This is a genomic window from Flavobacterium cupriresistens (genome assembly GCF_020911925.1).
Lineage (GTDB): Bacteria > Bacteroidota > Bacteroidia > Flavobacteriales > Flavobacteriaceae > Flavobacterium > Flavobacterium cupriresistens.
The window spans coordinates 633,233-748,575 of the sequence record NZ_CP087134.1 but is presented as its reverse complement, the minus strand read 5'-3'; the positions used below and the strand labels follow the sequence as shown (position 1 = coordinate 748,575).

The window sequence follows — 115,343 nt, the reverse complement described above, 5'->3', positions numbered from 1 at the left end:
TCACCGTTTTTAAGGGTTGTTTTAGAAGGAGTAACTCTAAAGTCAAATTTACCTACAGCACCACTAAATCCTTCGGGTTTACTCGATTCTGGAAGTGGTCTTACGTTAATTGTTTTAGCGCCGGCTGATACGACTTTGTTCCCGTCAGAGAGAATCATTTGTCCAAACATATCACGACGATTTGTTGGAAATTGAACTCCAATATCTAAAGAGAGTGGCTCAATAGTTAGTCTTCCTGATTTTTGTGGATATAAAATAGTCTTCTTCAGTACAACAAAATAACATCTTTGCCCTTGATAGTTTCCTTCTTCAATAGACAACTGCTTCACATCTATATTCTGATTCCAGAAATCATTGTATTTGGGTTTGGCCAGCTCTTTAAAACCGGTTACTCCAATGTTGTTGAAATACAATTTATAAACCACTGTAATCGGTTCATTCAGATATGGGTTTGTTTTTGAAATTTCTGCTACCAGATTCAGTGTTTCGCTTCCGGATCCCTGTGGTCTGTCGTTAGGATCTCTCTCCTGAGCAACCGCATTGTTAACCGTTATTTTTATAGGGGATGTTTTATAGGTCTGACCATTATAATCTATAGAAGATTGTTTGATCGTAAGAGTTCCTTTTTGTGCCGGTTGTAGAATATAAGAGTAGATTTTCTGGAAAGAACTTCTTCCATTAACCCAAGACTGACTGACCTGCTGACTCGGTCCTGCTACGACTTTAAATCCGTCAAATGTAGGCTGATCGAAATTATCTCCGTCAACATTCATGATAAAGTCAATTCGAAGTCTTTCGTTTAGTCCAAGCGTGTTTTTACTTACTTTGGCTTCAAATTGAACTTGAGCCATAAGCCCTTGAAAAGTGAATAGTAATAGAATTAAATATCGTTTCATTAATTGTTTAACTGTTTAATCGCTTAATCGTTTAGCTGTTTATGTGTTTGGCTGTTTGGACGTTTAACTGTTTAATTGTTTATTTGGCAAATTAACAATCAAACAAATTAACGATTCAACTTATATTTACCAGTCTTTTTCGGTTTTTTTAGGACTTCCTTTTACTTTTTGAGCGTTTACTTTATCTTGAATTTTCTTCTCTTCGTTATTTACGGCATCTAATAAATTCTGAACACGTTCTTTTGAAATTCCGCCTGGCATTGGTTTTGGCTCTCCGTTGTTGTCGGACTTATCGTCTTTCTTCGGATCGTTTTTTCCGTCTTTTTTATCCTTGTCTTGATCGCCTTTGTCTTTTTTCTTCTGATCGTCTTTTCCGTCCTTTTTGTCTTTATTGTCGCCGTCTTTTTTCTGATCGTCTTTTTTGTCGTTCTTTTTATTCTTGTCCTTGTCGTCTTTGTTCTTGTCTTTTTTAGGCGGATTTTCTTTTAGCTTTTGCTTGGCCAATGCATAATTGTAACGTGTTTCATCGTCTGTAGGATCGTTACGCAATGCTTGTTTGTACGCTTCTACTGCCTGCGTATAATCTTTCTCTTTCATGAAGACATTTCCTATATTGTGAAAAGCCTTATGTTTGTCAGGTCGGGTTTTGGCATTCTTTATGGCTTTCGCGTAAGCCAGTTTTGCCTCAGAAGCCTGATTTTGTTTGTAAATAGTATTTCCTAAATTGTAAGAAGCAACACTGCGTCTTGGGAATTTAGATTCCGAAATTCTATAATTTGCTTCTGCATCAACAAATTTATTCTGCTTATATTCCTCATTGGCATCAGGCAATGTTTTGTCTTTCTCTTGAGCCGAAACCGCCAGAGAAACCGTTAGTAAAATATAAAGAAGTAAATTTTTCATTCTAATTTTTTTATTTTTTTTGATCCGATTTTAAACCGGAGCACTTATTTCTTTTCGTTAAATAAATTCAACTCTTTGATCCAATTTGTTTTTCTTTCTAAAAGGAAAATGTCAACAAACAGTAACAGGAATGCAAAACCAATAAACCATTGGAACTGCGATTGAAAATCCGCCATTTGCGTCGCTTCAAATTCTGTTTTCTGGATGTTATTCAGCGCATTTTTCACATATTCTAAAACCTCTTTGGTGCTACCGCCATAAATATAACCGCCTTTCGTAGCTTTAGCAATGGTTTTTAGCCCTTCCTGATTTAGTTTGGTAATCACCACCTGATCGTTGTTGTCTTTCTGGTAGCTTTGTATAACACCATTTACTTTTAAAGGAATGGTGCCTCCTTTTTCAGTTCCGATCCCGATGGTAATAATCTTCATCCCCATTTTATTGGCTTCTTCGGCTGCAGTTGAAGCGCCTTCAGAGTGGTCTTCTCCGTCAGAAATCAGAATTAATAACTTACTGGTTTTGCTTTTTTCATCAAAATAAGTCGACGATAATCGGATGGCTTCGTCAAGAGACGTTCCTTGTGAGGAGACCATGTCCGGAGTCATGCTTTGCAAAAACATTTTAGCAACGCTGTAATCGGATGTAATAGGCAAAACCGGGAAAGCACTTCCCGCATAGGCTACAATACCAATTCGGTCACTTCCTAATTGATTTATAATTTGCGAAACCAATTGTTTACTTTTCTCTAAACGATTAGGCGCCACATCTTCGGCAAGCATACTTTTAGAAACGTCAACGGCAAAAACAATGTCAATCCCTTCTCGTTTTACGGTTTCCATTTTGGTCCCGATTTTCGGATTCACCAGTCCGATAATTAAACAAAGAAGTGCCAAAAGAAGCACAACCAGTTTTAATACCGGTTTGAAAACAGAACGTTCAGGGCTCAGTTTTTTCACCATTTCCAAATCACCAAATTCGCGTTGTTTTTTTCTTTTCCAATACATATTGAAAAGAAAAACACACACCACAATCGGGAGTAAGAATAAAAGGTATAAATATTTTTTTTCGTCTAATTCCATAATTTTTTTAAATTCCAAATGAGAAATTCCAAATTCCAACCTTTGGATGGTCTCGAGGTTTAAATTCCAAGTTCCAACCTTTTAGATTGTCTCAAATTTTAAATTTTAATCGTTGTAAACTTCAATTTATAATTTCAATTTCAGATTCCAATTGGAATTTGAAATTTTTTAATTTTGCAAAAATTAAATGAAGCTTCTGTAAACCGTATTTCGTAAACCAATTTCTAACAGTAGTAAAAAGGCTGCGAGTAAAACAAAACTTCTGTATTTTTCGTCGTAATCGTAGAATTTTAATTCCTGAATTTCGGTGGTTTCTAATTTATTAATTGCATTGTATATCTGAGCTAATCTGTCGTTACTTGTTGCTCTGAAATAAGTTCCGTCGGTTTTTCTGGCAATGCTTTTCATTAATCGTTCGTCGATTTCTACTTTTTGCAGTTTAAATAAAAATCCGCCATTTGGCCCGTAAGCATATGGTGATTCTGCCATTCCGTTACTTCCAATACCCACGGTGTATACTTTTATTCCGTATTGTTTTGCGATATCGGCTGCTGTTTCAGGCTCAATAAAACCGGCATTATTTACACCATCGGTAAGTAATATAATAACACGGCTTTTTGCTTTACTGTCTTTAAGTCTGTTTACGGCTGTTGCCAGTCCCATTCCGATTCCGGTTCCGTCTTGCAGCGTAGTATCATATTTAATTCCTTTGATTGCTTCTAAGATAATTGCTTTGTCGCTTGTAACAGGTGTCTTCGTGTACGCTTCAGAAGCATATAAAACCAATCCGATTCTGTCATTAGGTCTTTCCCCAACAAAGTCAGCTGCTACTCTTTTTAAAGCCTCCATACGGTTAGGCTTTAAATCTTTGGCCAACATACTTCCCGAAACGTCAATTGCCATGACAATATCGATTCCTTTTGTTGTTTTAGTCTGATTACTTATGTCTACGGTACGAGGTCTCGCTAATGCAATAATCAAAGAAGATAAAGCAATCACTCTGAAAACATATAAAGACGGTTTTAGCTTTGTCAATAGTGAAGCACTATTTTTAAAACCGGCTGTTGAACTCATCTTTAAAGTTGCGGTCTGCTGGTTGCGTTTCCATAAAAACCAAATAATTGCAATTGGAATTAATAGAAACAGCCAAAAAAATTCTGGATTTAAAAAAGTTATCTTGCTCATTAGTTACCTGCTTTTCTAAGTTCAACAGAATTTAATATTCGGGTAGCGATATCGTTGGCATATTTATCGCCTTCTTCATGCAAAATCGTGATTTGTTGTAATCCTTGATCTTGTTTGAAAAGCAAAATTTCATAATAAGCTTTTGCACTTGTTTTGTCAACCGGATTTATAATGGTCATTGTTCCGTACCCTTTAAGTCCCTGAACACCTTCGTTGGTTTGAAAATCTTCTTGTTTTACGATTATATTTTGCCCGCCTTGCGCTTCGATTACTTTTAAAGAACCTTCTAACGTTTTGGCTAAATCCAGTTCAACCGGATTTTTGAATTTACTTGTAGAAACTGTAATATAGAAATTTTCAAGCATGCTTCCGTACGCAAAAAGTTGCATTTCTTTAATCAAAGCCATGGTCTCTTTTGGAAGCACTTTTTGAGCGTCCATACGTTTCAGGACTTTTGGAGTTTCAATTAAAATACCGGGATTTCCGTATTCGCTTTTTACCCATTCACCTTCTAGAAGCCCTTTAGTGGCTTTCATTAAAATGGTGTCTTTTACGGCAGTAAAACCTTTCGTAGCAATAAAGAATAGGGTTGTTGCAACTATTAGGGAAATAACAGAACCAATCGCTATTGTAATTCGCTTGTTGCGTTGTTTCTTTAATTGAAGCTTGATTTGTTTTTGTCTCTGTGCTTCATTTAAAATTTCATCTTCTTCAGTCGGAATTTCAGTCGGAATCGCATTGTCAAGTGTCAAAATCACTTTCTGGATTTTGTTTCGGTCTTCTGTAATTTCGAAGTCCAGTGGTTTAGATTTTGCAAATTTCACCAAATCCGCCTGACGTAAAACACGTTCTAAATTCTCAACCGTTTCAGGTGTCAGTGTCATTTTCTTTTTGGTAGAAGCAGTTCTGATTCCCTGTATTAATTCAGAAGTGGTACTTTCCATAGCAGGAATCTGAATGGCTTCCTCGATGTAATTACGAGCAATATCAGTTAGTTCGCTATAGTATTCTTTTACTTCTCCTTTTTGCCAAAGTTCTTTTTTCTCCAGATTGTTTAATAAGCTGGTCGCTTTTTCAATAGGAGTTTTGTAAATCTCTTCTTCGATTTTTTTCTGTTGACGTTTTTTCACAAACCAATACACAAAAACACCAATTCCGATTAGTAAAAGTAGTGCTAAAACGTATTTCCACCAATTGCCAAAACCACTGTCAATAGTGGTTATGTCTTTGATGTCGTACATCTTTTGCTGTAAAGTATCCACTTTTACATTGGCTACTTCAACCCGGATTGAATCGGTTAAGTAAGGTTTTTTATCAATTAAAATCTTGATGCTCGGAATGGTATATTTTCCCGAATCAAATTGGGTTAAACCGTATTTTTTGATCAGCTCGTAAGTGTCATTTTTCTTAACAGTATCAATTGGGTAGGATTCAATTACTTCTAAAGGTCCAATGTTTTTTAGTTTTGGAAAAACAACTTTAGATTTTGAACTCACTACTGTTTTAAGAGTTAACTTAAATTCAGCTCCAATTTTATTTTTTGTAGTATCAATACTGGTTTCAACCGGTTTGCTCTGCGCAAAAACAGTTGAAGAAAGTAAAAATAAAAATATGTAAAGTTTAAATTTCATTTGATTTATGATTTCAGATTTTAGTCTAAAATGAATGCTTAAAAATGGAACACGGATGATACAGATTTAAACGGATTTTTATTGGTGTAAAACAGAGTCTTAAATTATTCGATTTCTAATAATCTAAAATCTGCCATCTAAAATTATGATTTATCTCGATTTAAAATACCCCAACAATTTGGTTACGTAATTTTCATCTACTCTTGTGTTTACGACACCTGCACCAGATTTACTAAACGTTTCTTTAAAATAATTTACTCTTGTCTGATAATGTTTTTCATAATTCAATCGCACCGTTTTAGAACCAGTATCTACCAGCTGAATTTTGCCGGTTTCAGCATCAAGCATGGTTACCATTCCTAAATTTGGGATTTTTTCCTCACGAATGTCGTATACGCGAACGCCGGTAAGATCATGTTTTTTAGAAGCAATTTTTAATGTTTGCTCATAATTTTCAGACATGAAATCTGAAATCATAAAAACGATAGCCTTCTTTTTTTGCGTCCCCGATAAAAACTTCAATGCCTGAGCAATATCGGTTTTCTGACTTTTAGGTTCGAATTCGATTAATTCGCGAATGATTCTCAAAACATGTGAACGCCCTTTTTTTGGGGGAATATACAATTCTATATTGTCTGAAAATAATATTAAACCAATTTTGTCATTATTTTGTGTAGCCGAAAAAGCCATTGTTGCCGCAATTTCGGTTACAATGTCTTTTTTGAACTGGCTCTTTGAACCAAAACCTTCTGAACCTGAGATGTCAACCATTAAAACCATGGTCAATTCACGTTCTTCTTCAAAAACTTTCACGTGAGCTTCGTTGTAGCGTGCCGTTACATTCCAATCGATGTTACGAATATCATCGCCGTATTGGTACTGACGCACTTCGCTAAAAGTCATTCCTCGTCCCTTAAAAGAAGAGTGGTACTCCCCAGAAAAGATATGATTACTCAGTCTTTTGGTTTTGATTTCTATTTTCCGTACTTTTTTTAAAAGCTCTTTTGTATCCATTTTATTTGTTTAAAGTTTAAAAGTTTCAAGTTTCAAGTTCGTTTTTTCAACAACTTGAAACCTGAAACATTAAACAAATTTTTAAGGTACCTCAATCTCGTTTACGATTTTGTTGATAATGTCTACAGAAGTAATGTTTTCGGCTTCAGCCTCATACGTGATCCCGACTCTGTGACGTAAAACATCATGTACAACAGCGCGAACATCTTCTGGAATTACATAACCACGACGTTTGATAAAGGCGTAACATTTTGCGGCATTAGCTAAATTGATACTTCCACGTGGTGATGCTCCGAAACTGATAAGAGGTTTTAAGTCTGCTAGTTTGTATTTTTCCGGATAACGGGTAGCAAAGATGATATCTAAAATATATTTTTCGATTTTTTCGTCCATGTAAACTTCACGAACCGCTTCTTGCGCACGTAAAATTTGTTCAACAGAAACAACCGGATTTACTTTTTCGTAACTTCCTTTTAGGTTTTGACGAATTACAAAGCGTTCTTCATCAATTTTTGGATAGTCAATAACCGTTTTCAACATAAAACGATCGACTTGTGCTTCCGGAAGCTGATACGTTCCTTCTTGCTCAACAGGATTTTGAGTTGCTAAAACTAAAAACGGACGATCTAGTTTAAAAGTAGTATCCCCAATAGTAACTTGTTTCTCCTGCATGGCCTCTAATAAGGCAGATTGAACCTTTGCCGGAGCACGGTTAATCTCATCTGCAAGTACGAAATTGGCAAAAATTGGTCCTTTCTTAATAGAAAATTCGTTTTGCTTGATGTTGTAAATCATCGTCCCGACAACATCGGCAGGTAATAAGTCAGGTGTAAACTGAATACGGCTGAAGGATCCCTGAACCGCTTGCGACAAAGTATTAATCGCTAAAGTTTTGGCTAATCCCGGAACACCTTCCAATAAAATGTGTCCTTGTCCTAGAAGACCAATCAATAAACGCTCGACCATATGTTTCTGGCCCACAATGACTTTGTTCATTTCCATTGTAAGAAGGTCTATAAAAGCACTTTCTCTTTCAATTTTTTCATTTATCGCTCTAATGTCTAAAGTCGTCGTATTCTCTTCCATATAAATATTTTTAAAACTTTTTTAAGACGTTGATTTTTATGCCTAACTTTTGAGAGTGCAAATTGAATATTTTTTGATAAGTAAGATGTTAAAGAATGGTTAAAACTTCGACCAACGAACTAATTTTAAGGGTGAATTGTGAATCTATTTTTATATTTTTAAGAACTTTGATGATTATGCTTTACAAATGCATATTTAATACCAAAAATAACGCAATACTACCATGAGCAAAACAACATTATCGCCTATAATTTCGGGCACTATGAATTGGGGAGTATGGGATAAAAACCTTACAACTAAAGAAATGGAAAATATGATACAGGTTTGTATCGAAAACAAAATTACAACTTTTGATCACGCCGATATTTACGGATCCTATACTACAGAAGCCGATTTCGGAAAAGCATTCCAGGCAAGCAAAATTTCCAGAGAAAAACTGCAGTTAATCACCAAGTGCGGAATCCAGATGATTGCTGAAAAGCGTCCGGAGAATAAAATTAAGCACTATGAGTACTCTAAAGAATATATTGTTTGGTCGGTTGAAGAATCATTAAAAAAACTAAAAACAGATTACGTTGATGTTTTTTTATTGCACAGACCAAGTCCTTTAATGCAGGCAGATGAAATTGCAGAGGCAGTTGGAAAATTGAAAGCGGAAGGTAAGATTTTAGATTTTGGACTTTCCAATTTCACTAGTTCTCAAACCGAGCTGATTCGTCAGAAAACAGATGTAAATTACAATCAGGTTCAATTTTCGGCTACGCATTTTGAAGCGATGACTGACGGAAGTTTAGATTATATGCAGACTCATGGAATCAGACCGCTGTCATGGAATCCGCTTGGAACTGTTTTTAGAGAAGACACCAAAAAAACACGTCGTCTGAAAAAATTGCTTTCGACTTTAGTGGAAAAGTACCATTTTGGTTCTGATACACTTTTACTTTCTTGGATTTTAAAGCATCCGGCCAAAGTGATTCCGATTGCAGGAACAGTTAACATCGCCAGAATTCAATCGTTGATGAAAGCAGTAGAATTAGAAATGGATAAAGAAGACTGGTTTGCTATTTGGAGCGAGAGTATGGGCGATGATGTTGCCTAATTTGTGACTCGTTAAATACGATCAGAATTTAGTTTTGCTGCTAAGGTAAGATTGTAAATTAAAAATATTTTGCCACGAATTTCACCGATTGACACAAATTAAATTAGTGCAAATTCGTGAAATTCGTGGAAAAAAAACAAACAAATTCTCAGAATGAAAAAAACAGTTTTAATTACTGGAGCTACTAGCGGAATTGGAAAAGCAACCGCACAAATAATGGCTAAAAATAACTATAAAATTATCCTTTGCGGAAGACGTACAGACCGTTTGGCTGAACTGGAAACAGAACTTTCTGCTTTTACAGAAGTCCATTCCTTATCCTTTGATGTACGAGATAAAAAGGCAACTTTTGAGCGTATTAATTCTTTACCGGAAGCATTTTCCGTGATTGATGTTTTAATCAATAATGCCGGAAATGCACATGGTTTAGATCCAATTCAGAATGGAGATGTTGAGGATTGGGATGCTATGATTGATATTAATGTAAAAGGACTTTTGTATGTTTCGAAAGCAGTAATGCCACAAATGATCGAAAGAAAGTCAGGGCATATTATCAACATCGGATCCACAGCAGCAAAAGAAGTATACCCGAACGGAAATGTATATTGCGCCTCAAAACATGCCGTTGATGCAATTACAAATGGAATGCGAATCGATTTAAATCCATACGGAATTAGAGTAGGCGGAATCCACCCGGGAATGGTTGCGACCGAATTTAGCGAAGTTCGTTTTAAGGGCGACACAGAGAGGGCTTCTAATGTTTACAAAGGATTTGATCCGTTACAGGCAGAAGATATTGCAGATATTATTCATTTTGTAGTGTCAAGGCCTTATCATGTTAATATCGCCGATTTGGTTGTGATGAGTACAGCACAAGCATCATCTACGATTGTTAAAAGGAGTTAAGATTGTTTTATGACAGTTCTGATCTACTGTCTAGTTTATTAAGGTAAAGTTTTTGTAAATAAAAAATAACATACTTTGCGTAAAACCTTGTGAACTTTGACCTTACTTTGAGAAATAAACAGAATTAAATTTTTCACGCAGATTTGGCAGATTGCATAGATTTTTTATAACGAGGTAAATAAGATCAGCCTAATCTGCTAAATCTGCGTGCAGAAAAAATTGAGCATAAAATTAAAAAAGGAGTCGTAATGCTATACTTGAACTTTGCTAATCTTGCGATTAAATTTAATAGTAAAGAGGTGAAGTTTTAATTTTAAAAATTAGTGCAATTCGCGACAAAAAAACGGAACTATGATCAATAAACGTCTTTTAATCAAAAACTTACTCGCTCACAATGACGAGAGCAGTTTTTATGATAAAAAAAGACAGTTGAATCTACATACCCGTGAAGGAAAAGGAAAGTTCCTGAAACACATTTGTGCCTTGTCTAATTCAAATCCTACCAATAATTCCTATATCGTGGTGGGGGTTGAAGATCAGGATAACGAGATTGTCGGTGATGACTTCTTCGATGATAGCCGAATACAAAACCTGGTGAATGCCTTTTTAGAAAATCCGCCTAAGATACAGTACGAGAATGTACCGTTTCCGAATCTTCCAAAAGACAGGGTAGTCGGATTGGTTACGATTAAACCCAAAAATAAAATTTCCTATTTTAAAAAAGGTATTCATACCATTGTAGCGAATAGTGTTTTTGTACGACGCGGGAGTAATTCGATTCCTGTAGAAGGGGAAGTTGAAAAGAATTATCAAAATACCGAAACCGTTATCGGAATTGAAAACAGTTCCAGAAACAGTATCCAATATACGCTGGACGGTGTTATCGATTTCATGAATTTCAGGCACAAAGACATGTCGCCTAAATACCATGTTTTTAAAGAATTGTTTGTAATTTGTTGGGCCGGAGTTCCAAAAAAATCAAGGGATAAGACCTTTTTGTCCCGGGTAGATATTGAGTTGATTAATGAGCAAATTAAGCTTTTTTACTCCGCTCAGGATGTGGTTACCATCGTGTTTGATGATGACAGTTTTACAATAACCGAGTATGTTCCTTTGGGGTTAAATGATAAAACAAGTTACTATCCGTTGGAAGAACAAACGATTCGCTTTTTTGATAACGGTTACTATAAAATCGATCGTAAAATACTTTTTCAGCCTCCGGAATTCAACCGACGAATGCTGTATCATATCTACAATTCGAATGTGACATTGCTTCAGAAATTACAAAAAGGGGTTGTCCTTTCTGAAAGGGAATTAGTGGATTTAGAAAATCTTCCGTCTACTTTTATGATTTGTTATCTGAATGGTTTTGACGACGCCAAGCAAAAACTAATTGATGCCAAATTACTTCTAAAACCTTTTGGACAGGTCTATCTATCCTTTAAAGAGGCGTTGCGTATTCTACGAAAAATGAAATATGATGTGCAGTAAAAGGAAGACTAGCCGTAGTTTTCGATAAATATATTTTCTATCTTTTTTAAATTATCATTCTCTTCGAATTGTAGGTGACTGATCTCATTAGTATAGAATTTTTCAATGAAAAGTTTAATGATATACATAACTTCAGATCTGTTGTCACTATTTGTCAAAAGCTCTTTAACTAGATAATTGCTTAATTTTAGTTTTTGATTTTTATATTGATTTGACATTACAGCGGAACTGGAATTTTCATGTAAAAGAATCATTTTGTCGACTTTATCTATCTCTTCGATTAAATCCAGTATATGATATAGTTTATTATCTTTCATCTGAGGTATGTTAAAAATTTATTTCAACAAAGCCTTTTGATAACCGATTTCCTCGAATCCTTCTTGTTTTTGTAAACCGATCCATCCAATAAGCTTTGTCGTTAATATATCTAAAGCTATTTACATGACTTTCGGGGACTAATAATCCTATGTTAGCATTAGAGAATGAATTAATGTTTCATTTCTAATGTACAAATATTAGAGTCTAGCTTCTTTTTTGAATCTATATCCGGCTTTCAATGTATTATAAGTGTAATTGGTATAGAGATAAATTATTGAAAAAGCAGATAAGATTTGATTTTCTCATACGGAAAAAGAATTTCTTTTGGACCATCAGCATAGGAGGCAGCCTCATAGGAGTTGTAATATAAAAGCAAACCCTCTGAAGTATAAAAAATATTCTGTGGCAATTGAAATTTGTCGTTTTCAAACATCAATCCCGTAGCATTAATGTTGGCTTTTTCAGGAATTTTGTATTTAGTTCGGAACTCTTTTTCGGCAAGAGCCTTAAATTCTTTTTGATTTTTGAAAATCTGATCGTTAAAAATTACTTTTCCGGTTTTAGGATTAAACAATAAAGAACGATACCCTTGATACCCGTGTGCTCCTCCTGTAAAAGTATAATGATCGATTTTTATATTTAAAATCTGTTCCGATTGAAATTCGACATTGCCTATGATTTTAGCTTCCCAGCCAAAAGTTTCTGTTGGGAATTTTTTGTGCATTTCTTCATAGGAAGCAATAAAGGAAGAGGCTAATGAATTATAGTCCGCTGATTTTAATGGTTTCTCTTCAAAGTAAACAATTTCTTTTACTACCGAGAATACTTTTTTATTGATGCTGTCTGCTACAATCGGGATGTTTTTTGCAATTGGAAGATCGATGCTGATGTTTGGACAGTCTTTATCACAAGGCAAAGCCGATTTTTTTTGAAATGTTTCGTTTTCAAAAGAAAGCTCCTTGCTGCAGCTGATGAATAGGAGAAACGTGAAGACTAAAAAAAGATACTTTTTCATGTGTAAAAATGTTAATTATATACAAAGGTAAGAAGTTGTGACAGGATTAAAATAAATTAAACGGTAAATTTGTATTCGTAAATCAGGTTAAAAAAAGGTAACTATATGAAATTCAATACAAAAGTGATACATGGTGGTCAACATCATGACCCGAGTACAGGAGCTGTTATGCCTCCGGTATATCAAACTTCAACTTATATTCAGACCAGCCCGGGGCAACCTTTGGGGGATTATGAATACAGTCGTGCATCAAATCCTACACGCACAGCATTAGAAAATGCTTTGGCAAGTATAGAAAACGGTACACGTGGATTGGCTTTTTCTTCTGGTTTGGCGGCTACAGATTGTGTATTGCGATCTTTTAAAGCAGGCGACGAAGTAATTGCCATGGACGATTTATATGGGGGAACCTATAGAATGTTTTCAAGAGTTTATAAGGATTCTGGGATTAAATTTCATTTTGTTGATATGACCGATATCGCAAAGTTGAAAGCTTTAATCAATGAAAATACAAAATTGATTTGGGTAGAAACACCAACAAATCCGTTGATGAAATTGGCCGATATTCAGGAAATAGCAAAAATAACCAAAGAACATAAAATCTGGTTAGCAGTAGACAATACTTTTGCGACTCCTTATTTGCAAAAACCACTTGATTTGGGTGCAGACATCGTGATGCATTCTGCTACAAAATATTTAGGCGGGCATTCCGATGTTATTGCCGGAGCGCTTATAGTAAAAGATGAGGCTTTAGGAGAGCAATTGCATTTTCAGCAATTTGCAACCGGAGCAACACTTGGGCCAATGGATAGTTTCTTGGTTTTGAGAGGAATTAAAACACTTTCTCTTAGAGTACAAAGACATTGTGAAAATGGAGAAAAAGTAGTTGAGTTTTTGGCAAATCATCCAAAAGTAAAAACGGTTTATTATCCGGGACTTACAAGTCACCCATTTCATGAAATTGCTAAAAAGCAAATGAAAGCGTTTGGTGGAATGGTTTCGTTTGACTTTAAATCAGGTAAAAAAGAAGATTCGATCGCCTTTTTAGAGAAACTTAAAGTTTTTACTCTTGCAGAATCATTAGGTGGAGTGGAGTCACTAGCAAATCATCCAGCTTTAATGACACATGCTTCTATTCCGGCTGATAAACGAGCAGAAGTCGGTATCACCGACGACTTAGTTCGTTTGAGTGTGGGTATCGAAGATGCAGAAGACTTAATCGCCGACTTAGAACAGGCTTTAGCATAAGAACAATAAGAAACGTCTCCATTGGAGGCGTTTTTTTTATGAATAAATGTAAGGATGAGTCTCAGTTTACAGTCTCAGTTTACAGTCTCAGTTTGCAGTTCTTAATTGAGACTGGGACTGTAAACTGGGACTTATTTCTTTTTTAAGTTCAATTAATTGGCGTATCAGCGTTAAAATTTCAACAATATAAGTCAGGTGAGTTTGTTTAAGCTGGGCTTTGTAATTTTGAAAGAAGTTCTAAAAAGATCAGTTTTGCAGATTGTTTTAAAGTATGCACGCGAATCTTCAAGACGAATATAGTTTTAGTACTTCTTGAAAAAAATTGGAATTTGGAATTTAAGAAATTGAAATTTATTTCAAAGAAATCCTTATTCTTTTATGATTTTTAAGGTTTTAGAAAGACTCGGGGTTGTGACTTTTATAAAGTAAACACCGGGAGCTAAAGCTGACATATCAACACTTCCCTGAGCCGAATGAATTGATTTTTCGATAACCGTCTGCCCTAAGAAATTAATAACCGCTATAGTCGTAATCTCTTTGTCAAAGGAAATATAGAAAACATCTTTAACCGGGTTCGGATAGTATTTTAAGTTAAGGGGGTCTGAATCTACGGGTGCTGTATTGTCTCCTTTTTTGTGAAAAGATATTTTGGTTTGAGCAAGAGAGAAGGAGCAGGTAATTAATAAAAGTAGTAATGTAGCGTAGAAGTTTTTCATAAAAAGAATATTTATATGTTATGAAAAACAAAATTCAGGATACTATTAGGTTTAACTCCTATGTGTTTTATCGGTGTTATGAATAAAATCATATTCGTTGTGCGTTTTTAAAACTTTGTAATCAAGTTTAAAAGGCGCCGAAATTCTTGTAAAGTGTTGTTTTGTTTGTTGGGTATTGATTAGGGTACAGATCCATTTTATTTATGGAGAGGTTAATTAAAACCTACCACTTTAGGATCAAGGAAATGAAAATAATCCACAGTATCGGTTTAATTTTTTTTAAGCTGTACCCAAAATAAAGCCACAAACAGCAGAAAAAAAAATCTTTAGATTTAAAACCAAAAAAGTATACTTTTCAGAAAATTTGGAATTTGGAATTTCAAAAAATTTGGAATTTAAAGTATGTTAGTCCCCAAAGTAATATATGTACCCTATGTTAAGCCAAACCTGAGAGTCATTAGATTTGTTTTCTTTGTATCTGGTTTTGTTTGGGTTTAAACCGTCAACCCAGTCAGAACTAAAACCTTGATAACGTATATCCAACATTAAATCGTTTATTTCATTTAATTTGTAATGTACTCCGATACCTGTTGTCACAGAGAAAGCGACACCGGTTTCCTCAGAAAAACCATATTTTCGACCATCTGAAGGGACAAGATATTTTGGATAAGTGGTCTCTGGAGTTCCCAAAGGACCCAACGTAGAACTTACTTTTGTGGAGTAATAACTAGCCATAAATCCTAAACTTAAATAAGGACTAAACACACCAATACTTCTCTCATAATCATGTATTTTCATAAATGGAGAAAATTCTAATTGTGCGCCAAGGTTCAATAAGGTAGAACGTCCGGACATGGCTTTGAGTTGCTGAGTCGATAACTTTGATGGATTTCCTTCTACTGATGCTCCGAAATGATTTAATTTGGTAGTATTGAATGATAATTCCGATCTGACTTTAAAATGTTCTGAGAAAAAACCACCTCTGTTGTTATTAGCAGAAAAGTTGATGAAGTGTACAATTCCCAGACCAAAGCCTGTATTTCCTATAGTGGTGTCAAAATTGTTTCTTTCTCCATAATCGGACTGAAAAGATACAGGTCCGAATATTATTCCTACTTCTTGTGCAAAAGATTGCGCATTAACGTTGGTTGAGACTCCTAACAAGGCGAATAATGTGAGTACTATAGGTTTAAGCATGAGTTTGGGCTTTCAAATCTTGGCAAATATATAAAAAACATGCCCGATTCAAAATTTTAAATTGTGCTATTAGAAAATAAGTAGCAAAATGCTTAATTTGCTACTTTTAGTTGGGTTGTTTTGATCTAAATTTAGAAGTGTAAAATAGTATTTTTCGGATTGTTTGAAAAAAATATAATTCGATGATTCAAATAAAAAAAAATAGCATTAAATTATCATTTTATCCTATCTTTGCGTGTCAAAACGAAAACGTTTTCTTAAACGTGTTTTCTAAGTTTACAAGGAGTGTAAATAAAATAATTTACTAGAATAATTTATTTAAAAAATGGAACAAAAAATAAATGAATTTATGGCTCTTGTTGAGTCAAAAAATCCAAACGAGCCAGAATTTCTTCAAGCCGTTAGAGAATTTGCAGAAACGGTAATTCCATTTATCGCTGAAAGAAAAAAGTACGATGGAAAAAACTTACTTCTTAGAATGGCTGAGCCAGAACGTTCTATAATTTTTAGAGTTCCATGGGTAGATGATAATGGAGAGATCATTGTAAACAGAGGTTTCAGAATTCAAATGAATTCTGCTATCGGACCTTACAAGGGTGGAATTAGATTTCATCATACAGTGAATTTGTCTGTATTGAAATTTCTTGCTTTTGAACAAGTTTTTAAAAATAGTCTGACAACACTTCCTATGGGAGGTGGAAAAGGAGGTTCTGATTTTGATCCTGAAGGAAAAACCGATGGAGAGATCATGCGTTTCTGTCAGTCCTTTATGACTGAATTATGTCGCCATATTGGTCCTGATCTGGATGTTCCTGCGGGAGATATCGGTGTTGGTGCAAGAGAAATTGGTTATTTATTTGGTCAATACAAAAGAATCAGAAACGAATTTACCGGTGTTTTAACCGGAAAAGGAATTGCTTACGGTGGTTCATTAATTCGTCCTGAGGCTACCGGATACGGAGTGGTTTATTTTACAGACCAAATGTTACGTACTATCGGACATGAGATAAAAGGAAAAAGAGTAGCTATTTCAGGTTTCGGAAACGTGGCTTGGGGTGTTGCTTTGAAAATAAATGAATTAGGCGGGAAAGTGGTAACAATTTCCGGACCTGATGGTTATGTTTATGATGAGGAAGGAATCTCTGGAGAGAAAATCGAACATATGGTTGAAATGAGAGCAACCGGAGATAACAGAGCTGAGAACTACCTTAAGAAATATCCAAATGCTGTTTTCCATAAAGGAAAAAGCCCTTGGGAAGTAAAAGTAGATATCGCGATTCCATGTGCTACTCAAAACGAATTGAATGGTGAAGATGCTCAAAAACTAATCGATAATGGAGTATTGTGTGTAACAGAAGCTGCTAATATGCCTTCTACACTAGATGCTATTAAATTATTCTTAGACAATAAAGTATTATTCGCTCCAGGAAAAGCTGCAAATGCAGGAGGAGTTGCTGCATCTGGGTTAGAAATGACACAGAACTCTATTCGTCTGAACTGGACTAGTGAAGAAGTAGATTTAAGATTAAAAGATATCATGGTTGGAATTCACAACCAATGTAAAAAATACGGTGTTGGTGAAGACGGTTATGTAAATTACGTAAAAGGAGCTAATATTGCCGGATTTGTTAAAGTTGCTGATGCTATGCTTGCTCAAGGTGTAGTGTAATTTTAATTACAATTTAATAAATGCCTTCATTCGTCTTATGATGAATCGAAGGCATTTTTTTGTTTTAGTGTTTTTTATAGTCTGAAATCAGTTGCGAATCGAGACTATTTTTATTTTACCACAGATTGCAATGCAATACGTTTTTAGACTTTGAAAAAGAGTGGCTAACTTTTACAGCATGTCATTCAAATGGAAATAGGTAAATAAAATGGCAAGCTGTTTTTTGGATTAGTACTTTTTCTAAAATCTACAACGCGAGCGATAGCAAACAGACGAAGTAAATCTGCTAGAAAAAAGATCAAAATGATTAGATAATCGGTATAAATCTTTTTAATCTGTGGCAAAAAAATAATTCGAGCTAATTCGTGAAATTCGTGGAAAAAAGACCTTGCTGGAAATGACAAAAAGTAATTCGGAAAAATTCGTGAAATTCGTGGCAAAAAAACAATTAGCCCCAATTCATGAAAATAGCAGTCTGAATTATTTATGAAGAGAACAAAAATCAAATACTTTCGTTTGTAGTATATTTGTCTCTCTATAGCGATCTAATAATGAAAAAAAGGTTTTTATGTGTTTTGTTTTTGTTGCTGATGCAATTGAGTTTTGGGCAAAACACCTTGTCTTGGCAGGGATATTTTTCGTTTAACGAAATAAAGGATATTTCAGAAAGTCCAACAACTGTTTTTGCTGCCTCAGAAAATGCATTGTTTTCTAAAAATTCGACTACGAATATAATTAAAACGACCACCACTGTTGATGGCTTGTCCGGCCAAACTATTTCTGCGTTATATTATAGTGAAAGTGCCAAAAAAACTTTAGTCGGTTATGAGAATGGCTTGCTCATTCTTGTCAATGAAGCTGATGGAGGTATTGTGAAAAAAGTAGACATTATTAACAAACAGTTACCTTCGAATTTAAAGAAAATCAATCATTTTATGGAGCATAATGGGTTGGTTTATATTTCCTGTGATTTTGGAATTGTTCAGTTTAATCTGAAAACCGCTCAATTTGGAGATACTTATTTTATAGGAGACAATGGAGCACAAATAAGCATAAAACAAACGGCTTTTTTTAACGGGTCTATTTTTGCTGCAACTTCCAGTGGAATTAGAAAAGCAGAAATTACGAATCCTAATCTTATTGATTTTAGTCAGTGGAGTACAGTAAATATGGGAGATTGGTCCGGTGTTGAGGCTTTTGATACAGAGCTTGTAGCGGTTAATGCTGCGGGATATTTGCATCGTTATAACTCCAATACATTTGTTGGATTTTTTCAACTTTCTCAGCCTGCTACAGACATTCGTTCTAAAAATCATAATTTGTTTATTACAACGCCTAATACGGTTTATGTCTATAATAATCAAATGGTGTTGAATCGTCAAATTAGTAATACGCAGGTTTTGAATGATAAATTGAGTTTTACTTGTACTACTGCGGTTGGAGATGTAATTAATATCGGTACCAAAGCGAACGGTTTGTTTTCTTCGACACTTTCCGGAGTTTCGGTCTTTGAGAATAATACCCCAAGTGGACCTGTGCGGAATAATATCTTTTCAATGGATGTAGCAACAAGTGTGCTTTGGACTGTTTATGGTGATTATAACTTATCTTACGATCCGTATCCCTTGGATAGTTATGGTGTTAGTAGATACAATGCTTCCGGTTGGTTGAATATTCCTTACGAGAGTGTTTTTGATGCAAAATCAATGACACGGGTTATCGTTAATCCAAACAATGAAAAACAAGCCTATGTCAGTTCTTTTTTTTCAGGATTGTTAAAGATTGATAATGATGTGCCAACTACGCTCTATAATGAAAAAAACAGCGGTCTGGAAACATTGACTTTTTTAGGGCCGAACTACATAGACGTTCGTATAAATGGAAACGCTTTTGATAAATCAGGAAATTTATGGATAACCAATAGTTTGGTTAAAAATGGTTTGAAAGTCCTGAAAACAGACGGTCAATGGCAGAGTTATTCGATGAGTTCGATCATTACCGATATTAACGGTACAAGTTACGGGAATATCGTTATTGATAAAAACGGTACCAAGTGGATGGGGACTAATAGAGAAGGAGTAGTTGCTTTTAATGAAAAAACAAATACATTTAAGAAAATAACAACTGGAGAGGATTCAGGAAACCTGCCGGCAGCAGACGTTAGAGCGGTAGCGGTCGATACTAAAGGACAGCTTTGGATAGGTACTACAAAAGGATTGCGGGTTTTGTCGAGCGTAAGTAATTTTCAATCCGATAGTCAGCTAAAAGCGAATGCAATTATTATCATCGACGATAATTTGGCTCAGGAATTATTGTACGAACAATTTGTAACTGCTATTGTCGTAGACGGTGCAAATAATAAATGGATTGGAACTCTAGATTCCGGGGTTTTTATGGTATCTCCAAATGGTCAGGAAACAAAATATCATTTTACGGTGAATAATTCACCTCTGCCGAGTAATACGATTAATGATATAAAAATTAACAGTACAACAGGGGAGGTTTTTATAGCAACTGATAAAGGGATGGTTTCTTTTAAAGGAATAGCAACCGGTGCCAATGAAAATCTGAATAATGTGTTTGTATATCCAAATCCGGTGCGTCCGGGTTACTCCGGAACTGTAAAAGTAGCCGGATTAATCGATAAAGCCAATATTAAAATAACCGATATAGAGGGCAATCTGGTCTATGAAACAACCTCAGAAGGCGGTACAATCGAATGGGATACAACCGCTTTTGGGAGATATAAAGTAGCTTCCGGTGTGTATATGGTTTTTATTTCGGCTCAGGATGGTGAAGAGACTAAGGTTAAGAAGGTGATGATTATTCGGTAGTCTCTGTCTTATCTATTGATTTGAATTTTAAATAAAAATAATTCCGGTTTTTAATCTCAGATTTCGAAATTAAAGCTTGAAAAAAAAGAAACGCTAAATTTTAAATATACAGAATGCTTTTTAATTCCATAAGTTTTACAATATTTTTGCCAATAGTATTTGTTCTCTACTGGTTTGTGTTAAATAAGTCGCTTAAATATCAGAATGTTTTGCTCCTTGTATCAAGTTATTTTTTTTATGCTTGTTGGGATTGGAGGTTTTTGTTTTTGTTAGTTTTTTCTACTTTACTGGATTATTTTACCGGAATAAAGATGTCTGAATCTAAGAGTAAAAATGGTAAATCTTTTTGGTTTTGGTTAAGTATAGTTGTAAATCTCGGTTTTCTTGGTGTTTTTAAATATTACAACTTCTTTGCTGAATCTTTTGTTGATGCAGTTGCCAATTTTGGTGTACATGTAAATCCGTGGACCATAAAGGTAATTTTACCTATAGGGATTTCGTTTTATACATTTCATGGTTTGTCTTATGTGATTGATATTTATAAAGGAAGGATAGAAGCGGAGAAAAATATCATTGATTATTCAGTTTTTGTTAGTTTCTTTCCTTTACTTGTTGCAGGACCTATTGAACGAGCGACACATCTTTTGCCGCAAATTCAGAAAAAAAGAAATTTTGATTATAACAAAGCAGTTGACGGATTAAGGCAGATTCTGTGGGGATTATTTAAAAAAGTGGTAATTGCAGACCAATGCGCACAGTATGCTAATGATATTTTTAGTAATTCTGCCGAATATTCCGGGAGTACACTCCTGTTAGGGGCGCTGTTTTTTACGTTTCAAATTTATGGAGATTTTTCAGGTTATTCAGATATTGCAATTGGAACAGCCAGACTTTTTGGTATTGATTTATTGCGGAATTTTGCTTTTCCCTACTTTTCCAGAGATATTGCAGAGTTTTGGAGACGATGGCACATTTCTCTTTCAACCTGGTTTAGGGATTATTTATATATTCCGCTGGGAGGAAGTAAAGGAGGGATGTGGATGAAAATTAGAAATACGTTCATTATTTTCTTAGTAAGTGGGTTTTGGCATGGAGCAAATTGGACTTTTGTGGTTTGGGGTTTTCTACATGCATTGTATATTATGCCTTCTATCATTTTTAAAACAAATCGAAAGAATCTGGATGTAGTTGCTCAAGGAAAGATCTTGCCAACAGTCAAAGAGGTTTTTCAAATGGGTTTAACATTTAGTTTAACTGCTTTTGCCTGGATATTTTTTAGAGCAAATAATATTGAGCATGCGTTGAGTTATATCTCAAGAATATTTACAAGTTCGTTATTTACCTATCCGGTGTATCAGGGGGATGATTTTTTAAAGATATTATTTGTTCTTTTGTCTTTTTTTGTAAGTATTGAATGGTTTGGAAGGCAAGATCAGTTTGCAATTGCTAAATTGGGAATAAATTGGAAACCCGTATTTAGATATTCGGTTTATGTTTCAATTATCATTGCGATATTTTGGTATAGCGGACAACAACAACAATTTATTTATTTCCAGTTTTAATATATGAAACAAATTATCAGAAAAACAGCCGTTTTTGTACTTCCGTTTTTATTTTTGTATGTAATTACATTATTGTTTTACGGTAATGCTATTTCATCTCCGGATTTATTGCGAGTAGGGTATTTTCCTGTTTTTGAAGAGTATAGAGAAGTGTTTCAAAAGGAATTTGATAATAAAGTTTGCTTTTATAAAGTTTCAGAGGATAAAGTAAAAAAGTCGAAGATATTGACTATTGGTGATTCTTTTTCTGAGCAAAGCAGTTTCGGATATAAGAATTATTTAGCAGAAAAATATAGTGTTTTACATGTTGATAGGTTTATTGCAAGTAATCAAATACAGACGTTATATCAATTTTTAAATAGTGGTTTTTTTGAAGAACATAAAGTTGAGTATGTAATTCTCGAAAATGTGGAGAGAGGCTTTGTTGCGAATTTGAATGAAATGGATACTTTAAAGATGAAAATGAAGCCTCAGTTGAAGAAGCAACTAATCAACCAGAGACCAGTCATGAAAAAAGGAGATAAAAGCTTTTTTTCAAGAGAGACAATCATTTTTCCTTTCTCCATGTTTAGGTTTTACGTTGATGAAAATTATTTATCAAATGAAAATATCTATAATGTTACTCTTAAAACGGATAAGTTTTTTAGTAATAGTTCAAATAAGTTGTTGTTTTTTTTGGAAGATGTATCTCGTTTAGAATTAAATAATAACTTAACTGAAATTAAGAAGTTAAATGATGTTCTGAATGACTTATCAAAAAAATTATGGAGTAAAAAAGTAAAACTTATAGTGTTGCCAGCCCCTGATAAATACGATCTATATTATGATTATATTGCTGATAAAACAAATTTTCCAAAGCCACTATTTTTTCAATATTTAGGCTCTCTTAAAAAAGAATATATATACATCGATTCAAAAAAAAGTTTGTCTTCTAAGTTAAAAAGTGAAAAGGATATTTATTTTTATGATGACACGCATTGGTCCCCGGTTGGAGCTAGAATTATAGCCAATGAAATTGAAGGAATAATAAAATAAAAATAGTAAGCAATCAGTTTATAAATTTCTTAATGTTGGCTTTGTGACAGGTTTGTAAAAAGCAGTACAGGTAGTAAGTTATAATTGGTTTGTGATTTAGAATGATGGAAATTAAAAAATAAAAGTGCAAGTAAAAACCAAAGCAATAGTAATTTCGGCCTTAAAGTTTCAAGAGAAAAGTTTGATTGTAAAATGTTTTACGCTTTCAAATGGCTTGAAATCTTATTTTGTACGCGATGCTTTTTCGGGGCGTAAAGTCAGTCAGAAAATTGCGTATTTTCAGCCTTTGTCTATTTTGGAAATTGAAGCAGTTCATAAAAACAAAGGTACTTTAGAGAATTTCAAGGAAATAAAAACAGCAGTTCCTTTTCAAAGCATTCATACCGATATTGTAAAAAGTACTATGGTGATGTTTTTGTCGGAGATGCTCCATTATTCCATTCAGGAAGAAGAGAAAAATGAATCGCTTTTTTTGTTTTTAGAGACCGCTTTAACCTGGTTGGATCAGCACGATGAGATTTCTAATTTCCACTTGATGCTACTGCTGGAAACGACCAAATATTTAGGATTTTATCCCGATGTTTCAGAAATGAATTTGCCTTATTTTGAAATGTACGATGGTGTTTTTACCCATTTTCATGGTCTGGGTTCGCTGACGGAACACGAAAGTGATTTGTTTAAAAAACTGATTGATTTGAAATTTGATAACGATCAGAAAGTTTTTAATGTTACTGAAAGACAAATACTCCTTAAAATTCTGATTGATTACTACCGTTTTCACTTAGATGGATTTAAAAATCCGAAATCTTTAGAGGTTTTAAAAGAAGTTTTCTCTTAAATTTTCGAAACAGACGATCTTTTTTGTTGAATTTATTAGAAATTCCGTGACTTCATTCTTTTTTCTGTCATCTTTTATCTATATTCCTCAAAATTCCTTACTTTCGCACCTCGTTTAAGAAAAGGATAAAATGAGTACAAAATTTACTGAATACAAAGGACTTGACTTGCCTACAGTGGCATCAGAAGTATTTGATTTTTGGAAGAAAGAAAATATATTTGAAAAGAGTGTAACTACACGTGAAGGTGCTGAACCTTATGTGTTTTTTGAAGGACCTCCTTCAGCTAATGGTTTACCGGGAATTCACCACGTGATGGCACGTGCTATTAAAGATATTTTTTGCAGATATAAAACTCAAAAAGGTTTTCAGGTAAAAAGAAAAGCCGGTTGGGATACGCACGGATTGCCTGTAGAATTAGGTACCGAGAAAGAACTAGGAATCACAAAAGAAGATATTGGTAAAACCATTTCTATTGAAGAATATAACGAAGCGTGTAAAAAAACCGTAATGCGTTATACCGATGTATGGAATGACCTAACCGAAAAAATGGGCTATTGGGTAGATATGGAAGATCCATATGTGACTTACAAACCCAAATATATGGAGTCTGTTTGGTGGCTTTTGAAACAAATCTATGATAAAGGTTTGTTGTACAAAGGATATACTATTCAGCCCTATTCTCCAAAAGCAGGAACCGGATTGTCTTCTCACGAGGTAAATCAGCCTGGAGCTTACCGTGATGTTACCGATACTACGATTGTAGCACAATTTAAAACACTACCGGAAACACTACCTTCATTTTTACAAGGATTTGGAGACGTTCACATTTTAGCTTGGACGACTACCCCTTGGACTTTGCCATCAAACACAGCATTGACAGTTGGACCAAAAATTGATTATGTTTTGCTGAAAACCTTCAATCAATATACTTTCGAGCCAATAAATGTTGTTTTAGCAAAGAATCTGGTTGGAAAACAATTTGGAAAAGGATTTTTTGCCAGTACAGAGGAAGCTGATTTTGCAAATTTCAAATCCGGAGATAAAAATATCCCGTATACTATACTAACAGAAGCCAAAGGTGCCGATTTAGTAGAGATTCGTTACGAGCAATTATTGCCTTATACATTGCCTTATCAAAATGCAGAAAATGCATTTAGAGTAATTTCTGGTGATTTCGTAACTACAGAAGACGGAACCGGAATTGTACATACTGCTCCAACTTTTGGTGCAGACGATGCTAAAGTAGCAAAAGAAGCTAAACCGGAAGTTCCGCCAATGTTGGTTTTGGACGAAAGCGGTACAGCAGTTCCATTAGTAGATTTACAAGGGAAATTCACTTCGCACATGGGTGAGTTTGCCGGTAAATATGTTAAAAACGAATATTATGAGACCGGACAAGCTCCTGAGCGTTCTGTGGATGTTGAAATCGCTATTCGTTTAAAAGAAGAAAATAAAGCTTTTAAAGTAGAAAAATATGTTCACAGTTACCCTCACAGCTGGAGAACAGACGAACCTCTTTTATATTATCCGTTAGATTCCTGGTTTATTAAGGTGACTGACGTAAAAGATAGAATGTTCGATTTGAATGAAACTATTAACTGGAAACCTAAATCTACCGGTGAAGGACGTTTCGGAAATTGGTTGAAAAATGCCAACGACTGGAACTTATCTCGTTCTAGATATTGGGGTATTCCGTTGCCAATTTGGAGAACCGAAGACAAAAAAGAAGAAGTTTTAATTGGTTCTGTTGAAGAATTATACAACGCAATTGAGAAAGCTATTGAAGCCGGTTTTCAAAAAGAAAACCCATTCAAAGATTTCGAAATCGGGAATATGTCTGAAGCAAATTATGATTTAATCGATTTACATAAAAATGTAGTAGATCAAATTACGTTGGTTTCAGCTTCAGGAAAACCAATGAAACGAGAAAGCGATTTGATCGATGTTTGGTTTGATTCTGGTGCAATGCCTTATGCACAATGGCATTATCCTTTTGAAAATAAGGATAAAATCGACGAGAATAAAGATTTCCCTGCGAATTTTATCGCTGAAGGTGTAGATCAGACTCGTGGATGGTTTTATACGTTACATGCTATCGGAACTTTGGTTTTTGATAAAGTGGCGTACAAAAATGTAGTTTCAAATGGTTTGGTTTTAGATAAAAACGGACTAAAGATGTCAAAAAGTAAAGGGAATTCAATAGATCCTTTTACAACAATTAAAGAATACGGACCTGATGCCACACGTTGGTACATGATTTCGAACGCAAACCCTTGGGACAACCTGAAGTTTGATTTGGAAGGAATCGCTGAGGTTCGTCGTAAATTCTTCGGAACGTTATACAATACGTATTCTTTCTTTAGTTTATACGCCAATATTGATGGTTTTAAATACGCTGAGGCCGAAATTCCGTTAAACGAAAGACCGGAAATTGATCAGTGGATTATGTCTGAATTACATACGTTAATAAAATTTGTTGATGAATGTTACGAAGAATACGAACCAACAAAAGCAGCAAGAGCTATTTCTGACTTCGTTCAGGAAAACCTAAGTAACTGGTACGTTCGTTTGTGTCGTCGTCGCTTCTGGAAAGGCGAATATGCACATGATAAAATTGCGGCTTACCAGACACTTTATACCTGTTTGCTTACCATAAGTAAACTAAGCGCTCCGATCGCTCCTTTTTTCATGGATAAATTGTATCGTGATTTGACAGTTTCTACAGGATCTGAGCAATATGCCAGTGTTCACTTGGCTGAGTTCCCGAAATTTGTCGAAAACTTTGTTAATAAAACGTTAGAAAGCAAAATGCAGAAGGCGCAAACCATCTCCTCTTTGGTGTTGTCACTTCGTAAAAAGGAAATGATTAAGGTACGTCAACCTTTGCAAAAGGTAATGATTCCGGTACTTGACGACAATCAACGTGCTGAAATTGAAGCAATTTCAGAGTTGGTAAAAGCGGAAGTAAACGTTAAAGAAATCATACTTTTAGACGATGCTTCAGGTGTTTTGGTAAAACAAATTAAACCTAATTTTAAAGCTTTAGGACCACGCTTTGGTAAGGATATGGGTCTGATTTCTAAGGAAATACAAGGTTTTTCTGCCGATCAGATCAATCAGTTAGACAAGGAAGGGACGTTAGATATTGTTATTGCTGGAAATAACGTAACTTTATCATTAGAAGATGTCGAAATAACCTCACAAGATATCGAAGGATGGTTGGTTGCAAATTCAGGCGGAATAACAGTAGCACTTGATATAACAATCACCGAAGAATTGAAGAATGAAGGTATTGCGAGGGAATTGGTAAACAGAATCCAGAATATTCGTAAAGATTCAGGATTTGAGGTTACAGATAAGATTAAAGTTCAGCTTAAAAGAAGTGGTCTTTTGGAAGAAGCAATTCTGAAAAACGAAGCTTACATTAAGTCAGAAACATTAACAGATAGTTTGGTTTTTGTTGACGCTTTAGAAAACGGCACAGAAATTGAGTTTGATGATATTAAAACAACGATATTAATTTCAAAATAATATAAAAATGGTAGATGAAATTACAAGATACTCTGACGCCGATTTGGCAGAGTTCAAAGAGATAATCCAAAATAAAATACAAAAAGCACAAGCAGATCTTGATTTAATCAAAAGTGCTTATATGAACGACTTGAATAACGGAACAGATGATACTTCTCCTACTTTCAAAGCTTTTGAAGAAGGAAGTGAAACCATGTCTAAAGAAGCAAACTCTCAGTTGGCTATCAGACAAGAGAAGTTTATCCGTGATCTGAAAAATGCGTTATTCCGTGTCGAAAACAAAACATACGGTATCTGTAAAGTAACAGGAAAATTAATCGGTAAAGAAAGACTTAAAATCGTTCCTCATGCTACAATGAGCATCGAAGCCAAGAATTTACAGAGATAATATCTCAGATACTTAAAAATTAGCGCTCCTTTAGGAGCGTTTTTTTTATTTAATTGTTATTTTTGCCATCAAAATTTCATAAAATGTCATTACGAAAAGCGTATTTCCTTATATTTTTAGTTTTAATTGTGGATCAACTTTCTAAAATTTATGTAAAAACAAATTTTATTCTTGGTGAAGAAGTTGTTATTGCAGATTGGTTTAGAATTCATTTCATAGAAAATGAAGGAATGGCATGGGGAACAAAAATTCCGGGTGAATATGGAAAATTAATTCTGACTGTTTTTAGAATTTTTGCTGTATTCGGAATCGGGTATTGGTTGGCAGATGCAATTAAAAAACGCCATTCCAATTATTTGGTTGTAGCAATAGCATTGATTTTTGCCGGTGCAGCAGGAAATATCCTGGATTCTGTTTTTTACGGTGTAATTTTCGATGACAGTTCACATAACCTGGCTACACTTTTTTCACCAGCGCCATACGGTACATGGTTTCACGGTTTGGTGGTAGATATGTTTTATTTTCCAATCTGGGAAGGCAATTTACCAACTTGGTTGCCAATCTTTGGAGGAAAGCATTTTATGTTCTTTAATGCTATTTTTAATGTGGCTGATGTAGCCATCTCAACAGGGGTTGGAATATTGTTGGTCTTTAATAAAAGAGCATTTCCTAAACACTAAGTTCTTTTGGAAGAATAGTGTTTTTAGGTTTCGAAAATTAATAGTGCTTTAAAAATGCTATTTTTGTCATACAAAAACTAAGCTTATGCAAAGTCCGTCTTTCTCCATTTATGATGCTTCTGCAGGTTCGGGAAAGACCTATACTTTGGTTAAGGAATACCTGAAGATTATCCTTTCCTCGCCAAAAAACGATGCCTATCGAAATATTTTGGCCATAACTTTTACCAACAAGGCGGTTCATGAAATGAAAAGCCGTATTGTAGGCAGTTTATCTGAGTTTACAAAAGAAATCCCTTCCGATAAAGCATCCGATTTAATGGAGGATTTGTCGAGAGAAACAGGGCTTTCGATCATCAGAATCAAAACAAAATCTCAAAATATTATCAAGCACCTGATTCATAATTATGCGGCTTTTGATATTTCTACTATTGATAAATTTACACATAAGGTAATTCGTGCTTTTGCACACGATTTGAATTTACCGATGACTTTTGAGGTTACTCTGGATACTGAAAATTTACTGGTAGAAGCTGTCGATGCCATTATTGCTCAGGCTGGACAGGACGAAACACTTACCAAATTACTTATTGATTTTACGATGGAAAAGACCGACGACGATAAGAGTTGGGATGTTTCGCGTGAAATTTTGGAAACCGGTAGGTTGGTTCTGAATGAAAATAACCGAAATGAAATTTTGCATTTTCAGGATAAGTCCATTGAGGAGTTTATCGCCATAAAAAAGAAAATGTCGGCTTTGTGTGCCGATCTGGAAAAAGAGAATGCGGAGTTTGCCGCCGAATTACTCGTTTTAATTGATAAAAACGGAATTGACTTGAAATCTTTTTCAAGAGGGACTTTTCCAAATCATCTCGAAAGTATTAAGGATGGGAAATTTAATCCAAAGAATAAAACCTTTCATGAGTTTGAGGATATTGCCATCAATAAAACGGCGAAAGACAAAGCAATAATCGAAAATCTTATTCCGGAATTGCTTCAAACGCTGGTTAAAATCTATAAAAACTTCGAGAAAAGAGATTTCTACAAAGCTTTTCTTAAAAATATTACGCCTTTATCATTACTGAATACCGTTAGTAATGAATTAGCCAAAATTCAATCCGAACAAAATATATTATCTATTTCTGAATTTAATGCGATTATTTATCGGGAGATTCAGAATCAACCGGCGCCCTTTATTTATGAGCGTCTGGGAGAACGGTACCGTCATTTTTTTATTGACGAATTCCAGGATACTTCAGAAATGCAATGGCAAAACTTGATTCCTTTAATTGATAATGCGCTTGCAGGTCAGGACGATTTGGGGAATAAGGGTACTTTGATGATTGTTGGAGATCCCAAACAATCCATTTATCGCTGGAGAGGTGGTAAAGCCGAGCAATTTATCGAATTGAGTAAAGGAGAAAATCCATTTAGCAATAAAGATCAAAAACTGGAGCATTTAGATACCAATTACCGCAGTTATAGTGAGGTAATTGATTTTAATAATGCTTTTTTTAAGTTGATTTCTGCTGAATTTTCGAACGAGGATTATAAAGATTTGTATGAGAATCATAGTTTTCAAAACGCAAATTCCAAAAAAGGAGGGTATGTCAATATCTCTTTTCTTCCTGTTGTTGAAAAAAGTGATTTTGCAGATGAAGAAGAAGTGGTCGAAAAATCAGATTTGTATGTTTTGGCTACTTTAAATACAATTCAGAATGTAGTTCGGGAAGGTTTTGAGTATAAAGACATTGTGATTCTGACCCGTAAAAGGGGGCAGGGAATTGCGATTGCTAATTATTTGACAGAACAAAATATTCCGCTATTGTCTTCAGAAACACTGATGATTCAAAATGCAACAGAAGTGCGTTTAATAATTCATCTGTTGAAATACTTAAATAATAGCGCTGATTTAGAAGCAAAAGCTAATTTTCTGCATTTTTTAACGGGTACTTTAGAAACCGAAATACCGGTTCATGATTTTATTGCCCAGGGAATGAGTAAGAAATTTGAAAGTGATTTTGAAAACTGGCTTCTGACATTTGATGTCTCACTATCTTTCGAGAATATCAGAAAAAAATCCTTGTATGAGGCAGTTGAAATTATCATTTCAAAATTCGTTCTTCCAACCGAAGGGAATGCCTATGTACAGTTTTTTCTCGATATTGTTTTAGAACGTGATATTAGAAATCAGGCCGGAATAGCAGACTTTCTTAGTTTTTGGGAGAAAAATGGAGAGAAATTCAGTATCCCGTCTCCCGAAGGAAATAATGCCGTTCGGATTATGACCATTCATAAATCAAAAGGATTGGAATTTCCGGTAGTTATCATGCCGTTTGCGGAAGAAGACTATAACAGAAAGCCAAAAGACAAGCTTTGGTTAGATGCTGAAGAGGAAAATTTGGGTGTTCCAAAAGCGCTAATTGACAATAGTAGTGCCGTTGAAGGATTTGGTGAAAGTGCTTCGGCTGTTTTTAATTTGAAAAAACAAGAAGAATTACTTGACAACATCAACGTTTTGTATGTGGCATTAACACGTGCCGAAGAGCAGCTTTATGTTATTTCGCAGTCATTAAAAGAAAGAAAAGATGGTGAATACCCAAGTAACATGGCTTCGTTTTTTATAAAATATCTGATTCACAAAGGGATTTACGATCCGGAAAAATTAGAATATGATTTTGGAAATAAGAAGAAACTTTCGCCTTTATCAAAAAGGGCAGATTTAGTTCGAACGATTCCAATGATTTCTGAGGTTTTAGATCCGAAGAATATAAAAATTGCGCAACGAGAAGCGCTCATGTGGGGTACGCACCAACAAGAAGCAATCTCCTATGGAAATGTAGTCCATGAAATCTTAGCTTTTGTTAAGGATAAATCAGATATTGATCTGGCAGTTGTAAAAGCAATGGAGAATGGTCTGGTAACTTTTGATCAGTCTGAAAAAGTATTGTTGACGCTTCAGGAAATTGTAAATCATCCTGAGTTGACCATATACTTTGATGGGAAAGATAAGATTTTGAATGAGCAAACAATTGTTCAGAAGGAGGGTAAGATTTTAAAACCGGACCGTGTGGTGCTGACAAAGAGCAAAGAAGCTTATCTTTTAGATTATAAAACGGGGGCTGTTAATGCGAAATACACCAGGCAAATTCAGGAATATCAAGATGCAATCGAGGATTTGGGATATAAAGTGTTAAAAAAAGCACTGGTGTATATAGGAACAGCTGTCGATGTGGTAAATTTGTGATAAAATTAATCAGTTGTTAATAGCTTAATTAGGGTTAAGTTGTTAATTTTTAACATATTAAATAAATAAAAATGTACGGAAAAATAAAAGAACATTTGCAAAGTGAGTTGCAAACTATTGAAGAAAATGGAATTTTTAAGAAAGAACGTATAATTACTTCAGCTCAGGATGCTGAAATTACAATTTCAACAGGTGAAAAAGTTTTGAATTTTTGTGCCAACAATTATTTAGGCCTTTCTTCGCATCCAGAAGTGGTGCAAGCGGCTAAAGACGCTATGGATACACATGGTTTCGGAATGTCGTCTGTTCGTTTTATATGTGGTACGCAGGATATTCATAAAACATTGGAGAAAAAGATTGCTGATTTTTATGGTACAGAAGATACTATTTTGTATGCAGCGGCTTTTGATGCAAACGGAGGTGTTTTTGAGCCGTTGTTGGGAGAAAATGATGCAATTATTTCAGATAGTTTAAACCATGCTTCTATTATAGATGGTGTTCGTTTGTGTAAAGCGGCCCGTTATCGCTATGAAAATAGTAACATGGAAGATTTAGAACAACAATTGATTAAGGCTAATGAAGCCGGAGCTCGTTTTAAACTAATTGTTACTGACGGTGTATTCTCTATGGATGGTCTTGTGGCGCCATTGGATAAAATCTGTGACTTGGCAGACAAATACGATGCTATGGTTATGGTTGACGAATGTCATGCAGCAGGATTTATCGGAGCAACCGGTAAAGGTACTCTTGAGGCAAAAGGAGTTATGGGAAGAGTTGATATTATAACCGGAACCCTTGGTAAAGCATTAGGTGGAGCAATGGGAGGTTATACTACCGCTAAAAAAGAAATTATTGAATTGCTTCGTCAACGATCAAGACCTTATTTGTTTTCAAATTCACTTGCACCGGCTATTGTTGGGGCTTCTATTAAGGTTTTTGAGTTATTAGAAAAAGATACTTCACTAAGAGATAAGTTAGAGTGGAATACAAATTATTTTAAAGAGGGTATGAAAAATGCCGGATTTGATATTATAGATGGGGATTCAGCGATCGTACCGGTAATGTTGTACGATGCTAAATTGTCACAGACTATGGCTAATGAACTTTTGAAAGAAGGGATTTATGTAATCGGATTCTTCTTTCCTGTTGTACCGAAAGAAAAAGCAAGGATCAGAGTGCAACTTTCGGCAGCCCATACTAAAGAGCACTTGGACAGAGCGATAAAGGCTTTTGAAGTTGTCGGAAAAATGTTAAAAGTTATATAATTACCACATTGGCCGAATTTTTGTAGGTTTTTTTTAACATTTCATTTTGTATTTAAAAAATTTGGTGTTACTTTTGCTTGTAATTAACTAAATTGTAATTAAAAAAAATTAAGTATGAAACATCTTAACAAACTTTTAGTTGCTGTGATGATGGTGATGGGTTTAAGTTCTCACGCGCAAGACAGTAACAATCCATGGGCTATCTCTTTTGGAGTTAATGCCGTTGACACTAGGACTAGTGCTGGTGGAGGTAATGGTTGGATCAACCAACACTTTTCTCAGCCATTCGCTGTAAAAGACAACTGGAATATCCTTCCTTCTTTGTCTTACATCGGAGTGTCTAAATATGTTGGTAGTGGTTTCTCAGTTGGTTTACAAGGTTCTGTAAACAAAATTGACAAATACATTACTTTTAATCCATCTCATCCTAATCATGATTCAAGAGGTATGGTTAATTCCAATCCTGGTGATTTGATGTATTATGGAATTGATGCTACTATTAAATATAGCTTCCAAGAATTAATCAAATCTAAAGTAATTGATCCTTCGTTAACTGTAGGTGGTGGTTATGTTTTCTTAGGAGACAGTAGCTACGGAACTGTTAACCCAGGTGCTGGTGTTACTTTTTGGTTTACTGATGCTATTGGTTTAGAGCTTGCTACTAAATACAAATGGTCAGTTTCTGGAGACAGAGAAGATGCTTCTGGTACTCCAGATGCTCCATCTCACTTCCAACACACTGCTGGTCTTGTTTTCAAATTTGGAGGTAAAGATACTGACGGTGACGGAATCTATGACAAAGACGATGCTTGTCCAGATGTTGCTGGTTTAAAACAATTCAACGGATGTCCTGATACTGACGGAGACGGAATCGTTGACGCTAGTGATGCTTGTCCAGATGTTTTTGGTTTAGCTGCATTAAACGGATGTCCTGATACAGACGGAGACGGAATTGCTGATAAAGATGATGCTTGTCCAGATGTTGCTGGTTTAGCTGCTTTAAAAGGTTGTCCTGATACTGATGGAGACGGAATCGCTGATAAAGATGACAAATGTCCTACAGTTGCTGGTCCAAAAGAAAACGGTGGTTGTCCTTTCTTAGATGCTGACAAAGATGGTGTAGCAGATAAAGATGATGATTGTCCTACAGTTTACGGTCCTGCTAGTAACAGAGGATGTCCAGAAGTAACTACTGAGGCTTTAGAAGATCTTAAAGTTCAAGCTAGAGCGGTATACTTTAACTCAGGAAAAGCTACTTTCAAAACAGGAGACAAAGAAACTCCAGCTAGATTAGACGCAATTAAAGAAATCCTTAAAAACTATCCAAACGCGAAATTCAGCATTGAAGGACACACAGATAGTACAGGTTCTGCTAAAATCAATGACAAACTTTCTCAAGAAAGAGCTGACGCTGTATTAAACGCGTTAGTTGAAAGAGGAGTTAACAAAGAAAACTTAGAATCTAAAGGTTTTGGATCTTCTCAACCAGTTGCAAGTAACAAAACTGCTGCAGGAAAAGCTCAAAACAGAAGAACTGAAATTAAACACATTGGTTCTAAATACCAAGGTAAACTATAATTTACAGTTTAAAATAAATACTAAAAGCCATTCTTAATTGAATGGCTTTTTTTATTTTTATCAAATGATAAATACTTCCTTTCTCGAAAAAATAGCAACCGTTATCATTCAGGATTATTCCCATAAACTGGCAGAGACGACTATTATTTTGCCTAATAAAAGAGCAAAGGTTTTTTTAATTGAAGCCTTAAAAAACGAAACTTCTCATACGATCCTTTCTCCGGATATAATTAGTATTGAGGATTTTGTACAAGATGTTGCCGCTATTCGGTCTGTTGATTCAATCGAATTGCTCTTCGAGTTCTACGAAGTGTATCTTTCTATTACAGAAAAGCAACATCAACAGTCATTCGAATTATTTGCCAACTGGGCAAAAACACTTCTTCAGGATTTTAATGAAATTGATCGTTACCTGTTAGAGCCTTCTCATGTTTTGTCTTATCTGAACGATATTGAAGACATTAAGAAATGGGGGATAGAAGTAGAGAACAAAACCAAACTTTTAGAAAATTATATTGATTTCTGGAAATTACTGCCGTTGTATTACGAGTCTTTGTACAATCATCTGCTCAATAAGAGTATTGGATATCAAGGCTTGATTTACCGCGAAGCAGTCCATAATTTAAATCATTTTTCAAATACAACTGCTGGACGCAGTTTTCTTTTTGCGGGATTCAATGCTTTAAACGCGGCTGAAGAAAAAATCGTGCAACATCTTTTGGCTTTAGATCAAGCCAGAATTTATTGGGATGTAGACCAAGTCTTTCTCAATGATCCTTACCACGATGCCGGACTTTTTGTGCGCCGTTTTAAAGAAAACTGGAAACACTATAAAGCAAATCCTTTTGAGTGGATTGTTGATGATTTTTCTCAATCAAAAAACATTCAGGTTATTGGAACTCCAAAAACAATTGGTCAGGCTAAATTAACGGGAAGCATTATTGAGCGTATAATTGCAGAAAATCCAACAACATCTCTCGATAAGGTAGCTGTTGTTTTAGGCGAAGAGAATTTGTTGATCCCGGTTTTATATGCATTACCATCTTCTGTTGGTGCTTTGAATATTACGATGGGGTATTCGAGTAGAAACAATCCTTCACAAATATTGATCGCAAAATTGTTTAAAATGCATACGAATGCACTTTCCAGAAAAGGAGAGAGTTATGTTTTTTATTATAAAGATGTGCTGGATGTTTTAACGCATCCGCTAGTAGAGCCGTACGCAAGTGCAGGTAATTTGGTTAAGATTATAAAAGAGAACAATTATACTTTTATTACCCATAACAGATTGTTTGAACTGAATCCTAAAGTATCCGATCTTTTTAAATTGCTATTTCAAAAGTGGGAAAACGGATCCATTGCTGTTCTCGAGAATATATCGACACTTTTGCTTGTGATAAAAAAGAATTTCAGCAATGATAATGAAGAGGAGAAGATAGCGAAAGCCTTTGTTTTTGCTATTTTTAAAGTGATCAATAAGTTGATTAGTTATTATGCTAAACACAAACATATTGACAATATTGATACGTTGTATGCGATTTATAAACAGGTAATTGATGTTGCGGAAGTCTCGTTTGAAGGAGAGCCTTTAAGAGGGTTACAAATTATGGGAGTTTTGGAAAGTCGTGTTTTGGATTTTGATACCGTAATTGTAACTTCTATGAACGAAGGTAAATTTCCCGCCGGTAAATCTCAAAATTCATTTATTCCATACGATGTTAAAAAGGAATTGGGATTGCCAACATTTAAAGAAAAGGACGCTATTTATACCTATCACTTTTATCATTTACTGCAAAGGGCTAAAAATATTTACCTGATTTACAACACAGAGAATGATGGTTTAGATGCAGGAGAACGCAGTCGTTTTATTACACAATTGGAAGTAGAAAAACAAGTCAAACACAATCTTACTTTTGATATTTACAATCCGGTTTTGCCTGCGATGGCCAATACACCAATGGTGGTTCCGAAGTCAGAGGCCGTTTTGGAGCGATTAAAAGAGATTGCGGTGAACGGGTTTTCTCCTTCTGCTTTGACGAGTTATATTCGAAATCCGATTGAATTTTACTTTCAAAAAATTCTAAGGATCAGGGAAGTGGAAGAAGTGGAAGAAAATATTGCCTTAAATACACTTGGAACTATTATACATGAGACTTTGAAAGCTTTGTATGATCCTTTTGTAGGGCGATTAATTTCAGAAATTGACATTAAGAATTGCTTTAAATTGTTGGATGAGGAAGTATTAAAACAGTTCAAAGTAGTTTATAAGGAAGGGGAGATTAAGAAAGGACGTAACCTCTTGGCGTTTGAGGTAGCCAAACGGAATGTTTCGAATTTTCTGAAAATGGAATTGGATTTAATTTCAAATGGGGACCAAGTGCAGATCATTGCTTTAGAAAAAACATTTGACCGCCAACTGCAGCATCCCGCCTTGCCATTTCCGGTTTTGATTAAAGGAAATGTAGACAGGATCGAGTTGCGTAACGGAAAAATCAGAATCATTGATTATAAGACAGGAAAAGTGGAAAAAGCCAGTGTGGTGCTGAAATCATGGAATGGACTGACACAAGAGCTTAAAAACGATAAAATCATTCAGGTGTTGGCCTATGCGTTTATGTTTGAAACGGAAGCAAAAGAAATTCCGATCGAAGCAGGAATAATTTCCTTTAAAAACCTGAAGTCGGGTTTTTTACCCTTCGGCTTTAAAGAAGATAAAGAATTGACGACAACTGTTTCAAAAGAAATTCTTGCCAGTTATTTAGAAGAGATTGTTGTGTTGTTGAAAGAGATTTTTGATGTGACTATTCCTTTTGAGGAGAAAATAAACTAGAATTTTGGAAAGATAAAAAGGAATAGAATTCTGTTAAAAGTCTTTAGTCATTTACAAAATTGCAATACAGCTAAGTAGTTTTTCTCTTATAAAAGCGATAAAAGGCTTTTTTAGGATGCAATAGTCTCGAAAACAAGAGTTTTGTAATTGAGTTTTATGAAGTAAAATTCTATAATTTCAAGAATATGTGTTGTTTTACCGAATTTATTTACAGATGTTGTTTTTATAAGAATCAAATTATAAACTATAAACAAAAGTGATTCAGTGGGTTATGATTACTGGAGAAAAAGAATAACTTTGCCGAAATTTTTAAAAGAAATTTTACAAATTATACTTTTTGCCCCCACGAAAAGAAGAAAAAGGCTGTTTCGATATTTCGAAATGGTCTTTTTTTATTTCGTTCTTTTTTAATTGTTAAAGAAAATGTGACAGTACTATTTTTAGTTCTTCTTTATTTTCAATTGGGCTCATATGTCCGTCTTCAAAAGAAACTAATTCTGCGGTGGTGTCTTCAACTTGAGAAATAGTCTCTTCGTAATTTAAAACAGGATCTTTTTTTCCTAAAACCAGCAGAACCGGAAAAAGATTTTTTTGTAAAAGGGCTTCTCTGTCCTTTCTGATTTTCATTCCTTCCAGTGAGGCTATGATTCCTTGTAAAGGTGTTTTTAAAGCATGAAGTTTAGCACGTTCAATTTCTTTAGCGAATTTAGTTCTGTTGTTTTCATTAAACAAATTGGCGATTGCTAAACTTACAAAAGCGATGTAATTTTGTTTTACCGCTTTTATAGCACGGCTTCTGTTTGTTTTCTTTTCCGGGCTGTCTTCTCGGGCAGTTGAATTTATTAATACTAGTTTTTTGATAGCTGCGGGATACAATTCGGCGAAAGCCAAGCCTACATAACCTCCCATAGAATGACCTAGTATCGTAGCTTTTTCAATTTTTAGATGAGCTAAAACTTCCTGAACAACATGTGCATTTTCTTCCATCTCGTGTATATACCCCAAACAATCGGATTGGCCATGCCCTAACAAATCAATTGTAATAACACGATATTGATCTGTAAAAAAAGAAACATAATCTTTCCACATGGTTTTATTTTCAAGAAAGCCGTGAAGGAATACAATTGCGTTTCCTTGTCCGTTATCAGTATAAGATATAGTGGTGTTTTTGTATAGAAGATTTCTCAAGACTCTGAAGATGTGAATGAGGTGCAAAATTAGAGTTTTATCGATGGACTTCAAAAAGTATTGTGTTTCATTTTTGTTAATATGCTTTAATGGCAATAGGGAATATTTTTAGCTTTTTATGTTGGTTTTGGTAGTAAGGAGTAGTTTGTTTTGTAAATTTTAACGCAAAGAAAGATTCTCTTATTTTAAATTAGTCTTAATTATGTTTGAAATTAATTTAATTTATATAATTTTGCGCTCTATTATATTTTATAAGAATGGCAGAATTTAGTGATTTGAACACCAAAATATTATTTGAAACCGAAAAAGGATACAGTTATCAATGTGATTTGACTAATAGCGTAGTCATCAACTTTGTAGATACTGTATCTCATTATAAAATTCAGGATTTTTTGATTTTTCAAAGAAAAGTCAATAACGTTGATATTCTGAACATGCTTTATGATTTGTCTGATCAGTCTGATGCGCAGTTAATAGAAACTACAAAAAGAAATTTCTCCAGAAATCTTACCATTTGCGAAATAGTGCAACTTAGAGAACTATTAAATGGAACCAAATTTACGTTGAACCTGCACTCTATGCTTTGCAGTGTTTTGACAGCTGATCTTGTCTAACGTTTACTTAGAATAAATCCATATTTATTGACGCTTAGTGTTGGTGGTTTTAATTTTTGTAATTTTACACGTATAAAAATTAAAGGTCATGAAAGATTTATTAAGAACAAGTTCTTCCTTAGTTGAAGGAATAGAGAAAATACTAAACTTACAATCAAAAATAGAGAGCGATGCTTCTAATAAATATTTAGCTATGGCAGCATGGTTGGATAGAAATGGTTTTGCGAATACGGCATCACATATGTATAAGCAAGCGGAGGAAGAAAGAGAGCATTTCCTTAAAGTTTTTAAATACATCACTGACATGGGCGGGATCGCAATCACGCCAACTGTTTCTGAAGTTCAACAAGAGTTTGCTTCTTTTAAAAATGTATTTGAAATTGCTTTGCAAAATGAAATTGCAGTTACTCAAGCGGTAAACAAAGTGATTGCAAAATGTAGAGCTGAGAACGATTATGCTACAGAAAACTTTATGATGTGGTATGTTGTAGAGCAAAGAGAAGAAGAGAAAAATGCAAGAAGAGCTTTAGAGCTTTTTGAGTTAATCAATGAAAATGACGCAGCCGGTAAATTTGAATTGGATTTGCAGATTTCAAAAATTGGATAAACTTCAATTTATAAGTTATAAAAAGCCCTTAATGATTTAAAATGTCATTAAGGGCTTTTTGTTTTAAGTGACTAAGAGCGCTATAAATTTATATTGGTTTAATGTTTGTGCGGTCAAGCCTAAAGGCAGTGAAGAATTAAAAATCTCGCAAAGTCGCGAAGTAAAAAAAGGTTAAACGCTCTGATTATCTGCTTTCAATGAAGAAGGTTATTAATTGGAACATTTAAAGGATATCGCGTTTTTTGCAGAACCTTAATTTTTTACAATTCTACCCAATCCTGTCATTTCGAGGTACGAGAAATCACACTCGCAAATCGACAAAGATTGGTGCTTTTCTTTACGGAATATCTTGTGTGATTTCTCGACTTCGCTCGAAATGACAAACTGAGAGTGTACTCTGTAAATTTGACGTTTTTTTAGACAAATTAAATTTTTGCATTCAATTTTTTACTTCCCCACAACTTTAGGGTTTTATTCCTTTTGCGCATACTTTTATTTATTGAAAAATAAGTAAGCCCAAAAGATTCGTTTAATCTTTATGTTGAAGAAAAAGTATTTTTTGAAAACAGAAACGGCTCACATTTCTGAGAGCCGTTTGTAGTTTTTATGATTTTAAAAAGGAATTAATTTCCAGGAAGTACTTTTCTCTGGCATCGAGCCAGCCATAATGTTTGGAATGCTCGAGTAAAATCAATTTCGAATTGGGGAATGTTTTATTTGCAATTTCTCCAATTTCATTGCTGATGATGTCTTCTTTTCCCTGAATGACCAAAACCGGATTTTTGAAATTTTTCAATTTTGCTTTGCAATCAAAATTCATTTTTTGCATGTCAGCCCATAATAATCCGTTTATTGTCGAGTTGCCTTGTGTTAATCTTTCGGCAATGATCGGGGCATATTTCTGGTCATAAACATAAGCGGGAGCCATTGCCCTTCCTCTTCCGATTCTTGCGGTATAGGAAGTGTCTCCTTTTTCGATTTTGTCATTCCAGTAATTCAAAGAATCTTTTTGAGCTTGATTTAATCCGGCTTCAATAAGGTTAGCGCTTTTTAATAAAGTCAGATCCACACCGCCGGACGATGATAAAATTAATTTATCAATGCTGTTTGGGTAGATCGTTGCATAATAAGAAGCTAGCATTCCTCCAAAAGAATGTCCGAGAATGTTCCATTTCTTGATTTTAAGGTGTTTTCTCAGTGATTCAATATCATCGGCCATTAATCGCATTGAAATGGTCGTAGCATCCAATTTTACCAATTTCGATTTTCCGGTTCCCCTTTGATCGTAAATAATCGTTTCCTGATTTTGAGACAAAGTTTTTGCCATAGCTTCAAAACCATTACTGTTCATTCCGGGACCACCGTTAATAATCAAAAGCGGTTCACCTTTTCCGAATGTTTTGTAATACGTTAAACTGGCGTCGTTGTTCTTTGCAAGGCCTTCGGTTTGAGCGAAAGTTTTGCTAAGAAGGAGCAGAAAAGTAAATAGAAAAATCCTTTTCATTTTGCGCTTATGTGTTCATCAGACTTTCGATTTCATCCGCCTCAATTGGAATATTGCGCATTAAGTTGAAAGGTTCTCCTTTTTCTTGAACTACAACATTGTCTTCCAATCTGATTCCGAAACCTTCTGCCGGAATGTAGATTCCCGGTTCAACTGTAAAAACCATATTGGCTTTCATTGGCTCATGAAGCAAACCATAATCGTGTGTGTCCAGTCCCATGTGATGAGAAGTTCCATGCATGAAATATTTTTTATAAGCTGGCCAATCCGGATTTTCGTTTTGAACATCGGCTTTGTCAATCAGACCTAAACCAAGTAATTCAGAAGTCATGACTTTACCAACTTCAATATGATATTGTTTCCAAAGCGTTCCCGGAGTAAGCATTTTGGTTGCCTCATTTTTGACTCTCAAAACAGCATTGTAAACGGCTTTTTGTCTGTCGGTATATTTTCCAGAAACCGGAATTGTACGTGATAAGTCACTTGAATAGTTAGCGTATTCTGCCGCGACATCCAATAAAATCAAGTCACCGGCTTTACATTGTTGGTTGTTTTCGATATAATGCAACACATTTGCATTATTGCCTGAAGCGATAATTGGGGTGTAAGCAAAACCTTTAGAACGATTACGGACAAATTCGTGAATCAATTCGGCTTCGATTTCGTATTCTGTTACATTTGGTTTTACAAACGAAAGCAATCTGCGGAAACCTAATTCTGTAATATCGCAAGCTTGCTGAATCAAATCGATTTCTTCGCTTTCTTTTATCGAACGAATGCGTTGTAAAATCGGATTACTTTTTGCCACCTGATGTGCAGGGTATTTTTCTTTCCACCATTTTACAAAACGAGCTTCACGAGTTTCTGTTTCAACAGCTGCACGATAATGTTCGTTGGTGTTGATGTACATGGTGTCGGCATATGTCATCATTTCGTTCAACACTTTATGAAAATCCTGTAACCAATAAACCGTTCTGATTCCTGAAACCTGATAAGCGCGTTCTTTGGTTAATTTTTCACCTTCCCAAATAGCGATGTGCTCGCTGGTTTCTTTAAGGAAAAGGATTTCTTTTTGGTTTTCGTAAGGAGCATCCGGAAATAAAAGCAAAACACTTTCTTCCTGATCAACACCACTCAGATAAAAAATATCTCTGTGTTGTGCAAAAGGCAGTGTACTATCGGCACTAACAGGGTAAATGTCATTGGAATTAAAAACGGCAACAGAATTAGGTTTCATTTCTGCCGTGAATTTTTTGCGATTTTTTACAAAAAGAGCGCTGTTTATTTGGTGATATTTCATAGTAGTATTGTTTTTTGTACTTCGAATTTCAAAATTACTACTTTTTGAAGAAGCAGCACAAAATTGGTTTATTAAAGTTTTCTTATTCTTTGGATTGATGATAAAGTGAAAGCTTTTTTGATGCAGATTGCAGGTGCTATTAAAACAGAGTGAGTTTTACGATTTTTTTAAATAAACCATATAAGTAATATAAGAGAATATAAGTTTTTTTTAAAGGAACTTACATCACTTATTTGGTTATGAAATTTCCGTTTTTGGGCATTGTGAGAGAAAATTACTGTTTAAAATAGTTTGTCAATTGTGGTGTTTTGTATCTTGGCCCTATAAAACAAATAGAAAATTAGTTAATTTCTGTTTGCTGTAAATTGCTTTAAGAAAGATGAAAGAATTGAATCCGAAAATAAAATATCATTTAATAGTAGGTCTGCTCATAGCCTTATGGATTTTTATTTTCGCCTTTATCATAAAACCTTTTGATGATGGGACTCTAAATTTTCGATTATGGCTTTTAATAAGTTTTGGCTTTAGCTTGTTGGCATTTTTATGTTATGCTGTTCTCGCTGTTCTTCAAAAAATAGTTTACCGGAAATCAGCAAAATGGAACATAGGATTAGAAATAGCAAGTATTATCTTTTTTTATCTGATCTATCTAATAGGTATTTTTGCCTATTATAAAAGTCCAATTTTAAACGGAGGATATGGTTTTACCGCGTTCTTTTCAATAATATTTCTCAAAGTAGCGCTAATTCTAACTCCTGTACTTATCCTTGCCAGAAGATATCTGATTAAACTGATTCCGATCAAAGAAGACATTTTAATTATTAAAGGAGAGAATAAACTGGATATTCTGAAAATCAGAAAGGCTGATTTGGTCTGTATTTCGAATGCCCAAAATTATGTCGAGATTTTTTATATCGAAAATGCTAAGCTTCATTCCAAATTGATTCGTTCTTCACTTAAAAAGGTTCAGGAGGATTTTGCTTTTTTGGTTCAAATCCATCGTTCACATTTAATAAATCCATCACATTTTAAATCCTGGAAGGATCAAAATACGATTGTACTTACTCAAATTGAGCTCCCGGTTTCTAAAAATTATAAAGAAACTTTACGGGCCTTACAATTTCGTACCTAAAACGATGCATTTTGTACCTAAGTCAATGCTGGAGGCATGTTCGGAAGTTTTTCATTTTAGTTTTGTCTCATCAATTTTAAAACTTAATTATGAAAACAAAACACATTTGCCTACTTGGATTGCTATTTTTTCTTATCAGTTATTTTTTCTTTTCTAAGATTTTACCAAATTTTCAAGAACCAATCGATTTTCCGCATTGGTTTAATTTAATTGGAGCCTGTTTGTTGCTCTCGTTTAATGACGTGTTTCCGAAGAACAAAATAAATTCGGTTGCAACAGTTGTGACTACGTTAGGGGTTATTGCTCATGTTGGTCTTTGTACAATAGACTTTATCATGTCAAGTTTCGGGAATAACGAGCTCGCCAAAGAAGCATTAAGTCACCAGATAAGTACAACGCCATCTATTCTTTATCCTTTTGTGATTGTGGGACCATCTTTACTTTTTATTGGATTGGCTATACATGCATTGAATTTTGTTAAAACAAATAGGGTGGGTTCTTTAATGGTGATCCTTGCTGCGCCCGCAATAGGTTTTTCGTTTTTTGTATTAAAAGATGGTGTTTGGATGTTGTTGAGTTGTGTGGTTTTTGTTTTGGGGTTAACATTGCTTCTTTGTAGGAATGATAGTGTAAAAATGAGTTGAAATCTATATATTTGAATTTTTAATGGGCTTTTTAAGCTGCAAATCCATATTGCTAAATTTATGAATAAGATTCTTGTCCTACTTGTTTTGTTTATTTCGTTTAATCTCTCGGCACAAGACAGTATTAAATTTGACAAGAAATTTGTGCAATGCGAGGATAAATGGGTGGCCTTTGAGGCAGATAGTACAGGTGCTTATCCTTACGGTTTTATATACATAGATGCAGATGCGGGATTAACGTTGGATTATGCGGGAACCTTTAAAATTGAGTCCGGTAATAAATTTATTTCGGAAAAAACAGAAGTGAAGAGTTCCATAAAGTATAGATTACAACCCAATAACAATATGGTAGCACTTCTTCCTGAATCAAAGTTTGCTGAGTTAAATATTGAGAAAATTCCAGATTGGCTTAAACATTATAAAGTAGGTGAGGGTTCAGTTGACCGACTTTATAAGTGGGGTTACATGTATAATGGTTGGGGAGAGTGCGAAAAAGCGCTGGACTATCTTGAGAAGGCCAAAGTAATTAATCCTGAGTATAAAGGTCTTCTGGTAGAATTGGCCTTTTCTTATAATTGTCTGAAACAATATCAGAAAGCAGTAGATGTTTTGGAGATTGCTCTAAAGAAAGAGCCGCTTGATGCTTATACGAATAAAGAGTTAGTTTATGCGGAAACTAAAAATGGTAATCTTCAAGAGGCTGAAAATGTATGTCGTAAAGTCTTTAAAGAGTGCAAGGATAAAACTTATAACTCTGAAAATGCCTATAACGTGTTGCAAGCCTACTATTTGAAAAAAGAAATTAAAAACTTCAATAACTGGTTTCAAGAGGTAGAATCGTATTTAATGAATGACCAAAGATTTAAGCCTTTGGTTGAGAAAATGAAAAAGGAATTGGGGCAATAACAACGGTATTCTATAGCTTTAAATTGAAAAAACATCTAAAATATTTCATTTACCTCTTTCTGGTCCTTGCTGTGATTGCGACTGACTGTACTTTAGATTCTCAATCAAAATCTGCGGATTATTATCAATCGTCCTATGTAATTTTAAGAAAAGAACTAGCGGTTAGAAATCTTCGATTATACAAATTTGGTCAACTAAAATCAATTGGAAAAACCTCGTTTCCAATACTTTTAAGTTTTGTTCCAATTAAAGAAGTATCTGGTTCTCGAACTCGGGTTCTTTTAAGATTATGTGCACATGTTCATCAAAACATAAATTCATTTATAAGACAGTCCATTTTTGTAAATGAAATAAGTATTTCAAGACATTTCGATACAAGTTTATACAGCGCTTAAGATTTTTTAAGCATTTATGCTACTCAGAGCATAAGATGATATCATAATGTCTAATCATTTATCATTTACAAAATGTATAAACAAAATAAAACACGTTTAGAGCAATCTAAGCGACTACTTCATTAGATAAAACGAAAACTCCTTTTAGTAATGACCGCCTTCATGTTAGGAATGGCAAACGGGATGCACACAGAGGATACAAGAGTTAAAGGCAATCAAAATTATACGGAACAGCATAAAAAAGACTAAGAATTTTGGATGATTTGTCATTTCGAAGAATGAGAAATCGCGCAAGAAACGTTACACAGAAAGCCGCTAATCTTTGTCGAATTACCAGTGTGATTTCTCGACTTCGTTCGAAATGAACAAACTATACCGTATATTTTACCCTTTTCGAGTTTCAGGATTCAAGTTTCAAGTTTTGGACTATTACTTACTGTTTTTGGGATCATCACAATTCTGTCATTTCGAGCGAAGTCGAGAAATCACACACGTTGATCCGTTTCTGTTTTTCGCAATTTTGTCATACTGAGGAACGAAGTATCTTCACAAGTAATTCCATAAAGTGAAGTTCAGCGGTATGGATTCAGCAAACGTAAATCCTTCGTTCCTCAGGATGACAAACTGTACGGAGTTTTTTGTATGATTTCTCGACTTCGCTTGAAATGACAAAAAAGGCGAATTGCGTCGATTAACGCAAGCAAGATATAGACGGACAATAGAATAGTAGTATAAAAAAACCGAAGCGTTAAAACTTCGGTTTTTTATAAGCCACAAATTGGAATTTGGAATTTAAAAATATTGGAATTTTTAGTTCTCCCACTTATAATAACGAGCCCCAATCAAATTAGGGATTTCTTTTTCGATTCGATCCAGAACCCATTCTTGTTTGGGTGTTCTGATGCTTACTTTTTGTTCTTTTTTGTGAAGTCTCTCGTAAGTTTCAAAATCAATTTCTACACTTTCAGTTAAGTTTTCAAAAAGTTTGGTTTGGCTTAAAGTCGATCGCCATTCGGGTTGAATAGTTCCTTCAAAAACTTTTGATTTTGATCCGCTTCCGTAAGCTAAGAATCCGAATTTAGTTCCAGAAATATCTTTTTTGGTGTCATAAAAATGCGCCAAAGTCGATAGTAATCCCATGAAAATAGAACCTGTGTAAAGATTTCCGATTAAAGAAGAAGCCAATTCTGCGGGTTGCAATTTTTCGGTTACAAATTTTTTGTAGTCCTCTGATTTTCCAACTTCTTTAATTTTGTTCTGATAATCTGCTGGCTGGATATCGTCAGCTATAATTTTTTCGGGACTGTCTAAAGCATAAATTTCAGATAACATTCGGCGTCCCTGAAAAGAATAAGGCAAGTGCATGATGATACTGTGCCAGGTGTTGTATAAAGTTTCGGTAGTGTTTTTTAATTTTTTGAATGAAAAGTAGGCAGTACGCGTACGATCCATATAACACTGATTCGAATACTGACCGTCAAAAACCGGTTGATCTTTATGGATTTCGATTTCAGCTTCTAAATTATCAAACCAAGGGTCGTTGTTTTCGTTCTGCGCAATTGTTTCTTTCGAAATGCTTCGGTACGGCTTGAAAAAGTCAAAAACGCCTTTTGTACTTGTTGCCCAATTTTCATCAAAAGCAATAATTCTTGGGTTTGAAGTTACCAACATGGCCAAAGCTCCGGCGCCTTGTGTGTATTCTCCGGTGGAGTTTAAATCGTATTTGGCAAAATCTGTCGTAACCACAATTGCTTTTTTGGTTGGATTCAGTTTTACAAAGTCCATACAGTTTTGTAACGCATCAACACCACCAATGCAAGCAAATGTAAAATCGACAACATCGCATTCGGCTAAAGAATCTTCGCCAAACTTTTGTTCCATTAAAGCAATCAGGAAAGAACTGATCGGTTTTGAATTATCGATAGCACTTTCTGTTCCGACATAAATCCGGCTGATCTCGTTTAGGTTTATTTGATTTTCGGTAATTAGTTTTGTTAAAGCGTTGGCTCCAAAAACTACTGCATCCTGGTGTGCATCCGGTAAAGTCATTTTGATTAACCCAAGTCCTTTTTCTAATTTTTCGGGTTCTATATTTCTGGCGGTTGCCAAAGTTTTGATAGGTAAATGTATGTTGGCTACATCAAAAGAAATAGCGTCAATTCCTGTTTTCATTCTCATTTTTTTTGAAGCGGATAAAGGTAAAATTATGCTCTTAGAATTCTGTTGTTTTAAAGCAATAAAATTAGCGCCTCCTATATTTTTGAGGAAAACAAGTCAAAAAGTACTAAAAAATAGCAATTTGATAATTATATAAAATGCAGGTTTTGGAGAAAATGGCCGCGTAATGAGACTTATTTTGTTGTTTTATAAGAATTTGAATAATTGACGGAGAGGCTTTTTAAAATGATTATAAATAAGAGCGAAATGGTTGTAGTTCACTTGTATTTACTTTATTTTTGTATAATTTTTTAAAACAAACTACTTAAACTCTTATGGCACAATCTGCACTATTGAATGCTTCCATCTTAAAGAAAGTGGCTATGGCTCTTTCGGGAATATTCTTAATCACGTTTTTAGCGCTGCATGTTTCCTTAAATTTTATTTCTATTATTAGTGAAGACGTTTTTAACGAAGCTTCTCACTTTATGGGATACAATCCGCTGATACAATATGTAATGCAACCTGTTTTGGCAGTTGGTGTAATTTTCCACTTTGTAATGGGATTTATATTGACAGCACAAAATAGCGCAGCAAGACCAATTGCATACGCAAAATACAATGGAGCGGCTAACGCTTCTTGGACTTCAAGAAATATGATTATTTCTGGACTGGTTATTTTAGCATTCTTAGGATTGCACTTTTATGATTTCTGGTTTCCTGAAGTTTCTTATAAGTATATAGCAGGAACTGCACCGGATGCTACAAGATATTATGGTGAGTTAGTTCACAAATTTCACGATCCAATTCGTACAGGAATTTACTGTGTGTCTTTCGTGCTTTTAGGGTTCCACCTTTGGCACGGATTCAGTTCGTCTCTTCAATCAGTAGGGATGCACAACAAATATTCCAGATTCTTAAGTAAAATCGGTTATGGATTTGCGGTTGTAGTACCGGCACTTTTCGTGATAATCGCTTTAGTTCATCATTTCAATAATTAATATCAATTATAATGGCATTAGATTCAAAAATCCCAAAAGGTCCAATCTCGGACAAATGGACAGATTATAAAGATCACATTAATTTAGTAAACCCTGCTAATAAACGTAATTTAGATATTATTATCGTTGGAACAGGTTTAGCTGGAGGTTCTGCTGCGGCTACTTTGGCTGAATTAGGATATAACGTAAAAGCATTTTGTTTTCAGGATTCACCAAGACGTGCGCACTCTATTGCTGCACAAGGTGGTATCAATGCAGCAAAAAATTATAAAGGTGACGGTGACTCGGTTTACAGATTGTTTTACGATACTGTAAAAGGTGGAGATTACCGCGCACGTGAGGCAAACGTTCACCGTTTGGCTGAAGTTTCGGCTAATATTATTGACCAGTGTGTGGCTCAAGGGGTGCCATTGGCTCGTGAATATGGCGGATTATTAGATAACCGTTCTTTTGGAGGAACTTTGGTTTCTCGTACTTTTTACGCACAAGGACAAACCGGACAACAATTATTGTTAGGAGCTTATTCTGCAATGAACCGTCAGATTGGTCGTGGAAAAGTAAAAATGTACAACCGTCACGAGATGTTAGACATCGTAATCGTTGATGGAAAAGCAAGAGGTATTATCGCTCGTAATTTAATTACAGGAGAAATAGAAAGACATTCTGCTCATGCTGTAGTTATTGGTTCAGGAGGATACGGAAACGTATTTTTCTTGTCAACAAATGCTATGGGAAGTAATGCAACAGCAGCTTGGAAAATACATAAAAAAGGAGCGTTTTTCGCGAATCCTTGTTATACACAAATTCACCCAACTTGTATTCCGGTTTCAGGAGATCACCAGTCAAAATTGACTTTGATGTCTGAGTCGTTACGTAATGACGGTCGTATTTGGGTTCCTGCAAAACAAGAAGATGCAAAAGCAATTCGCGAAGGAAAGAAAAAAGCAACTGATTTATCTGAAAGCGAAAGAGATTATTTCTTAGAAAGAAGATATCCTGCTTTTGGTAACTTGGTACCACGTGACGTTGCGTCTCGTGCTGCAAAAGAAAGATGTGATGCCGGTTTTGGTGTTAACAAAACAGGTGAAGCAGTTTACCTTGATTTTGCTGCAGCTATCGAACGTTACGGAAAAGAGGCAGCTTACGTAAAAGGTTTAGATGCTAATGATACAGCGGTGGTTACTAAATTAGGAACTGATATCGTAAAAAGTAAATACGGAAACTTATTCCAAATGTACTTGAAAATCGTTGATGAGAATCCTTATGTAACGCCAATGATGATTTACCCTGCGGTTCACTACACTATGGGTGGAACTTGGGTTGATTATAACTTAATGACTACAATTCCTGGATGTTTCTCAATCGGAGAGTCTAACTTCTCAGATCACGGAGCAAACAGACTTGGGGCTTCTGCCTTGATGCAAGGTTTAGCAGATGGTTATTTTGTATTACCTTATACTATTGGAGATTATTTAGCTCCGGATATTAAAATGGGTGAAATTTCTACAGATTTACCGGAATTCGTAGAAGCAGAGAAAAGTGTAAAAGATCAAATCGACAGATTTATCAATAATAAAGGAACTCATTCTGTAGATTATTTCCATAAGAAATTAGGAAAAATCATGTGGGATAAAGTAGGTATGGCTCGTAATGCTAAAGGTTTGACTGAGGCGATCGAAGAAATTGCTGCTTTACGTGAAGAGTTTTATAAAGACGTAAAAGTACCTGGAAGTGCTAATGAATTTAATCAGGAGTTAGAAAAAGCAACTCGTGTTGCCGATTTCCTTGAGCTAGGAGAATTGTTCGCAAAAGATGCTTTACACCGTAATGAATCTTGTGGAGGTCACTTCCGCGAAGAATATCAAACAGAAGAAGGAGAAGCGCTTCGTGATGATGAGAATTTTGCATACGTTGCAGCTTGGGAATACAAAGGAAAACCAAGTGATGCCGTATTACACAAAGAAGCTCTGGTTTATGAAAACATCAAATTAGTACAACGTAGTTATAAATAGTATTTCGCAAAGTCGTTATACTTAATACTGATACAAAATGAAACTTACACTAAAAATATGGCGTCAGAAAAACGCCCAAGATAAAGGAGCAATCGTTGATTACCCAATTGACGGAATTGAACCAGATATGTCTTTTCTTGAAATGCTTGATGTTCTTAATGAGCAATTAATCAATAAAGGAGAAGAGCCAGTAGCATTTGACCACGATTGTCGTGAAGGAATCTGCGGAATGTGTTCTTTGTTTATTAACGGAGAAGCGCACGGACCAGACAGAGGAGTTACAACTTGTCAGTTACACATGCGTATGTTTAAAGATGGTGATACGATTTTTATCGAGCCATTTAGAGCAAAAGCATTCCCTGTAATTAAAGATTTAGTTGTTGACAGAAGTTCTTTTGACAGAATCCAACATGCAGGAGGATTTATCTCGGTAAATACTTCAGGGAATACAATTGATGCCAATACTATTCCGATTAACAAAGACGATGCAGACAAATCTTTTGATGCTGCTGCTTGTATTGGTTGTGGAGCTTGTGTGGCTACTTGTAAAAACTCATCAGCAATGTTGTTCGTTTCTGCAAAAGTATCTCAATATGCTTTATTGCCACAAGGTCAGGTAGAAGCGGTTGATCGTGTTTTAAACATGGTTCACCAAATGGATGCTGAAGGTTTTGGTAACTGTACCAACACCGGAGCTTGTGAAGTAGAATGTCCAAAAGGAATTTCTCTTGAAAATATCGCACGTATGAACCGTGAGTATTTAGCAGCAAGTTTAAAAGGATAATAAAATAGCATTTAGTTTATAGAAAAAACGCATCCGCCTTGGCAGATGCGTTTTTTTATGCGCTTATTCGTAATACAATTGCGAGCTGTTTATTTCCTGTTTTTCTTTTCCTTCTTGTTGTATAAAACAGTTTAGAGTGGTTCCTCCAACCTGATCAAAATAGCTGATATTGAGTTTGTGGAATCCTTTTTCGAGTTGTACGGCACCATAGGCTTCATTTAGCCAATGAATTCCGTCATTGTTAACGACTAGTTCATCGTCTATAAAAAGCTTCGATCCGTCATCTGAAAGCGTCGAAATGGTATAGTTTGCGGTTTCGGACACATAGATATACCCGTCGAATTTTAAGCCGATATAACGCTCTGTTTTGGTTTTCCATTTTTCACTGCTGATGGCACCTTCAAAAATACCTGAGTTTAGAGGTTTTGCTAATTCTAAATCTTGTACTTGTTGAAAGAGAGTTCCGGTATAGTAGTTATATTTTAAGCCCTGTTTGGTTGGTTTTATTGCTAAAGCCGGTTTTAAATCAGGATTTCGAACCAAAATTTTATTAATGGAACTTTTTCTTCCACCGGGACTAATCTGAACTGTTTTGATGATTCGATATTCTCCTTTTGGGACATTTATGGTAACCGGTTTTTCATAAAGTACCGTAGTCTCGTCCGGATTATAACCGTCTATAGTATAGAAAATTTGCCCGTTTTTGATTGTTGGCACTAGATTTAAAGTGTATTTTGATGCAATTAGTGCTGTTTCCTCAGAACCAAAAGGCGTTGGGACTTTGTACAATCTTTTTTGAAGTTCCAGTTTTTCCAAGTGATGTGGCATTCTTTTTAAAACAAAACTGTTGTAATTTTTGTTTTGAGGTTGTGTCCAGGCAATTTCTGCCAAAGCAAAAACTCTTGGATAAAGCTGGTAATTTAATTTCGCCGGGTTGGTTAAGTATTCCGACCAAAGATTAGACTGTACACCAATAATGTATTTTTGCTCTTCAACAGTTAAGCTGTCCACAGGAGTTGGATTGTAATTGTATATTTTGTCGACTGTAATTAATCGTCCTACTGTCAAAGGTTCTTGGGGCGAATACCCTTGATTGTAATCTAAATAAAGAACTTGTTCGGGATTCATAATTACAAAGTGCTTCTGTTTTGCGGCCGCAATTCCTCCGGATTCTCCGCGCCAGGACATTACCGCTGCATTGGGAGCAAGTCCGCCTTCAAGCATTTCATCCCAACCCAGAATTTGTCTTCCGTTTGCATTCAGAAATTTTTCTATTCGTGTAGTCAGGTAAGTTTGTAGTTCATGTTCGTTTTTTAGTCCTAAATCTTTAATCTTTTTTTGGCAATTCGGACAAACTTCCCATCGGGCTTTTGGGCATTCATCTCCTCCAATATGAATGTATTTGCTTGGGAATAATGCAATAACTTCAGTAAGAACATCTTCTAAAAAAGTAAAAGTTTCTTCTTTTCCGGCGCAAAAAATATCTTCGAAAACACCCCATGATTCCACAACTTTGTAAGTGCGATCCGGAAAGCAGGATAAATTAGGGTAGGCGGCTAAAGCTGCTGTTGCATGTCCCGGCATTTCAATTTCGGGAATGATATTTACATAATGGGCCTCAGCAAATTTAACGACATCCTTAATTTCTTCTTGTGTGTAAAAACCACCATAAGGATTGCCGTCAAAGAAACGTGGAAATCTTTCAAACTTATTCCCAACCAGTGTTTGTGCTCTTTTAGATCCAATATCGGTTAGTTTCGGGTATTTTTTTATTTCAATTCTCCAACCCTGATCATCAGTTAAATGCCAGTGAAAATTATTCAATTTATAGTACGACATCTGACGGATGAAATCTTTTATAACGTCTGCCGAAAAAAAGTGACGGCATACATCCAAATGCAATCCGCGGTAAGCGTATCTGGGTTCGTCTTCGATGGTGAGACAAGGGAATTTTATTTCTTTTTTATCAGTCAGTTTGTTCGGTAAGAGTTGCAGCAAACTCTGAACGGCATAGAATAATCCTTCTTCTGAGCCTGTAACGCTGATCTTTTTTGAAGTAATACTAATTTTGTAAGCTTCTTTGCTTAAGGAAGTTGAAGGGTTTTTGGTACTGAATTGAACTTCGACCGTACTCTTTTTTGAAGGAAGGCTTCCGTTAATGACCGTTTCAAAAAGTTGTGCTGTTTTAAGTTCTTTTGGACTGAATTTATTGTTCTCAAAAACAACTTTGATTTGTCCGTTTAAACGAACACTGTCGCCTGTTGCTTTATAGAAGTTTGGTGCCGGAATTATAGTATTGTTTTCAGAAGTGGCTTGTGCATTTCCGAAGGAATAACAAAACAGCAAAAAAAATAGAAGGCTTTTTTTCATGGTTTATTTTGGGTTAGTTATAAACAAATATATTGTTTAGGAATCTATTTGCAAAAAATATGCAAAACTTAACATTGCTTAAATGTCTTTGAAATAGCGGAATTAACTTTTTTATTGCGTCATGTTGTATTTTGTTTCGCAATAATCTTGCATTAATTGTTTACATTTGTTTAATAAAATGTATTTTCATGAACAATGATAATGAGATAGTAAATTATACTAAGGAAGAACGTAAAAGTCATATTTTAAAAGAAATTAATTTGCACACTCGTGTGAGTTTTGAAACGCTTTCTGTTAAACTATGCGTTTCAGAAGATACCGTTAGACGCGATATTAATGAACTCGAATCGGAATCCTTATTGATTAAAGTAAAAGGAGGTGCGATGACCAAAGCCTACCACCACTCTTCATCAAATCAAACGTATGCAGGCGAGTCGAAACAAATTATTGCGCAAAAAACAATAGGACTTCTTCATGATGGTATGGTTTTGTTAATTGGTGGCGGAACAACCATTAGGGAATTTATTCGTTTGATTCCAAATGATTTGAGTCTGACCATTTTTACGGTTACTGTTTTGTCTGCTGTTGAACTTCTGGATAAACCTAATGTTAAAATTATCATGATCGGTGGTAGCATTTCGTCTTACAGCCAAATGTGTGTGAGCGGTGATGTATACAATCAATTGGCTAATATTAAAGTCGATTTATTGATTTTGGGAACCAATGCTTTAGATATTGAAGGCGGTTTCTCAGATTCTGATTGGGAAACGGTTCAGGTGAAAAAAGCAATGATTCAGGCTTCACAAAAAACAGCCATTCTAACTATTTCCGAAAAATTGGATACCGTTCTAAAAATGAAAATTGCCAACTTATCCGAGGTAGATTATGTAGTGACCGAAGTAGAGCCTGATCACGAAAAATTACAATCCTATAAGAAGGCAGTTCCAAGTTTAGTGTTTGTTTAATGCCAGTTTTTCATTAAAAAATTAATCCAGTTCTGGTGAAAGATGCTTTTTAGATCTTCATCAGTATAGCCATTGTTTTTAAAAATCAATACCAGTTTCTGTAAATCGGCAATCGTATCTAAATCATACGGACCTTGCTCGGTTCCAAAAGCGCCATCCAGATCTGAACCTACGCCAATGTGGTTGGCATTTCCTGCCAATTGGCAAATGTGATCCATGTGTCTGAAGACCGTTTCCAGATTACATTGTGTGCCTAAAGGGGTTGAAACGCCTCTTTCCCAATTTGGGACTAACATCCAGGCATCTAAAGCACCACCGATAACTGATCCTCTTGAGATTAATGCTTTAATCATTTCGTCGCTGTATTGTCTGTTATGATCCACAAGACTTCGGCAGTTGTTGTGACTTGCCCAAACCGGACCGTTGTAATGATCCAAAGCTTGCCAGAAAGCATCGTCACATAAATGAGTGGCATCTAAAATAATATTCAGACGTTCCATTTCTTTTAATAAATCAATTCCGTTTTGATTCATTTTTCCCGTTGCATCCGTTCCGTTCGCGTAACGTCCGGGGCCATAATGAGCGGGTCCAATGGCTCTTAATCCATAATTGTAGGCTTTCTCTAAATAGGAAATGTCTACAATCGAATCGGCTCCTTCTAAACTCAGGATATAACCAATGGGTTTTTTATCATTTGGGGTACCATCATTCCATAGATCAATTTGCTTTTGAAGCGATTTTTTATCGGTAATGGCAACCATTTCACCGGCTTCCTCCATGCATTTGTACCAGTTTAATTGCCCCTGCGTTTGCGCCCAGGCTTGCTCGGGAGAGTTCCAACCCGGAATGCTGCTGCCCGGTTTTACAAAACGTGCTATTTGAGTGGCGACTACAATGCCAATATTGCCTTTTCGCAGATCAGGAAACGAAACTGTTGCCCGTTCACGATCCGGTTTGTCGGTCATTCCTTTTTCTAAATGGCGTAACGTTTTTACATCATTCCTTAAATCTCGGTTCCATTCCATTGCATTCATGCTCAGGTCTAAATGGGCATCTATTATAAACATAGTGGGGATCTTAAATTTTAAATACTAATTTTTCTGTTGCGCGCCTCGACAACCCATTGGTCACAGATTTGATGTGCCGCATTGACAATCTGAACGGTCTCGTAAAGAGCGCAGGTAGGGCAGACGTGGTACGGAATGGCATAAATAATATCGCCAATTTTATACTCGTTTTTGCCTCGGTTTTCTATAATTAAATGTTCTTCTGAATGGGCGGTCGGGACCAAGTTTTCATCATTCAAAATCACTAATCTTTTGTCTATCGGATTTTCTGAAGCAACTGCTTTATAACCAATATCAATGCAAAATGTTGAAGAACTTGGTGTGGAAATAATGGTTCCGACAAGAACTGCTGCCGGTTTAAAGTGTTGTTCGGGTAAATTTAGACTGTAATTAATATCCCAAAAAACAAAAGTGCCCGGACTGCATTCTACGTTTTCTTGTTCGGAATAAAAAGGAAATGTATTAGAACCTCCCGCAACAATTTTCAGTTCGTAATTTACTTGTTGCTGTAACGTTTCTATTTTTTGATTGATGATTGAAAAAGAATGGGAAGCGTCTAGTTTTCGTTGTTCAACACTACCTTTTAGATGACCGTCGTAAATGTGAATTCCGGCAAAATGAATGTTCTCCAGTTGCATTATCTCTGCCGCTAAAGCAATCCAATCTTCAGAAACCGAAAATCCTGTTCGGTTCATTCCGGTATTTAGATCCAGATAAACGGTAAGTTGTACTTGCTGCTTTTTTGCACTTTCATTTAATTCTTTTGCGGATTCTATATTGTCGACGATAGTTGAAAATTCTGAAAGAGGATATTTCTGAACTAAAGAAATCCATCTTTCCCCGCGTAATCCAACAGGCTGATAGGCTAATAAAATATCCGAAATTTGATGAATTGCGCAAAGTTCTGCTTCAGCAATTGTGGCGCATTTGACTTTGTTTATGCCATACACTTTAAACAAATCAAGAATTTCTCCGGTTTTGTGTGTTTTAATGTGAGGACGTAACTTCTGCACATCACCTTTTACCGTCGCAATCAAATGTTCGATATTGTGTTGTAAACGGTCTTCATAAACAGCCAAAAAAGGAGTGTCGATAAGTGTTTCGGAATTAATTTTCCACCAATTTTCTTCCATGATTTAGGTTCTTGTTTTTTCGATAACTTCAATTAAATTTTGAAAGGCTTCAACTGATTTTTCATAAGTCAATTGAGCTAATAGTTCTTTAGAAAACAAATTAGATCCGATACCGACACAGACAACGCCAACTTTAAACCAGGATTTTAAGTTGGTTTCTTCTAAAGTCACGCCACCGGTAGGCATTAGCTTTAAGTCCGGAAAAGGAGCTTTTATTGCTTTTACATAGCCAGGCCCGCCAATTTTATCGGCAGGAAATAATTTGACTATTTCTGCTCCTAAATTATTAGCATGCAGTATTTCGTTTAAAGTGGCAGCTCCGGGAATCCAATACACCATGTTTTTAAGGCAATAAGCGCCAATTTCTAAATCGGTGTGCGGACAAACGATACAATCTGCTCCTAATTGATGATAAGTTTGTGCATCCTGTAGGGTCAAAATAGAGCCAACGGCTATTTTTAGGTCTAATTTATGGGCATTTCTAAACGCAATCATTTGGCTGAAAACCTCCTTTGCATCATTTGAACGTGCTGCAAATTCGATAATTTTAATACCGGTTGCTGCAGCTGATTTCAATAAGATCTCGGCAGTTTGAATGTTGATTTGAGTTACTAACGGAAGTACACCTTGAGCTTTTAAAATGCTGTACATATCTGGGGAAATTTATCTGTTAATTCTATTACTTGAGCCATTTTTAATAAAATGGCTGATCTCGGTTGGGGTGCTGATGGCAAAATCTCCCGGTATACTTTGTTTAATTACGCCACAGGCCGTTGCCCAATCTATAATTTCCTGACCGGAAAAGGCTTTGTTGAGTCCGTAAAGCAAACCTGCTGTAAAGGCATCTCCCGAACCAATTTGGTCGGTTACCAATTGTATTTTGTGTTCTGTGGTTTCGTAAAAATGATCTTCATGTGCCAATAACCCTTTATACAAATGAGCCGGCCCGTCTGATTTTCTAAAACTCATCGCAAGCGTTTTTAGAAAAGGCATTTTTGCTTTTAATAATTCGAATGTTTTCTGAAAACGATTGACATCGGATTCTTTGGTGTCGGTTTTGATTCCGAAATAAATTTCGATTGCGTCTAAATCGGCAATAGTGATGGTGCTGTAATGAAGCAGTTCGGGCATAACCTCAGCCGGTTTTTTGCCGTATTGCCATAGCTTCGATCTGAAATTAAAGTCAGAAGAAATCGGTAATCCTTTTTGGTGTGCAGCAAGAATGGCCTCTTTGCAAACCAATGCAGCTTCATAAGAAACACCGGGACTAATTCCCGACCAGTGAAAATGTGTGGCATCGTTCAAAACAAGATTCCAGTCAATTTGCTTTTCTTTAATGGTGGCGAAAGAAGAGTTACTTCGGTCATAGATCACCTGCGATTGTCTGATTTGATTTCCGGCTTCAACAAAATACAGTCCCAGACGTTCTCCGCCATAAATGCAATTCGAAGTGTTTACTTTGTATTTCTGAAGTTCGTTTAAGGCTAATTGTGCCAAATCATTTTGAGGCAATCGTGTGATATAATCGGTGTGGATTCCTAATTGAGAAAGTAAAACACAAACATTGGCTTCGGCTCCGCCAACATGAATGCGCATTTCGTTGGCTTGCGTAAATCGATATCCATTCGCGACATTCATTCGGAGTAATAATTCTCCAAAAGTTGTAATTTTTGTTTGTGAGGTATTTGTATTCATGTTTATAATTTTTGTACAGATTAATAACGTAAAGATTTTGTTAAGCCACGAATTTTATCAATTATAGCAAATCACTGCGTATAATTAATCCGGGGGAATTTGATCAATTCGTGGCAAACAATTTTAATCTGTTGAATATTTCTTTAGCCACGAATTACACAAATTTACACAAATCATTGCGTGTAATTAATTCGGTGAATTCGAGTAATTCGTGGCAAATAATTTTAATCCTTTGAATCAGTGAAATCTGTGGCATTTTTTGAACACGAATTACACCAATTTGCACCAATCGTCGCGTTAAATTAATTCGTGAAAATTCGAGCAATTCGTGACCAACAATTTTAATCCTTTGAATCAGTGAAATCTGTGGCATTTTTTAAACACGAATTACACTAATTTGCACAAATCGTTGCGATGAATTAATTCGTGAAAATTCGAGTAATTCGTGGCCAACAATTTTAATCCTTTTGAATCAGTGAAATCTGTGGCATTATTTGAACACGAATTACACTAATTTACACAAATCGTTGCGTTAAATTAATTTGTGAAAATTCGAGCAATTCGTGACCAACAATTTTAATCCTTTGAATCAGTTAAATCTGTGGCATTTTTTGAACACGAATTACACTAATTTACACCAATCGTTGCGTTAAATTAATTCGTGAAAATTCGAGTAATTCGTGGCGAACAATCTTAAATCCTTTAAATCCGTGGCATTCCTGGTTTGTATTTTAGAATAATTCAAAAACAGCTTCTACTTCTACAGGGATATTATCAGGTAAAGAGCCCATTCCTACAGCGCTTCGTACTCCAATTCCGTTTTCCTGACCCCATACCTCAGCAAATAATTCGCTGCAGCCATTAATTACATAAGGATGTCTTAAAAAATCTTCCGTACAATTTACCATACCAAGGACTTTTACGACTCTTTTTACTTTGTTCAGGCTTCCGAAATTGGTTACAATTGTAGAAAGCATCGTCAGACCAACTTGTCTTGCGGCCAGTTTTCCTTCTTCAATGTCCATATCGTCGCCAATTCTTCCGATGATTAAGGATTTGTCGTCGCGAACCGGACCGTGTCCTGACAGGTATAAATATTTACCATCAACTAAATAAGGTTTGTAAATACCAAGCGGCTGTGGTGCCGGTGGTAAGGATAAGCCTAATGTTTCAAATTTTTCTTGTGGTAATAAATTCATGATATTAATGTATAATTGAGTTTAAAATAAAAACGAAAATGATTCCTAAAACCGATACTAAAGATTCCATGACGGTCCATGATTTGAATGTATCTTTCAGGCTGATATTAAAATATTCCTTAAACATCCAAAAACTAGGATCGTTTACATGGGAGCACATTAAGCTTCCGGCTCCTACCGCTAATACTAGTAGATTGGGGTCTAGGTTATTGGCTTGTAATAAAGGTAGTAAAACGCTGGCAGTCATTAGGCCGGCAGCTGTTGCAGAACCAACACAAATACGAATTATTGCAGCCATCATCCAGGCCAATATATAGGGATGAATGCTTGTTTGTGTTAGCAAATCAACAATGGTGTTGTTAACGCCGCTGACGATCATGACTTCTTTTAAGCTTCCTGCACCACCAACAATTAAAACGATTAAGGCAACATCTTTAATGGCAGTTGCGTAATCATCCATTACGGATTTTAAGCTTCTGTTCATTCTTGTACCTAAAGTGTAAGTGCAGATCAATAGTGAGATTAACATTATAATGCTAGGTTCACCAAGTGTTTTGCCTATGTTAAGAGCTGTTTCGTTGTTAGTCAAAAAGGGTAATAACGAGGTCAGTGTTAATCCAAAAACAGGAAATAGCGCAGAGAATATACTAACGGAAAAACTCGGAAGTTTGCCTTCGTTTGCAATTTCTTCTACATTTAAAATTTCTTGATTAGATTGTGTTTTAATGTTTTTAAGCAAATTTGAAAATAACAAACCGGCAATGAAAATAGTCGGTATAGCGATTATAATTCCATACACCAAAACAAGGCCAATGTCTGCATTTAAAATACTGCTCAATGCCATTGGTGACGGATGGGGAGGCAAAAAACCGTGCGCTACTGAAAGTGACGCAAGCATAGGGATTCCTAAATATACTTTTGATAGTTTAAATTGATGGGCTACTGAGAAGATTAATGGAACTAACAAAACAAACCCCACACTATAAAATAGAGGTATCCCAACAATAAATCCGGTAATCATTAGGCCTAAGCGGACGTATTTTTTACCTGTCCATCCCATAACAGTTTTAGCAATAACATTGGCTGCTCCGGACGAAACAGTGAGTTTTCCAATGCAAGTTCCAAATACGATGATCAGCGTTATGGAGCCTAACATTTCGCCCAGACCTTTTTGCACTGTCTGTGATAAAGTGTCTATCGGCAGGCCTAAAGTAAGACCTGCTAATAAAGCTGTGATAATAAATGCGATAAAAGGATTGATTTTAAACCAGGCAATTTGCAGGATTAAAAAGGCAATACAGGCAGTAAGAATTAAAATGCTCATTTATTTCTATTATATTATTTATCCCACCATGTTCTTGTTGTGAATGTGTCTGCTCCCTGGCGTTTGATGGCTTCAGCTAAGTTAGCTGAATTCACCGAATATTCGCTTACAGGGTATCTCAAACGTCTTGGTATTGTTCCGTTTGTGACATTGCCGGGAAAGTTTACCGGTACCAGAGCAGGGTAACCTGTTCTTCTCCAGTTCGAATAAATTTCCTGCTCATCTACAAACAAAGCGACCCAAATCTGAGAGTGTATTTGATTCATTTTTTGCTCAAAAGTTCCTGCCGCGTTAAAAGGATTAGCTGTTAAATAAGGTGTTGCATCCGTGATGGCATAAGTTGCACCGTAAATTCCCATATTAAGGAACGATGCTTTAACTCCTTTTTCATATAAATCTTTATCCGTTTCGGCAGTGTACCAACCTCTTGCTGCAGCTTCTGCTAAATAAAGATTAGTTTCGGCATTGCCTAAGATTACAAGAGGGGCGTCATATCTAAAAACGGTACCCTGATTTGGCTCAGAAAAAGTGGCTTGTTCTATTGCTGTTGGAGGTGTTTTAAGTCCGTTTGGAAAACCTTTTTGAACGTCGGCCGCAGTGTTTTGCGTTGTTCCTTGCCAAACACCTGAGTAAACACTGATCCTTGGGTCAGCTGTAGCTTTTAGTACATCGATAAACGTTTTGGCCAGTTTCCCGCCTTCCACATTTTTTTGACCAAAGGAGTCTTTTGTGAAATCAATACTTCTGGAATCAATACCGGCCGGGTTTCTGTTAAAATCATTTGGACCATCTGTATATTTCATAAGTGCATTGTCGGTTCCGTTTACAATTACACCACCGGCGATGGCTTTTGTAACCCAGGTTTTGGCCAATGCCGGATCAACTTTTGTTAATCTTAACCCTAAACGAAGCATTAAAGAGTATGAAAATTTCTTCCATTTGGGGATATTACCGTCATATATAAGATCGGCTTTGCCAAAGCTTGTTTTTGCAGGGTCTAATGCGGTCGCAGCTTCATCAAGTTCTTTTAATAAATCTTTGTAGATGAATTCCTGACTGTCGTATTTAGGAAGAAAATGTTCATTCGAATATGCCTTCGCCGCTTCCGTATATGGAACGTCTCCGTACAAATCGGTCATGCGGTGGTAGATGTAAACTTTCCAGATTCTTGCAATGTTAAGTCTGTTGCTGTCAAGAGGATTATTCTGTAGTAAATTAATCACCGTTTGAACCTCATTTACTGCAGTTGGATAACCTCGATTGAAATACGCAGAATAGTATACCTCGTTGCTCAGGTATTTATCTCCAACACCGGATGCTTCTTTGTAAGTGGCATAATGTTGCAACATACCCCCACATTCTAAAACATTGGTAAAGAAATAATTGTTGTTTAATCCGTCCAGTTGTGATTGACTGAATATGAAATTTGGATTGGCTACTTCAACAGAATTAGGGTTCGTGTTTATTTCTTCAAAATCTTTAGTACAGGCTGTCATGCTTCCTAAAAGTATACCTGCTATATATAAAATAGATGTCTTTTTCATTTCTTTGTACTTTAAAATTTAACATTTAAACTTAAACCAAAACTTCTTGTTCTTGGTACTCCAAATTGTTCTACACCTTGAGCATTTCCGGCACTAAATACCGATTCCGGGTCTACGTTTGGTGTTTTCTTGTAAAGGATGAATAAGTTTCTCGCGATAAAGGAAACAGAAACACCTTGAAGTCTGGAAAGGCTTTTGATCTTTTCGATTGGTAACTGATATCCGATGATTACTTGTCTTAATTTTACAAAACTGGCATCGTAAACAAAATAAGAAGAGATGTTTCTTAATCCGTCATAGTAAGTTCTTAAGTTTTCCGGTGAAATAACCATGTTAACCGGATTTCCACTAGGATCTACGCCCGAAATTGGCAATCCATTTTCACGACCTTCTAAAGTCATTTTGGTTAATCCCATACGAGTTCCGTACAAATCTGTACCGGAATATAAATCTCCTCCAAATTTACCATCAATTAAAAAGCTGAATGATACTGATTTGTATTTGAATTCATTACTAATACCTGCTGCCCAAGGATGAACTCCCTGACCTAATTCTTCCAGAGGACCTTGTGCTACTGTTGCAGTACCGGCACTAACATTGTATACTGTATTGCCGTTAGCATCTTTTAAAGGTTTGTATCCTTTTATAATACTGTAAGGACGACCAACATCACTTGCTATGGTAACGTATCCGTTTACAGAAGTTGCCATTGTGATGGAGTTTAAGTGATCTGCAAGTGCTTCAACTGTATTTTTGTTGTAAGATCCATTGATGCTGGCATCCCACGAGAAGTTTTCTGAGTTAATGATTTTTCCGCTTAATAAAACTTCAACTCCTTCATTTCTCATTTTTCCAAGATTCAATAAGGCAGTTCTGGCTCCTGATGCATTAGAGATGGTAGTTTCAACGATATCATTAGTGGTTACACGGTTGTACCAGGCTAAATCAAGATTCAAACGATTGTTGAAAAAACCGATATCTGTTCCTACTTCAAACGTTGTGGAAGTCAGTGGACTCAACGTAGAATTTGGAACTCTTGAACCCGTTGTACCTTGTAATTGTTGACCGTTATGTCCTCCCTGAATGATAGAATAAGACTGATTTAAAGCGTAAGGATCCGGAGTAGCACCACCAACTTGTGCCCACGAAGCTCTTAGTTTAGAGAATGAAATCCATTCCGGCATTTTTACAAGATCAGATAGGATAACACTGGTTCCAATTGAAGGGTAAAAAATCGTGTTGTTTTCTGATGAAAGAGTCGAGAACCAATCCTGACGTCCTGTAAAGTTTAAGAAAACGACATTTTTATAATCTAAATCAGCAGCTGCATAAACCGAGTTTGTTTTGGTTTTTCCATAAGGATAGCTGTAAGTTATAGTAGCTAAGTTTGTTAGCGAGTAGAAATTATCCAATACAAAGTTGGATCCGTCTATTCTGATTTCGTCTCTCAAAGAAGTACGGGAATTGACACCAATTAAAGCGTTTAAAGAAAAATCATTGTAAATGTTTTTCTTGGTATAATTAAGGATTGCTTCAGAGTTGACATTAGACAACTTTACTTTTGAACCTTGTCCGTATCCAACAGGATTGTTTAAACTTGTTTTTGGGATATAACCATAGAAATCATAATTGGTAAAATCTTGCCCGATTCGTCCTTGAAGGAATAAGTTAGGAGTAAAATTTACTTTTACGTTTAACATTCCGATGAAACGGTTTTTGGTATCGCTGTTTTTAATTTGATTAACTGCGAAGTAAGGATTGGTGGCAACGGCAACAGGGTTCCAAGGTGTTTCAATACCATTTGGACCATATCCCGGAGAAAGATTTCTGATGTCTACGGTGTTGGCAATCATATAAGTTCCCCAGTTTGGATTTGCCTCGGCATCAGAAACGGTTGTTCTGTTGTCTGTTTTGTCAATGTTGTATTGCGCTACAACATCAAATTTTAGCCAATCTGTTAAATTCACATTGGTCGAAATGTTAACGCTTTTGCGATTAAAGCTCGAATTAGGAACAATGCCTTCATTGTCCATATTCATTAGTGAAAGACGTCCCGTTGCTTTTTCACTTCCTCCCGATAAAGCGATAGAGTTGATGAAGGTTGTTCCGGTTTTGTAGAAGTTTTTAATATTATCTTTTTGAGGGGAGTAAGGTCTTTTTACACCATCAAACTGAATAACATCTGATCCGTCCATTTTTGCTCCCCAGGACCAACGTCCGAATTCTATAGCTTCGGCTTTTGTTGTGGGTTTTTTGCCCAAAGCACCGGATCCGTATTCGTATTGCCAGTCCGGTTTGATAGACGGAGTTTCAAAAGTAAAAGAGCTATTGTATTCTACACCGATTCCCTTTTGTGCTGTTCCTCTTTTGGTTTGGATTAAAATAACACCATTTGCGGCATTTGCACCGTACAAAGCAGCAGCAGTTCCTCCTTTTAACACAGTAATACTTTTGATGTCATCCGGATTTATAACAGATGTTCCGTCTCCTCTGTCTACGTTAATTCTTGGAGATCCCGCTCCGTTACCGATTCCGGGCAAGTTCAGTTGGGTGTTGTCTATAGGTAAATCATTGACAACATACATCGGTTGGTTGTTTCCGTTTAAGGAACCATTTCCACGAATTACAACTCTCGTTGATCCCGTCGGGCCCGTGGCAGTGGCACTAACGTTTACACCGGCAATTTTTCCGGCTAAAGCATTCGTGATATTAGTCTCTTTTGCTTTCGTAAATTCGGTTCCCTTAAGTTCGGTTACCGCATAAGATATGGCTTTACTGCTTTTTTTAACTCCTAATGCAGTTACTAAAACTTGTTCCAGAACGTTTTCAGCTGGTTTTAGGCTTATAACAATATTTGTAGTGCGTTCCAGATTGTATTCGGTCGTTTCATAGCCCATGTATGAGATGATGATTGCAGTCTCATTTTCCGGAACATTTAGTTTAAAATTTCCGGATTCATCCGTGATGGTTACTATTTTGTTATTGCTTTTTGCAATGATGGTGGCTCCTGCAATTGGCATTCCGTCATCTTGGCCTTTTATCTGACCCGTAATTTCAATCTGACTGCTTTTTTGTTCAATAAGGTGCTTTTTAATTGCAACCTCGTTTGCATTTGCTGAGAGGATCATTCCTCCAACAAACACTAATGAAATTAGCTTTGTTTTCATAATACTTTGGTTTTCATGTTTTTTTTTTTGGTTTAGTCGGCAATCAAATATAGAAATTAATTTTACAAATTTGCATTTTTTTTGCACAAAATGCATTTTTTTTGCAGATTTTTTTTCTGAAGTATTTTTTTATTCCAAAAGAAGTGTTGTTTTTAGTGGTATTTTGAGAAATTTTTGCACAGAATGGTTTTCTGCGAAAAAAGTAATTTTGGCTGAAAAATCGTATTTTTTGATCGAAAAGGGGTTCGATAGACGCTGGTTGAAACCAATGGCAATTCAAAAAAAGTACCACCCATAATTCGGTGTGAATTTCGAGTGGTACTAATAAAAAAAGGAAGTATGTGATTTTTATAAAGGCTTGTAAATTAATCTACATCCCACCAAACTTTGGCTAACCAACTATTGTTGTTGTATTTTGCACTTGCAGCTAAATAGTTGTCTCTGTTGCTTGTGGATTCTTCTATTGGGTAAGGCATTCTTGTTGGCATAATTCCGTTAGTTCCGGAGGCAGGACGCGTAATTTTAATCAAAACTGGAAAGTCAGTTCGTCTGTAATTGGTATAGGCTTCTATTCCGTTTAAAAAGAATGTTAACCATTGTTGCGTCGCAATTTCTTCCAGTTCTTTTCCGGGTGTAAGATTTTTGGTTGCCAGAAAAGTGTTAATTGCCGCATTATCAATTATACTTTCGTCTTTAAATATAGACCATTGTCTGATTCCTGCTTCAATTCCTTTTTTGTAATAGTCTTTGGCGTCTCCGGTATACAGTCCTTTAAAAGAAGCTTCGGCTAGAAGAAGCATTACTTCAGAATAAGTAAAATGAAGGTACGGAGCGCTATTTTCGTATAAATAAGGTTGGAGTTCTGACAGGTTGTTGCTCGATGGTAAGTGATCCCATCTGTAATTATTCGGATTGATTCCTTCGTAAATCCCGTTAGGATTTAGTCGAAACCATATTTTTTTTCGGGGATCATTACCTAATAGGTTCAGGATGGTAATGGTTGGATGATCGTATACAGGACCGCTGCCTTTTAGTCCCTGTGATACTCCGTTACCGTTGTTCAAAGCACCTGCCGTTTCCGGAAGTGTTGCGTCATGTTTCATGTAGCAATTGTCGGCGTTGCTTGTAAACAGTCCATTAGCAACGGCTTTTAAGATTTGTTCTTTTGCCAAAGCGGGGTCTACTTTTGAGATTCTCATGGCGCAACGAAGTCTTAATGCACTAATCATTTTCTTCCATTTAGCCGCATCGCCGGCATAAAACAGATCTCCTTTAGTAGGGATAGATTGGGGTTGCATTTGATTTTGGGCTTCATCCAAAACTTTAAAAAAATCGGTATAAATGTCTTTTTGACTGTCGTATTTTGGATAGAAAATTTTCTTGTAATAACCTAAACCTGCTTCAGAATACGGAATGTCTCCATACAAATCGGTTAAGCGCTGAAAGGTCATTACTTTTAATACTTTTGCCATTCCGTTTAGATTGTTGAACTCTGGTTTTCCATTGGTTTTTTCCAGAACATCAACAAGGTTACGTACGAGTCCACCGCCATAATTTGAAATCCAAAGCGCTTCTTGGTATTCTCTGGATGCAATAAAAAAAGAACCATAATTGGCAACAGGCCAAGATCCGCCAAGATGTTGAATAAATCCTTCTCCGTAGATAAGATTTGCTCTCCATTGTTCAAACCAGCCACCCGACATTGCGGCTTGAATTCCCGTTAATTGTGTTGAAGGGTCTACCGATACGAAAGTTTCCGGATTGGTATTGGTTTCTCTGAAAAGATCGTCGTCAGCACAATTAGTTGTGGTAAGTACCAGAATCATTCCCAGTACATATTTTGTTAACTGTTGTATATATTTTTTCATTTGGATCAAATTAGTGGATTAGAATGATAATTGTAAGTTAAAGCCATAAGATCTTCTGTAAGGAAGAGAACCATATTCAAAACCTTGACCGTTTCCGTTTGTATAAGTAGATTCCGGATCGATGTTTGGAACTTTAGAATAAACGGTCCATAGGTTTCTTCCAATTACTGAAAATTTAAATCGGTCAAATCCGGTTCCTTTTAACCATTTTTTAGGAAGGTCATAACTAATAGAGGCTTCTCTCAGTTTAACATAGGATGCGTCATAGATGAAGGGTTCCGGAGTGGTGTCATCTCCGTACAGATTTCTCCAATACGTTTGAGGATTCACCGGTGTAGTATTGTTTTGGTATCCGGTTACATTGCCGTTGATGTCTTTAATTTCGGTTACCCCGTTTACAATAAGTCCTGCGCCGGGAGCTAATTGCCCGATTTCTGTTGGCGTTTTTCCTGCTGCAATTTGTTGGGCAACCCATGCATTGAATTCTTCTCTTCCTTCGATAGTTACATCAGATAGTCCTGTAGAAGCAGCAAGAGCATTGGTCATGGAATACATTTTGCCTCCAAATTTCATGTCAAAATTAGCTCTAAGACTTATTCCTTTATAAGAGAATTCATTAATAACCCCTCCAATCCAGTCGGGTGCAGTTTTCCCTAAATTTTCAAGGGTTTGCGTTAATATAGGATTACCCTTGTCGTCTATCAGGATTTGACCGTCAGGTGATCTTTGAAATTTTTTCCCATAAATCTGCGTAGAGCTTTCTCCTACTTTTGCAACAATTTGTGCGCCTGCCCATCTTGCATTAGAGATTACTTGTAGGTCTGTTTTGTCTGTTAATTCCAGTAATTTGTTTTCGTTTTTCGCAAAGTTAAGCGTGATATCCCAGTTGAATCCGTTAGGATCTCTGAAAATACCGGCCGTTACTAAAGCTTCAAAACCTTTATTTTCAACCGTACCCGCATTCGCATTTGCTCCTACGAAACCGGATGTTTGTGAAGTGTTTAATACAATTAATTGATTTTTTGTTTTGGTGTAATAGTAGGATAGATCTAGTTGCAAACGGTTTTTAAAGAATCCTAAATCGATTCCCGCTTCATAACTGGTGGTGAATTCCGGTTTTAGAGCATTGTTTGGGACAATGTTGTTTACTACTGAACCGATTGGGTTTCCTAATAAAGGCTTTGCTTGTATGTTGTAGTTGAGGGCAGTTGAATAAGGTGCTTCCAGTGCTTTTGCAGTTCCTGCCCAAGAGGCTCTTATTTTTCCAAAGGTCAATACTTCGCTGGTAATGTTTAAACCATCAGTAAAAATAAAACTGGAAGATACAGACGGATAAAAGTACGAATAGTTATTGTTGCCGGAGGAGCTTACTGCTGAGGCAAGCGTTGAATTCCAGTCATTACGACCTGTGAAATCTAAGAATAAATAGTTTTTGTAATTGGTTCTTAAGTAGGTGTATACGGAGCGCACCAGTATTTCATCATTGATTTTGGAGCTGGGAATACCGGAAAGAAAATTCGATTGTTTGTTTATTCCATTAGTAATCATGTTTGTGAATACATTTCCTGTAATGACTCTTTGGGTATTTCGTTGATTAGCACCGGCACCTAAATTGATATTAAAATCACCGAATGATTTCTGAGCATTTAATAAAACCTCTGTGTTGTATTCTTGAAAGGTAGTGTTGCTATTGGCCAGGTATCCTGATTGTCTTTGTGACCAGGTGGTTCCGGCATTAACAAAATCGGAGCTTTCAAATGTAAAACGGTCAATTCCTGCTCTTCCTGTAGCGTTTAGCCAGCTGTTAAGTGCATAAGTAGCGCTGAAATTACCCAGTATTCTGTTTTTCTGTGTTTCGTTTTTATTTTCGTTTAATACAAAATAAGGGTTTAGTCGGTTTGGATCTGCATTCCATGGGTAATACGTGCCGTTTTCATCCTCATAGTTTTTTAGCCAGGACTGGTCAATGTTCGGTGCTATAGCGGCTACTGATAATCCAAGGTTACCGGCATCGTCTGATAGGGAAGGTCTGTTGTCTGTGTTTTCTGTAATGTAGGTAAATTTGGCGTCTAGTGTAAGTTTGTCGATCTGCGAATTAAAACCTAATGTAAAAGTGTTTCTTTTTAAAGCACTTTTAGGGATAACATCAGTAGCATCAAGATTAGAGTAGTTCAATCTAAAGGCCGTATTATCTCCTCCTCCGGATAGACTAAAGCTATTGATCGCAGTTACTCCGGTTCTGAAGAAGTCCTTGATATTGTTGTTTACGTTTTGATAAGGTTTGTAGGATCCGTCAAAGATTCTTACTGTATTGTTGCCGGCTGATCCGAATTTTGGTCCCCAAGCGCTGGTGGTGGCATTTCGTCCGTTTGCAATATCGTTGGTATTTGGAAGCAGACCGTTTGATCCTGTACCGTAGTCTCTTTGAAAATCTTTGTAGTTGGTGCTGATTTTGTCAAAAGTAGTAGTGCTGTTCCATTCTGCTTTTAAAGAGTTTCTTTTTCCTTTTTTGGTCGTAATAACAATGACTCCATTGGCGCCACGTTCTCCATAAAGCGCACTGGCAGCTCCTCCTTTTAGCACAGAAATATTTTCAATGTCATCCACGTTTAAGCTCGATAATCCATCTCCGTTATCGGCTCCTTCGGCATATCTTGCGGATTTAGAATCTGTTATTGAGGCTAACCCGGTGTTTCCTAAAGTAACACCATCGACAACATAAAGTGGCTGGTTGTCTCCGCTAATCGATCGGTTTCCTCTTATGACGATGCGGGAACTGGCTCCGATACCTCCTGTGGTTTGAGAGATGTTTACCCCTGCTACTTTTCCGTATAGAGATTGTGCGACACTTATTGTCGGGTTGTCGGCCAGGTCTTTTCCTTTTACATCCTGAAAGGAATAACCCAGTTCTTTTCTTTCTCTTTTTATGCCAAGTGCAGTAACTACAACTCCTGAAAGAACTGTTGCGGGAGCTTCTTTTAGTTGTACGTTAATGGTCGCAACGTTATCTATTGTGATAGCTACGGTTTCCAGTCCTAAGAACGAAACGATAAGGGTTTGCCCTTTTTCTGCCTCAATAGAGAATTTACCATCGAAGTCGGTGGTGACACCTTTTTTCTCATTTTTCAGGAGCACAGTGGCTCCGGGTAGTGTTATGCCATTAGAATCGGTAACAGTTCCTTTGACAGTTTTTACCTGTCCTGTTGCGATTTGCATAGTAAAAAATAGTATAAATATTGAAATAGTTTGTTTCATTATCTTGGTTTTAGTTAGTGGTGGGTTGTTGATTGATGTGTTTTGGTGTTAAAGCGTTTTTAATTCGTTTGATTTCGAGATTTTCTTACAAACAAAATGTAGTGTTTTCTCTATTGGTTTAATGCGGCCTGTGCTTTAATAGTACAGCACTCAACACAGCAGTTCTACCTGTTAAATTTTTGTTTTATGCTTTTTTATTGCATAATATTTTACAATTTTTCGTAAATGATTTTACGGGTGTATTGCCTGATAAACGGGGTGTTTTTTCTCATAATTGAATGTTTTTTAAGGGGTTACTTTTTTTATTCGCGGTCAAATATATATAATTTATATCCATTATAAGCGATATTTTTGCAAAAATAATGCAATATTTTTGCAATATTATTTTTGTTAATGTTGTTTTTCTCTTAAAAATCCGATGTTTACTGGGTTTGCTTCCTTTTGGGTTGGGGTTTTGTAAAACGGGAAGGAGGATTGGTTTTTTTATGCTTTAAAAAAAGGTATTTTTGTAAGATGAAAATTGTACTTATTCAATCAGACCTATATTGGGAACAGCCTGATAAAAATCGAAATCATTTTGAGCAAAAAATCAATGGAATTACGCAAGCAGTTGACCTGATTGTGCTTCCCGAAATGTTTTCGACCGGATTTACTATGAATGCGAAAGCAGTCGCCGAAACGATGCAAGGCGAAACGGTGCACTGGATGCAATCTTTAGCAAAGCAAAATAAATGTGCTATTACAGGAAGTTTGATTATAGAAGAAAATGGGCAGTACTATAATAGAATGTTGTTTGTTTTTCCGGATGGAGAAATGCAGCAGTATGATAAACGTCATTTGTTTTCGCTGGCCGGAGAAAACCAATTTTATACCGGTGGAACCCAGAAAGTAATCGTGGAATATTTAGATTGGAAAATCTGTCTTCAGATTTGTTATGATTTGAGGTTTCCGGTTTTTGCAAGGAATGTAGAGAATTACGACCTGCTTTTATACGTTGCCAACTGGCCGAAAGTTCGTATAAATGCATGGGATGCTTTGCTGAAAGCGCGTGCAATCGAAAACTTAAGTTATGTAGTGGCGGTAAACAGAGTAGGGTTGGATGCGAATAAGTACGAGCATGTCGGTCACTCCCAAGTGATAGATTTTCTCGGGAATCCTGTTTTAGATCCTGAAGAAAACGAAGGTGTTTTTGTGGTTGAAATTGATAAAAATACAATGCTCGAAACCCGTAAAAAACTCGATTTCTTAAGTGATAGGGATGATTTTACTATTACGATTTAATGAAATAAAAACTTTAAGAATTAGTCCAAAACGGTGATTTCTTCCTTTGAATTTTTAATGCGAATTACAATTTTTGTGTATGCCCATCCTGTTCCTTTTTTGAAGGCTGTGATATCCAGTTTGCCTTTGGTTTTAGTGCCCTGTATTCTAACAGAAGAATGAACAGAATTATAGCCTGTAGAATACGAGGTGTTTCCTTCTAAAATGGCTAATTGGTCAAGAGGTGTTATAGTGCCAATAATTTTTAAAACTTCCTGATTCGAGTTGGCTTTTTGTATAGCACCTTCAAAGAGAGAATTATCGGAATAGGCCTGAATAATATCAGTTGTACTCCCTGCAACATTTGACGATAGAATAAATCCAAAGCTTAGAATTGATAGTATTGTTAGTGGTAAAAACCATTTCCAGTTTCTGCTCCACCAGCTTTTTCTTAGCACTAATTCATTCTCTGTTTTTTCCATTTTTTAGTCTATTGTTGAATTTAGTTTAAAATTAGTGAAGTTTTAAGTTGAAGAAGGAATAAAAACACCTTCAATAGGAAATGATATTGAGAGATTCTCTTCGAAAGATCCGATTGATTCTAACGCAATTGCGATTTCTCTATAAAAAAATAAGCTCTCGAAATCTTTATTTTGAGAGCTTATTTTATTTTGATCGAATACTTTTATTGAACTAAAAGTTAGAAGGCGGTCTTTTTCTTTTTTGCTTCTTCTTTTTTCTTTTTATCGTCGACTTTTTTCTCCAGTTCAGGATTGTACTGAATGCTTAAGTCAAAATCCTGTGACCAATCCCAGTTGCTTCTCACGTCAAAAGCTTCCTGTAGATAATTGATTTCTTCAGGGTATTGTTTTTCCAGATAGTTTCCGGTGTCGTATATTTTATTTTTATTGTCATCATAAATTACACGAATACTAAATGAATCGGGCTCTATGTGATTAAATTCAAAATTGGTTTTGCTTTCAGAATATTCCGTTGCGATGATCTTATCTCCTTTTTTGTTTATCAATTCTACAATAATCGGAAAACGTTTTACATTTCGTAAATTCAATTTAAGATTGGCGTAATCTTCGTATTCTTTTGTGGTTAATTTATACGATAAAGTATCGTTCGTTTTTTCGTAAAAATCGGTCAAAGCTCCCGGGAAAAAGGTGAAATTGTACTTTTCCAGAGGTTCTCTCTTAAAATCTACATAGAGTTTCTGATCGAATTCATCATATTCAGTAGTAAAATCAACTGCGACAGAATCCTTGTTGATCAATTTGATTTTAGATTTGTCAAATTTTACCAAAGGTGTTTCGGTCTCTAAGGTAAATCGCTCAATGAAGTTGATTGTTCCGCTTTGTACCGCCTTTATGTTTAAGGTGTCTTTTTTCTGGTCTTTGATTTTAAAAGTGAATTTTTTCTTGTAATTTTCTCTTTCAATCTCCATCGATAAGGAGTCGGTTTTTATGGGTTTGTACCACACCTGTAAGGAATCCTTTTTAGGGAACTGTGTTACAATCGTCTCCAGAATTTCGGACTTGTTTTTAAGTACAATTTTTGGCTTTTTATTTTTGAAATTCTGTTTTCCGTCGTAAGGGAGGTACAGTCTGTTTCCGGAAGCCTGTATCGGTTTTAAGGCTTTTAACGGAACGGTTTCTTTGAATAATTCCAGTTCAAAAACAGTATCGTTTGGTATTGTAATGTAGTTTTTCAGAAACCCGATTTTATCTTCTTTAGGGTTGAATTTGTTGTTGTTTCCTTTGTCTTTTAAGGCTACCAAAAGATATTTTCCGGCTTTTAGATTTTCTAATTTAAAAGTTCGTAAACTGTCCAACGTGTTCGTGATGTATCTCGGATTTTGCTTGTAAATTACAGAATCTTTAAAAGTATCGTTGACTTCGTAAAGCATTACAGAGACAAAATTGTCGACGTTTTTCTCGTAGGCATCTTTGATTGTTCCGTTAATAGAAAGCGAATCGATATAACTGCCCGTAGAAAAAACGTACTTCAGCTGGTTGTATGGATTTCCTTCGTTGTTGTCTGTTATACTTTGTCCGAAATTTAAACTGTACGTGGTATTAGGTTGTAAAGCGTCTCTAAATTTTATGTTTATAAATTTACTGGCATTAGAGGGTGTGATTATCGGCTCTTGTTTCATTGGTGGCGAGATAATCAGCTGTTTGTTGACGTTTTTAAGTTTTATGTATTCGTCAAAAGTCAGGGTGATTTCCTTTCCTGTGAAATTAGTCGTGAAATTTTTCGGTGAGCTGTATTTTAAAACGGGAGCCAGGGTGTCTTTTAATCCGCCCGTTATGCTGCCTCTTTTGGCGCAACTCAACATTAAAAAGACTAATAAAAGTGAAATATATCTGAAGTTGTTTTTCAACATAACGTTTTTAAATTTGATTGCACAAAATAACGATTATATTTGCTTTAATTGAAATTTTTTATCCATTTATTAGGATTTCAGGCTTTTGTTTCCGCTGCTTTTTTATGCTTTCAAATAATGGATTTGATATAATTTCTTATTTTTGACATTAAATGTAATTTTTCCAAGTTTTGATAAAAAAAGTTTTTTGGGGTATGTTGGTTTTTTTACTCTTCTCCTGCAGTAAAAATGATGAGCCGGCAATTGCCTTTTATTATTGGAAAACAATCTTCAAATTGTCTGAAACCGAAAAAGAGATCCTGGAAGAAAATAAGGTAACAAAGCTTTATATCCGTTATTTTGATATTGGTTTACAACCTCAGACAAAGGAGCCAATTCCGATTAGTCCGATACGGTTTCAGGGAAATGTCGCTAATTTTAATGTTGTTCCGGTGATTTTTATTCAAAATAAAGTCATGTTGCAATCTAATTTAGATGTTGAAAACCTGGCCAAAAAAGCAGTTCAATTAGTAGAGGAGATCAGTGCTGTAAATAAAATTGCCTTCCGGGAAGTACAAATTGACTGTGATTGGTCTCTAAATAGCAAAGACAATTATTTGAAATTTGTGGAGCGTTTTAAAAAGCTTTCGCAGAAAAAGCTTTCGGCAACGATTCGCTTGCATCAGGTTAAATATTTCAAAAAGACCAAAATTCCAAATGTCGATTCCGGTGTTTTGATGTATTACAATATGGGATCCATTGCGCCCGATTCATTAAATTCTATTTACGATCAGAAAATTGCAGTGCGATATCTTAAGAGTTTGAAAAAATATCCATTGCATCTCGATTTTGCTTTGCCGATATATTCGTGGGGAGTCCATATCAGAAATCAAAAAGTGATTGGTTTGCGTTCTAAATTGAGTTTTAGTGAACTTCAAAAGGATGAGAATTTTGTGCAGATAAGTGCCTTTTTTTTCAAAGTAAAACAATCAAACTACAAAAATGGAGTTTTTTATGAAGAAAATGACCTGCTGAAAATCGAGGCCATTACTCCCGAAGATTTGAAACAAATGGCGAAGGAGTTGGGTGAAAGTACCGCACAAGCGCCAAAAGAAATTATATTTTACGATTTAGACGAATTCAATTTAAAAAACTATGAAAAGAATATTTTTGAGCAAGTTGTTTCTTGTTTCTAGTGCCTCTTTGCTTTTTGCATACGGAATAATTTATGCCTGTGGAGGCGGAGACGATTGGGATTATTTTGGTTATAATTCGAATTTTACACCGGAGACGTTTGCAGATAAGTCCTATGCACCGCTTTTTTTGTCGGGAGATTTCTTCTATGGAATCGGTTCTGATACCGAGCACAATTCGAGGTTTAATGACAATATTAAACTGGATTGGGAGAATTTTTTAAAGGGAAAGGCAGATGCTGCGACTGTGCGTTATTTTCTGATAGGTCCTGATGAAGAAAGGGCATATGAGGACCGTAATAAACCCTTAAAGAATAAAGTTGAAATTGAGCAGCTTCATGTTTTTTATAAAACGAAAAAAGAGAATAAGACTTCGCTTAAATGGGGAAAAGTAGTGAGTCTGAAAGAGGTTAAAATCAAAAGTTTTATTGAATTTTTGTATTTGGCACAAAAGATCGAAACGGTTTCTATCGGCGAGGATTATTGGAGTTATGACCCTGTTGTGGCTAAAACATTCAATGACAAGAAAATGATTCAGTCAATTGAAAATGTTTACAATATGACTTCAGATCCGTTTCTGAAAAACAGGTATTGGTTTCTTACTGTGAAAGCACGATTTTATAGTAATGACAAGCAAAAAGCAATTCAGTTTTTTAATAAAACGGAAGCTTCAGTTTCTAAAAACACCTTGTATTACAGGGCTCTTTCGTATGTTGCGGGAATAAATTATCAGCAAAAAAAGTATGCGGTTTCAAATTATCTGTATGCGCAGGTTTTTGATAAATGTCCGGAGTTGCGAGTGGTTACGGCTTATTGTTTTCATCCGCAGAATGTTGCTGATTGGAATAAATCTTTAGCAATGGCTAAAAATAACAAAGAAAAAGCGGCACTTTGGGCAATTCACGGCTATTATAAAGATGAAAAACAGGCTATTGAAAAGATTTACGCATTAGATTCAAAAAGCGAACATCTGAATTATTTGCTGACACGATTGATTAATATAGAAGAGGGAAAAATAAATTATTCGTTTCAACAAAATATGGGGGATAATGTTCCTGCCAAATTGCAAACGGTTGCAGAGAACAGAGTAGAAAATTATGCTAAAATGGATCAAACTGCTTTTGATTTAACAGCAAAAATTGCGGCGGCAGGGAATACAGAGAAACCTTATTTGTGGGATATTGCGCTGGGCTATTTACAAACTTTAAAAGGAGATTTTGCCAATGCAGATAAGAATTTTGATAAGGCGGCAAAAACACTTCCGAAAACAGAACTGGCAGGATATCAGTTGAGGTTGTTGCGTTTTGTGAATACGCTGAGTAAAATTGATAAATTGACAGATCAAAATGAGAAAACGATTCTGGCTGATTTGAATTGGTTGTATCAGGAGCTTCCAAAAACATACAAAGGACAAGAGTTTCGTTATGAGAATGCAGTGTTATGGAGTAAAAATTATTTGGCAGCGCTTTACAAAGCAAAAGCAAATCCTGTAATGGCGGAACTTTTTGGTACTTCTTCTTACGGTTATTGGAATTCGGGTAATGCTTTTTATGATAACGAAAAAGAGCTGTTGGAGATGAAGGCATTTTTGTCTAAATCCAATAAAACCGAAATAGAGAAAATTGGGGCTGGGATTTATGGCTTTAAATTAAAGGATATCAATAATTTTCAGGCTGTTCAGGCCACTTTTAAGAATAAAATTCCGGAGGCAATTGCTTTTATGCAACAAACGGACTCGGTGCAGTATCGTACCTTTTCAGGAAATCCGTTTAATGGAAACATAAAAGATTGTCATGATTGTGATCATGTGGCTTATCAAAAAAAGAAATATTCTCAGCTTGAATTCCTGAATACTATAAAAACCATGCAGGATAAACTGGCTCAGAAAGAAGATGTTTATACCAATAGTTTGTTACTTGGGAATGCTTTTTACAATATCACTCATTTTGGGAACGGAAGAAGTTTTTATGAAATCAATATTGTAGGCTACGGCTCGAGTCCTTATTCTTTTAGAAGTGCAATGAAAGGAATGATCACGGATTGTACTGTTTCAAAAATGTATTATCAAAAAGCCTTTGAAGCCGCGACAACAAAAGAACAAAAAGCAAAATGTGTCTATTTAATCTCCAAGTGTGAACGAAACGAATATTACAACAACAAATACAATAAGGTAAACAGTTGGTGGGAAGTGGAGGACGATAAGATTAATTTTATTGCCTGGAATGGATTTAAAGCACTGAAGAAAGAGTATTCGGATACGAAGTATTATCAGGATGTGATTGCAGAATGTGGTTATTTTAATACGTATGTGAATCAATAATAAGGAGCAGGTTTAAATAATAGTAAAAGAAATGGTAAATAAAATAGAACATATCGGAATTGCAGTAAAAAACATGGAGGATGCCAATGTGTTGTTCGAAAAATTACTGGGCGTTCCGTCATACAAAATGGAATCGGTAGAGAGTGAAGGGGTTTTGACTTCTTTTTTTCAAACAGGAGTTAATAAAATCGAACTTTTAACGGCCACAAATCCCGAAAGTCCAATTGCGAAGTTTTTAGAAAAAAAAGGAGAAGGAATTCATCACATCGCTTTTGATGTCGAAGACATACAAGCTGAAATAACACGACTGAAAAACGAAGGCTTTGTGCTGATAAATGATGTTCCGAAAAGAGGAGCCGATAATAAATTAGTAGTTTTTCTACATCCAAAAAACACAAATGGGGTTTTGGTGGAGCTTTGTCAGGAAATAAGATAAAAAAATGTGTTTTTTTATTCCTGAATAAGCCATTGAAAATCAATTGTGTTCTGTGAAATAAGGGTGGCAGTTGCAAATTAAATAGAAAACATCTCTTAAAATATTTGGAGTGAATGAAAAATAGTAGTAATATTGCAACCTCAAACCGGTCCTATAGCTCAGCTGGTTAGAGCACCTGACTCATAATCAGGTGGTCCCTGGTTCGAGCCCAGGTGGGACCACAGAAAAGCTTCATAAATTTTATGAAGCTTTTTTTATTTGTAAAACTTGCATTTAAATGAAATTCTTATACATTTGCCAATAATTTTGAGCGTAAACACTTGTTTTTGTGAGAATTATAATAAGAAAAATAATTTTAATAATGTACTCTGCTGTTTTTCAGCGTATTGAAAATTATGAAGATATCTAAGCCTATTTTTTTTGTATTTCTTTTGACCTTGATTAGTATTTCGAGTGTTAGGGCTGAGGATGGTCCTCCTGAACCAAGGGCGAGGACTAGTAAGACGGCTGCAGGGCCTCCGCCTCCGCCGGATGGGCCTATTGATCAGAATTTAATAATTTTAGTTGTAGGTGCTTTGTTTTTGGGGGCACATACTGTATATAAAAATAGTTATAAAAGAAAAGCTTCAATGTAAATTGAAGCTTTTCTTTTATATAGGATGTTTTAGATACTATTTGTTTATCGAATAAAGTCTTGAAATGTATTTTCCTACTACATCAAACTCCAAATTAATCTTTGTTCCGATTTTAAAGTTTTTAAAATTGGTGTTTTCGTAAGTGTACGGGATTATTGAGACACTAAATTCATTTGTTTTTGAATTTACAACAGTAAGGCTTACTCCGTTTACGGTTATAGATCCCTTCTCGATAGTAATGTTGCTGAGGTTTTTATCATACTCGAAAGTGTAATTCCAGCTTCCGTTTGCTTCCTGTATGTTGGTGCAGGTTCCAGTCTGGTCTACGTGGCCTTGTACAATATGTCCGTCCAGACGATCTCCGAGTTTCATTCCTCTTTCCAGATTTACGATGTCATTAGCTTTCCAGTCACCTATATTGGTTTTTAGAATGGTTTCTTCTATTGCGGTTACCGTGTAACAGTTGTCTTTTATGGCGACAACAGTTAGGCAAATGCCGTTATGAGAAACGCTTTGATCGATTTTTAATTCATTGGTGATAGAAGACTCAACGGTTACATGAAGGTTGTTTTGGTCTTTTTGTATTTCGTGAATTCTTCCTAGGGTTTCTATAATTCCTGTGAACATTGTTGTTTTATTTTACTAAATTTGCACATCAAAATTAGTAATAAATAAACTGAGCACATGAATAAAAAAGCAGAAAATATAATTGTTGGAATTTCAATAGGAGATTTAAACGGTATTGGAAGCGAAGTTATATTAAAAACATTCGAAGATTCTCGTATGTTGGAACTCTGTACGCCGGTTATTTTTGCTAGTGCCAAAATACTTTCGTTTGTTAAAAAAAGTGTGACTTCTACTATTCAGTTTCATGGGATAGATAAATTAGACCAGGTGGTGACGGGAAAAGTGAATGTCTTTAATCTTTGGAGAGAAGGTGTAGATGTCAATTTTGGAACAAATGATGTAAAAATAGGGGAGTATGCTGTAAAATCTTTTGTTGCGGCTACAAAGGCGCTAAAGGATGGATTAATTGATGTTCTGGTTACAGCTCCTATTAATAAATACAACATTCAGTCGGAAGAATTTAAATTCCCAGGACATACCGATTATTTAGAGCAAGAATTAGAAGGAAATGCCCTTATGATGATGGTTCAGGATAATTTGAGAGTTGGTTTACTAACGGATCATGTACCGTTGAATGAGGTTTCGTCTCATTTGACAGAAGAATTGATTACTAGAAAAATAGAAACCATTAAAAAGTCCTTAATTCAGGATTTTAGTATTGTGAAGCCAAAAATTGCAGTTTTAGGGTTGAACCCTCATTGTGGTGATGGCGGAGTGATCGGGAAAGAAGATGATTTGATTTTAAAGCCGGTTTTGAAAAAAATATTCGATAAAGGAACTATGGTTTTCGGACCATTTCCTGCAGATGGATTTTTTGGAAGCAGTCAATATGAAAAATATGATGCTGTTGTGGCAACTTATCACGATCAGGGACTTATTCCTTTTAAAACGCTTTCGTTCGGTAAAGGGGTTAATTATACAGCAGGATTGAATAAGGTAAGAACTTCGCCGGACCACGGTACGGCTTATGATATTGCCGGAAAAGATGTTGCAGATTACAATTCATTTAAAGAGGCTGTTTACCTTGCGATTGATATTTTTCGCTCGCGTAATCAGCATGAGGAGATTACTCAAAAACCTCTTAAAATAAAAGAAAAACAGTTATAAACAAAAAAAGGTGAATAAGATTATTAGTTTTATAATAATTTTATATCTTTGCACCCCAATTCAGGTATCTGAGTTTTAGATACCGGTTGGATAAATTGATGTTGAAATGAGCAAAACAAAAGAATTTTTAATTCCTTTCGTAGGATTAAAATTAGGAAAACACCATTTTGAGTATCAAATAAGTAACGCGTTCTTTGAGAACTTTGATTACGACGAATTTCAAAGTTCGGATATCAAAGTGGCTTTAGTTTTAGATAAGAAAAGCAACATGATGGAGTTGGATTTCAAACACAAAGGAACGATAAATGTACCTTGTGATCTGACAAGCGAAGAATTTGATTTGCCTATAAAAGGGAAAATGAAATTAATTGTTCGCTTCGGAGATGAATTCAATAACGATAATGAAGAGTTGTTGATCTTGCCGCATGGAGAGCATGAAATAGATGTAGCACAATACATTTATGAGATGATTGCACTTTCGGTACCGCTAAAACGAGTTCATCCAGGAGTAAAAGACGGAAGTTTGCAAACCGAAGCTTTAACAAAACTGAATGAATTAACCGTAAAAGAACAAAAAGAAGAGAGTAAACAAGAAGAAGATATTGACCCGCGTTGGGACAAATTAAAGAAACTATTAACGGATAAATAATATAGTAAAATGGCACATCCTAAGAGAAAAATCTCGAAAACAAGAAGAGATAAGAGAAGAACACATTATAAAGCTACTGTAGCTCAGATCGCTACATGTCCTATCACTGGAGAGGCACATTTATACCACAGAGCTTACTGGCATGAAGGTAAAATGTATTACAGAGGGCAAGTTGTTATCGATAAATCTGTAGCGGTTGCTTAATACGTTTTTGTAAAAAATACTGGAACTCTCACATCGTGGGAGTTTTTTTTGTTGGTTATAATTTTCTTTTTTTAAGAAAATAGATACAAATTCGCTTTGTTTTTTTTTGTAATTTTCAAGTCTTTTAAAAATTTTTCAAATAGGAGTATTTGGAAGGAAATAATAGAATATAATGAATACAATCACAGCCGCAATTACCGCTGTTGGAGCTTATGTTCCTGACTTTGTACTTTCGAACAAAGTTTTAGAAACAATGGTTGATACCAATGACGAATGGATTACCACTCGTACCGGGATAAAAGAAAGAAGGATTCTTAAGGATGCTGACAAAGGAACATCGTTTCTTGCTATAAAAGCAGCACAGGATTTAATAGCGAAAGCAAATATTGATCCGTTAGAGATTGATATGGTTATAATGGCAACGGCTACAGCAGATATGCCAGTGGCTTCTACTGGAGTTTTTGTTGCCACAGAAATTGGAGCTACAAATGCTTTTGCATACGATTTGCAAGCAGCATGTTCAAGTTTTTTATACGGAATGTCTACGGCTGCAGCTTATATTCAGTCAGGACGATATAAAAAAGTATTATTGATTGGTGCTGATAAAATGTCATCAATTGTAGATTATACAGATAGAGCGACTTGTATTATTTTTGGAGACGGCGCAGGAGCTGTTTTATTTGAGCCAAATTATGAAGGCTTAGGTTTACAAGACGAATATTTACGCAGTGATGGCGTAGGACGTGATTTTCTTAAGATCGCTGCCGGTGGTTCTCTGATTCCTACTACAGCAGAGACTGTACAAAACAAACTACACAATGTTTTTCAGGACGGGAAAACCGTTTTCAAATACGCAGTAACTAATATGGCTGATGCCAGCGAATTGATCTTAAAAAGAAACAATTTGACTAGAGAAGATGTAAGCTGGTTAGTAGCACATCAGGCAAACAAACGTATTATTGATGCGACAGCAAACAGAATGGAGCTTGAAGATTCTAAAGTATTAATGAATATCGAAAGATATGGTAATACAACTTCAGCAACTTTACCATTAGTGCTAAACGACTTTGAACACTTATTAAAAAAAGGAGATAATATTATTTTTGCCGCTTTTGGTGGTGGATTCACTTGGGGATCTATTTACCTAAAATGGGCTTACGATAAGAAATAAATTAAAACTAAAAACAAATCATTATGGATTTAAAAGAAATTCAAAACCTAATCAAATTTGTTGCAAATTCGGGAGTTGCAGAAGTTAAGTTGGAAATGGATGATGTGAAAATCACGATCAGAACAACTTTGGAAACAAATGTAACAGAAGCTACTTATGTGCAACAATTACCTGCTCAAACTGCATTGCCACAGGCAGTAGTTCCTCAGCAGACAGCTCCGGTTGTTGTAAATGTTAACACTGATACACCAGCTGCAACAGAAGATTCTAAGTATATCACTATAAAATCTCCAATTATTGGAACGTTTTATAGAAAACCATCTCCGGATAAAGCTGTTTTCACTGAAGTGGGAAGCACTATCGCTAAAGGTGATGTTCTTTGTGTAATTGAAGCAATGAAATTATTCAACGAAATCGAATCAGAAGTTTCAGGTAAAATTGTAAAAATTCTTGTTGACGATATGTCTCCTGTAGAATTTGACCAACCTTTATTTTTAGTTGATCCATCATAGTTTTTAAAAATTCCAATAGATAAATCACAAAATCCAATGAGTTGGAATTAGGAGATTGGAATTTGTAATTTTTAATATAAGTAAGATGTTTAAAAAAATATTAATTGCGAATAGAGGAGAAATTGCACTTCGTGTAATTCGTACATGTAAAGAGATGGGAATCAAAACTGTAGCGGTTTACTCTACAGCTGATGCAGAAAGTCTACATGTTAAGTTCGCTGACGAAGCGGTTTGTATAGGACCTCCTCCAAGTAACTTATCGTATTTGAAAATGTCAAATATTATTGCTGCTGCTGAGATTACCAATGCAGATGCAATACACCCGGGATACGGTTTTCTTTCTGAGAATGCTAAATTCTCTAAAATTTGCCAGGAACACGGAATCAAATTTATTGGTGCCGCTCCTGAAATGATTGACAGAATGGGAGACAAAGCTTCTGCAAAAGCTACCATGAAAGAAGCAGGAGTACCTTGTGTTCCAGGTTCAGACGGATTGTTAGAATCTTTTGAACAAACACAAGAACTGGCTAAAGAATTTGGTTACCCGGTAATGCTTAAAGCTACTGCCGGTGGTGGTGGAAAAGGAATGCGTGCTGTTTGGAAAGAAGAAGACTTATTGAAAGCCTGGGAAAGCGCACGTCAGGAAGCTGCTGCTGCTTTTGGGAATGACGGAATGTACATGGAGAAACTTATTGAAGAACCACGTCATATCGAAATTCAGGTTGTAGGAGATTCTTATGGAAAAGCATGTCACCTTTCTGAAAGAGATTGCTCGGTACAACGTCGTCACCAAAAACTTACTGAAGAAACACCTTCCCCTTTCATGACAGACGAATTGCGTGCTGCTATGGGAGAAGCTGCTGTAAAAGCTGCTGAATTTATTAAATACGAAGGAGCAGGAACAGTAGAATTTTTGGTTGACAAACACAGAAATTTCTATTTCATGGAAATGAATACCCGTATTCAGGTAGAGCACCCGATCACAGAACAAGTTATAGATTATGATTTGATTCGTGAGCAAATTATGGTGGCTGCAGGAATTCCAATTTCCGGAAAAAACTATTTACCACAATTACACGCTATAGAATGTCGTATTAATGCTGAAGATCCGTATAACGATTTTCGCCCTTCACCGGGAAAAATTACTACGCTTCATATGCCAGGTGGTCACGGTGTACGTTTAGATACACACGTTTATTCTGGTTATAGTATTCCACCTAATTACGATTCGATGATTGCCAAGTTAATTACAACAGCGCAATCTCGTGAAGAAGCAATAAGCAAGATGCGAAGAGCTTTGGATGAGTTCGTTATTGAAGGTGTGAAAACGACAATACCTTTCCACAGACAATTAATGGATGATCCAAGATATATTGCAGGAGATTATACTACTGCATTTATGGATACTTTCAAAATGAATCCAATCGAATAATTTTAAAGGCTATCAATTTTGATAGCCTTTTTTTGTTTCTATAGTTAGTTTGTTTCTACCGTTTAAAAAAAACGATCCGGTTTACCGGTTTGGTTTTTCGCTAAGTAAACACTATTTGTGTATACTTTTTACACACTATTTCGTAATAGTATACAGTTTTGTTTGTTTTTGAGTTTTGTTATATTTTGTTTAAAGCCTTTTAAAATAAGAGCTTAGGGCATTTGATAGTTGGTTTTGTACTTACGGCATAATAATTTCATTATCCTAAAGCGTATAACAACTATTAAATAACTAAACATATACATTATGAAAAATTTATTTTTATCAGCCGCAATCGTTTTGGGAAGTTTAACTTCATTTGCCTCAACTACTCCAATTAGTAACACAACAGTAAAAACGATCTCAGTTCAGGATGACTATACAGAGATTAAATTGGAAGAACTTCCTACTGCTGTTACAGACGCTCTTAAAAAAGCATATCCAACTGCTGTACTTGCTAAAGCATTCAAAAATACAAATTCAGAGTACAAATTAGAAGTAACAGTTGGAGATAAAACGGGAAATCTTTTTGCTAATGCAGATGGAACCTGGATCAAAAAATAAGTATCTTGGTTTCTCTTAAAAAGCATTCAATAAACACTATAAAATATATACACACTATGAAAAATTTATTTTTATCAGCCGCAATCGTTTTGGGAACTTTGACTTCATTTGCTTCAACTTCTCCGATAACTACTACAAGCCTAAAAACAATCTCAGTTCAGGACGAATATACTGAAGTGAAACTGGAGGAAGTACCAGTCGCGATTACCGATGCTCTTAAAAAAGCTTATCCGACTGCTGTACTTGCCAAGGCATTCAAAAATGCAAACTCAGAATATAAATTAGAAGTTACCGTTGGGGACAAAACAGGGAATCTTTTTGCTAATGCAGATGGAACCTGGATTAAAAAATAACCAAAGTAAACTTAAAAACTATATCTTATGAAAAAATTAATGATCACTGCGACAATCGTTTTAGGAACTTTGTCAATGCAGGCTGGAACCACTTTTATCAAAACCACAAAAGTCCAGTTAGAAACCACTCAGGAGGAATATAAAGAAATAGATGCTGTTCCGGCAGCCATCAAAACAGCTTTAGATAATGCCTATCCGGGGGTGAAGCTTGAAAAAGCATACGTTAATGAAAAGAAAGAATATAAAATTGAGATCGTTGTAAGAGAAGTAAAGTCAGTAGTATACACCGATGCTCAAGGAAATATTCTAAAAAAATAATAACTAATTATTAAACAACCCAATAAAAAAATCATTATGAAAAATTTAGTAGTAGCAACAGCAATCGTTTTAGGAAGTTTAACTGTTAATGCAGCCACAACTCCATCATTAGAAAATGCAGTAAACCAATCCGTACTTATTCAAGATGAGTTTAAGGAAGTTAGTGCAGATGCAGTTCCGGCGGCAGTAAAATCAACAGTTGAAAAATCTTTTCCAGGTACAAAACTTGAAAAAGCGTATGTAAATGAGAAGAAAGAGTATAAGCTTGAAATCTCTAAAGGAGACAAAAAGTATATTATATTCTCTGATGCTGCGGGAAACATAGTTAAATAAGAAAAAATATGAAAAAGATCGTTTTAATAGCCGCAATCGTTTTAGGAAGCCTATCCATTTATGCCACTACAATTGTACATTCTGAAGAAGTGAAAACGGAAACAAGTTTCCAAACCGAATATACCGAAGTTGGTACAGATGCTGTTCCGGCAGCAGTAAAAACGGCATTGGAAACAGCGTACCCTGGGGCAAAATTGGTTAAAGCTTATGTAAACGAGAAAAAAGAGTACAAATTAGATATATCAGTTGGTGACCAAAAGGCTACTGTCTACTCAGATGTCAATGGCAACTGGTTGAAAATATAATTAGGTGAATTAGATTTATGTTTTTGGTAAAAAAGAGATTGTTGGATAACAATCTCTTTTTTTTTGCAAAATTTTATGAAAAGACAAGTTTAATAGTATTATTTTAGCAAAAAAGTCACTAAAAAACAATGCCAAAGATATTACTAATAGAAGATGATATTTCATTCTGCAAATTATTGGAGAAGTTCCTGATAAAAAAAGAATATGAAGTAATCATTGCTTTTTCAGCTGCAGAAGCTCGAGTAGCAGTTAATAATCAATTATTCGATTTGATTTTAACGGATCTTCGATTACCGGATTCTGATGGTATTGTACTTATGACTGAATTTAAGGCTTCCAATCCCGAAATACCTGTGATCTTAATGACAGGATACTCCGATGTGAATACGGCTGTAAAAGCGATCAAAAATGGCGCTGCAGACTATATTTCGAAACCGTTTAATCCCGACGAAGTTTTGTTGGTTATTACAAACGCTTTGCAAACTCCGCAAGTTCAAGTTCCAACAAAAGAAAAGAAAGTCGTCAAAAAACAAACTGCCGCTACGGAGAATGAATTTGTACGAGGAATTTCTGTAGCTTCAAAAAAATTACTGGATCATATTCAATTGGTTAGTCCAACGGATATGTCTGTTTTGATTATTGGGGAAAGTGGTACAGGAAAAGAAATCATCGCCAAAAGCATTCACGAGCAAAGCACCCGAAAAAGCAATAATTTCATTGCCGTTGATTGTGGTGCAATCCCAAAAGAATTGGCTGCAAGTGAGTTTTTCGGACATTTAAAAGGATCTTTTACCGGAGCAATCAGCGATAAAATGGGTTATTTTGAAGCGGCTAACGGTGGAACTCTTTTTTTAGATGAAATAGGAAATCTTTCGTATGAAAATCAGATACAGTTGCTAAGAGCACTTCAAGAACGAAAAATTAAACCCGTAGGAAGCAACAAAGAAATTAACGTTGATATCAGAATTATTACGGCCACCAATGAAGATTTGCGGGAAGCTGTTAAAAATGGTGATTTCCGTGAAGATTTATACCATAGAATTAATGAATTTTCTATTCAGTCTCCTTCCTTGACAGACCGCGAAGAAGATTTAATGGTTTTTGCCGATTATTTTCTCGAGAAAGCCAATCAGCAATTAAACAAAGAGATTATTGGTTTTTCACCGGATGTAATTCGAATTTTTCAAAACTACAGCTGGCCCGGAAATTTACGTGAACTTCAAAATTGCGTAAAACGTGCCACATTATTGTCGCGTGGTGATTATATTGAAAGCGAAGTTTTACCAACAGAATTTTTTCAAATCGAAAAACAGCAAAATTCTAAAGGAAATTTTTCATTGTCAGAAAACGAGAAAGAGGCCATTATTCACGCATTATCCAAAGCACAGAACAACAAATCAGAAGCGGCTAAACTGCTTAAGATTACCAGAAAAACACTTTACAATAAGCTAAAGCAATACAATATAGATTAAGTTATTTCTTGTTGCAGCGCAATAAAAAGCGTTTCGATTTGGGCTTTTAAACTGTTGAATATACTTTCTAAATCAGAATTTTTAAATTCATTCTTTTCTAAAGTTTTTAAAATACCGGCAATTTCATCAGATTCAATTTGTTTGAACATTGGTGCAATTCGGTGTGCAATAAGGTTTACTTCAGTGATGTCTTCTTCTGTTATTGCTTTGTTTAAGTAAGTCAAATTTTCTTTAGTACTTTCAATAAACGAGGTGATAACATCTCTCAAAGCATCAGCATCATTGCCTAAAAATTCTTTCAGCGTATCTAACGAGTACAGAGATTCGTTGGCTGATAAAGCTTCAGTAGTTCCTATTTCACTATTGGGGAGCGGAATATCTTCTGCAATATGATGGAGGGTTTCAAGCAGTATTTTTGGGGAATACGGTTTTTTGATAACAGTGGTGAATCCGGCCGCTTTGTAAACGGACAAATCGAGATCTGTTCTTCCCGTCAGTGCAATTACAGGTTGGTTTTTGAATGTCGAAAGCGAACTGTTTTTTAATTTTTCAATAAACATAAAACCATCCATTTCCGGCATTTGAATATCGGTGATGATAAAGTCAAAATCAGTAGTAGGAATGGTTTCTAATGCTTTTTTGGCTTCGTTGAAAGACAAAACATGATGGTTTTCTTGTTTCAGAACCCCGCTGGTTAAATTCAATAAATTAATATCGTCGTCAATAACAATAAAAGTCAGCTTTTTTGTATTGAGGTTAGAAAGCTGTTTTGGGGTTGTAGCCGTTGTGTTTTTAGTACTGTCAAATAATAAAGGGAGTTTGATTTCAAAAGTACTTCCTTCTCCAAAAGTACTTCTAAGGGTTAAGCTTCCTTGAAGAATGGTGACTATTTTTTGGCAGATAGAGAGACCTAAGCCGGTTCCACCATATTGCTTTTCAATACTTTCATTGGCCTGTGCAAATTCTTCAAAAACCAATTGTTGGTTTCCTTTCTCAATTCCAATTCCGGTATCTTCGATGGTAATAACAAAAAAGTCGCTGTTGTCTGCAACATAAGCGCTGATTTTGATAAAACCTTTTTCTGTAAATTTATAAGCGTTCCCGACTATATTAGTCAGGATTTGCTTTAAACGAAACGGATCGCCGACTATTTTGCTGCTCAGCTGATCGTCAACATTGATAATAAGATCGATGGTTTTGTTTTTATAAACGGTCTGAATATTTTTGGCAGCCTCTTCAATAAGCTCCGGCAAAAGGAAAGGTACTTTCTCGATGCTGATTTTTCCCGCTTCGATTTGAGAAAAGTCCAATAAATCCTGAACGAGTTGCGAAATATACTCGGAGGAATTTTTAATGTTTTTAACGAAATAGGATTGTTTGGTCGTTACATCAGAATTGCCCAAAAGTTCCGTGTAGCCCACTATGGTGCTCAGAGGTGTTTTCAGGTCGTGACTTACCGTTGAGATAAGTTGCTCGCGGCTTTTTAGCAGGTTTTTGGTTTTGAAATTAGCAATCTCGAGCTGTTTTTTATACAATTGAGATTTGGAGTAATCGCTAACAATTAAAATAGAGAAAAACACCGTCAGTAATAAACCAATAATGGCAGATGCTGTTACGATATCATTGACTTTTTTAAGTGATTTTTCTTTTAAAGAATTGTTTTTTATAGAGTTGATAATGATTTCACGCTCTATAATACGAAGTACTTTTCTAAGTTGTTCCGAGATGGCAATTTCATTTTTAAGCAATTTGTTTTCCTCAAAATTCAGCGATTCTTTCTTTTTTTCTGCTTTTATTTTGACATTGCTTAATAGCTTTTTTGAATTGGCCAAGATAGAATCGGAGGCCTGTTTACTCAACGTATTGGTGCTGTCGTCGGGAATATTCTGATTGAGATAATCAACATATTTCTGAAGCACATTTCGCTGGTAATTTCCCAATTGATTAGGGCTTTTCGTAAAATCCTGAAGTTCCAGCTTACGGAGTTTGAATTCCATTTTGGTAATTTCGTCAATAGCGGTATTTACCGAAACTTCATCGTCGGCTTTGTTTTTTATGGTTTTTAGCTGTCGGATATTCTCTGTTTTTTCAGACAAAAAATAGGTAACGCTGTCTAGTAAAGTTTTCTGATAGTCGGTAGTAACGATTTGTTTTAAGGTGTCGATTCTTGCGCGTAGGGAATCTGTTTCAATAATATAACTTTTAAAGTCATTTTCAGAATTCGTCTGGATCGTTTTTCGGGCCAAACTTTCTGTTTTGTATACATTAGAGAAGAGTTTACTGACTCTTAGAATTTTGGTTTTTTCAAAGCCTATTTTTTCTTCGAGTTTGTTATAAACTTTATTTTCAGAATATAGGAACCAACCAACCGTAACAACTAATCCCAGTAATGCAATATAACTGAAGAGTACTTTAATCGGCATGTAACTTTTTTTACTCTCCATAAATTAGGGTAACAGGAATTGCAAGGGTTTTTGTAAATGAAACAACTGCAATTTATTTAAAATTTTCTGATTTAGGATTATAAACCGCGAGGAAAATCTTGTATAATTTTAATATGAGGCTTAAAAAAAACCGCAGATTTTAAAGATGAAACAGGTTCGATCTAGAAAATCTACGGTTATTTTTTTTGACACGAATTTCACGAATTGGCACGAATTGTTTTTTTTTGCCACGAATTAATTAGTGTAATTAGTGCAATTCGTGTTTAATTTTTTTGCCACAGATTAAAAAGATTCGCACAGATTATCTGATCGTTTTGGTTTTTTTGCCAAGAATATCTCCAATTGGCACGAATTAATTAGTGTAATTAGTGCAATTCGTGTTTAATTTTTTTGCCACAGATTAAAAAGATTCGCACAGATTATCTGATCGTTTTGATTTTTTTTGCCAAGAATATCTCCAATTGGCACGAATTAATTAGTGTAATTAGTGAAATTCGTGTTTAATTTTTTTGCGTCGCAGATTATCCAATCATTTTAATCCTTTAATCTGTGGCAGTTTTTTCACCCAGCTTTAACAGATTTTTTCAAAAGCAATAATGAAAAAATCTGCCAAATCTGCGTGCTATTCTATTTTTATATAGATCCTTACAACGTTTCGTTTAACCATTTGAAAAACTCACCTTGCCAAACCTGAGCATTCTGAGGTTTTAGAACCCAGTGGTTTTCTTCCGGGAAATAAACCAAACGGCTTTTAAGACCTCTTAATTGGGCCGCTTGAAAAGCTTCTTGTGATTGTCCGATTGGCACACGGAAATCTTTTCCTCCCTGAACAATCAAAATCGGTTTGTTCCAGTTTTGAACTAAGCTTGCAGGATTAAAAGTAGTATACGTTTTTTGGGCTACTGCATTGTCTTTTTCCCAGTAGGCACCACCAAAATCCCAGTTGTTAAAGAAAACTTCTTCCGTTGTTCCAAACATGCTTTGAGTATTGAAAACACCATCGTGAGCGATAAAAGTTTTGAAACGGTTTTTGTGAATTCCAGCTAAATAGAATACAGAATAACCACCGTAACTAGCGCCAACGCAACCTAAACGAGATTTATCTACATAGCTTTCTTTAGAGACATCATCAATTGCAGATAAATAATCATCCATAACCTGTCCACCCCAATCTTTACTGATTTGTTCGTTCCATTCTACTCCGTGTCCCGGCATTCCGCGACGGTTTGGAGCGACTACTATATAACCTTTAGCAGCCATTAAAGAGAAATTCCAACGGAACGAGTACGATTGTGTTAAGGCAGATTGTGGCCCTCCCTGACAGAATAATAGTGTTGGATATTTTTTTGTAGCATCAAAATTAGGAGGTAAAATTACCCATACCAACATTTTTTTACCGTCGGTAGTCGTAACATAACGTTTTTCTGTTTTGCTTAACGTTAGGGTGTTGTATGTTTCGGTATTTACATTTGATAATTGTTTCCAGGTTTTTTTCTTCAAATTATAAGAAAAAATTTCAGCCGCATGATTCATGTCTGTTCTCGTTACGATAATTTCATCACCTGAAAATCCAACTAAATCACTTACATCAAAATCCCCATTTGTCAATTGACGAACCTGAATGGCTATTTTGGTTAAACCTGGAAAGTTTACTTCAAAAAGTTGTTTTGTTCCGTCTACCGGTGCTACAAAAAATACTTTTTTACCGTCTTTACTCCACATGAAATTATCTACAGTACCGTCCCAATTAGCAGTTAGGTTCGTTTTGATTCCTTTAAATTCAACAATAATGTCGTTTTTGTCCGCTTCATAACCATCACGTTTCATTTGCAACCAAGTTAGATTTCCGGTTGGAGAAAATTGCGGAGCAGTGTCATAACCTAAGTTACCTTCGGTTCTGTTGCTTGTTTTTTGAGTTTCTAAATTGTACTCATAAATATCGGTATTCGTAGAAATGGCATAAGCAGTTCCTGCTTTTTTCTTGCATACATACAAGATACTTTTTCCGTTAGGAGACCAGATATAATCTTCGTCACCACCAAAAGGTTTTTGTGGACTGTCGAAAGCTTCTCCTTTAAGGATATCAATTCCTGCAGTTTCTTTGTTGTTATTTTTGTAGAAAACATGATTGAATTTCCCTTCGTTCCAGGTATCCCAGTGACGGTAATCTAAACCATCGTAAATCTGAACATCAGATTTATCTAAGTTCGGATAGAAATCTTTCCCTAAAACTTTATCGATTTTTACTTCTTCATTATAGACTAATAACGTTCCGTCTGGCGAAATGTTTTTGTCTGTCAACACCTCTTTGGTGTCTTTGATTTCAGTTGCATTTCCTCCATTTACAGGTAAAATGTAAAATTTAGAATGCGATTTGTTTTCCTCTACAGAAGGAGTTGTTACTTTAAAAACAACATTTTTTTCGTCTTTCGAAAGGCCTAGTGGAGTCACTCGTCCTAATTTCCATAACAATTCCGGTGACATTACATTCTGTCCGATAGCGTTTAAACTCATCATTATTAAGGTTGTTACTACTACTTTTTTCATAATTGAAATTCTAATTTTTGTGGTGCCTAAAGTACGGAAATTAAATTCCAATTTTTTAAATTCCAAATTCCAATTTTTGTTAATGTTTTTGGGGAAAAATGGGTTTAAATTCCAGTCTTCTGAAATTCCAATCTTCTGAAATTCCAATTTTCTGAAATTCCAATTTTCTGAAATTCCAATCTTCTGAAATTCCAAATTCCAACCTTTTGTTGGTGACTTGGATAAATGAGGGGTGTTGCTCTTCGACTTCGCTCAGAGTGACACTCCTGGTTGGAATTTGGAATTTAAGAATTTGGAATTTATTTCTAGTATATTTTGTTGGTGATTTAAAAGAAGAATGTCCACTCTTCGACTTCACTCAGAATGACACCCCACGTTGGAATTTGGAATTTAAAAGATTGGAATTTACGTCTAGTATATTTCGTTAGTGATTTAAAAGAATAAAGCCCACTCTTCGACTTCGTTCAGAGTGACACCCCTCGTTGGAATTTGGAATTTAAGAGATTGGAATTTACGTCTAGTATATTTCGTTGGTGATTTAAAAGAAGAAAGTCCGCTCTTCGACTTCATTCAGAGTGACACCCCTCGTTGGAATTTGGAATTTAAAAAATTTGGAATTTATTTTTTAGCATAAAAAATTTCTATTTTTATACCTAAAAATTATTCACTCATGGAATTAAGTTATTGGGAGCTTAAAAATTGGTTTACTAATGTAGATTATACGATCGTTGGCAGCGGTATTGTAGGTTTGCATGCGGGGTTGCGCTTGCGCGAAAGATTTCCAACTGCAAAAATCCTGATTTTAGAAAAAGGAATGTTACCCCAGGGAGCAAGTACCAAGAATGCCGGTTTTGCTTGTTTCGGAAGTCTTTCTGAAATTATAGAGGATTTAAAAACACATTCCGAAGACGAGGTAGTGCAACTTGTTGAAAAACGCTGGCAAGGTTTGCAATTACTTCGAAAAAGATTGGGTGATACTGCTATCGATTTTAGACCGCATGGTGGTTATGAACTTTTTTTGAAAGAAGAGAACAATGGTTTTGATGATTGTGTAAGTAGGTTACCTTTTATAAATAGTATTTTAAAACCACTTTTTAAAGCAGATGTTTTTGGTAAAGAAGTGGATAGATTTGGATTCAAAAACATTGAAGACTATTTGATTTTTAATCCATTTGAAGCTCAGATTGATACCGGAAATATGATGCAGGAGTTATTGAAACAAGCGATTGCGGCAGATATTCTGATTTTGAACCAACAAACTGTAACATCTTATCTGGACAATGGAACACAGGTTGAAGTAGTCTTGAATGATTTTAGTTTTAATTCAAAAAAAATACTTTTTGCGACCAATGGTTTTGCAAATGTCTTGACAAAAGGAGCTGTACAGCCGGCAAGAGCGCAGGTTTTAATTACAGAACCCATTCCGAATTTAGATATTAAAGGTACTTTTCATCTCGATAGGGGGTATTATTACTTCAGGAATATCGGTGATCGGATTTTATTGGGTGGAGGCAGAAACCTGGATTTTGAAACAGAAAACACTACAGAATTTGGGCAAACCAAAATTGTTCAAAATAAATTGGAGGATTTACTTAAAAATGTAATTTTACCGAATCAGGAATTTCAGATTGCCCATCGTTGGAGTGGCATTATGGGAGTAGGGAACAGTAAAAATCCTGTGGTTACACAATTGTCTGAAAACGTGTTCTGTGGAGTGCGTTTAGGCGGAATGGGTGTAGCGATAGGTAGTTTAATAGGAACAGAATTAGCAGATTTAATATAATGGCAGTCAAAAAACCAGCACCAAAAACAACAACCGCAAGCAAACCTAAACCCAAAGCGCCTCCTAAAAAGTCGAAACGTTCTTTTGGTGAAAAAGTAAAATGGTTTTTCATTAAATTATTGCTTTGGTTCTTCGGGGTTTCAATTGCATCGGTGGTTTTATTCAAATACATACCGGTTCCTTTTACTCCGTTAATGGTGATTCGTGCCATTGAAAATAAAACAGGGGGCAAAGAAGTCTATTTTGATCATGATTGGGAGCCTATTGACAAGATTTCGATGAATTTGCAAAAAGCAGTTATTGCCAGTGAAGATGGAACTTTTCTATCACACAACGGTTTTGATTTTAAAGCACTTCAAAAAGCCTACAAAAGCAACGAACGTGGACGCAGAATTCGGGGCGGAAGTACAATTTCGCAGCAAACCGCCAAAAATGTTTTTTTATGGCAGGGGAAAAGTTATTTCCGAAAAGGATTAGAAGCCTATTTTACCGTTTTAATCGAAGTAATATGGGGGAAGAAACGCATTATGGAAGTATACCTGAATAGTATCGAAATGGGTGATGGTGTTTACGGAGCATATGCTGCAACGGAACATTGGTACCGTCGTGATGCTTCGAGCCTAACACCAATGCAGGCTGCCGGAATTGCGGCCATATTGCCAAACCCCAGAAAATTTAAAGCAACAGGATCCTCGAGTTATATCAACAGACGTAAAGAAAGAATTGTTCGCGAAATGCGTGCAGTTGGAAAAATAAATTACGATGGGAAGTAAACAAGCCTTCGCAGGGCTTCTCGTATTGACATCGCTTTTTGTTTTTGGACAAGGAAAGACGAAAGAAATAGGACTTATTTCAGATAATGATTTATACACATCGTCTAAGAACGATATGTATTATACCAATGGGCTAGAGTTTTTCTATCGGTTTCTGTCGAAAAATGACAATGAAAAAATCAATAAGGAAATAACTGAATTTCGCGTCGGACAATACATTTACAATCCACGGTTTATAAATATAGAAGTGCGTAATAACAATAATCGTCCTTTTGCAGGGTATCTTTTTGCAGAAGCGGGTCGCAGCTTTTTTTATAATAGTGAATCCGTTTTGAAAACCGATTTTCAGTTGGGATTTGTGGGGCAGAATTCTCTTGGAAGAGAAATGCAAGAAGCCTTTCATCATGTGATCGGATACAAAAAAGTATACGGTTGGGAGAATCAGATTCACAATGCGTTGGCACTTCAGGCGCATGTAATGTATTCGAAGAAATTATTTCCAAGTCAACATAACGACTTTGCCGATTTTCATTTTCAGTCAGAAGCCGATTTAGGGACTATTTTTACGGGAGTTTCTACTGGTTTTTTGACCCGAATTGGTTTTAAAAAATTGCTTCCGGTTTATGATTCAAATTTGCATGACGCTTCTGTGAGTACTAACCCGCAATATACGGTGCGGGAGTTTTACTTTTATGCCATGCCAAGTGTCAGGTATCAGTTTTATGATGCTACAATTGAAGGAAGTTTGTTTAATAATGAAAGTCCAGTGACTTTTGACTTGGTTTCGCTTCGTTTCAATGCTGAGTTTGGATTAAAATACCGTCATGACAATTTCAACTTGTCGTATTCTTTTATTTATCACGGAAGAGAATTAAACAGTCATGAGATTACCGGATCTTTTTATGGTTCGATTCGGTTTGCGTATTTATTAAAATAAAAAAGCCATAATCTGAGACTATGGCTTTCGGTATTTGCTTTATATATGAATGTCGTATTTTATAATTTCAGGGTACTAATTCAGAAATATTTAAAAATGATACTAGTTCAAAAAACAGATACTTTTCTTTTGATGAAGACGGAATACGATCCCCGTACTTCTATTATATTTTAATGTTATTTACGATTTTTATTCATTAGCCGATTCCTAGTAAAGAGTGCCGAATCATCAGGGATTAAACAAGAATTGACTCATTAAAATGCACACTATATTTTCTATGCCTCGCTAATTTTTTGCAAATGTACGAAGAGAAACTTTATTAAATTGTCAATATTGGATTAAAATTTTCTAATATTAGATAAATTTTTGCCAAAAAATAGTCGGCTCTTTATTGAATAGGTAATTTGGGAAGAAATGATCCCGTCTATTGTAATGAATTCACTGTAAAAATCAAATCGTAAGAAGGTGTTAAGTGTTTAAAACTAAGGTTAATTAGGTTTTTTATTGTTAAACTAACGCTTGTGAATTTAGGCTTAGGACAACTATATCGATTTCAAATAAGAATAGTAGTATTGAAATACAGCTCAAATTTTAAAACGTAAGAATGTACTTCTTTTTTTATAACTCATGTGAATTGTAAGCCCTATTAACACCGAAGAAATGATGTTGAGGTTTTACTATTTTTAGATAAGAACATCCAAAATCGAAAACAAAAACAGCTGCCGTCTAATGTGACGGCAGCTGTTTTTGTTTGGAAACGGAGCAAACTACTAACTCTTCTTTTAATTGGAGCGAGTATAGATGAGGGGCTAGACCAAAATGCAAACTGGAGCTGCTGGGTAACAAATTAATTAAAGGATTGATATAATCATATAATACTAAAAAAGAGAAATCATGAAAACTAATTTAATTAAAACCGGATATTTATTTTTATCAGTATGGTTACTTGGTAGCTGTACAAATAATGATCAACCCAACCCAACTGTAGCTTGTCCAAGTATCGACGTACTCGGTTTGGCTTTTACGGGAAATATAAATAATGCAAGCGCAATGCCTTTCTTTGGCTATTTTGATAATTCGACAGCAGTCTCCAATTGGGTACCTATTGCCAACATAAGTATTACCAATCCGGCTACGCCAGCTTTTATACAATTGTCGTCTGCAAATAATGCGGTGTACAATGCTGCAACAGGAGATTATAAGTTGGTTATTGCAGAAGAAAAAAGATTAATAACGATTAACGCTGCGGGAGCAATTTCTTTTACTCCAATTACAACGGGAATTGCAGGTGTTAACATTACCAATGCTCCGGTGTATTCAGGAGGTAATTTGTATTTTGGAAACATGACTTATACTGGCGTAAATATGGTTTTTAGTGTTTTGGATAGTTCCTATGCATTGGTCAATTCTATTACGATCCCAAGCGGTAATATTAGCGGTAATTATTCCTGGAATTTTACATCAGCAACCGATGGTGGTAGTTTGATCTATTTTGCAATTGGAAACAATATTATAACGTATAACAGATCTACAAATACAATCGTTGCCTCAGTAATACCCGGAGTTTCATCAGGAACCATTATAGGTTTAGAGTTTAAAGGGACAAATAAGTTGTATGCTTTACATGAAGATTGGTCTGCTGCCAGTACAGATTTGGTAGAAATTGATGTAACGAACCCACTGGCTGTAACAAAAGCAAGCGTAATATCGTTAGGTTTTCAAGTGAATTATGAATTTTTCAGTACAACTTATAACGAGTGTAATCAAAAATTTTATTTGTCTACACCGGACACTAGCGGAAGTAATTTGCCAGCGCGAAATATTCGAATTGATCTGGCTGGAACGCCAACTATTGTACCGCTGACGCCGGTTAACGTCTGGATTACCGGATTAGCCTTAAAACGTTAAGGAGATTAGATTTATTGGGGTGAAGTTTTTCACGCAGATTTAGCAGATTTTTTTATTGCTGCTTTTGTGAAAATCTGCAAAATCTGCGTGATATTTTGTTTTGATATTTCCTGTCTTATTGATATTCTTGACGAGAAATTTTTGCCACTGATTAAAGGATTAAAATGATTCAATCTTTTCTACTGCTCACAAAGTAATTAGTGAAAATTAGTGTAATTCGTGGCAAAAAAACTATCTAACTGTTTTTATACTAAGTTAGTAGCTCTTTGTCAAAGTTCTGTGGTGAAAACAAAGAAAAGCCCTTGTAAAAAAATACAAGGGCTTTTAGTTTTCGTGGAGAATACCGGATTCGAACCGGTCACCTCTTGCCTGCCAGGCAAGCACTCTAGCCAAATGAGCTAATCCCCCAATTCGTTAGCAAATAAAGGCAATTAATTTTCAAAAAACAAATTTCAAATCACATCAGATGAAAATATTTTTCAAAACCGTAACTTTACGATCAAATTTATTTTTATGAGCTCAGATAACCAAAGCGGATCTTTACAAACCACTATTAAAAATGCAATTGCAACTGTACAATTTGGTCATCCGGCCAGTAATTCTTTTCCAAAAACATTATTAAAACGACTTACGGCTGAGATTCATTCGTTAAGTAGTAATGAAACTATTTCAATAATTGTTTTACAAAGCGAAGGAAGCAAGGTTTTTTGCTCAGGCGCTTCATTTGATGAACTTCTGGCGGTTGAAAATGAAGAACAGGGTAGGGAGTTTTTTTCTGGTTTTGCCCATTTGTTAAATGCCATGCGCAGCTGTTCGAAAATTATTATAGGACGTGTTCAGGGAAAGGCTGTTGGTGGTGGCGTTGGTATTATTGCCGCTTGCGATTATGCTTTTGGAACTCCTGAAAGTGCTGTAAAATTATCAGAACTCGCTATTGGAATCGGCCCATTTGTAATTGAACCTGCTGTATCGCGTAAAATCGGTAAAATGGCTATGGCAGAAATGACACTTGCGGCGCATGAGTGGAAAACAGCGGACTGGGCGCTTCAGAATGGATTGTTTTCTAAAGTTTGTCATGCAGATGAACTTGATGCTGCTGTTGCAAGTTTTGCTCAAAAACTGAGTGCTTATAATCCGGAAGCTCTGTCTGAAATGAAAAAAATTATTTGGGAAGGAACAGAAAATTGGGAATCATTACTTTTTGAACGCGCTGCCATTACCGGAAAGTTAGTTTTGTCTGACTTTACTAAAAATGCTTTGATGCAGTTTAAAAAACAATAGTGATGAATATCCTTTTATTCTTTCAGAAAATTGATGTTGCTGAGAAAATGAAAACCGCTCCGGATAGCAATTATCAAATTGGAGTTGTGATCGGATCGTTTATTCCTTTCGTGATTTTAATCGGAATTGCCTATTTTATGTATAACAGAGCCAAAAAAAGAGATGAAAACGGTTATTAATTTGTAAATTTGCAACCTAAAATTCAAATCGATGAGTAATATCAGAATTACAAAACAATTTAGTTTCGAAACCGGTCACGCTTTATACGGTTACGACGGAAAATGTAAAAACGTTCACGGACACAGTTATAAATTATCGGTAACGGTTATTGGCTCGCCAATTACGGATCGATCCAATGTGAAATACGGAATGGTTATCGATTTTTCGGATCTGAAGAAAATTGTAAAAGAAGAAATCGTCGATCAGTTTGATCATGCGACTGTTTTTAACGAAACGACACCACATGTTGAACTGGCAAATGAATTAAAAAACCGTGGACATCACGTTATTTTAGTTGATTATCAGCCAACAAGCGAGAATATGGTGGTTGATTTTGCCGAGCGAATCATTGCACGTTTGCCTGCCGAAATTTCACTTTTCTCACTAAAATTGCAGGAAACGGAATCTTCGTTTGCGGAGTGGTATGCTAGTGACAACTTAAAGTAAATTCCAAACTCCAAATTCCAAATTCCAAAAATGTTTGGGTTTTAAAATTCAATTTCAAACGTATTTTAATTAAATGATTTCAAATAAAAAAGTATATTTTGCTTCTGATCAGCATTTTGGAGCTCCGACTGCAGAGTTGAGTTTTCCTCGTGAACAAAAATTTGTGGCTTGGTTAGAGCAGGTGAAGCACGATGCTGAAGCTATTTTTTTGTTGGGAGATCTGTTTGATTTTTGGTTTGAATACAAAACGGTTGTCCCAAAAGGATTTGTACGCGTTTTGGGAAAACTGGCTGAAATTCGCGATAGTGGAATCCCAATCTATTTTTTTGTCGGAAATCACGATTTGTGGATGGAAGATTATTTTCAAACCGAATTGAATATACCGGTTTATCACGATAATAAAGAGTTTACTTTTAACGGTAAAACCTTTTTAATAGGTCATGGTGATGGTAAAGGACCCGGTGATATGGGGTACAAACGAATGAAAAAAGTGTTTACGAATCCTTTTTCTAAGTGGCTTTTCCGCTGGTTGCATCCTGATATCGGTGTTCGATTGGCACAATACCTGTCAGTCAAAAATAAATTGATTTCGGGTGCTGAGGATGTGAAATTTCTGGGCGAAGAAAACGAATGGCTTGTATTATATGCTAAGCGTAAACTAGAAACCAAACACTACAACTATTTTGTTTTTGGTCATCGTCATTTGCCAATGATCATGCCGGTCGGTGAAAATTCCGATTATGTAAATCTAGGCGATTGGATTGGCTATTTTACCTATGGTGTTTTTGATGGAAATAATTTCGAACTGCTGAAATTCGAGAAGTAAACACGGAGATTTTTAGACTATTTCTTAGTTTAAACCTACGCCATATACATACTCTTCCAATTCAATTTTGAATAAGGAACCTTCAACCAAATCTTTAATCGATTTCAATTCTGTCATAGAAACAGCCAGGTCTATTTGAGAACAAGGTGTTTTTAGTAGAAATTTATGACAGGAATATTTTAATTCACAAGCTTCGCAACAAGCATTTTCGGTCATGCTATCTTCAATCAAATCACAAAATTGATTCAATTCTTCAACTGTAAAATAAAAACCGGTTTCTTTAAAAACAAGTTGAACTTTCTCTGATATAACTTGTTTTCCATTCTTCCAGTAAAAGGATATTCCAAAATTGTTATGGTATATTTGCGCAATTTCTCTCATCGTAAATCTTTTATTTCAACAAATATAAATATTATTTATATTAATTCTAAATAAAAAAATCATAAAATAAGATAAATTTTAATTGCGCTAAGGTGTGTCAATTTTAGAATAAGGTCCAATAGTTGTAAGGAAGTAAAAAACTTTTAAATTTTTTTGGGGCAAAGGCGCATAGGAGCAAAGCGATAAAGGTTAAAAAAAAACTTTGCGACTTTGCGACTTTGCGAGATTTTCTGGAGATTTCTATCTTTTAACCTCGCGACTATTCTTGTTTGTTGCTTACCAGCAATGTAGTGACTTTACTTAATCCATTTTTGGATACTGGATAAAAAGGCCTCTTGCTGATCTGTATATAAATAATGGGAGCAGTTTCCAATCAGAGTAAAATGATCTTCTCTTACTAAATTCTCAATCCAATTGATCTGATCTGAAGAAAAAATACCATCATCCTGACCATAAACAGCGTAGATTGGGATGCCCTGAGCTTTTATTTTTTCTAGTACAGGTTTGTTGTTGATGTTGTTGCGCTTTTCATTAGTATAAAAAAGAATCGGGGCGTTTTTATTTCTAATGTTTGTTTTATAAAAAGGACCAGTTTCATAATCGCTGTATAGCTTTTTTGATGCCTCGGTCGGATTGGGCATTTTAAAGTAGTCGTTTTCACTGGCCAGATCAAAACAAGCCTTTCGGTATGCGGCGGAGTTTTTATTTAGGTTTTCTGTGAGAGTGATCTTTTGTAATTGTGTAGTATTGCCTTTTTCTAAAGCAGTCTTTTTTACAGATTTCAGAATATGGTCGTAGGTTTCCTGTTGTGAGATCAGAGCTCCTGCAAGTACAAGCGAATTTACTTTTTTGGGAAATTTCTCGGTATAAAGTGTGGCAACCAACCCTCCAAAACTATGCGCGATAAGTGTAGCTTTCTTCAGATGATATTTTTTGTAAATTCCATTTAAGTCCTGAAAAGCTTCATCATAAGTAAAATTAGCGGTCGAATCTACAGATCTTCCTTCGCCTCTGCGATCGTAAACAATAACATAAAAGCCATTGTCAGCCAGTTTTTGGGCTGTTGTACTTTCAAATAAAGTTGAATTCCCGCTCGGGCCTCCGTGAATGAAAATTAAAGCTTTCTTCGTTTTATCACCGTATGTTTTGATGTACAGATTTTGGCCTTTTACAAAACAGCAGGATAATAAAAAGAAGAAAGTCAGTAACAATTGTTTCATTTATTCCATATTTTGATGATCTTCCATGTCTTTCTGAAGATCTAAATTTCTAAAAGATGGTGATTTTATTCCGGTTGCTAAAACGGTTATAAGCGTCATACTTCCACCAAAAACGACTGAAGTTACCGTTCCCATTAATTTTGCTGTTAAACCGCTTTCAAAAGCGCCTAATTCATTCGATGAACCAACGAACATCGAGTTTACTGCAGCAACGCGTCCGCGCATGTGATCGGGAGTTTTAAGTTGCAAAATCGTTTGGCGAATTACGACCGAAATTCCGTCTGCAACGCCACTTAAGAACAAGGCAACCACAGACAACCAGAAAATGGTTGAAACACCAAATAATATAATACACAAACCGAAAGCAAAAATGGCAACCAAAAGTTTCATTCCTGCTCTTTTATACAAAGGCACATAAGCGGAGACTAACATCGTAATAAAAGCACCAATAGCAGGTGCCGCTCTTAGAACGCCAAATCCTTCCGGACCGACTTTCAGGATGTCCTGTGCAAAAACAGGTAATAAAGCAACGGCTCCTCCAAAAAGAACCGCGACCATATCCAGTGTAAGTACGCCCAGTATTGTTTTGTTATTGAATACAAATTTGAGACCTTCCTTTAAACTTTCCATAACCGGTTCACCGATTTTTGGATTCAAAATGGGTTTTTTACTGATTTGCGACAGGGCTATTAAAGCAAAGAGCGAAAAGGCAAAAACAGAACACATAGACCAATGAACTCCGATGAAATTAATAGAAAATCCAGCAACGGCAGGCCCCATAACGGCGCCAATTTGCCAAACCGAACTACTCCAGGTTGCAGCATTTGGATATACTTTTTTAGGTACAATCAGCGACAACAGAGAAAAAATAGTGGGTCCGAGAAAAGCGCGAACTAGTCCGCCTAAAAAGACCAAAAAGTAAATCGAGTATAAAATAACAGTAGAGGACCATCCGTCAACTATTTTTGGCCAGGTCAATAAAAACAAGCCAAAGCTAATCACCGAAAAGCCTAGAATGCATTTTACCAATAATCCTTTTTTCTCTCTTTGGTCGACAATGTGTCCCGCAAACAAAGCCATCGAAACGGCTGGGATAACTTCCATTAATCCAATAATACCTAGAGAAAGCGGGTTTTTGGTTAAGCTGTAAACTTCCCATTCGATTACAATAAATTGCATGGACCAGGCAAAAACCATGGCGAAACGCAGGAGTAAAAACACATTAAATTCTCTATATCGAAGTGCCTGATAGGGGTCGGCTTTTTTGGGTTTATCTTTCATTTGTTCTAATGTCTTTTAACATAAGTTGAGTAGAAATAGTGTTGTTCCATTCGTTTTCGGCTATGCAGTACGCAAGCTGAAACGTATTTTGATTTTTTGTGATGTCTATTTTTTTTCCAAGTCCAAATCCAATGGCGGCAATTCCATCTGAACCATTTTGTTTGACAAAAAGCCTTAAATGTTCTTCGTCGGCACCCAATGTTTTGGCATAACCGGTATCTTTTATATCAGCGGTCATAAAAACGGGCGTCATGTTTTGTGGTCCAAAAGGCTCAAACTGTTTTAAAATTCGGATCAGTTTTGGAGTTAAATCTGTGAAATTGATTTGAGCATCAATTTCGATTTCCGGAGTTCGCATTTCCGGTAAAATGGTTTTTTCGATCTGTTTTTCAAAAGCCGCTTTAAAGGGTTTGTAGTTTTCTGCTTTCAGTGTCATTCCGGCAGCATACATATGACCTCCAAATTGCTCGAGATGTTCTGAGCAGGCATCCAGTGCATTATACACATCAAAACCTTTTACCGATCGGGCAGAAGCAGCATATTTATCGCCACTTTTCGTGAAAACCAAGGTCGGACGGTAATAGGTTTCAATTAATCTTGAAGCTACAATTCCGATTACACCTTTGTGCCAGTCTTCCTGAAATACAACGGTAGAAAAGCGGTCTTGTTCGTTATTTTCTAGAATCTGTTGAAAAGCTTCTTTGGTGATTTTTTTGTCCAGATCCTTGCGATCTGCATTGTATTGCTCAATTTCTGAGGCAAATTGTTGTGCTTGTTCAAAATTAAATTCGGTCAATAGCTCTACCGCGTGATTTCCGTGTTTGATTCTTCCCGCAGCATTTATTCGGGGTGAAATGATAAAAACAACGTCAGAGATATCTAAAACTTGCTTTTTTATCTGATGAACCAAAGCTTTAATTCCAGGTCTTGGAGCACTATTGATTACTTGCAATCCGAAATAAGCGAGAACTCTGTTTTCTCCTGTAATCGGAACAATATCTGCGGCAATTGCGGTGGCTACTAAATCGAGATAAGGAACTAAATCGGCGATAGTTTCATTTCTGTTTTTCCCTAAGGCTTGAATTAATTTAAAGCCTACTCCGCAACCACATAATTCGTCATACGGATAGAAACAATCTTCTCTTTTTGGGTCTAAGATGGCTACAGCGTCTGGCAGAAATTCTCCGGGTCTGTGGTGATCGCAAATAATAAAGTCAATGTTTCGTTCTTTTGCGTAGGCAATGTGGTCAATTGATTTGATTCCGCAGTCAAGAGCGATAATTAGTGAAAATCCGTTGTCATCGGCAAAGTCAATTCCTTTAAAAGAAATGCCGTAACCTTCGTCGTAACGATCCGGAATATAAGTGGCAACATTCGGATAATGAGATTTTAAATACGAAGAAACCAATGAAACGGCCGTTGTTCCGTCAACATCATAATCTCCAAAAACCAGTATGTTTTCCTGGTTGTTGATTGCCGCTTCTATGCGGACAACCGCTTTGTCCATGTCCTTCATGAGGAATGGATCGTGCAGATGCTCTAACGAAGGACGAAAGAAATTTTTAGCCTCTTCAAAAGTTTCAATACCACGCTGAATCAAAAGTGTTGCCACAAAATCTTCTACATTTAAGGCTTGCGCCAAATGGTTGATTTTATCTTGAGAAGGTTTAGGTTTTAAAGTCCAACGCATTTTTAATTGTAGATTTTAGATTTCAGATTTTAGATTGTGGACTTTAGAAATCGTTTAATCAAAATCTTTAAAAAGAGTGCTTTTATTTTGTCAGATCGAGGGGTTTCGACTTCGCTCAACCTGACAGCGTAAAATTTACATTATTTTGTTTCTAAAGCTGTTCCTTCAAATTGAATTCCGTTCCAACCATTAGTAATAAAGTTTCTTATGTTTTGATGGTTTGTTCCGTTTGGATCGCCCAACACTTCATCAAAATAATATGCTCCAAAACAGGCTAAAGTTTGCTCTTGTGTTAAGTTCTGCAATTTAGCAAAAGCAAAAACTTTACAGGAACCCGAATTTTCTCCGGCAGCATTGTGTTGATTTCCGTTTTGAAAAGCAGTTGGGGTGAAGTTATAATTTTCTTCTACAGTTGCAATGGTTTCAGTAAAAGCGATTGCAGTTGGAGTCTGGTTTAATTTTTCTAAAAAGGCTTGTACGCTCATGTTGTGTGTGTTATTTTTTTGCCACGAATTTTACTAATTTCTCGAATTAAAATTGGAGTATAAACACAAAGGTTCGTGTTAATCTGTGAAATTTGTGTTGAACTAGTATTTCGTACTCTTGTTTTTATTTTTTTGCCACAGATTTAAAAGATTTACAAAGGATTATAATCTGTGTTAATTGGTGAAATTCGTGTTGAATTTGTATTGTGTAATCTTGATTTTATTTTTTCGCCACAGATTTAAAAGATTTACAAAGAATTTTTTAATCTGTGTTAATCTGTGAAATTCGTGTTGAACTAATATTGTGTACTTTTATTCTTCTTCTTCGTCCTTAGAATATTTACTCTTCTTAGCTTCTTTCTCAATTGTTTTTCCAGCCACAACAACGACAATTTCACCACGTGGTGCTGTTTTTTCAAAATGAGTTAGTACTTCTTTTGCTGTACCGCGAACATTTTCTTCGTGCATTTTGGATAATTCCCTGCAAACGCAAACTTGTCGGTCGTCGCCAAAATAAGTCACAAATTCTACTAATGTTTTCAGTAGTTTGTGTGGGGAAACATACAAAATCATGGTTCGGGTTTCTTCGGCTAAAGCCAAAAATCGGGTTTGGCGGCCTTTTTTCTCCGGAAGGAAGCCTTCAAAAATAAAACGGTCGTTTGGCAAGCCGCTGTTTACTAATGCGGGAACAAAGGCAGTTGCGCCGGGTAGACATTCCACTTCAATTTTATTCTCAACACAAGCACGTGTCAATAAAAATCCCGGATCTGAAATAGCAGGAGTTCCTGCGTCCGAAATTAGCGCAATTGTTTCACCCGCTTTCAAACGAGCGATTAAGTTTTCTGTTGTTTTGTGCTCATTGTGCATATGATGGCTGTGCATGTGCGTGCCGATTTCAAAATGCTTTAGGAGTTTACCACTCGTTCGGGTGTCTTCGGCCAAAATCAAATCGACTTCTTTCAGAATCCGGATGGCGCGGAAGGTCATGTCTTCGAGATTGCCGATTGGCGTTGGAACGATATATAATTTAGACATAATTAAGCTTGTTATTTAAAACGCGAATTTCACAGATTGATGCAAATCATTGTCTTTCGAAATGGCATCAAGTATTGAAATTCGTGAAAATGGGTGAGATTTGTGTTTAAGAGAATTTCTTCTCTACAATTTCAAGAAAACGTTGTGCGTAATCGTCTTTTCCTTCCCAATTGTTGTAATCCGGTTTTACCATATTTTCAATAAATTCGGCTGCTTCGCCATAAGAATCGAAAGTTAATAGCTGATTTAAAACACGGCTGTAATCTTCGGTGCTGTTTCCGAAAAGATTTTTAGTAAAGGCAATTCGATCGTTCAAATCAACATGAAAACCTTTTGCCAGTTTTTCGTTTAAGGAAGTTGCTTTTGTTTCTGTTTTCTCTATAACGACAGTCTCAACGGTTTTATTTTCTTTAAGTTCCGGAATTGATGAGGTAGGCGTTACGGCTTCAAAACTATCTACTTTTACAAATTCAGCATCCGCATAATTAACGCCAAAATCTTCAAACAAAAATTGAATTGGATTTTGTTTTGTTTCTGTTTCTTCCTTTGGCTTCTCTTCCGGTTCCTCTGTAAGTTCAAAAGCAGGTTTGAAATCCGGAATCGGGTTTAAATCACTTTTGGTTGTAAAAGAAAGTGTTTCTTTTATCTCTGTTTCTGCTGTTTCTTCGGAAATGGATGTATCAAAGGCAAGCGTTTCAATCTTTTCTTCTGAAATTGTTTCTGTTACAGGTTCTTCGTCTTCGATAGTTGCGGTTATCGGTTCAACAATTGTTTCAATTATCGGTTCTTCGATTTCTTCTGCTACAATTTCTTCTGCTACAATTTCTTCTGTAGCGGTTTCTTCAATAGTTTCAGCAATTGGTTCTTTGATTTCCTCTTCCGGGATTTCAATTACAGGCTCTTCCTCTTTTTCTTCATTAACTTCCGGATCAGGAATTACTTCTGCTGCGGTTTCTGAAGTTTCTTCAGCGGCAACCGGAGTTATTTCTTCTGTTTGAATCGCTACAGGAGCTAAATCTTCTTTTTCGAAAATGGTTTCTACATGAGATTCTACTTCACTGCGTCCGATTGTTGGTTTCAAAGTGTCGAAGTTTTCGTCTACAAACTTCAGAACCGCTAGTTTTTCATATAATTTCTGTGTTTCAAGATATAACTGATTGATATCGGATTTGCTTTTAAGCTTTAGAATTCGATGTGCAATGCTGATTAAATCGGCTTCCAATTTTTTTTTCATAACGGTTGAAATTATAGTGAATACGGTACTTTAGTGTGTTTTTAATTGGCCTGAATGGCTTTGATTGCCGAAGGAAAATCGCTTAATCTTACTTTTATTTCTGTTAATAAGCGTTTGCGAATCTTCGATTTGATAAAAATTATCTATTTTTGAAAAATGTAAAAAAAGCATTTTTTTACGTCAAATTATTACCAGTACAAAGTAATAAAAACTATTCATTTTAAAAGGTAGAAAAATACAAAATGTTTCTCGAAAATACAGTAAATCACAAAGAACAATTTGGTTGGATTGAAGTTATTTGTGGATCAATGTTTTCGGGTAAAACCGAGGAGTTAATTCGCAGATTAAAACGCGCCCAATTTGCCAAACAAAGAGTCGAAATTTTTAAACCCGCTATAGATACCCGTTATCATGACGAAATGGTGGTGTCACACGATGCCAATCAAATTCGTTCAACACCGGTACCGGCAGCTGCTAATATTTCAATTTTAGCACAAGGTTGCGATGTCATTGGTATTGATGAAGCCCAATTTTTTGATGACGAAATTGTTACGGTTTGTAATGATTTGGCCAATCAGGGAATTCGGGTGATTGTTGCCGGATTGGATATGGATTTTAAAGGAAACCCTTTCGGACCCATGCCGGCACTTATGGCAACCGCTGAATATGTTACTAAAGTGCACGCCGTTTGTACCAGAACGGGAAACTTAGCCAACTATAGTTTCAGAAAAACAGATAATGACAAGCTGGTTATGCTTGGTGAAACAGAAGAATATGAGCCGCTTAGTCGTGCTGCCTATTACAATGCCATGAAAAAGAATCAGGAGAAATAGCTTTATTTTTGATTTTCTAAATAACATTAAAACCAAAATAAACAATGCAAAAAAAGGAAAGTAAAGAAAGACAGAATATTCGGTTGATGATTACGGTTGGAATTGCATTGGTTTTGGTGTTTGTGATTCAGTTTTATTTTTATAAAAGTACGGATGAAGTAGATACTGAAATAAAGGAATTAGTTGAGAAATACAATACAAATTGCCCCTTAACCATACAAGAGGGAATTCGTTTAGATAGCGTGAGTTTGCCGGAAGGAAATGAGAAAGTCGCACAGTATAACTTGACTTTGGTAAACATAGAAAAAGAAAAGACCGATCTCGATGTAGTTCATAAAGAGATTGAAAAAAGTCTGCTGAGCACGGCTAAAGCAAATCCGGGTCTTAGAGTTTTTGCCAATAATGACTTTACATTAGTGTACAGTTACAAGGACAAAAAGAAGGTGTTTTTGTTTAAAGTGACTATACTACCGGATCAGTATAAATAATTTTCGAAGTTTAAAATAAAAAACAAACCCGACAGGTTTTTGAAACCTGTCGGGTTTTATATATACATTAATATTATTTGTCGAAAAAAATTATATTTTCTTCCTCATCCTAGCCACCGGAATATCAAGTTGTTCGCGGTATTTGGCAATTGTTCTTCTGGCGATAGGATATCCTTTTTCTTTTAGAATATCGGCAAGTTGATCGTCCGGAAGTGGTTTTTTCTTGTCTTCTTCTTCAATGGTGTTCTGAAGGATTTTTTTAATTTCCAGTGTTGAAACATCTTCGCCCTGATCATTTTTCATGGCTTCAGAGAAAAACTCTTTAATCAGTTTTGTTCCGTAAGGTGTTTCTACATATTTGCTGTTAGCAACACGTGAAATCGTCGAAATATCCAAACCAACCATATCCGCAATGTCTTTTAAGATCATTGGTTTTAACTTGGTTTCGTCTCCGTCTAAGAAATATTCTTCCTGATAATGCATAATGGCATTCATCGTCACAAAAAGCGTTTCCTGACGTTGTCTGATCGCGTCAATAAACCATTTGGCCGAATCCAGTTTCTGCTTGATAAACTGAACCGCATCTTTCTGTGCAGTCGATTTATCACGAGAATCTTTATACGTCTGCATCATTTCCTGATAATCTTTAGAAACGTGCAGGGAAGGGGCATTTCTGCCATTTAAAGTCAATTCAAGCTCACCGTCAACAATTCTGATGGCGAAATCAGGAACTACATTTTCGGTTACTTTATTGTTTCCGGTGTAAGATCCTCCGGGTTTCGGATTTAGTCTTTCGATTTCGTGAATGGCTTTTTTAAGCTGTTCGTTCGAAACACCGTATTTTTGAATTAATTTATCGTAATGTTTTTTGGTAAAAGCATCAAACTGATTTTCGATAATATCAATCGCTAAGTCAACATATTCAGTAGGTGTTTTATGTTTTAACTGCAACAATAAACATTCCTGTAAATCGCGCGCACCAACTCCTGATGGCTCTAGTTCGTGAATGATATGGAGCATTTTTTCAACCATAGCTTCATCCGTATAAATCGCCTGAGTAAAAGCCATGTCGTCAACAATATCCGGCACACTTCTGCGGATGTAACCCATATCGTCGATACTTCCCACTAAGAACTCAGCGATTTCGCGCTCTTCGTCATTCAAAATAAAAGTATTCAACTGATTGATTAAATCCTGATGAAAACTAATCGGAGAAGCAAAAGGCGTTTCGCGTTCTTCTTCGTCTCCGTAATTATTAACCTGCGTTTTGTAATCCGGGGTATCGTCGTCGCTTAAATATTCGTCTATATTAATGTCGTCTGCTTCAATTCGGTCTGATTCTGCATCATCGTAATCGTCGTATTCTTCATTAGAGAATTCATCAGGTTCGTATTCGTCTTCTTTTCCAGCTTCTAAAGCCGGGTTTTCGTTCATTTCTTCTAATAAACGTTGCTCAAATGCTTGCGTAGGCAATTGAATTAACTTCATCAGCTGGATTTGCTGTGGAGATAATTTTTGGGATAATTTTAAATTTAAAAATTGCTTTAGCATAACAAGGCACTAATTTTTTAGCCACTAAGACGCAAAGGCGCAAAGTTTTTTTGTTTTTTATATTTGCCTTAAAGGCTTTAATACTCTTTTTTTGTATGTATAAATCGTCTTATGCCACTTTTAATTAAAGGAACATTGAAGTTGATTAAAAAGCCTAAATCTTTATCAAGTATTTTTAAGTGACTTATAATTTGTGCTTCCCAAACCGGATTTACTTGCTCAACTGCTTTTATTTCTATGATTATAGAATCTTCGATTAACAAATCGAGACGTAATCCTTCATCGAATACGATTCCGTCATAAATAATCGGAATATGAATCTGGCGCTTAACAGTAAGACCGGTCTTGCTGATTTCATGAGCCAGACAAACTTCATAAACTCTTTCTAATAATCCAGGTCCAAGTTGTTTGTGGACTTTAAATGCAGCATTTACAATAACTCTTCCTATTTCTTCTGTTCTTTCTGTGAGCATTTTTTTTGTTTTTGTCACGAAAGCACGAAGACACAAGGCTAATTTGCTCTGATGAGGTTTAAGTCGTCAGTGAAAAAAGAATAAAAGATACCCTGTGAATTTATGTCTTCGTGGTATTTTTATTTTTTGTGTTCAAGCAAAATTTAAAAGAAAAAAACTTTGCGTCTTCGCGCCTTAGCGGCAATAACTTATCTCTTAAAACTCAGCACTTCCAGGAGTTCTAGGAAAAGGAATTACGTCGCGGATGTTTGACATACCTGTAACAAACAATACCAAACGCTCAAATCCTAAACCGAATCCTGAGTGTGTTGCCGAACCAAATCTTCTGGTATCTAAATACCATGATAATTCTTCTTCGTCGATTTCTAAGGCTTTCATTTTTTCAATTAAAACGTCGTAACGCTCTTCTCTTTCAGAACCACCAACGATTTCTCCAATTCCTGGGAAAAGGATATCCATGGCACGAACTGTTTTTCCGTCCTCATTCAAACGCATGTAAAATGCCTTAATGTTTGCCGGGTAATCAAATAAAATTACCGGACATTTAAAGTGTTTTTCAACCAAATAACGTTCGTGCTCTGACTGTAAATCAGCTCCCCATTCGTTAATGATATAGTTGAATTTTTTCTTTTTATTCGGAGTAGAATCTCTTAAAATATCAATTGCTTCAGTATAAGAAACACGTTTAAAGTTGTTTTCTAATACAAAGTTTAACTTTTCTAACAAAGCCATTTCGCTTCTGTCGGCCTGTGGTTTTGATTTTTCTTCTTCTAATAATCTTCCTTCCAGGAATTTTAAATCATCACCACAATTGTCCAAAGCATATTTTATTACATATTGAATAAAATCTTCAGCCAAGTCCATGTTGTCATCCAGATTGTTGAAAGCCACTTCTGGCTCAATCATCCAAAATTCTGCCAGGTGGCGAGAAGTATTTGAATTTTCAGCTCTGAAAGTTGGTCCAAAAGTATAGATCTGACCCAATGCCATAGCAAAAGTTTCTCCCTCTAACTGTCCTGAAACCGTTAAGTTGGTTTCTTTTCCGAAGAAATCTTCTTTATAATTTACTTTTCCGTCTTCTGTTCTTGGTGTATTGTCAAATGGCAAAGCCGTAACTTTAAACATTTCTCCTGCACCCTCAGCATCAGAACCGGTTATAATTGGCGTGTTTACATACACAAAACCTCTTTGTTGAAAATAGCTGTGAACTGCAAACGACAATACCGAACGCACACGCATAATCGCGCCAAAAGCATTCGTACGTACACGTAAATGCGCATTCTCACGTAAGAATTCTAAAGAGTGTTTCTTGGATTGTATTGGAAATTTTTCCGCATCAGAATCTCCTAAAATTTCAATTTTAGAAACCTGAATTTCGTATTTCTGACCTGCACCTTTGCTTTCAACCAAAGTTCCAGTTACAGAAACGGCAGCTCCCGTGGTGATTCTTTTCAGAGTCTCTTCCGGTGTATTTTCAAAATCAACAACACATTGTATATTATTAATGGTAGAACCGTCATTAAGAGCGATGAACTGATTATTTCTAAAAGTTCTCACCCATCCTTTTGCATTAACCTCCTGAAGCGTCGTAGTACTGTTTAATAAGTCTTTAACTTTTGTGTGTTTCATTTTTAATAAAATTGATATTAAATAATATTGTTGTTCAATAACTGCAAATATAATTGATTTGTTTGTAATTGTCCTAGCGAGAAGTAATTCAATAGCGTTAGAAAAAGTAGATCAGATTATTTTTAAATGGATTTGCTATTATTCGTCTTGAAAATAAAGAGTTAGTAATTGTGATTACCGCTTTAAAAACAAAACAGTATCGATCGAAAAGATTCTATCCATAACGATTAATACTGTTCCGGATTAATGTTGTTTAAGGAGTTTGGAAGAGAGCAAAAAGAGACGCGATCATTAATAATAGGATTAAAGCCGCGAAAATTATAGTGATTACTAGTATTGTTTTGAGGAATACGGCAACTATTGGGTTTCTGGGTCTTTCTGAAGCTAGTTTTCCATCATAGCCATTAACATACAACTGATTTTTCTTGCCTTTGTAATCATAAGAAATGATATAAACAGGGAATATAATAAGCTTGAATTTTATGTTAAGATATTGCGTCTGAATAATATCTGCATGGAACATCTTATTGACGGCATCTGAAGTAATTTTTGTTTTAACGGCTTGATCAACCATTTTTTTTGCCTCATGGAATCCTTTTTTTAGATCTATACTGTATTTTTCAACAGTATAATCATTTAAGTATTCGTCATTTGTATCGGTTAGTTTTTGTATGTCCCAAGGCTTTATTTGGTTTAACAGATACTGACTGATATTTGCTGAAGCAGAGACTAACACATCATCATAGAAAAGGGTAGTTACACTTGAAAATGAACGATTAAAGGCATTTTTTAGAATAGAGTCGGTATGAGTATTCATATCAAAAGTCCAATAGGGGGTATATACGGCCTCTATTGTTAGTGAAGATGATTGTGTGTTTTTTGTGTACCAAACGTCTTTTATCCAGTTGAGACCAATTTGAATTGCTTTTTCTTTGTCGACTTTAAAAGGTAGCAAGTAAGAAGGTTTTATTACAAGATCCATTTTTGCGTCTCCATCCGTAAAAGGGTTGCTGCAGTACGGACAGCTGGATGATCTTGAGTTTACATTTACTGTAGAAACTGCACCACAGCTTTTACAGTGCATTGTTTTTTCATTGACTAAGTTTTCTGCTTCCAGTTTCTCCAGATATTCCTCGAAATTGGCTTCTTCGATAATAATTTCTTGCTGCGGAATGCTATTTACAGTTTTGCAATATTCGCAGGTTAAATTTTCTTCTCCGGGTTTGTATTTTAATCCAGCTCCACAGTTAGAGCAGTTGAAAGCTTTTAGTGTTTCGTCTTTTATTTCAGCGTTTCTCATTTTAAAAGATTAGTTTTTAGGCAATGGAGGAGGAATTTTTGAAAATATGTTTTGCAGTTCAGGCACAGTTGAGGCTTTTTGCCATCCTTCCATTCCTTGATTCCATACCAAGGTATCTTCTAAAAGCTGTTTGTTTTCGATTAGAGATGAAATCTGACTTTCGTTAAATGGACCAGATTGAACATTGTTAATTGCAGCAAAATAAGT

Annotated in this window: 94 protein-coding genes and 2 tRNA genes (2 of these 96 running past the window's edge); 52 read left to right on the top strand and 44 right to left on the bottom strand. The window is 35.7% G+C overall.

Annotated elements, in window-relative coordinates; translation table 11 throughout:
- From LNP23_RS03470 to LNP23_RS03440, 7 genes are all read right to left on the bottom strand, one after another.
- Positions 1–896, bottom strand: partial view of a BatD family protein gene (locus LNP23_RS03470; RefSeq protein WP_230003763.1) — the 5' portion only. 853 nt of this gene lie to the left of the window's left edge; only the first 896 of its 1,749 coding nucleotides appear in the window; it begins with the start codon at positions 894–896; the stop codon falls past the left edge of the window.
- Between the two features lie 126 nt (positions 897–1,022).
- Positions 1,023–1,799, bottom strand: coding sequence for a tetratricopeptide repeat protein (locus tag LNP23_RS03465; protein ID WP_047776697.1), 777 nt, complete (start codon positions 1,797–1,799; stop codon positions 1,023–1,025).
- 44 nt (positions 1,800–1,843) lie between these two features.
- Positions 1,844–2,878, bottom strand: a complete 1,035-nt coding sequence (locus LNP23_RS03460) for a VWA domain-containing protein (protein WP_230003761.1) — start codon at positions 2,876–2,878, stop codon at positions 1,844–1,846.
- Positions 2,879–3,061: 183 nt separating this feature from the next.
- Positions 3,062–4,063 (bottom strand): vWA domain-containing protein, encoded by a 1,002-nt coding sequence (locus LNP23_RS03455; protein WP_047776699.1) that lies wholly within the window; start codon positions 4,061–4,063, stop codon positions 3,062–3,064.
- Positions 4,063–5,694, bottom strand: a complete 1,632-nt coding sequence (locus LNP23_RS03450) for a phenylalanine--tRNA ligase subunit alpha (protein WP_230003759.1) — start codon at positions 5,692–5,694, stop codon at positions 4,063–4,065. Before LNP23_RS03450 ends, LNP23_RS03455 begins: the two co-directional genes overlap by 1 nt.
- Positions 5,695–5,844: 150 nt before the next feature.
- The gene (locus LNP23_RS03445; RefSeq protein WP_047776702.1) at positions 5,845–6,708 is read right to left on the bottom strand and encodes a DUF58 domain-containing protein; all 864 of its coding nucleotides are present in this window, start codon (positions 6,706–6,708) and stop codon (positions 5,845–5,847) included.
- Between the two features lie 81 nt (positions 6,709–6,789).
- The gene (locus LNP23_RS03440; protein WP_047776704.1) at positions 6,790–7,794 is read right to left on the bottom strand and encodes an AAA family ATPase; all 1,005 of its coding nucleotides are present in this window, start codon (positions 7,792–7,794) and stop codon (positions 6,790–6,792) included.
- A gap of 223 nt (positions 7,795–8,017) precedes the next feature.
- Here LNP23_RS03440 and LNP23_RS03435 point away from each other — a divergent pair, with 223 nt between their 5' ends.
- The 3 genes from LNP23_RS03435 to LNP23_RS03425 all read left to right on the top strand — a co-directional run bounded on the left by LNP23_RS03435 (position 8,018) and on the right by LNP23_RS03425 (position 11,290).
- On the top strand, positions 8,018–8,893 hold the full coding sequence (locus LNP23_RS03435) for an aldo/keto reductase (RefSeq protein WP_230003758.1): 876 nt from the start codon (positions 8,018–8,020) through the stop codon (positions 8,891–8,893).
- A 153-nt stretch (positions 8,894–9,046) separates the two neighbouring features.
- The gene (locus LNP23_RS03430) at positions 9,047–9,799 is read left to right on the top strand and encodes an SDR family NAD(P)-dependent oxidoreductase (protein ID WP_230003756.1); all 753 of its coding nucleotides are present in this window, start codon (positions 9,047–9,049) and stop codon (positions 9,797–9,799) included.
- A 351-nt stretch (positions 9,800–10,150) separates the two neighbouring features.
- Positions 10,151–11,290, top strand: coding sequence for an ATP-binding protein (locus LNP23_RS03425; RefSeq protein WP_047776707.1), 1,140 nt, complete (start codon positions 10,151–10,153; stop codon positions 11,288–11,290).
- Between the two features lie 8 nt (positions 11,291–11,298).
- Here LNP23_RS03425 and LNP23_RS03420 read toward each other — a convergent pair whose 3' ends face one another.
- Both LNP23_RS03420 and LNP23_RS03415 read right to left on the bottom strand, forming a co-directional pair.
- On the bottom strand, positions 11,299–11,607 hold the full coding sequence (locus LNP23_RS03420) for a hypothetical protein (protein WP_230003754.1): 309 nt from the start codon (positions 11,605–11,607) through the stop codon (positions 11,299–11,301).
- A 272-nt stretch (positions 11,608–11,879) separates the two neighbouring features.
- Positions 11,880–12,623: a DUF3298 and DUF4163 domain-containing protein gene (locus LNP23_RS03415; protein ID WP_047776712.1), complete on the bottom strand. Its 744-nt coding sequence runs from the start codon at positions 12,621–12,623 to the stop codon at positions 11,880–11,882.
- A 105-nt stretch (positions 12,624–12,728) separates the two neighbouring features.
- On the opposite strand from LNP23_RS03415, the gene LNP23_RS03410 reads away from it, so the two are divergent.
- Positions 12,729–13,871, top strand: coding sequence for a cystathionine gamma-synthase (locus LNP23_RS03410; protein ID WP_230003752.1), 1,143 nt, complete (start codon positions 12,729–12,731; stop codon positions 13,869–13,871).
- Between the two features lie 368 nt (positions 13,872–14,239).
- Here LNP23_RS03410 and LNP23_RS03405 read toward each other — a convergent pair whose 3' ends face one another.
- Both LNP23_RS03405 and LNP23_RS03400 read right to left on the bottom strand, forming a co-directional pair.
- Positions 14,240–14,587 (bottom strand): T9SS type A sorting domain-containing protein, encoded by a 348-nt coding sequence (locus LNP23_RS03405; protein ID WP_230003750.1) that lies wholly within the window; start codon positions 14,585–14,587, stop codon positions 14,240–14,242.
- A gap of 405 nt (positions 14,588–14,992) precedes the next feature.
- Entirely contained in the window at positions 14,993–15,784 is a 792-nt protein-coding gene (locus LNP23_RS03400) for a THC0290_0291 family protein (RefSeq protein ID WP_230003748.1), read from the bottom strand.
- A gap of 325 nt (positions 15,785–16,109) precedes the next feature.
- Here LNP23_RS03400 and gdhA point away from each other — a divergent pair, with 325 nt between their 5' ends.
- The 12 genes from gdhA (at position 16,110) to LNP23_RS03340 (ending at position 37,239) form a co-directional block, all read left to right on the top strand.
- A complete protein-coding gene (gene gdhA, locus LNP23_RS03395; RefSeq protein ID WP_047776719.1) occupies positions 16,110–17,453 on the top strand; it encodes an NADP-specific glutamate dehydrogenase in 1,344 nt (447 codons plus the stop codon).
- A 551-nt stretch (positions 17,454–18,004) separates the two neighbouring features.
- Positions 18,005–20,287, top strand: coding sequence for a type IX secretion system anionic LPS delivery protein PorZ (porZ, locus tag LNP23_RS03390; protein WP_230003746.1), 2,283 nt, complete (start codon positions 18,005–18,007; stop codon positions 20,285–20,287).
- Positions 20,288–20,400: 113 nt separating this feature from the next.
- A complete protein-coding gene (locus tag LNP23_RS03385) occupies positions 20,401–21,849 on the top strand; it encodes an MBOAT family O-acyltransferase (RefSeq protein WP_230003745.1) in 1,449 nt (482 codons plus the stop codon).
- A 3-nt stretch (positions 21,850–21,852) separates the two neighbouring features.
- Positions 21,853–22,884 carry an alginate O-acetyltransferase AlgX-related protein gene (locus LNP23_RS03380; RefSeq protein WP_230003743.1) on the top strand — a complete coding sequence of 344 codons (1,032 nt, stop codon included), beginning with the start codon at positions 21,853–21,855 and terminating at the stop codon, positions 22,882–22,884.
- Positions 22,885–23,008: 124 nt separating this feature from the next.
- Positions 23,009–23,722 carry a DNA repair protein RecO gene (gene recO / locus LNP23_RS03375; RefSeq protein WP_230003741.1) on the top strand — a complete coding sequence of 238 codons (714 nt, stop codon included), beginning with the start codon at positions 23,009–23,011 and terminating at the stop codon, positions 23,720–23,722.
- 130 nt (positions 23,723–23,852) lie between these two features.
- Positions 23,853–27,254, top strand: coding sequence for an isoleucine--tRNA ligase (gene ileS, locus LNP23_RS03370; RefSeq protein ID WP_230003738.1), 3,402 nt, complete (start codon positions 23,853–23,855; stop codon positions 27,252–27,254).
- 7 nt (positions 27,255–27,261) lie between these two features.
- Positions 27,262–27,642 (top strand): TraR/DksA family transcriptional regulator, encoded by a 381-nt coding sequence (locus tag LNP23_RS03365; RefSeq protein WP_035681592.1) that lies wholly within the window; start codon positions 27,262–27,264, stop codon positions 27,640–27,642.
- An 83-nt stretch (positions 27,643–27,725) separates the two neighbouring features.
- Positions 27,726–28,322 (top strand): lipoprotein signal peptidase, encoded by a 597-nt coding sequence (locus LNP23_RS03360; protein WP_047776727.1) that lies wholly within the window; start codon positions 27,726–27,728, stop codon positions 28,320–28,322.
- Between the two features lie 85 nt (positions 28,323–28,407).
- On the top strand, positions 28,408–31,566 hold the full coding sequence (locus tag LNP23_RS03355) for a UvrD-helicase domain-containing protein (RefSeq protein ID WP_230003737.1): 3,159 nt from the start codon (positions 28,408–28,410) through the stop codon (positions 31,564–31,566).
- Positions 31,567–31,637: 71 nt separating this feature from the next.
- Entirely contained in the window at positions 31,638–32,831 is a 1,194-nt protein-coding gene (gene kbl / locus LNP23_RS03350) for a glycine C-acetyltransferase (RefSeq protein ID WP_047776731.1), read from the top strand.
- A gap of 114 nt (positions 32,832–32,945) precedes the next feature.
- Positions 32,946–34,409: an OmpA family protein gene (locus tag LNP23_RS03345; RefSeq protein ID WP_230003735.1), complete on the top strand. Its 1,464-nt coding sequence runs from the start codon at positions 32,946–32,948 to the stop codon at positions 34,407–34,409.
- 64 nt (positions 34,410–34,473) lie between these two features.
- Positions 34,474–37,239, top strand: a complete 2,766-nt coding sequence (locus LNP23_RS03340) for a PD-(D/E)XK nuclease family protein (protein ID WP_230003733.1) — start codon at positions 34,474–34,476, stop codon at positions 37,237–37,239.
- Between the two features lie 414 nt (positions 37,240–37,653).
- On the opposite strand, the gene LNP23_RS03335 is transcribed toward LNP23_RS03340, so the two are convergent.
- Complete coding sequence (locus LNP23_RS03335) at positions 37,654–38,427, bottom strand: alpha/beta fold hydrolase (RefSeq protein ID WP_230003731.1); 774 nt, start codon at positions 38,425–38,427, stop codon at positions 37,654–37,656.
- Between the two features lie 257 nt (positions 38,428–38,684).
- Here LNP23_RS03335 and LNP23_RS03330 point away from each other — a divergent pair, with 257 nt between their 5' ends.
- Together LNP23_RS03330 and LNP23_RS03325 are read left to right on the top strand one after the other, a co-directional pair.
- On the top strand, positions 38,685–39,041 hold the full coding sequence (locus LNP23_RS03330; RefSeq protein WP_047776739.1) for a hypothetical protein: 357 nt from the start codon (positions 38,685–38,687) through the stop codon (positions 39,039–39,041).
- An 88-nt stretch (positions 39,042–39,129) separates the two neighbouring features.
- Positions 39,130–39,648, top strand: coding sequence for a ferritin (locus tag LNP23_RS03325; protein ID WP_047776742.1), 519 nt, complete (start codon positions 39,130–39,132; stop codon positions 39,646–39,648).
- A gap of 604 nt (positions 39,649–40,252) precedes the next feature.
- Here LNP23_RS03325 and LNP23_RS03320 read toward each other — a convergent pair.
- Together LNP23_RS03320 and LNP23_RS03315 are read right to left on the bottom strand one after the other, a co-directional pair.
- Entirely contained in the window at positions 40,253–41,152 is a 900-nt protein-coding gene (locus tag LNP23_RS03320; RefSeq protein ID WP_230003729.1) for an alpha/beta fold hydrolase, read from the bottom strand.
- Positions 41,153–41,159: 7 nt separating this feature from the next.
- Positions 41,160–42,452 (bottom strand): aminopeptidase P family protein, encoded by a 1,293-nt coding sequence (locus LNP23_RS03315; RefSeq protein ID WP_047776745.1) that lies wholly within the window; start codon positions 42,450–42,452, stop codon positions 41,160–41,162.
- Positions 42,453–42,831: 379 nt separating this feature from the next.
- On the opposite strand from LNP23_RS03315, the gene LNP23_RS03310 reads away from it, so the two are divergent.
- The 3 genes from LNP23_RS03310 (at position 42,832) to LNP23_RS03300 (ending at position 45,134) form a co-directional block, all read left to right on the top strand.
- Positions 42,832–43,584 carry a LytTR family DNA-binding domain-containing protein gene (locus LNP23_RS03310; RefSeq protein ID WP_230003727.1) on the top strand — a complete coding sequence of 251 codons (753 nt, stop codon included), beginning with the start codon at positions 42,832–42,834 and terminating at the stop codon, positions 43,582–43,584.
- An 89-nt stretch (positions 43,585–43,673) separates the two neighbouring features.
- Positions 43,674–44,228: a hypothetical protein gene (locus LNP23_RS03305; protein ID WP_230003725.1), complete on the top strand. Its 555-nt coding sequence runs from the start codon at positions 43,674–43,676 to the stop codon at positions 44,226–44,228.
- A 60-nt stretch (positions 44,229–44,288) separates the two neighbouring features.
- Positions 44,289–45,134 (top strand): tetratricopeptide repeat protein, encoded by an 846-nt coding sequence (locus tag LNP23_RS03300; protein WP_230003724.1) that lies wholly within the window; start codon positions 44,289–44,291, stop codon positions 45,132–45,134.
- 1,205 nt (positions 45,135–46,339) lie between these two features.
- Here the strand turns inward: LNP23_RS03300 and LNP23_RS03295 are convergent.
- Positions 46,340–47,701 carry a hydroxymethylglutaryl-CoA synthase family protein gene (locus LNP23_RS03295; protein ID WP_230003722.1) on the bottom strand — a complete coding sequence of 454 codons (1,362 nt, stop codon included), beginning with the start codon at positions 47,699–47,701 and terminating at the stop codon, positions 46,340–46,342.
- Between the two features lie 320 nt (positions 47,702–48,021).
- Here LNP23_RS03295 and LNP23_RS03290 point away from each other — a divergent pair, with 320 nt between their 5' ends.
- The 3 genes from LNP23_RS03290 to LNP23_RS03280 are packed head-to-tail and all read left to right on the top strand — an operon-like array spanning position 48,022 to position 51,483.
- Positions 48,022–48,687: a succinate dehydrogenase cytochrome b subunit gene (locus tag LNP23_RS03290; protein ID WP_047776755.1), complete on the top strand. Its 666-nt coding sequence runs from the start codon at positions 48,022–48,024 to the stop codon at positions 48,685–48,687.
- 11 nt (positions 48,688–48,698) lie between these two features.
- Positions 48,699–50,699: a fumarate reductase/succinate dehydrogenase flavoprotein subunit gene (locus tag LNP23_RS03285; protein ID WP_230003720.1), complete on the top strand. Its 2,001-nt coding sequence runs from the start codon at positions 48,699–48,701 to the stop codon at positions 50,697–50,699.
- Between the two features lie 37 nt (positions 50,700–50,736).
- Positions 50,737–51,483 carry a succinate dehydrogenase/fumarate reductase iron-sulfur subunit gene (locus LNP23_RS03280; protein WP_047776761.1) on the top strand — a complete coding sequence of 249 codons (747 nt, stop codon included), beginning with the start codon at positions 50,737–50,739 and terminating at the stop codon, positions 51,481–51,483.
- A 63-nt stretch (positions 51,484–51,546) separates the two neighbouring features.
- Here LNP23_RS03280 and LNP23_RS03275 read toward each other — a convergent pair whose 3' ends face one another.
- Complete coding sequence (locus tag LNP23_RS03275) at positions 51,547–53,853, bottom strand: family 20 glycosylhydrolase (protein WP_230003718.1); 2,307 nt, start codon at positions 53,851–53,853, stop codon at positions 51,547–51,549.
- 188 nt (positions 53,854–54,041) lie between these two features.
- Between LNP23_RS03275 and LNP23_RS03270 the strand changes: the two genes are divergently transcribed.
- Positions 54,042–54,818 carry a DeoR/GlpR family DNA-binding transcription regulator gene (locus tag LNP23_RS03270; protein ID WP_047776765.1) on the top strand — a complete coding sequence of 259 codons (777 nt, stop codon included), beginning with the start codon at positions 54,042–54,044 and terminating at the stop codon, positions 54,816–54,818.
- Here LNP23_RS03270 and LNP23_RS03265 read toward each other — a convergent pair.
- The 10 genes from LNP23_RS03265 to LNP23_RS03220 all read right to left on the bottom strand — a co-directional run bounded on the left by LNP23_RS03265 (position 54,815) and on the right by LNP23_RS03220 (position 71,070).
- Positions 54,815–55,885: a dipeptidase gene (locus LNP23_RS03265; RefSeq protein ID WP_230003716.1), complete on the bottom strand. Its 1,071-nt coding sequence runs from the start codon at positions 55,883–55,885 to the stop codon at positions 54,815–54,817. The genes LNP23_RS03270 and LNP23_RS03265 overlap by 4 nt on opposite strands.
- A 17-nt stretch (positions 55,886–55,902) precedes the next feature.
- Positions 55,903–57,018 (bottom strand): D-TA family PLP-dependent enzyme, encoded by a 1,116-nt coding sequence (locus LNP23_RS03260; protein WP_230003715.1) that lies wholly within the window; start codon positions 57,016–57,018, stop codon positions 55,903–55,905.
- A gap of 3 nt (positions 57,019–57,021) precedes the next feature.
- Positions 57,022–57,669, bottom strand: a complete 648-nt coding sequence (locus tag LNP23_RS03255) for a bifunctional 4-hydroxy-2-oxoglutarate aldolase/2-dehydro-3-deoxy-phosphogluconate aldolase (RefSeq protein WP_230003713.1) — start codon at positions 57,667–57,669, stop codon at positions 57,022–57,024.
- A 12-nt stretch (positions 57,670–57,681) separates the two neighbouring features.
- Positions 57,682–58,713, bottom strand: a complete 1,032-nt coding sequence (locus LNP23_RS03250) for a sugar kinase (RefSeq protein WP_230003712.1) — start codon at positions 58,711–58,713, stop codon at positions 57,682–57,684.
- 731 nt (positions 58,714–59,444) lie between these two features.
- On the bottom strand, positions 59,445–59,912 hold the full coding sequence (locus LNP23_RS03245; RefSeq protein ID WP_047776773.1) for a RidA family protein: 468 nt from the start codon (positions 59,910–59,912) through the stop codon (positions 59,445–59,447).
- A 4-nt stretch (positions 59,913–59,916) separates the two neighbouring features.
- Positions 59,917–61,236 (bottom strand): gluconate:H+ symporter, encoded by a 1,320-nt coding sequence (locus tag LNP23_RS03240; protein ID WP_047776775.1) that lies wholly within the window; start codon positions 61,234–61,236, stop codon positions 59,917–59,919.
- 14 nt (positions 61,237–61,250) lie between these two features.
- A complete protein-coding gene (locus LNP23_RS03235; RefSeq protein WP_230003710.1) occupies positions 61,251–62,780 on the bottom strand; it encodes a SusD/RagB family nutrient-binding outer membrane lipoprotein in 1,530 nt (509 codons plus the stop codon).
- Positions 62,781–62,791: 11 nt separating this feature from the next.
- Positions 62,792–65,947: a SusC/RagA family TonB-linked outer membrane protein gene (locus LNP23_RS03230; protein WP_230003708.1), complete on the bottom strand. Its 3,156-nt coding sequence runs from the start codon at positions 65,945–65,947 to the stop codon at positions 62,792–62,794.
- A gap of 365 nt (positions 65,948–66,312) precedes the next feature.
- A complete protein-coding gene (locus tag LNP23_RS03225) occupies positions 66,313–67,815 on the bottom strand; it encodes a SusD/RagB family nutrient-binding outer membrane lipoprotein (protein ID WP_230003706.1) in 1,503 nt (500 codons plus the stop codon).
- An 18-nt stretch (positions 67,816–67,833) separates the two neighbouring features.
- Complete coding sequence (locus LNP23_RS03220) at positions 67,834–71,070, bottom strand: SusC/RagA family TonB-linked outer membrane protein (RefSeq protein WP_230003705.1); 3,237 nt, start codon at positions 71,068–71,070, stop codon at positions 67,834–67,836.
- Between the two features lie 513 nt (positions 71,071–71,583).
- Here LNP23_RS03220 and LNP23_RS03215 point away from each other — a divergent pair.
- Entirely contained in the window at positions 71,584–72,351 is a 768-nt protein-coding gene (locus LNP23_RS03215) for a nitrilase family protein (RefSeq protein ID WP_230003703.1), read from the top strand.
- Between the two features lie 20 nt (positions 72,352–72,371).
- Here LNP23_RS03215 and LNP23_RS03210 read toward each other — a convergent pair whose 3' ends face one another.
- A complete protein-coding gene (locus tag LNP23_RS03210) occupies positions 72,372–72,812 on the bottom strand; it encodes a cytochrome c oxidase assembly factor Coa1 family protein (protein WP_230003701.1) in 441 nt (146 codons plus the stop codon).
- 218 nt (positions 72,813–73,030) lie between these two features.
- Positions 73,031–74,722 (bottom strand): Ig-like domain-containing domain, encoded by a 1,692-nt coding sequence (locus LNP23_RS03205; RefSeq protein WP_230003700.1) that lies wholly within the window; start codon positions 74,720–74,722, stop codon positions 73,031–73,033.
- A 194-nt stretch (positions 74,723–74,916) separates the two neighbouring features.
- On the opposite strand from LNP23_RS03205, the gene LNP23_RS03200 reads away from it, so the two are divergent.
- From LNP23_RS03200 to LNP23_RS03185, 4 genes are all read left to right on the top strand, one after another.
- Positions 74,917–75,897, top strand: coding sequence for a hypothetical protein (locus tag LNP23_RS03200; protein ID WP_319624898.1), 981 nt, complete (start codon positions 74,917–74,919; stop codon positions 75,895–75,897).
- Positions 75,857–78,214: a hypothetical protein gene (locus LNP23_RS03195; RefSeq protein WP_230003696.1), complete on the top strand. Its 2,358-nt coding sequence runs from the start codon at positions 75,857–75,859 to the stop codon at positions 78,212–78,214. Before LNP23_RS03200 ends, LNP23_RS03195 begins: the two co-directional genes overlap by 41 nt.
- A gap of 31 nt (positions 78,215–78,245) precedes the next feature.
- Entirely contained in the window at positions 78,246–78,650 is a 405-nt protein-coding gene (gene mce / locus LNP23_RS03190; RefSeq protein WP_230003694.1) for a methylmalonyl-CoA epimerase, read from the top strand.
- Positions 78,651–78,797: 147 nt separating this feature from the next.
- Positions 78,798–78,871, top strand: a tRNA-Ile gene (locus tag LNP23_RS03185).
- A gap of 450 nt (positions 78,872–79,321) precedes the next feature.
- Here the strand turns inward: LNP23_RS03185 and LNP23_RS03180 are convergent.
- The gene (locus tag LNP23_RS03180; RefSeq protein ID WP_047776818.1) at positions 79,322–79,912 is read right to left on the bottom strand and encodes a riboflavin synthase; all 591 of its coding nucleotides are present in this window, start codon (positions 79,910–79,912) and stop codon (positions 79,322–79,324) included.
- 57 nt (positions 79,913–79,969) lie between these two features.
- Here LNP23_RS03180 and pdxA point away from each other — a divergent pair, with 57 nt between their 5' ends.
- The 12 genes from pdxA (at position 79,970) to LNP23_RS03120 (ending at position 88,371) form a co-directional block, all read left to right on the top strand.
- On the top strand, positions 79,970–81,019 hold the full coding sequence (pdxA, locus tag LNP23_RS03175) for a 4-hydroxythreonine-4-phosphate dehydrogenase PdxA (protein WP_230003693.1): 1,050 nt from the start codon (positions 79,970–79,972) through the stop codon (positions 81,017–81,019).
- A 106-nt stretch (positions 81,020–81,125) separates the two neighbouring features.
- Positions 81,126–81,668, top strand: a complete 543-nt coding sequence (locus LNP23_RS03170; RefSeq protein WP_047776821.1) for a YceD family protein — start codon at positions 81,126–81,128, stop codon at positions 81,666–81,668.
- Positions 81,669–81,677: 9 nt separating this feature from the next.
- Positions 81,678–81,872, top strand: coding sequence for a 50S ribosomal protein L32 (gene rpmF, locus LNP23_RS03165; protein WP_007137315.1), 195 nt, complete (start codon positions 81,678–81,680; stop codon positions 81,870–81,872).
- 172 nt (positions 81,873–82,044) lie between these two features.
- Positions 82,045–83,043 (top strand): beta-ketoacyl-ACP synthase III, encoded by a 999-nt coding sequence (locus LNP23_RS03160; RefSeq protein ID WP_047776822.1) that lies wholly within the window; start codon positions 82,045–82,047, stop codon positions 83,041–83,043.
- Between the two features lie 23 nt (positions 83,044–83,066).
- Positions 83,067–83,555, top strand: coding sequence for an acetyl-CoA carboxylase biotin carboxyl carrier protein (accB, locus tag LNP23_RS03155; protein ID WP_047776824.1), 489 nt, complete (start codon positions 83,067–83,069; stop codon positions 83,553–83,555).
- An 85-nt stretch (positions 83,556–83,640) separates the two neighbouring features.
- Positions 83,641–84,987 carry an acetyl-CoA carboxylase biotin carboxylase subunit gene (gene accC / locus LNP23_RS03150; RefSeq protein ID WP_047776826.1) on the top strand — a complete coding sequence of 449 codons (1,347 nt, stop codon included), beginning with the start codon at positions 83,641–83,643 and terminating at the stop codon, positions 84,985–84,987.
- Positions 84,988–85,293: 306 nt separating this feature from the next.
- Positions 85,294–85,590, top strand: coding sequence for a hypothetical protein (locus LNP23_RS03145; protein ID WP_230003691.1), 297 nt, complete (start codon positions 85,294–85,296; stop codon positions 85,588–85,590).
- Positions 85,591–85,646: 56 nt separating this feature from the next.
- A complete protein-coding gene (locus LNP23_RS03140; protein ID WP_047776829.1) occupies positions 85,647–85,943 on the top strand; it encodes a hypothetical protein in 297 nt (98 codons plus the stop codon).
- Positions 85,944–85,970: 27 nt separating this feature from the next.
- Entirely contained in the window at positions 85,971–86,261 is a 291-nt protein-coding gene (locus LNP23_RS03135; RefSeq protein WP_047776831.1) for a hypothetical protein, read from the top strand.
- Between the two features lie 36 nt (positions 86,262–86,297).
- Complete coding sequence (locus LNP23_RS03130) at positions 86,298–86,594, top strand: PepSY-like domain-containing protein (RefSeq protein WP_047776832.1); 297 nt, start codon at positions 86,298–86,300, stop codon at positions 86,592–86,594.
- An 8-nt stretch (positions 86,595–86,602) separates the two neighbouring features.
- Entirely contained in the window at positions 86,603–86,899 is a 297-nt protein-coding gene (locus LNP23_RS03125) for a hypothetical protein (protein ID WP_047776834.1), read from the top strand.
- Positions 86,900–87,027: 128 nt separating this feature from the next.
- The gene (locus tag LNP23_RS03120) at positions 87,028–88,371 is read left to right on the top strand and encodes a sigma-54-dependent transcriptional regulator (RefSeq protein ID WP_230003689.1); all 1,344 of its coding nucleotides are present in this window, start codon (positions 87,028–87,030) and stop codon (positions 88,369–88,371) included.
- Here LNP23_RS03120 and LNP23_RS03115 read toward each other — a convergent pair.
- On the bottom strand, positions 88,368–90,815 hold the full coding sequence (locus LNP23_RS03115) for a hybrid sensor histidine kinase/response regulator (RefSeq protein WP_230003687.1): 2,448 nt from the start codon (positions 90,813–90,815) through the stop codon (positions 88,368–88,370). The genes LNP23_RS03120 and LNP23_RS03115 overlap by 4 nt on opposite strands.
- Before the next feature lie 645 nt (positions 90,816–91,460).
- On the bottom strand, positions 91,461–93,362 hold the full coding sequence (locus LNP23_RS03110) for a S9 family peptidase (RefSeq protein ID WP_230003686.1): 1,902 nt from the start codon (positions 93,360–93,362) through the stop codon (positions 91,461–91,463).
- Positions 93,363–94,032: 670 nt separating this feature from the next.
- Here LNP23_RS03110 and LNP23_RS03105 point away from each other — a divergent pair.
- From LNP23_RS03105 to LNP23_RS03090, 4 genes are all read left to right on the top strand, one after another.
- Positions 94,033–95,145, top strand: a complete 1,113-nt coding sequence (locus tag LNP23_RS03105; protein WP_230003684.1) for an NAD(P)/FAD-dependent oxidoreductase — start codon at positions 94,033–94,035, stop codon at positions 95,143–95,145.
- Positions 95,145–95,918: a monofunctional biosynthetic peptidoglycan transglycosylase gene (gene mtgA / locus LNP23_RS03100; RefSeq protein WP_395426459.1), complete on the top strand. Its 774-nt coding sequence runs from the start codon at positions 95,145–95,147 to the stop codon at positions 95,916–95,918. Before LNP23_RS03105 ends, mtgA begins: the two co-directional genes overlap by 1 nt.
- Complete coding sequence (locus LNP23_RS03095) at positions 95,908–96,855, top strand: lipid A deacylase LpxR family protein (protein WP_230003683.1); 948 nt, start codon at positions 95,908–95,910, stop codon at positions 96,853–96,855. Before mtgA ends, LNP23_RS03095 begins: the two co-directional genes overlap by 11 nt.
- A gap of 894 nt (positions 96,856–97,749) precedes the next feature.
- The gene (locus LNP23_RS03090) at positions 97,750–98,763 is read left to right on the top strand and encodes a hypothetical protein (RefSeq protein WP_230003681.1); all 1,014 of its coding nucleotides are present in this window, start codon (positions 97,750–97,752) and stop codon (positions 98,761–98,763) included.
- A 334-nt stretch (positions 98,764–99,097) separates the two neighbouring features.
- Here the strand turns inward: LNP23_RS03090 and LNP23_RS03085 are convergent.
- A tRNA-Ala gene (locus tag LNP23_RS03085) sits at positions 99,098–99,171 on the bottom strand.
- Positions 99,172–99,276: 105 nt separating this feature from the next.
- Here LNP23_RS03085 and LNP23_RS03080 point away from each other — a divergent pair.
- The 4 genes from LNP23_RS03080 (at position 99,277) to LNP23_RS03065 (ending at position 101,536) form a co-directional block, all read left to right on the top strand.
- Positions 99,277–100,044 carry an enoyl-CoA hydratase/isomerase family protein gene (locus LNP23_RS03080; RefSeq protein ID WP_230003679.1) on the top strand — a complete coding sequence of 256 codons (768 nt, stop codon included), beginning with the start codon at positions 99,277–99,279 and terminating at the stop codon, positions 100,042–100,044.
- Positions 100,045–100,046: 2 nt separating this feature from the next.
- Entirely contained in the window at positions 100,047–100,223 is a 177-nt protein-coding gene (locus tag LNP23_RS03075) for a hypothetical protein (RefSeq protein WP_230003678.1), read from the top strand.
- A 31-nt stretch (positions 100,224–100,254) separates the two neighbouring features.
- Positions 100,255–100,710: a 6-pyruvoyl trahydropterin synthase family protein gene (locus tag LNP23_RS03070; protein ID WP_047778933.1), complete on the top strand. Its 456-nt coding sequence runs from the start codon at positions 100,255–100,257 to the stop codon at positions 100,708–100,710.
- A gap of 73 nt (positions 100,711–100,783) precedes the next feature.
- Complete coding sequence (locus tag LNP23_RS03065; protein ID WP_230003676.1) at positions 100,784–101,536, top strand: UDP-2,3-diacylglucosamine diphosphatase; 753 nt, start codon at positions 100,784–100,786, stop codon at positions 101,534–101,536.
- Positions 101,537–101,560: 24 nt separating this feature from the next.
- Here the strand turns inward: LNP23_RS03065 and LNP23_RS03060 are convergent, their stop codons facing one another.
- The 7 genes from LNP23_RS03060 to LNP23_RS03030 form a co-directional block, all read right to left on the bottom strand.
- A complete protein-coding gene (locus LNP23_RS03060) occupies positions 101,561–101,917 on the bottom strand; it encodes a hypothetical protein (RefSeq protein ID WP_047778931.1) in 357 nt (118 codons plus the stop codon).
- A gap of 296 nt (positions 101,918–102,213) precedes the next feature.
- Positions 102,214–103,137 (bottom strand): alpha/beta fold hydrolase, encoded by a 924-nt coding sequence (locus LNP23_RS03055; RefSeq protein WP_230003674.1) that lies wholly within the window; start codon positions 103,135–103,137, stop codon positions 102,214–102,216.
- Positions 103,138–104,418, bottom strand: a complete 1,281-nt coding sequence (locus tag LNP23_RS03050; RefSeq protein WP_230003672.1) for an MFS transporter — start codon at positions 104,416–104,418, stop codon at positions 103,138–103,140. It lies immediately after the preceding gene.
- Positions 104,408–106,108, bottom strand: a complete 1,701-nt coding sequence (gene recJ, locus LNP23_RS03045; RefSeq protein WP_230003670.1) for a single-stranded-DNA-specific exonuclease RecJ — start codon at positions 106,106–106,108, stop codon at positions 104,408–104,410. The genes LNP23_RS03050 and recJ overlap by 11 nt, the downstream gene beginning before the upstream one ends.
- A gap of 140 nt (positions 106,109–106,248) precedes the next feature.
- Positions 106,249–106,593, bottom strand: a complete 345-nt coding sequence (locus LNP23_RS03040) for a HopJ type III effector protein (RefSeq protein WP_230003668.1) — start codon at positions 106,591–106,593, stop codon at positions 106,249–106,251.
- Between the two features lie 312 nt (positions 106,594–106,905).
- Positions 106,906–107,628, bottom strand: a complete 723-nt coding sequence (rsmI, locus tag LNP23_RS03035; protein ID WP_230003666.1) for a 16S rRNA (cytidine(1402)-2'-O)-methyltransferase — start codon at positions 107,626–107,628, stop codon at positions 106,906–106,908.
- Between the two features lie 106 nt (positions 107,629–107,734).
- Complete coding sequence (locus LNP23_RS03030) at positions 107,735–108,862, bottom strand: hypothetical protein (protein WP_230003664.1); 1,128 nt, start codon at positions 108,860–108,862, stop codon at positions 107,735–107,737.
- A gap of 242 nt (positions 108,863–109,104) precedes the next feature.
- Here LNP23_RS03030 and LNP23_RS03025 point away from each other — a divergent pair, with 242 nt between their 5' ends.
- Both LNP23_RS03025 and LNP23_RS03020 read left to right on the top strand, forming a co-directional pair.
- Complete coding sequence (locus LNP23_RS03025; RefSeq protein ID WP_047778925.1) at positions 109,105–109,695, top strand: thymidine kinase; 591 nt, start codon at positions 109,105–109,107, stop codon at positions 109,693–109,695.
- Between the two features lie 44 nt (positions 109,696–109,739).
- Positions 109,740–110,183: a hypothetical protein gene (locus LNP23_RS03020; RefSeq protein WP_230003662.1), complete on the top strand. Its 444-nt coding sequence runs from the start codon at positions 109,740–109,742 to the stop codon at positions 110,181–110,183.
- A gap of 90 nt (positions 110,184–110,273) precedes the next feature.
- On the opposite strand, the gene rpoN is transcribed toward LNP23_RS03020, so the two are convergent.
- The 5 genes from rpoN to LNP23_RS02995 form a co-directional block, all read right to left on the bottom strand.
- A complete protein-coding gene (rpoN, locus tag LNP23_RS03015) occupies positions 110,274–111,734 on the bottom strand; it encodes an RNA polymerase factor sigma-54 (protein ID WP_230003660.1) in 1,461 nt (486 codons plus the stop codon).
- 77 nt (positions 111,735–111,811) lie between these two features.
- A complete protein-coding gene (locus tag LNP23_RS03010) occupies positions 111,812–112,207 on the bottom strand; it encodes a GxxExxY protein (protein WP_230003659.1) in 396 nt (131 codons plus the stop codon).
- Positions 112,208–112,402: 195 nt separating this feature from the next.
- Complete coding sequence (gene asnS / locus LNP23_RS03005; RefSeq protein WP_230003657.1) at positions 112,403–113,836, bottom strand: asparagine--tRNA ligase; 1,434 nt, start codon at positions 113,834–113,836, stop codon at positions 112,403–112,405.
- A gap of 253 nt (positions 113,837–114,089) precedes the next feature.
- On the bottom strand, positions 114,090–115,136 hold the full coding sequence (locus tag LNP23_RS03000; protein ID WP_230003655.1) for a TFIIB-type zinc ribbon-containing protein: 1,047 nt from the start codon (positions 115,134–115,136) through the stop codon (positions 114,090–114,092).
- 9 nt (positions 115,137–115,145) lie between these two features.
- Positions 115,146–115,343, bottom strand: partial view of an SPFH domain-containing protein gene (locus tag LNP23_RS02995; protein WP_230003653.1) — the 3' end only. Its footprint extends 930 nt past the window's final position; 198 of the gene's 1,128 nt are visible here — the last part of the coding sequence; its start codon lies beyond the right edge, outside the window; its stop codon occupies positions 115,146–115,148.

Coding starts and splice junctions, on each gene's coding strand:
- LNP23_RS03465 (WP_047776697.1), bottom strand. CDS start 1,799: ATGAAAAATTTACTTCTTTATATTTTACTAACGGTTTCTCTGGCGGTT.
- LNP23_RS03460 (WP_230003761.1), bottom strand. CDS start 2,878: ATGGAATTAGACGAAAAAAAATATTTATACCTTTTATTCTTACTCCCG.
- LNP23_RS03455 (WP_047776699.1), bottom strand. CDS start 4,063: ATGAGCAAGATAACTTTTTTAAATCCAGAATTTTTTTGGCTGTTTCTA.
- LNP23_RS03450 (WP_230003759.1), bottom strand. CDS start 5,694: ATGAAATTTAAACTTTACATATTTTTATTTTTACTTTCTTCAACTGTT.
- LNP23_RS03445 (WP_047776702.1), bottom strand. CDS start 6,708: ATGGATACAAAAGAGCTTTTAAAAAAAGTACGGAAAATAGAAATCAAA.
- LNP23_RS03440 (WP_047776704.1), bottom strand. CDS start 7,794: ATGGAAGAGAATACGACGACTTTAGACATTAGAGCGATAAATGAAAAA.
- LNP23_RS03435 (WP_230003758.1), top strand. CDS start 8,018: ATGAGCAAAACAACATTATCGCCTATAATTTCGGGCACTATGAATTGG.
- LNP23_RS03430 (WP_230003756.1), top strand. CDS start 9,047: ATGAAAAAAACAGTTTTAATTACTGGAGCTACTAGCGGAATTGGAAAA.
- LNP23_RS03425 (WP_047776707.1), top strand. CDS start 10,151: ATGATCAATAAACGTCTTTTAATCAAAAACTTACTCGCTCACAATGAC.
- LNP23_RS03420 (WP_230003754.1), bottom strand. CDS start 11,607: ATGAAAGATAATAAACTATATCATATACTGGATTTAATCGAAGAGATA.
- LNP23_RS03415 (WP_047776712.1), bottom strand. CDS start 12,623: ATGAAAAAGTATCTTTTTTTAGTCTTCACGTTTCTCCTATTCATCAGC.
- LNP23_RS03410 (WP_230003752.1), top strand. CDS start 12,729: ATGAAATTCAATACAAAAGTGATACATGGTGGTCAACATCATGACCCG.
- LNP23_RS03405 (WP_230003750.1), bottom strand. CDS start 14,587: ATGAAAAACTTCTACGCTACATTACTACTTTTATTAATTACCTGCTCC.
- LNP23_RS03400 (WP_230003748.1), bottom strand. CDS start 15,784: ATGCTTAAACCTATAGTACTCACATTATTCGCCTTGTTAGGAGTCTCA.
- gdhA (WP_047776719.1), top strand. CDS start 16,110: ATGGAACAAAAAATAAATGAATTTATGGCTCTTGTTGAGTCAAAAAAT.
- porZ (WP_230003746.1), top strand. CDS start 18,005: ATGAAAAAAAGGTTTTTATGTGTTTTGTTTTTGTTGCTGATGCAATTG.
- LNP23_RS03385 (WP_230003745.1), top strand. CDS start 20,401: ATGCTTTTTAATTCCATAAGTTTTACAATATTTTTGCCAATAGTATTT.
- LNP23_RS03380 (WP_230003743.1), top strand. CDS start 21,853: ATGAAACAAATTATCAGAAAAACAGCCGTTTTTGTACTTCCGTTTTTA.
- ileS (WP_230003738.1), top strand. CDS start 23,853: ATGAGTACAAAATTTACTGAATACAAAGGACTTGACTTGCCTACAGTG.
- LNP23_RS03365 (WP_035681592.1), top strand. CDS start 27,262: ATGGTAGATGAAATTACAAGATACTCTGACGCCGATTTGGCAGAGTTC.
- LNP23_RS03360 (WP_047776727.1), top strand. CDS start 27,726: ATGTCATTACGAAAAGCGTATTTCCTTATATTTTTAGTTTTAATTGTG.
- LNP23_RS03355 (WP_230003737.1), top strand. CDS start 28,408: ATGCAAAGTCCGTCTTTCTCCATTTATGATGCTTCTGCAGGTTCGGGA.
- kbl (WP_047776731.1), top strand. CDS start 31,638: ATGTACGGAAAAATAAAAGAACATTTGCAAAGTGAGTTGCAAACTATT.
- LNP23_RS03345 (WP_230003735.1), top strand. CDS start 32,946: ATGAAACATCTTAACAAACTTTTAGTTGCTGTGATGATGGTGATGGGT.
- LNP23_RS03340 (WP_230003733.1), top strand. CDS start 34,474: ATGATAAATACTTCCTTTCTCGAAAAAATAGCAACCGTTATCATTCAG.
- LNP23_RS03330 (WP_047776739.1), top strand. CDS start 38,685: ATGGCAGAATTTAGTGATTTGAACACCAAAATATTATTTGAAACCGAA.
- LNP23_RS03325 (WP_047776742.1), top strand. CDS start 39,130: ATGAAAGATTTATTAAGAACAAGTTCTTCCTTAGTTGAAGGAATAGAG.
- LNP23_RS03320 (WP_230003729.1), bottom strand. CDS start 41,152: ATGAAAAGGATTTTTCTATTTACTTTTCTGCTCCTTCTTAGCAAAACT.
- LNP23_RS03315 (WP_047776745.1), bottom strand. CDS start 42,452: ATGAAATATCACCAAATAAACAGCGCTCTTTTTGTAAAAAATCGCAAA.
- LNP23_RS03310 (WP_230003727.1), top strand. CDS start 42,832: ATGAAAGAATTGAATCCGAAAATAAAATATCATTTAATAGTAGGTCTG.
- LNP23_RS03305 (WP_230003725.1), top strand. CDS start 43,674: ATGAAAACAAAACACATTTGCCTACTTGGATTGCTATTTTTTCTTATC.
- LNP23_RS03300 (WP_230003724.1), top strand. CDS start 44,289: ATGAATAAGATTCTTGTCCTACTTGTTTTGTTTATTTCGTTTAATCTC.
- LNP23_RS03295 (WP_230003722.1), bottom strand. CDS start 47,701: ATGAAAACAGGAATTGACGCTATTTCTTTTGATGTAGCCAACATACAT.
- LNP23_RS03290 (WP_047776755.1), top strand. CDS start 48,022: ATGGCACAATCTGCACTATTGAATGCTTCCATCTTAAAGAAAGTGGCT.
- LNP23_RS03285 (WP_230003720.1), top strand. CDS start 48,699: ATGGCATTAGATTCAAAAATCCCAAAAGGTCCAATCTCGGACAAATGG.
- LNP23_RS03280 (WP_047776761.1), top strand. CDS start 50,737: ATGAAACTTACACTAAAAATATGGCGTCAGAAAAACGCCCAAGATAAA.
- LNP23_RS03275 (WP_230003718.1), bottom strand. CDS start 53,853: ATGAAAAAAAGCCTTCTATTTTTTTTGCTGTTTTGTTATTCCTTCGGA.
- LNP23_RS03270 (WP_047776765.1), top strand. CDS start 54,042: ATGAACAATGATAATGAGATAGTAAATTATACTAAGGAAGAACGTAAA.
- LNP23_RS03265 (WP_230003716.1), bottom strand. CDS start 55,885: ATGTTTATAATAGATGCCCATTTAGACCTGAGCATGAATGCAATGGAA.
- LNP23_RS03260 (WP_230003715.1), bottom strand. CDS start 57,018: ATGGAAGAAAATTGGTGGAAAATTAATTCCGAAACACTTATCGACACT.
- LNP23_RS03255 (WP_230003713.1), bottom strand. CDS start 57,669: ATGTACAGCATTTTAAAAGCTCAAGGTGTACTTCCGTTAGTAACTCAA.
- LNP23_RS03250 (WP_230003712.1), bottom strand. CDS start 58,713: ATGAATACAAATACCTCACAAACAAAAATTACAACTTTTGGAGAATTA.
- LNP23_RS03245 (WP_047776773.1), bottom strand. CDS start 59,912: ATGAATTTATTACCACAAGAAAAATTTGAAACATTAGGCTTATCCTTA.
- LNP23_RS03240 (WP_047776775.1), bottom strand. CDS start 61,236: ATGAGCATTTTAATTCTTACTGCCTGTATTGCCTTTTTAATCCTGCAA.
- LNP23_RS03235 (WP_230003710.1), bottom strand. CDS start 62,780: ATGAAAAAGACATCTATTTTATATATAGCAGGTATACTTTTAGGAAGC.
- LNP23_RS03230 (WP_230003708.1), bottom strand. CDS start 65,947: ATGAAAACAAAGCTAATTTCATTAGTGTTTGTTGGAGGAATGATCCTC.
- LNP23_RS03225 (WP_230003706.1), bottom strand. CDS start 67,815: ATGAAAAAATATATACAACAGTTAACAAAATATGTACTGGGAATGATT.
- LNP23_RS03220 (WP_230003705.1), bottom strand. CDS start 71,070: ATGAAACAAACTATTTCAATATTTATACTATTTTTTACTATGCAAATC.
- LNP23_RS03215 (WP_230003703.1), top strand. CDS start 71,584: ATGAAAATTGTACTTATTCAATCAGACCTATATTGGGAACAGCCTGAT.
- LNP23_RS03210 (WP_230003701.1), bottom strand. CDS start 72,812: ATGGAAAAAACAGAGAATGAATTAGTGCTAAGAAAAAGCTGGTGGAGC.
- LNP23_RS03205 (WP_230003700.1), bottom strand. CDS start 74,722: ATGTTGAAAAACAACTTCAGATATATTTCACTTTTATTAGTCTTTTTA.
- LNP23_RS03200 (WP_319624898.1), top strand. CDS start 74,917: ATGTTGGTTTTTTTACTCTTCTCCTGCAGTAAAAATGATGAGCCGGCA.
- LNP23_RS03195 (WP_230003696.1), top strand. CDS start 75,857: ATGAAAAGAATATTTTTGAGCAAGTTGTTTCTTGTTTCTAGTGCCTCT.
- mce (WP_230003694.1), top strand. CDS start 78,246: ATGGTAAATAAAATAGAACATATCGGAATTGCAGTAAAAAACATGGAG.
- LNP23_RS03180 (WP_047776818.1), bottom strand. CDS start 79,912: ATGTTCACAGGAATTATAGAAACCCTAGGAAGAATTCACGAAATACAA.
- pdxA (WP_230003693.1), top strand. CDS start 79,970: ATGAATAAAAAAGCAGAAAATATAATTGTTGGAATTTCAATAGGAGAT.
- LNP23_RS03170 (WP_047776821.1), top strand. CDS start 81,126: ATGAGCAAAACAAAAGAATTTTTAATTCCTTTCGTAGGATTAAAATTA.
- rpmF (WP_007137315.1), top strand. CDS start 81,678: ATGGCACATCCTAAGAGAAAAATCTCGAAAACAAGAAGAGATAAGAGA.
- LNP23_RS03160 (WP_047776822.1), top strand. CDS start 82,045: ATGAATACAATCACAGCCGCAATTACCGCTGTTGGAGCTTATGTTCCT.
- accB (WP_047776824.1), top strand. CDS start 83,067: ATGGATTTAAAAGAAATTCAAAACCTAATCAAATTTGTTGCAAATTCG.
- accC (WP_047776826.1), top strand. CDS start 83,641: ATGTTTAAAAAAATATTAATTGCGAATAGAGGAGAAATTGCACTTCGT.
- LNP23_RS03145 (WP_230003691.1), top strand. CDS start 85,294: ATGAAAAATTTATTTTTATCAGCCGCAATCGTTTTGGGAAGTTTAACT.
- LNP23_RS03140 (WP_047776829.1), top strand. CDS start 85,647: ATGAAAAATTTATTTTTATCAGCCGCAATCGTTTTGGGAACTTTGACT.
- LNP23_RS03135 (WP_047776831.1), top strand. CDS start 85,971: ATGAAAAAATTAATGATCACTGCGACAATCGTTTTAGGAACTTTGTCA.
- LNP23_RS03130 (WP_047776832.1), top strand. CDS start 86,298: ATGAAAAATTTAGTAGTAGCAACAGCAATCGTTTTAGGAAGTTTAACT.
- LNP23_RS03125 (WP_047776834.1), top strand. CDS start 86,603: ATGAAAAAGATCGTTTTAATAGCCGCAATCGTTTTAGGAAGCCTATCC.
- LNP23_RS03120 (WP_230003689.1), top strand. CDS start 87,028: ATGCCAAAGATATTACTAATAGAAGATGATATTTCATTCTGCAAATTA.
- LNP23_RS03115 (WP_230003687.1), bottom strand. CDS start 90,815: ATGGAGAGTAAAAAAAGTTACATGCCGATTAAAGTACTCTTCAGTTAT.
- LNP23_RS03110 (WP_230003686.1), bottom strand. CDS start 93,362: ATGAAAAAAGTAGTAGTAACAACCTTAATAATGATGAGTTTAAACGCT.
- LNP23_RS03105 (WP_230003684.1), top strand. CDS start 94,033: ATGGAATTAAGTTATTGGGAGCTTAAAAATTGGTTTACTAATGTAGAT.
- mtgA (WP_395426459.1), top strand. CDS start 95,145: ATGGCAGTCAAAAAACCAGCACCAAAAACAACAACCGCAAGCAAACCT.
- LNP23_RS03095 (WP_230003683.1), top strand. CDS start 95,908: ATGGGAAGTAAACAAGCCTTCGCAGGGCTTCTCGTATTGACATCGCTT.
- LNP23_RS03090 (WP_230003681.1), top strand. CDS start 97,750: ATGAAAACTAATTTAATTAAAACCGGATATTTATTTTTATCAGTATGG.
- LNP23_RS03080 (WP_230003679.1), top strand. CDS start 99,277: ATGAGCTCAGATAACCAAAGCGGATCTTTACAAACCACTATTAAAAAT.
- LNP23_RS03075 (WP_230003678.1), top strand. CDS start 100,047: ATGAATATCCTTTTATTCTTTCAGAAAATTGATGTTGCTGAGAAAATG.
- LNP23_RS03070 (WP_047778933.1), top strand. CDS start 100,255: ATGAGTAATATCAGAATTACAAAACAATTTAGTTTCGAAACCGGTCAC.
- LNP23_RS03065 (WP_230003676.1), top strand. CDS start 100,784: ATGATTTCAAATAAAAAAGTATATTTTGCTTCTGATCAGCATTTTGGA.
- LNP23_RS03060 (WP_047778931.1), bottom strand. CDS start 101,917: ATGAGAGAAATTGCGCAAATATACCATAACAATTTTGGAATATCCTTT.
- LNP23_RS03055 (WP_230003674.1), bottom strand. CDS start 103,137: ATGAAACAATTGTTACTGACTTTCTTCTTTTTATTATCCTGCTGTTTT.
- LNP23_RS03050 (WP_230003672.1), bottom strand. CDS start 104,418: ATGAAAGATAAACCCAAAAAAGCCGACCCCTATCAGGCACTTCGATAT.
- recJ (WP_230003670.1), bottom strand. CDS start 106,108: ATGCGTTGGACTTTAAAACCTAAACCTTCTCAAGATAAAATCAACCAT.
- LNP23_RS03040 (WP_230003668.1), bottom strand. CDS start 106,593: ATGAGCGTACAAGCCTTTTTAGAAAAATTAAACCAGACTCCAACTGCA.
- rsmI (WP_230003666.1), bottom strand. CDS start 107,628: ATGTCTAAATTATATATCGTTCCAACGCCAATCGGCAATCTCGAAGAC.
- LNP23_RS03030 (WP_230003664.1), bottom strand. CDS start 108,862: ATGAAAAAAAAATTGGAAGCCGATTTAATCAGCATTGCACATCGAATT.
- LNP23_RS03025 (WP_047778925.1), top strand. CDS start 109,105: ATGTTTCTCGAAAATACAGTAAATCACAAAGAACAATTTGGTTGGATT.
- LNP23_RS03020 (WP_230003662.1), top strand. CDS start 109,740: ATGCAAAAAAAGGAAAGTAAAGAAAGACAGAATATTCGGTTGATGATT.
- rpoN (WP_230003660.1), bottom strand. CDS start 111,734: ATGCTAAAGCAATTTTTAAATTTAAAATTATCCCAAAAATTATCTCCA.
- LNP23_RS03010 (WP_230003659.1), bottom strand. CDS start 112,207: ATGCTCACAGAAAGAACAGAAGAAATAGGAAGAGTTATTGTAAATGCT.
- asnS (WP_230003657.1), bottom strand. CDS start 113,836: ATGAAACACACAAAAGTTAAAGACTTATTAAACAGTACTACGACGCTT.
- LNP23_RS03000 (WP_230003655.1), bottom strand. CDS start 115,136: ATGAGAAACGCTGAAATAAAAGACGAAACACTAAAAGCTTTCAACTGC.